The 115,343-nt window shown below is 40.1% G+C and carries 108 protein-coding genes, 1 tRNA gene and 1 rRNA gene (1 of these 110 only partly in view); 107 read left to right on the forward strand and 3 right to left on the reverse strand.

Annotated features, from left to right (window positions below):
- From BIV16_RS01010 to BIV16_RS01065, 12 genes are all read left to right on the forward strand, one after another.
- Positions 1-2,309, forward strand: a 23S ribosomal RNA gene (locus tag BIV16_RS01010); it begins 579 nt to the left of the window's first position.
- Positions 2,310-2,568: 259 nt separating this feature from the next.
- Positions 2,569-2,639, forward strand: a tRNA-Trp gene (locus BIV16_RS01015).
- A gap of 68 nt (positions 2,640-2,707) precedes the next feature.
- Positions 2,708-3,691, forward strand: a complete 984-nt coding sequence (locus BIV16_RS01020; protein WP_242940344.1) for a dipeptidase — start codon at positions 2,708-2,710, stop codon at positions 3,689-3,691.
- A gap of 225 nt (positions 3,692-3,916) precedes the next feature.
- Complete coding sequence (locus BIV16_RS01025; RefSeq protein WP_075679810.1) at positions 3,917-5,866, forward strand: OPT family oligopeptide transporter; 1,950 nt, start codon at positions 3,917-3,919, stop codon at positions 5,864-5,866.
- Complete coding sequence (locus BIV16_RS01030) at positions 5,856-6,224, forward strand: PqqD family protein (protein WP_075679809.1); 369 nt, start codon at positions 5,856-5,858, stop codon at positions 6,222-6,224. The genes BIV16_RS01025 and BIV16_RS01030 overlap by 11 nt, the downstream gene beginning before the upstream one ends.
- Before the next feature lie 134 nt (positions 6,225-6,358).
- The gene (locus BIV16_RS01035) at positions 6,359-7,219 is read left to right on the forward strand and encodes a Rossmann-like and DUF2520 domain-containing protein (protein WP_075679808.1); all 861 of its coding nucleotides are present in this window, start codon (positions 6,359-6,361) and stop codon (positions 7,217-7,219) included.
- Positions 7,212-8,042 carry a 3-methyl-2-oxobutanoate hydroxymethyltransferase gene (gene panB / locus BIV16_RS01040; protein ID WP_075679807.1) on the forward strand — a complete coding sequence of 277 codons (831 nt, stop codon included), beginning with the start codon at positions 7,212-7,214 and terminating at the stop codon, positions 8,040-8,042. Before BIV16_RS01035 ends, panB begins: the two co-directional genes overlap by 8 nt.
- 21 nt (positions 8,043-8,063) lie before the next feature.
- Positions 8,064-8,906 (forward strand): pantoate--beta-alanine ligase, encoded by an 843-nt coding sequence (gene panC / locus BIV16_RS01045; protein ID WP_075679806.1) that lies wholly within the window; start codon positions 8,064-8,066, stop codon positions 8,904-8,906.
- Positions 8,907-8,977: 71 nt separating this feature from the next.
- The gene (panD, locus tag BIV16_RS01050; protein ID WP_075679805.1) at positions 8,978-9,370 is read left to right on the forward strand and encodes an aspartate 1-decarboxylase; all 393 of its coding nucleotides are present in this window, start codon (positions 8,978-8,980) and stop codon (positions 9,368-9,370) included.
- Between the two features lie 106 nt (positions 9,371-9,476).
- Positions 9,477-10,619, forward strand: a complete 1,143-nt coding sequence (gene mutY / locus BIV16_RS01055) for an A/G-specific adenine glycosylase (RefSeq protein WP_075679804.1) — start codon at positions 9,477-9,479, stop codon at positions 10,617-10,619.
- 666 nt (positions 10,620-11,285) lie between these two features.
- Positions 11,286-12,428 (forward strand): UDP-galactopyranose mutase, encoded by a 1,143-nt coding sequence (glf, locus tag BIV16_RS01060; protein ID WP_075679803.1) that lies wholly within the window; start codon positions 11,286-11,288, stop codon positions 12,426-12,428.
- Positions 12,429-12,454: 26 nt separating this feature from the next.
- On the forward strand, positions 12,455-13,468 hold the full coding sequence (locus tag BIV16_RS01065; RefSeq protein WP_075679802.1) for a glycosyltransferase family 2 protein: 1,014 nt from the start codon (positions 12,455-12,457) through the stop codon (positions 13,466-13,468).
- A 142-nt stretch (positions 13,469-13,610) separates the two neighbouring features.
- Here BIV16_RS01065 and BIV16_RS01070 read toward each other — a convergent pair whose 3' ends face one another.
- Entirely contained in the window at positions 13,611-15,062 is a 1,452-nt protein-coding gene (locus tag BIV16_RS01070) for a nicotinate phosphoribosyltransferase (RefSeq protein WP_075679801.1), read from the reverse strand.
- A gap of 268 nt (positions 15,063-15,330) precedes the next feature.
- Here BIV16_RS01070 and BIV16_RS01075 point away from each other — a divergent pair, with 268 nt between their 5' ends.
- From BIV16_RS01075 to BIV16_RS01490, 84 genes are all read left to right on the forward strand, one after another.
- Positions 15,331-15,861, forward strand: coding sequence for a DUF4190 domain-containing protein (locus BIV16_RS01075; protein WP_075679800.1), 531 nt, complete (start codon positions 15,331-15,333; stop codon positions 15,859-15,861).
- Positions 15,862-15,887: 26 nt separating this feature from the next.
- Positions 15,888-16,679, forward strand: coding sequence for an ABC transporter ATP-binding protein (locus tag BIV16_RS01080; protein ID WP_242940343.1), 792 nt, complete (start codon positions 15,888-15,890; stop codon positions 16,677-16,679).
- Complete coding sequence (locus tag BIV16_RS01085) at positions 16,676-17,860, forward strand: ABC transporter permease (protein WP_075679799.1); 1,185 nt, start codon at positions 16,676-16,678, stop codon at positions 17,858-17,860. Before BIV16_RS01080 ends, BIV16_RS01085 begins: the two co-directional genes overlap by 4 nt.
- Positions 17,861-17,930: 70 nt before the next feature.
- Positions 17,931-18,389, forward strand: a complete 459-nt coding sequence (locus tag BIV16_RS01090; protein ID WP_075679798.1) for a ferritin-like domain-containing protein — start codon at positions 17,931-17,933, stop codon at positions 18,387-18,389.
- A gap of 121 nt (positions 18,390-18,510) precedes the next feature.
- The gene (locus tag BIV16_RS01095) at positions 18,511-19,191 is read left to right on the forward strand and encodes a YoaK family protein (protein ID WP_075679797.1); all 681 of its coding nucleotides are present in this window, start codon (positions 18,511-18,513) and stop codon (positions 19,189-19,191) included.
- A gap of 48 nt (positions 19,192-19,239) precedes the next feature.
- The gene (locus tag BIV16_RS01100) at positions 19,240-19,566 is read left to right on the forward strand and encodes a DUF4176 domain-containing protein (RefSeq protein ID WP_075679796.1); all 327 of its coding nucleotides are present in this window, start codon (positions 19,240-19,242) and stop codon (positions 19,564-19,566) included.
- 1 nt (position 19,567) lies between these two features.
- Positions 19,568-20,011, forward strand: coding sequence for a DUF5082 domain-containing protein (locus BIV16_RS01105; protein WP_075679795.1), 444 nt, complete (start codon positions 19,568-19,570; stop codon positions 20,009-20,011).
- A 34-nt stretch (positions 20,012-20,045) separates the two neighbouring features.
- Positions 20,046-20,345, forward strand: a complete 300-nt coding sequence (locus tag BIV16_RS01110; RefSeq protein ID WP_075679794.1) for a hypothetical protein — start codon at positions 20,046-20,048, stop codon at positions 20,343-20,345.
- A gap of 18 nt (positions 20,346-20,363) precedes the next feature.
- On the forward strand, positions 20,364-22,154 hold the full coding sequence (locus tag BIV16_RS01115) for a T7SS effector LXG polymorphic toxin (protein WP_075679793.1): 1,791 nt from the start codon (positions 20,364-20,366) through the stop codon (positions 22,152-22,154).
- Positions 22,155-22,496 carry a hypothetical protein gene (locus BIV16_RS01120; protein ID WP_075679792.1) on the forward strand — a complete coding sequence of 114 codons (342 nt, stop codon included), beginning with the start codon at positions 22,155-22,157 and terminating at the stop codon, positions 22,494-22,496. It abuts the gene before it with no gap.
- Positions 22,497-23,181: 685 nt separating this feature from the next.
- Positions 23,182-23,433, forward strand: coding sequence for a hypothetical protein (locus BIV16_RS01125; protein ID WP_075679713.1), 252 nt, complete (start codon positions 23,182-23,184; stop codon positions 23,431-23,433).
- An 18-nt stretch (positions 23,434-23,451) separates the two neighbouring features.
- Positions 23,452-25,128 (forward strand): GH-E family nuclease, encoded by a 1,677-nt coding sequence (locus BIV16_RS01130; protein ID WP_330546355.1) that lies wholly within the window; start codon positions 23,452-23,454, stop codon positions 25,126-25,128.
- A gap of 11 nt (positions 25,129-25,139) precedes the next feature.
- Positions 25,140-25,649, forward strand: coding sequence for an ankyrin repeat domain-containing protein (locus tag BIV16_RS01135; protein WP_075679791.1), 510 nt, complete (start codon positions 25,140-25,142; stop codon positions 25,647-25,649).
- Positions 25,642-25,974: a DUF2185 domain-containing protein gene (locus tag BIV16_RS01140; RefSeq protein ID WP_075679790.1), complete on the forward strand. Its 333-nt coding sequence runs from the start codon at positions 25,642-25,644 to the stop codon at positions 25,972-25,974. The genes BIV16_RS01135 and BIV16_RS01140 overlap by 8 nt, the downstream gene beginning before the upstream one ends.
- 948 nt (positions 25,975-26,922) lie before the next feature.
- A complete protein-coding gene (locus tag BIV16_RS01145; protein WP_173664552.1) occupies positions 26,923-28,365 on the forward strand; it encodes an IS110 family transposase in 1,443 nt (480 codons plus the stop codon).
- An 873-nt stretch (positions 28,366-29,238) separates the two neighbouring features.
- Positions 29,239-29,886, forward strand: coding sequence for a hypothetical protein (locus tag BIV16_RS01150; protein WP_075679788.1), 648 nt, complete (start codon positions 29,239-29,241; stop codon positions 29,884-29,886).
- Between the two features lie 39 nt (positions 29,887-29,925).
- Positions 29,926-31,605, forward strand: coding sequence for a glycohydrolase toxin TNT-related protein (locus BIV16_RS01155; protein WP_330546356.1), 1,680 nt, complete (start codon positions 29,926-29,928; stop codon positions 31,603-31,605).
- Positions 31,606-31,827 carry a hypothetical protein gene (locus BIV16_RS01160; protein WP_075681986.1) on the forward strand — a complete coding sequence of 74 codons (222 nt, stop codon included), beginning with the start codon at positions 31,606-31,608 and terminating at the stop codon, positions 31,825-31,827.
- Between the two features lie 387 nt (positions 31,828-32,214).
- A complete protein-coding gene (locus tag BIV16_RS01165) occupies positions 32,215-32,604 on the forward strand; it encodes a hypothetical protein (protein ID WP_075680043.1) in 390 nt (129 codons plus the stop codon).
- The gene (gene tnpB, locus BIV16_RS01170; protein ID WP_075680044.1) at positions 32,594-32,956 is read left to right on the forward strand and encodes an IS66 family insertion sequence element accessory protein TnpB; all 363 of its coding nucleotides are present in this window, start codon (positions 32,594-32,596) and stop codon (positions 32,954-32,956) included. The genes BIV16_RS01165 and tnpB overlap by 11 nt, the downstream gene beginning before the upstream one ends.
- 279 nt (positions 32,957-33,235) lie before the next feature.
- Positions 33,236-34,837 carry an IS66 family transposase gene (tnpC, locus tag BIV16_RS01175; RefSeq protein ID WP_075680494.1) on the forward strand — a complete coding sequence of 534 codons (1,602 nt, stop codon included), beginning with the start codon at positions 33,236-33,238 and terminating at the stop codon, positions 34,835-34,837.
- Between the two features lie 1,033 nt (positions 34,838-35,870).
- Positions 35,871-36,332 carry a hypothetical protein gene (locus tag BIV16_RS01180; RefSeq protein ID WP_075679786.1) on the forward strand — a complete coding sequence of 154 codons (462 nt, stop codon included), beginning with the start codon at positions 35,871-35,873 and terminating at the stop codon, positions 36,330-36,332.
- A 296-nt stretch (positions 36,333-36,628) separates the two neighbouring features.
- Positions 36,629-37,204 (forward strand): tyrosine-type recombinase/integrase, encoded by a 576-nt coding sequence (locus BIV16_RS01185; RefSeq protein WP_075679785.1) that lies wholly within the window; start codon positions 36,629-36,631, stop codon positions 37,202-37,204.
- A gap of 602 nt (positions 37,205-37,806) precedes the next feature.
- Positions 37,807-39,042, forward strand: a complete 1,236-nt coding sequence (locus BIV16_RS01190; protein ID WP_143524722.1) for an IS110 family transposase — start codon at positions 37,807-37,809, stop codon at positions 39,040-39,042.
- Positions 39,043-39,280: 238 nt separating this feature from the next.
- On the forward strand, positions 39,281-39,580 hold the full coding sequence (locus BIV16_RS01195) for a hypothetical protein (protein WP_075679784.1): 300 nt from the start codon (positions 39,281-39,283) through the stop codon (positions 39,578-39,580).
- 14 nt (positions 39,581-39,594) lie between these two features.
- A complete protein-coding gene (locus BIV16_RS01200) occupies positions 39,595-39,885 on the forward strand; it encodes a hypothetical protein (RefSeq protein ID WP_075679783.1) in 291 nt (96 codons plus the stop codon).
- 63 nt (positions 39,886-39,948) lie between these two features.
- Positions 39,949-40,182, forward strand: a complete 234-nt coding sequence (locus BIV16_RS01205; protein WP_075679782.1) for an Imm74 family immunity protein — start codon at positions 39,949-39,951, stop codon at positions 40,180-40,182.
- A gap of 688 nt (positions 40,183-40,870) precedes the next feature.
- The gene (locus BIV16_RS01210; RefSeq protein ID WP_075679713.1) at positions 40,871-41,122 is read left to right on the forward strand and encodes a hypothetical protein; all 252 of its coding nucleotides are present in this window, start codon (positions 40,871-40,873) and stop codon (positions 41,120-41,122) included.
- Positions 41,123-41,140: 18 nt separating this feature from the next.
- Positions 41,141-43,180: a T7SS effector LXG polymorphic toxin gene (locus tag BIV16_RS01215; RefSeq protein ID WP_075679780.1), complete on the forward strand. Its 2,040-nt coding sequence runs from the start codon at positions 41,141-41,143 to the stop codon at positions 43,178-43,180.
- A 10-nt stretch (positions 43,181-43,190) separates the two neighbouring features.
- Positions 43,191-43,451, forward strand: coding sequence for a hypothetical protein (locus BIV16_RS01220; RefSeq protein ID WP_075679779.1), 261 nt, complete (start codon positions 43,191-43,193; stop codon positions 43,449-43,451).
- A gap of 701 nt (positions 43,452-44,152) precedes the next feature.
- Positions 44,153-44,404 carry a hypothetical protein gene (locus BIV16_RS01225; protein WP_075679713.1) on the forward strand — a complete coding sequence of 84 codons (252 nt, stop codon included), beginning with the start codon at positions 44,153-44,155 and terminating at the stop codon, positions 44,402-44,404.
- Between the two features lie 18 nt (positions 44,405-44,422).
- Complete coding sequence (locus tag BIV16_RS01230) at positions 44,423-46,234, forward strand: T7SS effector LXG polymorphic toxin (protein WP_330546360.1); 1,812 nt, start codon at positions 44,423-44,425, stop codon at positions 46,232-46,234.
- Between the two features lie 4 nt (positions 46,235-46,238).
- Positions 46,239-46,595 carry a hypothetical protein gene (locus BIV16_RS01235; protein WP_083625068.1) on the forward strand — a complete coding sequence of 119 codons (357 nt, stop codon included), beginning with the start codon at positions 46,239-46,241 and terminating at the stop codon, positions 46,593-46,595.
- Positions 46,596-46,714: 119 nt separating this feature from the next.
- The gene (locus BIV16_RS01240) at positions 46,715-47,554 is read left to right on the forward strand and encodes a hypothetical protein (protein ID WP_143524712.1); all 840 of its coding nucleotides are present in this window, start codon (positions 46,715-46,717) and stop codon (positions 47,552-47,554) included.
- 2 nt (positions 47,555-47,556) lie between these two features.
- Positions 47,557-47,808 (forward strand): hypothetical protein, encoded by a 252-nt coding sequence (locus tag BIV16_RS01245; RefSeq protein ID WP_075679710.1) that lies wholly within the window; start codon positions 47,557-47,559, stop codon positions 47,806-47,808.
- A 39-nt stretch (positions 47,809-47,847) separates the two neighbouring features.
- The gene (locus BIV16_RS01250) at positions 47,848-49,677 is read left to right on the forward strand and encodes a T7SS effector LXG polymorphic toxin (RefSeq protein ID WP_075679709.1); all 1,830 of its coding nucleotides are present in this window, start codon (positions 47,848-47,850) and stop codon (positions 49,675-49,677) included.
- Complete coding sequence (locus tag BIV16_RS01255; RefSeq protein WP_075679708.1) at positions 49,667-50,284, forward strand: hypothetical protein; 618 nt, start codon at positions 49,667-49,669, stop codon at positions 50,282-50,284. Before BIV16_RS01250 ends, BIV16_RS01255 begins: the two co-directional genes overlap by 11 nt.
- 707 nt (positions 50,285-50,991) lie before the next feature.
- A complete protein-coding gene (locus BIV16_RS01260; protein ID WP_075679707.1) occupies positions 50,992-51,822 on the forward strand; it encodes a hypothetical protein in 831 nt (276 codons plus the stop codon).
- 12 nt (positions 51,823-51,834) lie between these two features.
- Positions 51,835-52,290, forward strand: a complete 456-nt coding sequence (locus BIV16_RS01265; protein WP_075679706.1) for a hypothetical protein — start codon at positions 51,835-51,837, stop codon at positions 52,288-52,290.
- Positions 52,290-53,462 carry a hypothetical protein gene (locus tag BIV16_RS01270; RefSeq protein WP_075679705.1) on the forward strand — a complete coding sequence of 391 codons (1,173 nt, stop codon included), beginning with the start codon at positions 52,290-52,292 and terminating at the stop codon, positions 53,460-53,462. Before BIV16_RS01265 ends, BIV16_RS01270 begins: the two co-directional genes overlap by 1 nt.
- Positions 53,459-53,839, forward strand: coding sequence for a hypothetical protein (locus BIV16_RS01275; RefSeq protein WP_075679704.1), 381 nt, complete (start codon positions 53,459-53,461; stop codon positions 53,837-53,839). Before BIV16_RS01270 ends, BIV16_RS01275 begins: the two co-directional genes overlap by 4 nt.
- A 32-nt stretch (positions 53,840-53,871) precedes the next feature.
- The gene (locus tag BIV16_RS01280; RefSeq protein WP_159435923.1) at positions 53,872-54,360 is read left to right on the forward strand and encodes a hypothetical protein; all 489 of its coding nucleotides are present in this window, start codon (positions 53,872-53,874) and stop codon (positions 54,358-54,360) included.
- Entirely contained in the window at positions 54,242-55,207 is a 966-nt protein-coding gene (locus BIV16_RS01285) for a TNT domain-containing protein (RefSeq protein WP_075679703.1), read from the forward strand. Before BIV16_RS01280 ends, BIV16_RS01285 begins: the two co-directional genes overlap by 119 nt.
- Positions 55,207-55,437 (forward strand): hypothetical protein, encoded by a 231-nt coding sequence (locus BIV16_RS01290; RefSeq protein WP_075679702.1) that lies wholly within the window; start codon positions 55,207-55,209, stop codon positions 55,435-55,437. Before BIV16_RS01285 ends, BIV16_RS01290 begins: the two co-directional genes overlap by 1 nt.
- Positions 55,438-55,536: 99 nt before the next feature.
- Positions 55,537-55,920, forward strand: coding sequence for a hypothetical protein (locus BIV16_RS01295; RefSeq protein WP_075679701.1), 384 nt, complete (start codon positions 55,537-55,539; stop codon positions 55,918-55,920).
- A gap of 657 nt (positions 55,921-56,577) precedes the next feature.
- Positions 56,578-56,784 (forward strand): hypothetical protein, encoded by a 207-nt coding sequence (locus tag BIV16_RS01300; protein ID WP_075679699.1) that lies wholly within the window; start codon positions 56,578-56,580, stop codon positions 56,782-56,784.
- Positions 56,785-57,033: 249 nt separating this feature from the next.
- Positions 57,034-57,804: a PP2C family protein-serine/threonine phosphatase gene (locus tag BIV16_RS01305; RefSeq protein ID WP_075679698.1), complete on the forward strand. Its 771-nt coding sequence runs from the start codon at positions 57,034-57,036 to the stop codon at positions 57,802-57,804.
- A 15-nt stretch (positions 57,805-57,819) separates the two neighbouring features.
- The gene (locus BIV16_RS01310) at positions 57,820-59,502 is read left to right on the forward strand and encodes a serine/threonine-protein kinase (RefSeq protein ID WP_083625067.1); all 1,683 of its coding nucleotides are present in this window, start codon (positions 57,820-57,822) and stop codon (positions 59,500-59,502) included.
- 9 nt (positions 59,503-59,511) lie between these two features.
- Positions 59,512-60,072 (forward strand): hypothetical protein, encoded by a 561-nt coding sequence (locus BIV16_RS01315; protein WP_075679697.1) that lies wholly within the window; start codon positions 59,512-59,514, stop codon positions 60,070-60,072.
- Positions 60,073-60,106: 34 nt separating this feature from the next.
- On the forward strand, positions 60,107-65,017 hold the full coding sequence (locus tag BIV16_RS01320) for a hypothetical protein (protein WP_143524711.1): 4,911 nt from the start codon (positions 60,107-60,109) through the stop codon (positions 65,015-65,017).
- Between the two features lie 23 nt (positions 65,018-65,040).
- Entirely contained in the window at positions 65,041-66,144 is a 1,104-nt protein-coding gene (locus BIV16_RS01325) for an FHA domain-containing protein (RefSeq protein ID WP_075679695.1), read from the forward strand.
- Between the two features lie 21 nt (positions 66,145-66,165).
- A complete protein-coding gene (locus BIV16_RS01330; protein ID WP_075679694.1) occupies positions 66,166-67,044 on the forward strand; it encodes an FHA domain-containing protein in 879 nt (292 codons plus the stop codon).
- Between the two features lie 4 nt (positions 67,045-67,048).
- The gene (locus BIV16_RS01335) at positions 67,049-68,101 is read left to right on the forward strand and encodes an AAA family ATPase (RefSeq protein WP_075679693.1); all 1,053 of its coding nucleotides are present in this window, start codon (positions 67,049-67,051) and stop codon (positions 68,099-68,101) included.
- Between the two features lie 11 nt (positions 68,102-68,112).
- Positions 68,113-68,367, forward strand: coding sequence for an EsaB/YukD family protein (locus tag BIV16_RS01340; protein ID WP_075679692.1), 255 nt, complete (start codon positions 68,113-68,115; stop codon positions 68,365-68,367).
- 2 nt (positions 68,368-68,369) lie between these two features.
- A complete protein-coding gene (gene essC / locus BIV16_RS01345; protein ID WP_075679691.1) occupies positions 68,370-72,881 on the forward strand; it encodes a type VII secretion protein EssC in 4,512 nt (1,503 codons plus the stop codon).
- Positions 72,882-72,937: 56 nt separating this feature from the next.
- Positions 72,938-73,231, forward strand: a complete 294-nt coding sequence (locus tag BIV16_RS01350) for a WXG100 family type VII secretion target (protein ID WP_075679690.1) — start codon at positions 72,938-72,940, stop codon at positions 73,229-73,231.
- Positions 73,232-73,300: 69 nt separating this feature from the next.
- Complete coding sequence (locus BIV16_RS01355) at positions 73,301-74,530, forward strand: hypothetical protein (RefSeq protein WP_075679689.1); 1,230 nt, start codon at positions 73,301-73,303, stop codon at positions 74,528-74,530.
- 22 nt (positions 74,531-74,552) lie between these two features.
- On the forward strand, positions 74,553-75,224 hold the full coding sequence (locus tag BIV16_RS01360; protein WP_075679688.1) for a hypothetical protein: 672 nt from the start codon (positions 74,553-74,555) through the stop codon (positions 75,222-75,224).
- Positions 75,225-75,304: 80 nt separating this feature from the next.
- Complete coding sequence (locus tag BIV16_RS01365) at positions 75,305-75,514, forward strand: hypothetical protein (RefSeq protein WP_075679687.1); 210 nt, start codon at positions 75,305-75,307, stop codon at positions 75,512-75,514.
- A complete protein-coding gene (locus tag BIV16_RS01370) occupies positions 75,511-76,194 on the forward strand; it encodes a hypothetical protein (RefSeq protein ID WP_075679686.1) in 684 nt (227 codons plus the stop codon). The genes BIV16_RS01365 and BIV16_RS01370 overlap by 4 nt, the downstream gene beginning before the upstream one ends.
- Positions 76,195-76,204: 10 nt before the next feature.
- A complete protein-coding gene (locus BIV16_RS01375; RefSeq protein WP_075679685.1) occupies positions 76,205-76,888 on the forward strand; it encodes a hypothetical protein in 684 nt (227 codons plus the stop codon).
- Between the two features lie 10 nt (positions 76,889-76,898).
- A complete protein-coding gene (locus BIV16_RS01380; protein ID WP_075679684.1) occupies positions 76,899-77,567 on the forward strand; it encodes a hypothetical protein in 669 nt (222 codons plus the stop codon).
- Positions 77,568-77,642: 75 nt separating this feature from the next.
- Positions 77,643-78,266, forward strand: a complete 624-nt coding sequence (locus BIV16_RS01385; RefSeq protein ID WP_075679683.1) for a hypothetical protein — start codon at positions 77,643-77,645, stop codon at positions 78,264-78,266.
- 7 nt (positions 78,267-78,273) lie between these two features.
- A complete protein-coding gene (locus tag BIV16_RS01390) occupies positions 78,274-78,951 on the forward strand; it encodes a hypothetical protein (RefSeq protein WP_075679682.1) in 678 nt (225 codons plus the stop codon).
- Positions 78,952-78,961: 10 nt separating this feature from the next.
- On the forward strand, positions 78,962-79,636 hold the full coding sequence (locus tag BIV16_RS01395; protein WP_075679681.1) for a hypothetical protein: 675 nt from the start codon (positions 78,962-78,964) through the stop codon (positions 79,634-79,636).
- 16 nt (positions 79,637-79,652) lie between these two features.
- Positions 79,653-80,135 (forward strand): hypothetical protein, encoded by a 483-nt coding sequence (locus tag BIV16_RS01400; RefSeq protein ID WP_075679680.1) that lies wholly within the window; start codon positions 79,653-79,655, stop codon positions 80,133-80,135.
- On the forward strand, positions 80,132-80,680 hold the full coding sequence (locus BIV16_RS01405; RefSeq protein ID WP_075679679.1) for a YwqH-like family protein: 549 nt from the start codon (positions 80,132-80,134) through the stop codon (positions 80,678-80,680). Before BIV16_RS01400 ends, BIV16_RS01405 begins: the two co-directional genes overlap by 4 nt.
- A gap of 18 nt (positions 80,681-80,698) precedes the next feature.
- Positions 80,699-80,998, forward strand: a complete 300-nt coding sequence (locus BIV16_RS01410) for a hypothetical protein (RefSeq protein ID WP_075679678.1) — start codon at positions 80,699-80,701, stop codon at positions 80,996-80,998.
- Between the two features lie 2 nt (positions 80,999-81,000).
- Entirely contained in the window at positions 81,001-81,318 is a 318-nt protein-coding gene (locus tag BIV16_RS01415) for a hypothetical protein (protein WP_075679677.1), read from the forward strand.
- Positions 81,319-81,347: 29 nt separating this feature from the next.
- The gene (locus BIV16_RS01420; protein ID WP_075679676.1) at positions 81,348-86,333 is read left to right on the forward strand and encodes a DUF6531 domain-containing protein; all 4,986 of its coding nucleotides are present in this window, start codon (positions 81,348-81,350) and stop codon (positions 86,331-86,333) included.
- Between the two features lie 18 nt (positions 86,334-86,351).
- A complete protein-coding gene (locus BIV16_RS01425; RefSeq protein WP_075679675.1) occupies positions 86,352-86,825 on the forward strand; it encodes a hypothetical protein in 474 nt (157 codons plus the stop codon).
- A gap of 108 nt (positions 86,826-86,933) precedes the next feature.
- Complete coding sequence (locus BIV16_RS01430) at positions 86,934-92,033, forward strand: DUF6531 domain-containing protein (protein WP_330546363.1); 5,100 nt, start codon at positions 86,934-86,936, stop codon at positions 92,031-92,033.
- Positions 92,030-93,349 (forward strand): hypothetical protein, encoded by a 1,320-nt coding sequence (locus BIV16_RS01435; RefSeq protein ID WP_075679673.1) that lies wholly within the window; start codon positions 92,030-92,032, stop codon positions 93,347-93,349. The genes BIV16_RS01430 and BIV16_RS01435 overlap by 4 nt, the downstream gene beginning before the upstream one ends.
- 39 nt (positions 93,350-93,388) lie before the next feature.
- Positions 93,389-94,486 carry an RHS repeat domain-containing protein gene (locus BIV16_RS01440; RefSeq protein ID WP_075679672.1) on the forward strand — a complete coding sequence of 366 codons (1,098 nt, stop codon included), beginning with the start codon at positions 93,389-93,391 and terminating at the stop codon, positions 94,484-94,486.
- 313 nt (positions 94,487-94,799) lie between these two features.
- Positions 94,800-94,997, forward strand: a complete 198-nt coding sequence (locus tag BIV16_RS01445; RefSeq protein WP_075679671.1) for a hypothetical protein — start codon at positions 94,800-94,802, stop codon at positions 94,995-94,997.
- A 236-nt stretch (positions 94,998-95,233) separates the two neighbouring features.
- The gene (locus tag BIV16_RS01450) at positions 95,234-95,848 is read left to right on the forward strand and encodes an RHS repeat protein (protein ID WP_075679670.1); all 615 of its coding nucleotides are present in this window, start codon (positions 95,234-95,236) and stop codon (positions 95,846-95,848) included.
- A 107-nt stretch (positions 95,849-95,955) separates the two neighbouring features.
- On the forward strand, positions 95,956-96,201 hold the full coding sequence (locus BIV16_RS01455; protein WP_143524710.1) for a hypothetical protein: 246 nt from the start codon (positions 95,956-95,958) through the stop codon (positions 96,199-96,201).
- On the forward strand, positions 96,202-96,915 hold the full coding sequence (locus BIV16_RS01460; RefSeq protein ID WP_075679668.1) for a hypothetical protein: 714 nt from the start codon (positions 96,202-96,204) through the stop codon (positions 96,913-96,915).
- A gap of 59 nt (positions 96,916-96,974) precedes the next feature.
- Positions 96,975-97,406: a hypothetical protein gene (locus tag BIV16_RS01465; RefSeq protein ID WP_075679667.1), complete on the forward strand. Its 432-nt coding sequence runs from the start codon at positions 96,975-96,977 to the stop codon at positions 97,404-97,406.
- Between the two features lie 112 nt (positions 97,407-97,518).
- Positions 97,519-98,493 carry a choloylglycine hydrolase gene (gene bsh, locus BIV16_RS01470; RefSeq protein ID WP_143524708.1) on the forward strand — a complete coding sequence of 325 codons (975 nt, stop codon included), beginning with the start codon at positions 97,519-97,521 and terminating at the stop codon, positions 98,491-98,493.
- A 127-nt stretch (positions 98,494-98,620) separates the two neighbouring features.
- Positions 98,621-99,307, forward strand: a complete 687-nt coding sequence (locus BIV16_RS01475; protein WP_075679665.1) for a hypothetical protein — start codon at positions 98,621-98,623, stop codon at positions 99,305-99,307.
- A gap of 500 nt (positions 99,308-99,807) precedes the next feature.
- Positions 99,808-100,455: a polysaccharide deacetylase family protein gene (locus tag BIV16_RS01480; RefSeq protein WP_075679664.1), complete on the forward strand. Its 648-nt coding sequence runs from the start codon at positions 99,808-99,810 to the stop codon at positions 100,453-100,455.
- Between the two features lie 258 nt (positions 100,456-100,713).
- On the forward strand, positions 100,714-102,027 hold the full coding sequence (locus tag BIV16_RS01485; protein WP_075679663.1) for a replication-associated recombination protein A: 1,314 nt from the start codon (positions 100,714-100,716) through the stop codon (positions 102,025-102,027).
- Positions 102,028-102,093: 66 nt separating this feature from the next.
- Entirely contained in the window at positions 102,094-103,377 is a 1,284-nt protein-coding gene (locus tag BIV16_RS01490) for an aminotransferase (protein ID WP_075679662.1), read from the forward strand.
- A 75-nt stretch (positions 103,378-103,452) separates the two neighbouring features.
- On the opposite strand, the gene BIV16_RS01495 is transcribed toward BIV16_RS01490, so the two are convergent.
- Positions 103,453-104,061: a hypothetical protein gene (locus BIV16_RS01495; protein ID WP_242940333.1), complete on the reverse strand. Its 609-nt coding sequence runs from the start codon at positions 104,059-104,061 to the stop codon at positions 103,453-103,455.
- Positions 104,062-104,240: 179 nt separating this feature from the next.
- Here BIV16_RS01495 and ispE point away from each other — a divergent pair, with 179 nt between their 5' ends.
- The 7 genes from ispE (at position 104,241) to BIV16_RS01530 (ending at position 111,024) form a co-directional block, all read left to right on the forward strand.
- Complete coding sequence (ispE, locus tag BIV16_RS01500) at positions 104,241-105,116, forward strand: 4-(cytidine 5'-diphospho)-2-C-methyl-D-erythritol kinase (protein ID WP_075679661.1); 876 nt, start codon at positions 104,241-104,243, stop codon at positions 105,114-105,116.
- Between the two features lie 45 nt (positions 105,117-105,161).
- The gene (locus BIV16_RS01505; RefSeq protein ID WP_075679660.1) at positions 105,162-105,836 is read left to right on the forward strand and encodes a GntR family transcriptional regulator; all 675 of its coding nucleotides are present in this window, start codon (positions 105,162-105,164) and stop codon (positions 105,834-105,836) included.
- Between the two features lie 212 nt (positions 105,837-106,048).
- Positions 106,049-107,500: a spore germination protein gene (locus BIV16_RS01510; RefSeq protein WP_083625088.1), complete on the forward strand. Its 1,452-nt coding sequence runs from the start codon at positions 106,049-106,051 to the stop codon at positions 107,498-107,500.
- Positions 107,501-107,626: 126 nt separating this feature from the next.
- Positions 107,627-108,778 (forward strand): GerAB/ArcD/ProY family transporter, encoded by a 1,152-nt coding sequence (locus BIV16_RS01515; RefSeq protein WP_075679658.1) that lies wholly within the window; start codon positions 107,627-107,629, stop codon positions 108,776-108,778.
- Complete coding sequence (locus BIV16_RS01520) at positions 108,775-109,719, forward strand: Ger(x)C family spore germination protein (RefSeq protein ID WP_075679657.1); 945 nt, start codon at positions 108,775-108,777, stop codon at positions 109,717-109,719. The genes BIV16_RS01515 and BIV16_RS01520 overlap by 4 nt, the downstream gene beginning before the upstream one ends.
- A 70-nt stretch (positions 109,720-109,789) precedes the next feature.
- Positions 109,790-110,479: a stage II sporulation protein R gene (gene spoIIR / locus BIV16_RS01525; RefSeq protein ID WP_075679774.1), complete on the forward strand. Its 690-nt coding sequence runs from the start codon at positions 109,790-109,792 to the stop codon at positions 110,477-110,479.
- A gap of 98 nt (positions 110,480-110,577) precedes the next feature.
- Positions 110,578-111,024: a DUF1934 domain-containing protein gene (locus BIV16_RS01530; protein WP_075679656.1), complete on the forward strand. Its 447-nt coding sequence runs from the start codon at positions 110,578-110,580 to the stop codon at positions 111,022-111,024.
- A gap of 77 nt (positions 111,025-111,101) precedes the next feature.
- Here the strand turns inward: BIV16_RS01530 and BIV16_RS01535 are convergent, their stop codons facing one another.
- Positions 111,102-111,629: a hypothetical protein gene (locus BIV16_RS01535; RefSeq protein ID WP_075679655.1), complete on the reverse strand. Its 528-nt coding sequence runs from the start codon at positions 111,627-111,629 to the stop codon at positions 111,102-111,104.
- A 177-nt stretch (positions 111,630-111,806) separates the two neighbouring features.
- Between BIV16_RS01535 and tig the strand changes: the two genes are divergently transcribed.
- The 4 genes from tig to scfA all read left to right on the forward strand — a co-directional run bounded on the left by tig (position 111,807) and on the right by scfA (position 115,336).
- The gene (gene tig, locus BIV16_RS01540) at positions 111,807-113,078 is read left to right on the forward strand and encodes a trigger factor (RefSeq protein ID WP_075679654.1); all 1,272 of its coding nucleotides are present in this window, start codon (positions 111,807-111,809) and stop codon (positions 113,076-113,078) included.
- 91 nt (positions 113,079-113,169) lie between these two features.
- Entirely contained in the window at positions 113,170-114,561 is a 1,392-nt protein-coding gene (gene asnS / locus BIV16_RS01545; RefSeq protein WP_075679653.1) for an asparagine--tRNA ligase, read from the forward strand.
- A gap of 87 nt (positions 114,562-114,648) precedes the next feature.
- Positions 114,649-115,086, forward strand: a complete 438-nt coding sequence (locus BIV16_RS01550) for a TIGR04086 family membrane protein (protein WP_242940332.1) — start codon at positions 114,649-114,651, stop codon at positions 115,084-115,086.
- A gap of 106 nt (positions 115,087-115,192) precedes the next feature.
- Positions 115,193-115,336, forward strand: coding sequence for a six-cysteine ranthipeptide SCIFF (gene scfA, locus BIV16_RS01555; RefSeq protein ID WP_075679652.1), 144 nt, complete (start codon positions 115,193-115,195; stop codon positions 115,334-115,336).
- Positions 115,337-115,343: the final 7 nt, after the last annotated feature.

Here is a 115,343-nt window from a genome sequence, read left to right on the forward strand (position 1 = left end):
GTGGTCAACCGCGTACTTTTTGTAGAACGGTCCGGCGAGTTACGGACACTGGCAAGGTTAAGTGCTTAAGGCACGGAGCCGAAGGGAAACCAAGTCTTAACAGGGCATAAAGTCAGTGTACGTAGACCCGAAACCGGGTGATCTATCCATGTCCAGGTTGAAGTTGCCGTAAAAGGCAATGGAGGACCGAACGCACATCCGTTGAAAAGGGTGGCGATGAGGTGTGGATAGGGGAGAAATTCCAATCGAACCCGGAGATAGCTGGTTCTCCTCGAAATAGCTTTAGGGCTAGCCTCGTTTTAGTCTTATGGAGGTAGAGCACTGAATTTCCGCGGGGGCGTCAAAGCTTACCAAAGAATATCAAACTCCGAATGCCATGTAGATGATGAACGGGAGTCAGACTGCACGAGATAAGTTGGGTAGTCAAAAGGGAAAGAGCCCAGACCACCAGCTAAGGTCCCAAAGTGTGTGTTAAGTGGAAAAGGATGTGGGATTTCGAAGACAACTAGGATGTTGGCTCAGAAGCAGCCATTCATTCAAAGAGTGCGTAACAGCTCACTAGTCGAGAGGTCCTGCGCCGAAAATGTCCGGGGCTGAAACACAACACCGAAGCTGTGGAATGTAGTAATACATTGGTAGAGGAGCATTCTTAATACCGACGAAGCTGTACCGGAAGGAGCAGTGGAGGGATAAGAAGAGAGAATGCCGGAATGAGTAGCGAGAGGAAGGTGAGAATCCTTCCGGCCGAATATCTAAGGTTTCCAGAGTAAAGCTGATCTGCTCTGGGTAAGTCGGGGCCTAAGGCGAGGTCGAAAGACGTAGTCGATGGATAACAGGTTTAGATTCCTGTACTGCGTATCATCAGAAATGTGGGGACGCATGTGGAAAGCACGAGCCGGGAATGGAAAGACCGGTACAAGCGAGGGAGGTGTACGGCTGGCAAATCCGCCGTATAAGCCAAAAGCGTGAAGTGGAGCGAAATAAAAGTAGCGAAGCGTGTGAGCCATGTGCCGAGAAAAGCCGCTATTGTGTGATATGTACCCGTACCGCAAACCGACACAGGTAGATGAGGAGAGAATCCTAAGGCCGACGGAAGAAGTATTGTTAAGGAATTCGGCAAAATGTCCCCGTAACTTCGGGAGAAGGGGAGCCCACGAGAGTGGGCCGCAGAGAATAGGCTCAAGCAACTGTTTAGCAAAAACACAGGTCTATGCGAAACCGAAAGGTGATGTATATGGGCTGACGCCTGCCCGGTGCTGGAAGGTTAAGAGGAGAGGTTAGAGCAATCGAAGCTTTGAATTTAAGCCCCAGTAAACGGCGGCCGTAACTATAACGGTCCTAAGGTAGCGAAATTCCTTGTCGGGTAAGTTCCGACCCGCACGAAAGGCGTAATGATTTGAGCACTGTCTCGACAATACATCCGGTGAAATTGAAGTACCAGTGAAGATGCTGGTTACCCGCGCCAGGACGGAAAGACCCCATGGAGCTTTACTCCAGTTTGGTACTGGGATTCGGTACTGCATGTACAGGATAGGTGGGAGACTAAGAAACTTGAACGCCAGTTTGAGTGGAGTCGCTGTTGGGATACCACCCTTGCAGTATTGGGTTTCTAACCTGTCACCGTGATCCGGTGAAGGGACAATGCCAGGCGGGGAGTTTGACTGGGGCGGTCGCCTCCGAAAGGGTATCGGAGGCGCTCAAAGGTTCCCTCAGAATGGTCGGAAACCATTTTAAGAGTGCAAAGGCAGAAGGGAGCTTGACTGCGACACCGACGGGTGGAGCAGGTAGGAAACTAGGACTTAGTGATCCGGTGGCATAAAGTGGGATTGCCATCGCTCAACGGATAAAAGCTACCCTGGGGATAACAGGCTTATCACTCCCAAGAGTTCACATCGACGGAGTGGTTTGGCACCTCGATGTCGGCTCATCGCATCCTGGGGCTGTAGCAGGTCCCAAGGGTTGGGCTGTTCGCCCATTAAAGCGGTACGCGAGCTGGGTTCAGAACGTCGTGAGACAGTTCGGTCCCTATCCGGCGCGGGCGGAGGATATTTGAGAGGAGCTGTCCTTAGTACGAGAGGACCGGGATGGACGAACCACTGGTGTATCTGCTGTCGACCAACGGCATGGCAGAGTAGCCAAGTTCGGAAGGGATAAACGCTGAAGGCATCTAAGCGTGAAGCCCCCCTCAAGATGAGATATCCCTCCTTCGGGAGTAAGACCCCTTGAAGACTACAAGGTAGATAGGGCAGAGATGGAAGCATGGCAACATGTGCAGTTGACTGTCACTAATAGGTCGAGGGCTTGACCAAAAGCAGAGCGAATAGATTCGCTCAGAAAAACGGCTGGATGTAGAAAGTGGCATGGAGTAAGCTTACTTACGGATATGACACTTAATACAGACAATGTTTTGCATAGCAAAATCATCGAGATGAAGCGAAGCGGAATCGAGATGACCGGTTTTCGAAATAAAAAGCGTTTCTCAAATCTGTATGAAGTTTTGAATATACACCAAACACAAACCAAAGTAATGACGTAGCAATACGTCATTTTTGTGTAAAAACAGAATATAGGGGATTGGTCAAATGGTATGATAGGAGTCTCCAAAACTTTTGGTGGGAGTTCGATTCTCTCATCCCCTGTTCGAAAGAGAAGCATCGAGAACACAAATGTGTTTTTGGTGCTTTTTGCGTTAAAGGAGGAAGGAAAAATGATGAAGTATATAGATATGCATTGTGATACCTTAGCGGAGGCATTAAGCAGAAAGAAGAATACGGTAAAAGAATTAGAAGGAACCATGGTAGATCTTATCCGGTTGCGGGAAGCCGGAGCGAGTGCACAGTTTTTTGCAATGTTTGTGCCTCAGGGCAATCATCCAGATTGGTTTGGATTAGAAACAATGCCTGACCTAGATAACTTACTGTTAAAAATGTATCAGATTTATCAGAATACGATGGAAAGCTGTAAAGATATAGTAGCACCGGCACGTTCCTATGAGGCATACTTGAAAAATCAACAGGAAGGAAAAATCTCAGCCTTTCTTACCATAGAAAATGGAGCACCAGTTGCTGGAAAAATGGAAAATATCAAGAAATTTCATGATATGGGCGTTGGTTTGATGACACTAACCTGGAATGACCCAAACTGCTTTGGACAGAACCATTCCAAAGATCCGGAGAAAATGAAAATGGGGCTTACTGAATTTGGAAAAGAAGCAATCACTTATATGAACGAGTTAGGAATGATTGTTGATGTGTCCCATTTATCGGACGGCGGTTTTTATGATGTGGCACAGATTACGAAAAAGCCATTTGTGGCATCACATTCGAATTGTCGGGAGTTAAGCCCAGCTACGAGAAATCTTACGGATGATATGATTCGAATTCTGGCAGAAAAAGGTGGTGTGGCAGGAATTAATTTTGAACCAACCTTTGTGAATGCGAGCGAGGATAATCATCACTGTACCGTTGCAAGATTGTGTGACCATATAGAACATCTAAGACAGGTCGGCGGAGAGGACTGTGTTGGTATTGGGACTGATTTTGACGGAATTTCAGGAACTTATGAGATAGAGGAATGCAGCAAGATGCATCTTCTTTTTGAAGAATTGGAACGAAGAAACTACAGTTATAGTTTCATTGAAAAAGTTGCGCATAAAAATGTGGAGCGCGTGATAAAGGAAAGTATGAAATAGAAATTTAAATAATTATGAAAAAGTGAAAAGAATAAGACTGAAACATGAAAGAAAATAGCATGAAACAGATGCCGGATATGGAAGGAAAAGGTGCAAGAATACAGGCGAAAAACCGCATAAAATCAGGGATTTCCTGGTAAGTTCTGGTAAGTAACCAGAATGCATTGACGCTCGAAACAATCCCCGATATAATGCCCCTAAGTGAAACATTAAGGGAGGATTAGTATGAATCAGGAACAAGAGTTTAAACCATATATTCCGGCAGACCGCATCTTGCCAGAACTTACGGTTACATCCGTGATTTTAGGAATCTTATTGGCAGTTATTTTTGGTGGAGCCAATGCATATTTAGGACTTCGTGTCGGGATGACGGTGTCTGCATCAATTCCTGCAGCGGTCATTTCGATGGGATTGATTCGCGTCATTTTGCGTCGGGATTCTATTTTAGAGAATAACATGGTGCAGACCATTGGATCGGCAGGAGAGTCGGTAGCAGCGGGTGCAATTTTTACATTGCCGGCATTGTTTATGTGGGCGGCTGAGGAAGGAACGTCATCGCCGTCGCTGTTTGAGATTACCATGATTGCACTGGTAGGGGGTGTTATCGGTGTCCTTTTCATGATACCGCTTCGCTCTGCATTGATTGTAAAAGAGCACGGAACGCTGCCTTATCCGGAAGGAAAAGCTTGTGCAGAGGTTCTGATGGCAGGAGAGGAAGGCGGTGCGAAAGCAGGGGCTGTTTTTGCAGGATTAGGTATAGCCGCTGTTTATAAATTCGTTGCAGATGGATTGAAGGTTTTTCCTAGTGAGGTAGATTTTCAGATGAAAAAATACCAGGGTTCTGGAATCGGAGTCGATGTTCTGCCGGCATTGCTTGGAGTTGGCTATATCTGCGGTGCGAAGGTATCTTCCTATCTGCTTGCAGGAGGCGTTGTGGCATGGTTCGTGTTAATGCCACTGATTGTGCTTTTTGGAAGTGATGCCATTCTTTATCCGGCAGAGGTTTCAGTGATGGAATTATTTACAGCGGCTGGAACCTGGGGCATCTGGAAAAATTACATCCGTTACATTGGCGCAGGAGCTGTGGCGGCCGGTGGTGTGATGAGTCTGATCAAGTCGCTGCCACTGATTGTCAAGACCTTTAGACAGGCGGTCGGTTCTTACGGGAAAAAGGATAAAACTACAAATGTAAATAGATTAAACAATGATTTGCCGATGAATCTGGTTTTGATTGGAATCGGGATTATGGCAATCTTAATGTGGCTTTTGCCGGCGATTCCGGTAAATCTGCTGGGGGCAATTTTGATTATTGTGTTTGGTTTCTTTTTTGCAACGGTATCCTCCCGCATGGTGGGACTGGTTGGAAGTTCCAATAATCCGGTATCTGGAATGGCGATTGCGACACTTTTGATTACGACGATGGTGTTAAAGGCAAGCGGCATGATGGGGATGAAAGGCATGGTGGCTGCTATCACGGTGGGTTCTGTCATTTGTATCATCGCCGCGATAGCCGGAGATACCTCACAGGATTTGAAAACAGGTTATATCGTAGGAGCGACGCCAAGAAAACAGCAGATTGGGGAACTAGTCGGTGTTACCACTGCGGCGGTAGCAATCGGTGGTGTGTTATATCTTTTACATGCCGCATGGGGATATGGTTCCACGGAACTTCCGGCACCACAGGCAACCCTGATGAAAATGGTGGTGGAAGGCGTTATGGGTGGAAACCTGCCGTGGACACTGGTGTTTATCGGAGTCTGCATTGCCATTGTCATTGAGATATTAAGGATTCCGGTGCTGCCTTTTGCGGTAGGACTTTATCTTCCAATTCACTTAAGTATTCCAATGATGGTTGGTGGTCTGGTGCGATTTTTCGTAGAGCGCCCAGAAAATAAAGAAAAAGTGGAACGCGGAATTCTCTATTCTTCCGGTCTGATTGCAGGAGAAGGTGTGATTGGAATTCTGCTAGCGGTTCTTGCCATGATTGAGGTAAAAGGAAAGACATTGGGAGAACATCTTGACATTTCAGAAACCCTAAATCTTGGAAATTGGGGAGGTATGGCTGCGTTTGCAATACTTATAACTACACTTGTAATTGCAATAAACGGAAGACGTAATTCCAAGAAGGAAAAAGGAAAGACACATAGTGGAAAAGGCGGGACACATGAGACGTAAGGAAAATTATTTAGATTATGTTCCAAAGCACAACTGTCTTTTCCAAAGCCAGGTGAATGAAAAAGGGCTTGTTGAAATCACCGTTGAAAACAAAGGAATCTATAACCGCCTGGCACAGCTTTTTTTTCATCGTCCCAGGGTGAGTCAGATTGAGCTGGAACGCTTTGGTTCTTTTGTCTGGAATTGTATCGATGGAAAGAGAAGTATTTTTGAGATTGGAAAACTGGTAGAAAAGAAGTTTGGAGCGGAAGCAAAGCCGCTTTATCCAAGACTCGCAAGGTACTGTAAAATACTTCACGACAATCATTTTATCGTGTATGAGAATAAAAAGCTGGTTGCGCGTAAAATACAGAAGTGATATATTGGACTACGGATAGTATTCGGAAAGAAACTATACCGTAGTCTTTTTTTGATGAAAACACCATATGCAGCAAGCTTATATCCAGTAGGAATAAGACTTTATAATCCCGCCAGAAAAAAGGAGGGATGCATATGAACATTGGATTTGTTGGCGCAGGAAAAGTAGGTTTTTCCCTGGGCAAATACTTTGCCATGCATAAAATAAGCGTGGCCGGCTATTACAGCAAGAATCCAGAGTCTGCCAAAGAGGCAGCAGATTTTACCGGTACGAGGAACTATGTGAGATTAGAAGACCTGGTACAGGATTGTGAAGTATTATTTTTAACGGTTCCAGACGATGTGATAAAGGAAGTCTGGAGTCAGATTTGCGCGCAAAAGGTGACAGGAAAAATCATCTGTCATTGTAGTGGCGTTTTATCATCAGAAGTCTTTTCGGATATAACCAAGACAGGAAATTTTGGTTATTCTATCCACCCACTCCTGGCAGTGAACGATAAGCTGCATTCTTATAAGGAGTTATCCCATGCATTATTTACCATAGAAGGGGACAAACAGAAAAAAGAAGAAATGACCGGCTTACTGAAAAAGTGTGGTAATCAGGTTCTTACGCTGCAAAAAGAGGAAAAAGTGCGTTATCACGCTGCGGCCGTTTTTGCGAGTAATCTCGTATTAGGTCTGGCAGAGACTGTGATGGAAGAACTCGCTTTATGCGGATTTTCAAAAGAGGCAGCACGTGCAGCGATTGCGCCTTTTATGCAGGCAAATGTCTCACACCTTTTAGAGATGAGTGAGGAAGAGGCATTGACGGGTCCGGTGGAGCGTGGCGACAGCCAGACAGTACGCCTTCATATGGAAAAACTAAGCGGGGAGAATCGGGAAATCTATCGTTTGCTTTCCAAGAAAGCACTAGAGATTGCAAAAAGGAAGAACAAAGACCGTGATTACACGAAAGTATCACAGGTACTTTGTGAAGAAAGGAAAAAAGATGAGTAAAAACACAGTAGCAACATTATTAAAACAAAAGGAGCAGGGAGACAAGATTACGATGTTAACCTGTTATGATTATAGTACAGCAAAGTTAATTGATGAGGCAGGAATCAACACTATTTTAATTGGAGATTCACTTGGAATGGTCGTTCTTGGATACGAAGATACGCTCTCGGTCACAGTGGAGGATATGATTCATCACTCTGCGGCAGTGGCAAGAGGTGCCAAGAATGCGTTAATCGTGTGTGATATGCCATTTATGTCTTATCAGGTATCGGTTGAGGATGCGGTAAGAAATGCAGGTCGTCTGATGAAAGAGGGACGTGCAAATATGGTGAAGTTAGAAGGTGGCGCAAGTGTTTGCCCACAGATTGAAGCAATTGTAAAAGCATCCATTCCGGTGTGTGCACATATCGGCTTAACCCCACAGTCAGTCAATGCCTTTGGTGGATTTAAGGTTCAGGGAAAAAGTGAAGAAGCAGCCAGACAGTTACTGGAGGATGCCAAGAAAGTAGAGGCTGCGGGTGCATCACTTTTGGTTATGGAATGTGTTCCGGCAAAATTAGCGGAGCTGATTACAAAAGAGTTACATATTCCAACCATCGGAATCGGCGCAGGTGCAGGCTGTGACGGTCAGGTGCTTGTTTACCAGGATATGCTGGGCATGTTTTCTGATTTTACACCAAAGTTTGTGAAAAAATTCGCAGAGACTGGAAATGTGATGAAACAGGCATTTGAAACTTATGCCAAAGAAGTAAAAGAGGGAACATTCCCGGCACCGGAGCACACATTTAAAATCAACGAAGAAGTATTAGAAAAATTATACTAGATTTTGAAAAGGAGAAAAAGTATGAAAGTAGTATCTACAATAGAGGATGTCAGAGCACAGGTAAAAGCATGGAAAAAGGAGGGATGCACGATTGGATATGTTCCAACAATGGGATACCTTCATGAAGGACACGCAAGCTTGATGGAGCGTGCAAGAAAAGAAAATGATAAAGTGGTTGTCAGTATTTTTGTCAACCCAATGCAGTTTGGACCAACCGAAGACCTTGCAAGTTATCCAAGAGATTTAGAAAAAGACAGCGTTCTTTGTGAAAAAATGGGTGTTGACCTTATTTTCCATCCAGAACCAGAGGAAATGTATCACGAGGGATTCAGTTCTTTTGTGGATATGACAGTGTTAACCGAGGAACTTTGTGGATTAAGCAGACCGGTTCATTTCAGAGGTGTATGTACCGTTGTATGTAAGTTCTTCCACATTGTAACACCAGACCGTGCTTACTTTGGACAGAAAGATGCGCAGCAGCTTGCCGTCATCCGTCACATGGTGGATGATTTAAGCATGGACATTGAGATTGTGGGATGCCCGATTGTAAGGGAAGAAGATGGTCTTGCAAAGAGTTCCAGAAACACTTACTTATCCGCAGAGGAAAGAAAGGCAGCACTTATTTTAAGTAAAAGTATCGCACTTGGCAAGAAGATGGCAGAGGATGGCGAAAAAGATACAACTACAATTGTAAATGCAATGACAAAACTAATTGAGACAGAACCACTTGCAAAAATTGACTATGTCAAAGCGGTAGATGGACTCACGATGCAGCAGATTAAGGAAGTGAAAAAGCCAATGCTCGTTGCAATTGCTGTCTACATTGGAAAAACAAGACTGATTGATAATTTTATTCTGGAGTAGGATATCGGTTTGTAGAAGAAAGAAAAAAGAGGATAGTTTGAAAAATTTTTAAAACTGGAATGGAGATTTTTATGCAGGTTACAATGTTAAAAGGAAAAATTCATAGAGCAACTGTTACACAGGCAGAGTTAGATTACGTTGGAAGCATCACAGTCGATGAGGAACTGTTAGAAAAAGCAGGTATGCTGGAGTACGAAAAAGTGCAGATTGTGGATGTCAACAATGGAAATCGTTTTGAAACCTATACAATCGCAGGAGAAAGAGGTTCCGGCATGATTTGTTTAAACGGGGCAGCAGCAAGATGCGTGTCGGTCGGCGATAAAGTGATTTTGATGACGTATGCGCAGTATGACGAGGAGGAGGCAAAGACCCACAAACCAAAAGTCGTATTTGTGGACGAAGAAAATAAAGTGTCACGTCTGACAAACTACGAGAAACACGGACGCCTTGAGGACATGGAATAGTAAATTTTTCGGAAAGAAAAAGCTATGGCAGATATTTCAAGCATCAAAAACAGGAAAAAATGTGCTATACTGTAGAAAATGATGTACGAAAGGCATAGCAATTTATATGATAAAAGATTTTGATTTGAAACAACTGGTCGCGCCACTTTTGGAATGGTATTTAAAGCCTGGGGTGGCGCGGGTGCTTCCGTGGAGAGAAGAGCCGACACCGTACCGGGTGTGGGTGTCTGAAATCATGCTGCAACAGACAAGGGTAGAAGCTGTAAAACCGTATTTTGAACGTTTTATGAAGGCACTGCCGGATGTGAAAGCATTAGCAGAATGCCCGGAAGATGAGTTGCTAAAGCTTTGGGAAGGGCTGGGATATTACAATCGTGTCCGTAATATGCAAAAGGCGGCAATCACGGTGATGGAGGAATACGGTGGACAACTTCCGGGTGAGTACGAGAAACTTTTAACATTAAAGGGAATCGGTAATTATACCGCAGGTGCGATTGCAACGATTGCATTTGGAAAAAAAGCACCGGCAGTAGATGGGAATGTCTTTCGTATCTTAACACGTGTGACGGCAGATGATTCGGATATCATGAAGCCGGCATTTCGAAAAGTTGTGGAGGCGGCTGTGCAGGAGGTCGTTCCCGACGAAGCGACAAAGGAGACGGCACATCTTCGAAAAAAAGCTAGATTTGAAAATCTTCCGGGAGCATTCAGTCAGGCGATGATGGAGCTTGGTGCGACGGTGTGCCTGCCAAACGGTACGCCGCATTGCGAGGAGTGTCCGTGGAATGCTTTTTGCGAGGCAAGAAAGCAGGATAAGATAGCGGAACTTCCGGTCAAGACAAAGGCAAAGCCAAGAAAGATTGAGGAACGCACGGTTTTGGTAATCCGGGATGGAGATAAGGTGGCAATTCGGAAACGTCCGGCAAAAGGACTTTTGGCGGGACTTTATGAACTTCCAAATGAACTGGGTGAGATGACGAGTGAGGAAGCCTTAGACTATGTGAAAAAATTATCACTCTCTCCCATCCGCATCCAGAAGTTGGCGGACGCCAAGCATATTTTTTCCCATATCGAATGGAGAATGTGTGGCTATATGATTCGCGTGGAGGAGTTAGAAGGGGAACGGGACGACTTACTTTTCGTAGAAGCGGAGGATTCGCAGGAAAAATATGCAATTCCATCTGCATTTGAAGCTTATGCCAATTATATGAATATCCGTCTGGGAAACGATCGCTTTTTGGACGAGTAAATTTTAGTGTGGGAAGGACTTAGTTGAAGTTCTGTCTTCTCATATTACATAAAATCCATATTATTTTTGTTCCAATGTCCGCAAATAAGAACTTCTAAATGTACCTTTCCTTAATAATAAACTTTTGACGCAACCGTCCTAAATGAGCCATCCGGGCTCATTAGGACTTATACTGACATCCATGTCAGTATATTGCTGTACCATAAACAGGTACATTAAGAATTTCTAATTTGCTTCCAAAGTCACAAATATGATATGGATTTTGTGTAATCTGCTAAGATAGAACTTCAACCAAGTCCTTCCCACAAAAATAAAAACAGGATAAAAAAGAGGGAGCCGGTGCATTTGCACCGGCTTTAAATATGAAAAAGATTGTGTATGAAAAGTGAGAAATCACTTATTATCGGGAGGAACCTTGTCATCTGACAAGGTGTGAAAATATATGAAAAAGATTGTTTTTCATTTATGAGTTTAGTATAAATAGGAAATATGTCCTCCATGTGTTGAAGTTATTAGCTTTTTGTAAATAAATTATGAACAAATAACATATTTTTTTCGAGAATGGAAAGAAGTCGGGAGAATTCAAAAAATCTTCATAAAAAATAAATTGGATTCTATTTGGAAACCGTGTATAATAAAAACGACTTGAAAGAAAGGAGTACGACTATGTACGACTGTATCGTTGTAGGTGCCGGAATTGCCGGTGCTGTTGCGGCTAGAAAGCTTGCGGAAGAGAAGAATAAAAAAGTACTGATCCTGGAGAGAAGAAGTCATATTGGTGGAAACTGCTATGACATGAAGGACGATTATGGAATCCTGATTCATGAGTATGGTCCACATATTTTTCACACAGGAATGCAGGATGTTCAGGAATATTTGTCACGTTTTACAGAATGGCATGCATTCGGACATGAAGTGGTTGCGAAGGTAGGCGACAAACTGATTCCGGTTCCATTCAATTTAAATACATTACATATGGTATATGAGAAGGAAAAGGCAGACCGCCTGGAACAAAAATTAAAGGAGACCTATGGAGAGGGCAGCAGGGTTCCAATCATGAAATTAAGAGAGAACGAAGACCCTGATATCCAGGAGATTGCGCAGTATGTGTATGAGAATGTCTTTTTACGCTATACGATGAAGCAGTGGGGACAGACACCGGAGGAAATCAGTCCGGAGGTGACAGGACGTGTGCCGGTCTTAGTTTCCTATGACAATCGTTACTTCCAGGACACCTATCAGGGTGTACCGCTTCATGGTTTTACACCAATGTTTGAGAAGATGTTAGATCATGAGAATATCGAGGTTCGTTTGGAGACAGACTGTAAAGAGGTATTATCTTTTAAAGGAGATCAGATTTTCTTTGAAGGAACAGAATTCGATGGTGATGTGATTTACACAGGTGCGATTGATGAATTGTTTGAGTGCAGATTTGGCAGACTGCCCTATCGTTCCTTAGATTTTCATTTTGAACATTATGACCAGGATTCTTATCAGGGACACAGTGTAGTTAATTATACCGTAAGTGAGGAATATACGAGAATTACCGAGTTTAAGTACCTGACGGGGCAGAAAGACACCGAAGGAACTACAATTGTAAAGGAATATCCATTTGCGTATTCCGGTGCAAAAGGTGAGATTCCTTACTACGCAATTTTAAATGAAGAAAACCAGAATTTATACGAAAGATACAAGGATTTGACAAAGGGAATGAAGAAATTCCATCTGTTAGGAAGACTTGCAGAGTATAAATACTATAATATAGATGCAATGACGAAAAAGGCTTTTGAACTTGCAGATGCAATTTAAGCAGCATTACAGATTGGAGTAAACGTATGAAATTATTAACTTTTGCAATTCCGTCTTATAATTCACAGGATTACATGGAACATTGTATTGAATCTTTGCTCCCGGGTGGTGAAGATGTTGAGATTATCATCGTAGATGATGGATCAAAGGACCGCACAGCAGAGATTGCAGACGAGTATGAGAGAAAATATCCGGGTATTGTGCGCGCTATCCATCAGGAGAACGGTGGGCATGGAGAGGCGGTAAATACCGGAATCAGGAACGCAACAGGGCTCTATTTTAAAGTGGTGGACAGCGATGACTGGGTAGATTTGGATGCGTATATGGCAATTCTTGAGAAATTAAGAGAACTGGCAGGCGGGCAAAAAACACTGGATATGTTTATCGCAAACTATGTTTATGAAAAAGAGGGCGTAAAACACAAAAAGGTGATGCGTTGTTCGGCACTTCCAAAAGACCGTCTGTTTACCTGGAATGAAGTGTCTCATTTCCGAAAAGGTCAGTATATCTTAATGCATTCTGTCATTTATCGTACACAATTATTAAGAGAATGTGGATTGGAACTGCCAAAACATACTTTTTACGTGGATAACATTTATGTGTATACGCCACTTCCAAGTGTGAAAAATATGTATTACATGGATGTGGATTTCTACCGTTACTTTATCGGAAGAGACGACCAGTCTGTCAATGAAAAAGTAATGATTGGCCGAATTGACCAGCAGATTAAAGTCAATAAGATAATGGTTGACGAGTTTGATTTGTGGAAGATTCCAAATCGAAAACTCCGTCATTATATGTTTAATTACCTTGAAATCATTACGGTAATTTCTACAATTATGCTGATTCGCTCCGGTACTGAAGAGAATCTGGAGAAAAAAAGAGAACTCTGGGGATATATCAAGAAGAAAGATCTCCGTTTGTTCCATCATTTAAGAGCGGGAATTATGGGAAATACAATGAACCTTCCAGGAAAAGGTGGAAGAAAGATTTCCGTCGCTGCTTACAAACTTTCCCAGAAAGTAGTTGGATTCAACTAAGAATGTAGTTGACATATTTCATAAGAATGTAGTTAGCATGTTTCAATTAAAAAGAATCCTGCTTGCAGGATTCTTTGCCTGCGGCGGGTCGCATTTGCGACATTGCTCAACTCCGCCGCAGTGCGATCCTTGCGGAGCATTTTTAGTGACTGCTCATTTTATTCAAAAGTTCTGTTTTCATATCATATAATTTCTGGGAGAGGTCCACATAGATTTCCTGTGGATTGACAAAACGTTTTGTCTCATCCCAGATGGTTTCTTTTTCCTTGTTACAGATTGCCTGAATCTCCATGACACTTGGAGAAGTGTAGACGGTTTTTCCTTTTTTGATTACCGGAACAAGCATCTCACGCATGGTGTAACTTCCGCCAGGCAGGCAGGTCTTTTTCCAAGGAGCGTTAGGGTCGAATAACTTCATATCCTCGGAGGTGTCAAAAGTCTCGTCCTCCAGACAGATAAGATCTGCTTTGATTTTGCCAGTTTCCTTGTCGTAAATACGATAGAAGGTCTTGTTTCCAGGGTTTGTCACTTTCTCAATATTCTCGGAAAGCTTGATTTTTGGAATGAAAGTTCCATCTGCTGCTTTCACAGCGGCAAGTTTGTAGACACCGCCAAAAGCAGGGTTGTCCTTGGAGGTGATTAAGTTTGTTCCAACGCCCCAGGAAGTGATGGTTGCACCCTGTAATTTCAGACTTTCAATCAGGTATTCGTCCAGGTCGTTTGAGGCAGAGATGACAGCGTCAGGAAAACCAGCTGCGTCTAGCATTTTACGGACTTTTTTGGAAAGGTAAGCAAGGTCACCGCTGTCCATACGAATTCCATAATAGGTAAGTGGAATTCCAGATTCCCGCATCTCGGTAAAGACTTTGATGGCGTTTGGAATACCGGATTTTAAGGTGTCATAGGTGTCGACAAGAAGGATACAGGCATTCGGATAAAGCTCTGCGTATTTCTTGAACGCTGTGTATTCATCCGGAAAACTCATAATCCAGCTGTGGGCATGTGTGCCAAGAACCGGAACATGGAAAATCTGACCGGCAAGCACGTTGGAAGTTCCCTTACAACCGCCGATGATAGCTGCTCTTGCGCCATACGTTCCAGAGTCAGGTCCTTGCGCACGGCGAAGACCAAATTCCATGACCCCATCTCCCTGGGCGGCGTAACAGACACGGGCTGCCTTGGTGGCAATCAGGGACTGATGGTTTACAATATTTAAGATTGCAGTTTCCACAAGCTGTGCTTCCATGATAGGTGCGACTACTTTTACAAGAGGTTCTCTTGGAAAAATCAGGCTTCCCTCCGGCACAGCATAGATATCACCGGAGAATTTAAAGTTGCTTAAATATGTTAAAAAGTCTTCATCGAAGATTTTTAAGCTTCTTAAATAAGAAATGTCATCCTCATCAAAATGGAGGTTCTCAATGTAATCAATGACCTGCTCAAGACCGGCACAGATTGCATAACCGCCATCACATGGATTATTGCGGTAAAAAGCATCAAATACAACTACATCTGTATTTTGATTCTTGAAATAACCCTGCATCATGGTCATTTCGTAAAGATCAGTCAGTAATGTTAAATTTAATGTACTCATATGTTTGTAGGAACAATATTTTTGTTCCGCTCCTTTCTTCGTGAGTTCCATAATTACTGTGGTGTTACGTGATATTATAGCATTTTGGTCGGAATATGCAAGCATATCAGGGGGGAAAAGTGGTTTGTGAAAATGCATAAAAAGAGGTATGATAGAACTGTATTTGCTGTCTGCCAAAGTATTTTGCTTGTCAAAGTATTTTAGGTCTGATACAATAAAATAACTGGTATAAAAAAACATACCAGAATAGAACGAGGAGAAAAAAGGAATGGATCAACAGTTTTACAATCAGCAGCCCAATATGCAGATGAATCAGATGCAGCAGGGCGGACAAAAGAAAAAAGGGGATGGAGTCGGATTTGGGGTTGCTTCCATGGTACTTGGAATCCTTTCACTTCTTTTTTTCTGTACAGGATGCAATCTTTTATTTATCATTCTGGCGGTAATTTTTGGTATTATCCAGCTGGTAAAGAATGAGCAAAAGGGGTTTGCAATCACCGGGCTTGTTACATCCGGAATTTCACTGGTTTTATTTATGATTTTGATTATTTCTGTATTTGCAAGTACCGGAAGTCTGGATTATTACGATTATTACCGTGATTATTATGATGGAAGCGGAGACTATGATGATTACGATAATAATTATGACTATGATTATAATGATGGTGATGATGGCTATGATTATGACTATAATGATGGTATCGATTATGATAATGGTGAAGATGGCTGTTATTCAGACACACCGGAGCATAATGGCATCACAGAAATGGGATATCAGATAGAGGATGCAGCAGAATAAAAGCAGACAGGAGGGAATTACATAGTATGCAAGATACGACAATGGAAGAGTTAGTCAAGGTAGAAGACCTTTGCAAGACATTCCAGTTATCCAAAAAGCAGCAGAAGATTGAAAAGACAAACGCAAAAAAGAAGGTGGCAGTTGATTACCTAAGTTTTGGCACTTATCGGGGAGAAGTGTTTGGGCTGCTCGGACCAAACGGTGCCGGAAAGACAACAACACTTCGCATGATGTCGACATTAATCAAGCCGGATTCCGGTGATGTAATCATTGATGGAATCAGTGTGGTAAAGGATGCGGACAGTGTCAGAAGAAAAATAGGATTTCTGACAAGTGAATTGAAATTAGAAGAATTTTTTACACCAAATTATCTGTTCGATTTCTTTTCAGAATTACATGGGGTACCATCAGAGGTACGAGAGCAGCGGAAAAAGAAAATGTTCGGGCGTTTTGGAATCGACCGTTTTGCAGAGGTAAAAGTCTCACAGCTTTCCACCGGAATGAAACAGAAGGTTTCGCTTGTGATTTCTTTGGTTCACGACCCGGAGATTATTATTTTCGATGAACCGACCAATGGACTCGATGTTATCACGGCGAAGGTTGTGACCGATTTTCTGTTGGAACTGAAGGAGGAAGGAAAAACCATCATTGTTTCCACCCACATTTTCAGCCTCATTGAGAAAATTTGTGACCGCGTCGGTATCATCATCAATGGAAAAATGATTGTGTGTGATACGGTAAAGAATCTTACAGCAGAGAAATCATTAGAGGATAAATTTTTCGATATTTATCTGGAAACAGTGGGGGATGAGGCATGAGTAAAAATATTATCACAATCATAAAAAAAGAATTTGCGCGTTTCTTTGGAGATAAGCGAATGGTATTTACCACCGTGCTTATGCCGGGGTTATTAATCTATGTGTTATATTCCTTTATGGGAAATGGACTTGCAAGCCAGTTTGAAACGGATGAGGATTACGTACACCAGATTCACACCGTGAATTTACCGGATTCCCTTGAAAGCTTTTCCATGATGGACAATGTCAATCTGATTGCAGAAAAAGAAAGTGCCATAGACGAGGTAAAACAGGAGATTGCAGACAAGGATACAGATACACTCGTTGTTTTCCCGGAAGATTTTGATGAGCAGGTTGCAGCTTACGATTCTTTGACGGCAACAAGTCCTGCACCTAACGTAGAAGTCTATTATAATTCGACCTCAACAGAGTCAAGTGCAGCATATCAGCTGGTATCGTATGCATTAGACAGCTACGAATCTGCATTGGCAAACAAGTTTGATGTCAACGCAGCCACGGATGATTCGTATGACCTTGCAAGTAAAGAGGATTCGACTGCACAATTTTTTGCAATGATGCTTCCGATGTTAATGACTATGTTTCTGTTCAGCGGATGTATGGCAATTGCACCGGAATCCATTGCGGGTGAAAAAGAGCGTGGAACCATTGCAACACTTCTTGTCACACCAATCAAAAGAAGCGAGCTTGCCATTGGTAAAATTATAAGTTTAAGTGCGATAGGTCTTTTGAGTGGGCTGTCAAGCTTTGTTGGAACGATGTTGTCGCTTCCAAAGCTGATGGGGGATACCTCCGACCTGATGGATGCAGGTGTGTATGGCGTGACAGAGTATGTGCAGCTTTTAATTGTAATTCTAACTACGGTTTTAGTTATAATTGGACTGATATCCATCATCTCAGGTTTTGCGAACAGCGTAAAAGAGGCGGGAACGGCAGCAACACCACTTATGATTGTGGTAATGTTAATCGGTGTCACATCTATGCTCAGCGGCGGAGCACCAAAAGAATTTTATTGGTATCTGATTCCAATCTATAACAGTGTGCAGAGTATGAATGCAATCTTTTCATTCACAGCATCCGGTGTGAACCTTGCGGTGACAGCTGTTTCAAACCTGGTATATACCCTGCTTATGGTTGTTGTCCTTACGAAAATTTTTGACAGCGAAAAGATTATGTATCACTAATGAGTATGCATAAGGGAAAAACGTTTGAACCATAATATCATTGTAAATATTTTGGAAAGGAAGTAATACAATGGTATTAAGTGAAAAAGAACGCACTGCAATCGAGGATTTGCAGACACAGGAAAAATGTTGTGTGGAAAAATACGGAAAGTACGCCAGCCAGGCGAAAGATCCGGAGCTAAAGGCTTTGTTTGAGACATTGCAGGGCAAAGAGAGAGAACATTTCCAGTCCTTAGAAAAAGTATTGACTGGAACAGTGCCTGAATGTGACTGCAACGATACGTCTGGCCGTGACTACCAGCCAAAGGCAGCCTATGCAGCAATCGGAGAATCCGAAGAAAAAAAGCACGATGCTTTTCTGGTGACAGACTGTATCGCAACAGAAAAATTAGTGTCCGGTGAATACAATACGGATGTCTTTATCTTTGGTCAGAGCGCCCTTCGCAAGTTGTTGGCGGATATTCAGATTGAAGAACAAAATCATGCGGAAATGTTATACAAATACAAGACCGCAAATGGCATGTCATAAGAAAAACGTGTAAAAATTGTCAGTCGAAAGGCTGGCAATTTTTTACTTTTTGCCGATTTACACGAAAGATACGAAAACGTATAATCAAGACAGTATGAACAAAGGAAGAGGGAATGGAACAATGAAACACACAAAACAGATGTCAGAATCAATAAGACTTGGAATCATCCTTGCAATGTCAGGCGGTTTTATGGATGCGTATTCCTACATAGAAAGAGATCATGTATTTGCCAACGCACAGACCGGTAATATTTTATTGTTTGGCGTACATTTATCACAGGGAGAGTTTAAACTGGCACTTAGCTATTTCTTCCCGGTATTTGCCTTTATGCTTGGAATTGCACTCGCCGAATATGTGCGTTCAAAGAATATCGAAATCCTGCATTGGAGACAGTTGTCGGTTTTGATTGAGGCTGTCATTTTATTAGGAGTCAGCTTTTTCCCGCTTACGCTGAATCTTCCGGCAAATGCATTAACTTCTTTTGCCTGTGGAATCCAGGTGGAAAGCTTCCGGAAAATCAGGGGAAACGGTATTGCAACTACAATGTGCATTGGAAATATGAGAACAGCAACACAGAATATGTTCCATTTTTTTCATAAAAAAGACAGAGAGTACTTGAAAAAAGCATTGCTGTATTATGGCATCATCTGCTGTTTCGTAATCGGCGCCATCCTCGGCAACATCTTCTGTCAGCATTTTCAGGAAAAGGCAATTTTATGCTGTTCCGTGTTACTTTTTGTGGCATTTATTTTTATGTTTGTGGATTATGAAAGAGCCGCTGCCTCTGTTGACACGAAATAGGAAAAACGATACAATAAAATTTGATAAAAAAGTATGAGGTGAAGAGGGATGACAGAGAAAGTTGATTTTTTACCATTGGGAAGTATCGTAGTTGTAAGTGGAGGTATTAAAAAGTATGTAATTGTTGCGAGAGCTCTGAAAGTAAAGATAAATGGAAAAGAGCAATTTTTTGACTATGCAGCATGTGCATACCCAGAGGGAATGGTGGGGGATAGACTAATGTATTTCCAGCATTCCGATGTTAGTAAGGTGGTTTTTGAGGGATTTTCAGATGATGATGAGAAAATGATGTGTGCCAATATCCAGAAGGCAATGGAGATGTTGGAGATTGAGCGTGCGGATGTCAGACAGTTGAAGCAGAATATGGGGAACTAAGATGGCTAAAAAGTATGACAGAAACAAATATCAAAATTTAAAGAATCAGAAGGCAAGTAATGAACAGCAGCAGGAAGTATGTCAATCGGAAATCAATGAGATTGATGCGAAAATTGACAGATTGCGGGATGCATATAATACGTTAGATGATGCAAAAGAAGCCATTGATGATATCAACAAAAATCAGAAGAATATGATAAGTTCAGATATTTATCAAAGTTTATGGACTGGCAGCAGGGCACAGTATTTCTATGATTTATGTGAGAGTGGGAATCTTTACACAAGTTATGATGGATATGTTTCGAATATCGATGATGCAGAGGATGCAATCAACTGGGAAATAAACGCATTAAACGAGAGAAAGAATGAAAAATATGGTATCTTATCTGGCCTGGTCAATGCATGGGATGATTTATGTACAAGAATCCGTAATTTCTTTAATTAGTTGATTGGAATGAAAAAAGGAAGGAGATAGACAAGTGGGAACGATTTTAGATGACGTAAGTGTATGTTCGAATACCAATGCGATAAGAACAGCTTCGTGGTCTGTAAGCTTACCGGCTTCCGCAACGGAAATCAAAGGGCAGTCGGATGCAATGAAAAAGCTTCAGGAAGATTATGAAACGCTAAAGAGTGCGGTAAGCCAATATAGTACTACTTTGCAGATGGACTTAATGGCAATTGATTTATTAGTTGATTCACAAGTGCAAAAAGATAGGAATCAAAGTGAGCTTTTTAAGCAGGGCACCGGAATATTTGACACATGTTTGACACCATAAGAATGACAGGAGAGGAAAATGGAAGGGTTTCAAATTAATTATACAGATATCTATGATTTGTTCTGGGAGTACAAGACAAATTTAGAGAATCTGATGAATAAAATTGATACTTGTGAGAACTGCATCAATTTTTTTATAAAAAATGCAGTGTTTACCGGAGAAACAGGAGATGCAGTAAAAAGTTATCTGACAGATGTACATATTACAATGCTTTCAAGTATAAGAGTCACAGCGCAGAACCTGCTTGACAACATGACATTATACAAAGCCGGGTATTATGATATTGATAATTCTACAAATTTTAAACTTAGCGAGGAGGCAATCCGTGCATTTCGGACAAAACTAAGCACTAATTATTCGGATACGGAGTCTTATACCGGGAAAATACAGGGAGCAGTTTCTGGCATTTCGGATATATCGGGTGTTGGTACACCAAGTACGAATGGTGTCTTAGAACTACATGAGCAGTTGGATCAGGAATTATTAAATCTTATCACAGAAGTTCAGAACCATGAGAGCAGTACCGTGACAGCACTGGAGAATTCCGTGGAATTGTTACTATCGAGTCTGAATACCTGTATTGCAAAAATCGGATTGAACACAGCTGCAATTGCAAGTTATGAAAGCAACAGTTTTTATACAGATAAGGACGTGTATGCACTTGCCAATATCAGTGAACTGTTTTATCAGCAGCATGAAGACAATAAAGATGTATATGATGCAATCTGTGAAGCGGAACAGAACCTAAAGGATGCAGCAGAAGAACGTGAGACGCAGGGAGTGTGGAAGACCGTTGGCGGAGTCGTATTGGTTGGTGTTGGGGTGGCATGTATTATTGCAACTGCAGGTGCAGCGTCGCCCATTGTTGCAGCGGTTGGAGTGGCTGTGGGAACCGGAACGACTATTTTTGGAGCAGCAGATTCTGCGGAAGGTGCCCAGGATATTTATTATGGAAGCATCGGAGATATTGACAGTACCGCAGTAAATGACTTAAAAGATGTGGTATTCCAGGGAAATGAGGAAGCATATTATCTGACAGAAAGTGTCTTTGCATTTGCAGCATCCGCAATGATTCCAATCGGTCAGGCGGCCTCAGCAGGAAACCTGACATTCCGGAGTGGAGCAACAATCGTTGCAAAAGAAGGAATCGCGACAGCAGCAGGTGCAGGAGCCCAGAAGTATACGACAGATTTAACCGGAAACCAGACCGCAGGAATGATAGCAGGTATGGCAGCAAGTATGGCAACTGCGAAAGGATTGAATGGAATTGAAGCAGGGGCGAAGAAACTGGCGAAACCGAAGCTTGGAGATGTGGGAGCTGACGGTGGCGCAGTGTTAAATGATGCGGATGTGGGTTCGGCTGTAAAGAGTGGTACAGAAACAATAAAATTTAACGAAGTTAAGACATTTACAGCAGAAGAAACTAATCAATGGTTTATTGATAATGTCAAGCCTGATTATAAGCCACCATATAAACCAGGAACTTTAGTGAAGGAAATTGAACTTACTGAAAATACTACTTTTGTTAGAGTATATGATAATATGCCAGATGGATCGGGTATGTATGGAAGTTGGGTAATGAAAGCAGATGATATTAAAGGACTAACACCCTTAGAGATACAAAATAAGTTTGCTTTACCTAATACCCCTAAATATGTATGCGATGTGGAATTGGAGGCTGGAACTCACATAAGAGTAGGCGAGGTCAATCCTTTAGATGGATGGGGGAATGGTGGTGGAACACAATATGATTTAATTGGGCAAAGAATTGGTGATTTTAAGAATGAGAGGCTTTTGGAGGGTAATTAAATGTATCAATACGAGAAGAAACATATTGAAATCAACGGGAATAGTTATGATTTTGAATTTGATATTCGAGCTGTAGTCCAGTATAAAGAAAAGTTTATAGTATTACTTGGGATTCCATTTAATAGAACTGAGATTAATAACATTTATTGTTTGGATGCTCAAGCAAATTTAATTTGGCAATCAGAGGATTTATCTACTCGCTATCCAGAGTTAAAAAATCTTCTTCCTTACGAGCAGATAGGCATAAAAGATGATACTATTTTTGCGTCGGATTTCTATGGACGTAATTATAAAATTAATGTAGATAGTGGGAAGATAGAGGGATTTAATATTGTTAAGTAGTATCTTTAAAGAAAATTAATTATAATTTATTATAGTTATACTTTCGGACTCTCAACAACCTACAACTCTTGCACGTCTATTAATTAACCATCATGGCTGTTGCGAAGCAATTAAGAATCCATGATGTTAATTAATAGACGCTAGCGAAATTTTGCCGAGTTGGGTATACGGACGAACATTGAAAAATGACATGCTGATGTAACGCACTCTTAGTAATAAAATGTTGTGAAAGGGTGCGTTTTTCTGTGAAGGTATTTTTATAAACGGTAAGAGTATTTTATAAAAGTCAGTATTACAAGCGGTATTTCAGACACAAAAATTGGTCTAAAAAGCGGTAATTCTATTGAAGATTTTTTTATTATTGCGGTAGTTGTAAGAGATGCATTTCTGTGTAATGAAATCGTTGTGCTCAGACCAAAGTGTCGGACAAAGTTTTCAGACTATGCTGAAAAGCCATACAGTATCGGCATTTCCGCTAATGGAGAAATATAGTTGTTCCACAGAACTGACATCTGAAATCACAGCTGAATATTTTTTCTATGATAATTTCCAAATTCTTCTCAAGACTGCTGATATCGGTCTGCTTCTTTCGAGTATTGTGCCAAAAGTCTGTTTCTTGGTTATCTCACAAAGAAAAAGTGCTCAGCAGTTTTAAGAAAACATCAAGTCAGAAATCCTGATTCAGATGCAGTTTTTCTATTTAAGATGCTCCATCCGTAAAGGAGCAACGGAAATCAAAGGGCAGTCGGATGCAATGAAAAAGCTTCAGGAAGATTATGAAACGCTAAAGAGTGCGGTAAGCCAATATAGTACTACTTTGCAGATGGACTTAATGGCAATTGATTTATTAGTTGATTCACAAGTGCAAAAAGATAGGAATCAAAGTGAGCTTTTTAAGCAGGGCACCGGAATATTTGACACATGTTTGACACCATAAGAATGACAGGAGAGGAAAATGGAAGGGTTTCAAATTAATTATACAGATATCTATGATTTGTTCTGGGAATACAAGACAAATTTAGAGAATCTGATGAATAAAATTGATACTTGTGAGAACTGCATTAATTTTTTTATAAAAAATGCAGTGTTTACCGGAGAAACAGGAGATGCAGTAAGAAGTTATCTGACCGATGTACATATCACAATGCTTTCAAGTATAAGAGTCACAGCGCAGAACCTGCTTGACAACATGACATTATACAAAGCCGGGTATTATGATATCGACAATTCTACAAATTTTAAACTTAGCGAGGAGGCAATCCGTGCATTTCGGACAAAACTAAGCACTAATTATTCGGATACGGAGTCTTATACCGGGAAAATACAGGGAGCAGTTTCTGGCATTTCGGATATATCGGGTGTTGGTACACCAAGTACGAATGGTGTCTTAGAACTACATGAGCAGTTGGATCAGGAATTATTAAATCTTATCACAGAAGTTCAGAACCATGAGAGCAGTACCGTGACAGCACTGGAGAATTCCGTGGAATTGTTACTATCGAGTCTGAATACCTGTATTGCAAAAATCGGATTGAACACAGCTGCAATTGCAAGTTATGAAAGCAACAGTTTTTATACAGATAAGGACGTGTATGCACTTGCCAATATCAGTGAACTGTTTTATCAGCAGCATGAAGACAATAAAGATGTATATGATGCAATCTGTGAAGCGGAACAGAACCTAAAGGATGCAGCAGAAGAACGTGAGACGCAGGGAGTGTGGAAGACCGTTGGCGGAGTCGTATTGGTTGGTGTTGGGGTGGCATGTATTATTGCAACTGCAGGTGCAGCGTCGCCCATTGTTGCAGCGGTTGGAGTGGCTGTGGGAACCGGAACGACTATTTTTGGAGCAGCAGATTCTGCGGAAGGTGCCCAGGATATTTATTATGGAAGCATCGGAGATATTGACAGTACCGCAGTAAATGATTTAAAAGATGTGGTATTCCAGGGAAATGAGGAAGCATATTATCTGACAGAAAGTGTCTTTGCATTTGCAGCATCCGCAATGATTCCAATCGGTCAGGCGGCTTCGGCAGGAAATCTGACATTCAGGAGTGGAGCAACAATCGTTGCAAAAGAAGGAATTGCGACAGCAGCAGGTGCAGGAGCCCAGAAGTATACGACAGACCTAACCGGAAACCAGACCGCAGGAATGATAGCAGGTATGGCAGCAAGTATGGCAACTGCGCAAGGACTGAATGGAATTGAAGCAGGAGCGAAGAGACTGGCGAAACCGAAGCTTGGGGATGTGGGAGCTGACGGTGGCGCAGTGTTAAATGATGCGGATGTGGGTTCGGCTGTAAAGAGTGGTAGTAAAGCTAATACAAAACCATATACTAACAGTAGACCTTCATTTAGAAAAGGTGTTGTGGAGGAAGTATGGGAGAATGCTAAAGGCCCTGATGGATTGGTTAGAGATCCAAATACTGGTGAGGTTATTAATTGGACATCAGGAGAATCTAGAAAAGGGGTATGGGATATGGGACACATTCCAGAAGCAAAATATTCAGAAATGCATGAAGCATATATGAATGGGGAATTGACAACAAAAGAATTTGTGGATTGGTATAATGATCCTGCCAACTATAGACCAGAATTGCCAAGTAATAATCGTAGTCATAAGTATGAATAAAGGAGAAAGCAATGGATATAAGTTTAGTAGCAAAAATGAAAAAGTATGATGAGTTTATTTCCTGCTATAATGAAGGTGATGAGAAGAAAGTATATAAAGGTAAATCATTATTATTTTATTCATTATCCAATAATGATACAGAAAGCCGTTATTTAATAACAGAATTTTTACTTAATAAAGGTGCTGAAGCTAATGTGACAAATGAGTATGGTGAAAATCTATTGCATATTCTACTGTCAAGAACAAATCACAATATAAAACAGACAGCAGAGTTGTGCAAAAAATTAATTGATAAGGGAGTAAACATTAATCAATTAGATGAAAAGGAAAGAGTGCCCCTACAGTATTTGATTAACCTAAAATATACAGATGAGGAACTTGAACCATTATATCAAATCTGGTTTGCACAGAACAGTATTTTGATTAATCACAAGAATGCATGGGGAAAAACACCATTGGAAATTGCTGAGCAAATGCCGTATAGGGCAAGTTTGTTGGAAAGGATGAAAAAGTATGAATAAAGTAGTCACTTTTATACCCGATGCTGGTGGAAGTATCATTTCAAAAAATATATTGAGCCATAAGGGAAAGTTGAGATGGTGTGTTAGAGAAGAATCTGTAAATGATGTCGATAATGGTTGGAGATTTTTTTCTGATATTGACACAGAGGAGTATTTGAGTAAAGCAGATAATATGTGTATATGTGATTTTAATACTGTTGCCAATATTGAACCAGCAATCATTGCAATATATAATTGCAAAGTTGGAACGGATATAGAATTAGTAGAAGAGAATGGAAAGAAATTCTTTTTAGATAGTAATACTGGGAAAATATTCAAATTATAGTATTTAATTATGGTTATACTTTCGGACATCTAACAACCTATAATTCCTGCGCGTCTATTAATTAACTATCATGATTGCCCAGAAGCAATTAAGAATCCATGATGTTAATTAATAGACACTTGTTAATTTTACTGAGTTGGGTATACGAAAGGACACTGCGAATTCAATATACTGATGTAACGCACCCTTAGCAAAGAATGTTGCGAAAGGGTCCGTTTTTCTTCATTATACTGGTAATTTTAAGAGATGCTTTTCTGTATATTAAAAACGTTGTACTCAGACCAGAGTGTCGGACAAAGTTTTTAGACTATGCTGGAAAGCCATATAATATCGGCATTTCCTCTAATGGAGAGATATACATTGGAGAATTTAAAGAAATAGGAAGTTTAGTAGATTGGAGTATGGGAAAGTGAAAAATATATGTTTTATTAGATATTAAACCGAAAGAAAAATTAACCTATGATGATTGCAAAATGAAATTGATGAATAAGTATGAAATCCATGTTCCACATTTTTATGTATGGAATATTTAGAAGTTGAACATACAATGTTATTTGCAGGACCATGTATTAGACACCTGGCGGATATACAAAACGAGGCGGTGTTAAGGTAAATATGAGAGACGTATCTATTGAAGATAATATTTTAAATATAGCCAATTCATACAAATAAACAAGAATGATTGAAGCGGAATAAAAAATGACATGACAGAAGAGCGCATTGTACCGGCTCCAAAAAGCTAGACATAAAAATCTAACGATTGGAGGCCGGTATTTTTATGAATCAATATAGCAATAAAAAAGTGGTAGATGACTGTATTAACGGAGAAGGAGCTTCCTGTATACTTTAAAGAGTAAAAGGAATTGACCAAAAAGAATACCTCAAGTAAATTTAGATTATTACTGACCTGCCAGTTGGTAAAATCTAAAAACACAAGAGGTATTCAAGATGAATGTTAAAGCAAGAAGAACAAAAAAGCAAGTAAATGTAGAAAATCAGGCAATAAAGCTTCTGTCAAAAGAAGAATTGAGCAGGAAAATAGAGGTGGTAGAAAAAGAACTGAGATCCTATACCTGGCGTGAACTTGAAACAAACGGTAAATTTGCCAAGAACGATAAACTCTCTTTCATTACGGATGACATGCTTATAGTAGGATGCGATATAGGTAGTGAGAATCATTATATTAGGGCAATCGATGTCAGAGGAAGAGAGTTAAGCAGCGGAGCATTCGAGTTTAGCAATACTTCAGAAGGCTTTGCGAATGCCAAGGCATGGGTGCTGGCACTTGCGGCAAAACACGATAAGAAACAGATAGTACTGGGTCTTGAACCGACAGGTCACTACTGGTTTGCGTTGGCTGCATGGATGATTTCAAACGGAATCAGCGTTGTCCAGGTAAATCCATATGCCGTAAAGCAGAGTAAAGAAATAGAAGACAATAGCCAGGTCAAGGATGACAGAAAAGATCCGAAACTGATTGCAAATCTTGTGAAAGATGGAAACTACGGAATGCCTTATCTTCCAGAAAAAGTTTACGCAGACATGAGAAGACTCTCCATGTTCAGGGATCAGCTTACCGAAGACAGGATAAGAAATATCAATCGTCTTCACCGAGAATTGAAAATCTATTTTCCAGAATACATGGACGCATTTGGAAAAATAGATGGAGCGTTTACTTTGGAAGTACTGAAAGTATCAGCTATCCCATCGGATATCACAGCACTGGGAGCAGAAGGCATAAAAAATATCTGGCACAATGTAAAACTAAGAGGACGCGGTTACAGCAGAGCCAATGAAATCGTGAGCTATGCAGAGAAAAGTGTGGGATTAACGGATGGAACGGATGCAGGGCGTGAAGCAGTGAAATGGTATGCAGAACAGATCCTGAAGCTGGATGAGCAGCTTGCTGTGATTGAAAGTACTTTACATGAAAAATGCAGGGAAATACCTTACGCAGAAAACATACTTGAAATCAAAGGTGTAGGTGAAAACATACTGGCTGGAATACTGGCAGAAATGGGAGATATCAGCAGATTTGATGATGTGAAGGAAATCCAGAAACTAAGCGGTATGGGGCTGGTGGCATGCAGTTCAGGCAAGCATAAAGGACAGACAAAAATCAGCCACAGAGGACGCAAGAGACTTAGGTACTGGCTGTTCCAGGCAGCAAAGTCAGCGGTGTCGCATGCAGATGAATTTAAGCAGCTACATGAGTACTATACAACACGAACCAACAATCCGCTGAAAAAGATGCAGTCACTGGTTGTGATAGCCTGCAAGATACTGAGGGTGATTTACACGATTCTAAAGACAGGAACAACTTATGATCCGCAGAAACTGTTGAAAGATATCAAACATCTGGCAGCTTCACAGGTACCAATGGCAGCATAGTAAATAAAAGAATCAAATCCAGAACTCTGTCGAGTGGCTGATGGAATGCATCGGAGACTGGACAGGGTTCTGGAACAGAAACCCGTAAATGATGGAGTCCGGAACAGACTGCATCTGCAAAAGACCAACAAGAGCCTGAGATGGTATAGCGTCCACTGAGTAAATCAGTACCACGACAGGTGAATGCTGGTCAGTAACAATCAAACATAAAACAAGAGCTGTAGCCGGCATCGGTTATTTCCGTGGGGCAAGACCCCGTTTAGGAGCTTGGCTGGCACTCAGTGTATGGTAGATGGGACGAAGGAAGTTGGGACACGATCCCCTTAGACACGGAAGGTTCATCATCATAGTTGATCAGAGGGAAAATAGCCTTTATAAAGCGAAGAAAGAGGATGCTTTAAGAAGTGTACCCATTAATCAGCTATTCGGTACAAGATACTACGATATCTATCACTCTCGGCTCTTGTTTTGAGGTAAATAAATATCGTCAAAGCCAGTAAAATCAATAGATTTAGGCTTGACAGAATAGGAAGGTCACTTGTATCTTACAAATAAATTTAAAATTCAGGACACACAGATTATTTGAATATGGGTTAATAATTACAATTCTTTCGGCGATAAAGGTTTTCAGCGCTTCTGGAAAAAGAAACTTATTCTTTTGAATAACTTTTTGTTGTAAAATTATATTTATCATGTGAAATTTTGTATCAAGATTTAGAGCTAAAAAAGAATTACAAATCCAAGTATGATTGCTAACTGGGTAGAAAAAGAAGCAAATTGAAGAAGCTATTGTTGATACAAATGTGTAGCATGTAAGAGAACTAGAGGATGAGGTTCTTAAGATACGCGCCCATTTGTAGACGGAGATGATATATGATGCTAAAACAGCAGTACTGCACATATAGTGCAAGGGCAATTCCTTATGTGGAAAATGAAGCGGCTTATCACACAGGGACATTTAATAGTGCGTCTTATTTTGACAAAATTGATGCAATAAAAAATGGAGATATAGATATATTTAATGAGTTGCTTCGAAATGAATGGATATCTAAATGGGACTTGGATGATTTTGAAGAATTGTGTGATAGTTATAATTCGTTTATATCACAAGTTAATAAAGAGTTGGGAGATGGAATAGATGCAACTTATGGGATAAAAGGTTTAGCGGCAGAATGGGGGAGATATGTCTGGCGGAGCGGGACAAATTATTACCACTTTTGGCGGAGAAATACTAAAAAAAATAGGAATATTATACGAGGAGAATTAAGAATGGATAGAGATGAATTAATTTCTAGTATATTATCATATAAAGATGACATAGGTATGTGGAAAATAGTATTAAAACAATTTACAGATGCAGATTTTGTTATGGGCTACGGATTTGATAATAATACAGAGTTATGGAAAGTTTATCAAACCAACGAAAGAGGAATGACAGCAGAATGGACATTTGAAAATGAGAAAGCAGCATTAGAAAAACTGTATAAAAAAGTAAAGTTTCAGCATAAAATGTTAAATTGAAAAATTTTCATAATATGCACAGCCTTTTTAGAGAATCTGATGAATAAAATTGATACTTGTGAGAACGGCATCAATTTTTTTATAAAAAATGCAGTGTTTACCGGAGAAACAGGAGATGCAGTAAGAAGTTATCTGACCGATGTACATATCACAATGCTTTCAAGTATAAGAGTCACAGCGCAGAACCTGCTTGACAACATGACATTATACAAAGCCGGGTATTATGATATCGACAATTCTACAAATTTTAAACTTAGCGAGGAGGCAATCCGTGCATTTCGGACAAAACTAAGCACTAATTATTCGGATACGGAGTCTTATACCGGGAAAATACAGGGAGCAGTTTCTGGCATTTCGGATATATCGGGTGTTGGTACACCAAGTACGAATGGTGTCTTAGAACTACATGAGCAGTTGGATCAGGAATTATTAAATCTTATCACAGAAGTTCAGAACCATGAGAGCAGTACCGTGACAGCACTGGAGAATTCCGTGGAATTGTTACTATCGAGTCTGAATACCTGTATTGCAAAAATCGGATTGAACACAGCTGCAATTGCAAGTTATGAAAGCAACAGTTTTTATACAGATAAGGACGTGTATGCACTTGCCAATATCAGTGAACTGTTTTATCAGCAGCATGAAGACAATAAAGATGTATATGATGCAATCTGTGAAGCGGAACAGAACCTAAAGGATGCAGCAGAAGAACGTGAGACGCAGGGAGTGTGGAAGACCGTTGGCGGAGTCGTATTGGTTGGTGTTGGGGTGGCATGTATTATTGCAACTGCAGGTGCAGCGTCGCCCATTGTTGCAGCGGTTGGAGTGGCTGTGGGAACCGGAACGACTATTTTTGGAGCAGCAGATTCTGCGGAAGGTGCCCAGGATATTTATTATGGAAGCATCGGAGATATTGACAGTACCGCAGTAAATGATTTAAAAGATGTGGTATTCCAGGGAAATGAGGAAGCATATTATCTGACAGAAAGTGTCTTTGCGTTTGCAGCATCCGCAATGATTCCAATCGGTCAGGCGGCCTCAGCAGGAAATCTGACATTCCGGAGTGGGGCGACAATTGTTGCAAAAGAAGGAATTGCGACAGCAGCAGGTGCAGGAGCCCAGAAGTATACGACAGATTTAACCGGAAACCAGACCGCAGGAATGATAGCAGGTATGGCAGCAAGTATGGCAACTGCGCAAGGACTGAATGGAATTGAAGCAGGAGCGAAGAGACTGGCGAAACCGAAGCTTGGGGATGTGGGAGCTGACGGTGGCGCAGTGTTAAATGATGCGGATGTGGGTTCGGCTGTAAAGAGTGGTAGTAAAGCTATAGGTACTGATGAATTAGTTGTAAGAGATACTAAATTTTTAGATGCAGATGGAAATATTGATTGGGAAAAGTGGGCACCAAATGGTGGGCGAGTACCAGGAACAATCAAGGAAAACCAAACTATTCCTGCAGGGACAATTATTGACAGATATGGAAGTCAATGGGGAAAATATACATCACCAGCAGGAGTACCATATGAACAAAGGGCACTTCCATATATTGAGAATCCAAATGCATACCATAAATATGAAGTATTAAAACCAATTGATAACGTTACAATATCTGAGATTGCTCCTGCATTTGAACAAGTTGGGGGTGGAATACAGTATGAATTACCCAATAATATTAAAAAATTAAAAAAATTAGGCTATATAAAGGAGATTAAATAAATGACTAGAGAGGTATTAGAAAAAAAACTAAAAATAGCTGGAGTTCCAGATTATATTTATAATCTGACAGGACAGGGAAAAAAGGATGAATGTTTATGCTTGGAAAAAATTCAGGATAAGTGGTTTGTTTATTATTTAGAAAGAGGTATTAAGACAACAAATGAAATTTTTGACTCTGAAAATGATGCGTGTCAATTTTTGTATGACCAATTGATGAATTAAAAAACATATTAAATTTATTATGGTTATACTTTCGGACTCCCAACAACCTATAACTCTTGCACGTCTATTAATTAACCATCATGGCTGTTGCGAAGCAATTAAGAATCCATGATGTTAATTATTAGACACTAGCGAAATTTTGCCGAGTTGGGTATACGAACGAACATTGAAAAATGACATGCTGATGTAACGCACTCTTAGTAACAAAATGTTGCGAAAGGGTGCGTTTTTCTGTGAAGGTATTTTTATAAAGTAAACGCACCATAGTGCGTATATAGATTGTGCTATGAAAATTTGAGAAAATAGACCCAACAATTAATATTCATCAAAAAAGTTTAGTCTAAAAAGTTTAGTCTAAACTTTTTTGACACAAGGAGGGCTTCTATTATGAAATCTCAAACATCTATAGCATCACGCAATTGTCGTATACAAGAATGGGCTCAAATGATTCAAGATTGTAACAATCGGCCTGTTGGAATGTCTGTCAGCGAATGGTGTCAGGAACATTCTATTACCACCGCAAACTATTATTACCGAATGACTCAGGTTCGCAAAGCCTGTTTGGATTCGCTTCCAAGCGAGGTTGTTGAACAAGCGATTGTTCCTGTTCCTACCAATCTAATGACAAATGGTAATTATTCTTTTGCAGAAACAAATCAAGAGTGCGATGAATCATTTATTGAACTTTCAGCGCATGGTGTGACTCTTCGTGTTACAGAAAACACATCATCTTCACTTTTATCAAAAGTTCTTGGGGTGCTTGCCCATGTTGAATGATGCCACTTGTTTTAAACAGATTTATATCGTTTGCGGCTACACGGATCTCCGTTTTGGCTTGGATTCATTAGCTTCTATCATCGAATCCAAAACAGGAAGTAGCCCGTACGTTCCTGATACGCTTTACCTTTTCTGTGGTCGCAAGACTGACAGAATCAAAGGATTGGTGTGGGAAAAGGACGGATTCTTGCTCTTGTATAAGCGCCTAGAGAAAGGGAACTTCGTGTGGCCAAGAAATGAATCCGAAGTACGAGCACTTACCAGTCAGCAATTTCGTTGGCTCATGGAAGGTCTAACAATTTTTCCAAAGAAAACGGTTCAAGAGATCCGACCGCCAGAACATATGGCATAATGATTGTGCAAAAGGTAGAAATTTCAGGGGCATCATTCCTGGGTTCTAATATGGTAATTACAATCATCTGTAAGTCCAGTATTCTGCATTATTAGCGTGTTATTGCGCTTTTAGGTAATTGTAATTTATATCCATTGTTTTGAAAACTCTGCATTTACAAGGTCTACAAATCCCTTGTGGGAGCTTACAGGCATAGGCAATTTGCCGAATTTTGAAACGAACAACATTCGCAATTTAAGTCCATATCCGCTATAATAGACCTTAGAAAAGAGGTACATTATGGCGATGGAATATACAGAAGAACAATTGAATAATTTTGACAAGGCTACCCTTATTCAACTGTTTTTGGCACAACAATCACAACTCAAAGATATTGATCGGAAACTGCAACTGTTGTTGGAACAGGTCGCTGTATTGAACAATAACCGTTTTGGGAAGTCATCTGAGAAACTTGATGTAGATAACCAGATCAGCTTCTTAGAGGTTGATGGCAATATCGTTTATTTTAATGAAGCAGAAGCTGTTGCAGCCCTTGAATGCTCAGAGGAAGAAGAAACATCGAAACCTCATAGTAAAAAGAAAAAGGGGAAACGCGCTGCTGACATCAAAGGTCTTCCAATCGTTCCGGTTGAACACAAGATGACGGAAGACGAGTTAATCGACGAATTCGGAGAAGATGGCTGGTATCAGCTTGAAGATGAAGTATACCATCGCTATCGTTTTACCCCAATGAAGATTGAAATCGAAGAACATCACGTTGGCGTGTATAAATCTAAAAAGGACAATCATTTCAAAAAGGCAGATCATCCTGCTTATTTACTAAGAAACAGTCTTGTTTCACCATCTTTGCTAGCAGGCATTTGGAATGCCAAATATGTTAATGCAGCACCTCTTTATCGTCAGGAACAGGAATTCCAAAGAATGGGTCTTAACATCGATCGCGCGGATATGGCTCATTGGACCATTCTATGTGCAGAGAGATATCTCTCAATCTTTTATGATTATCTGCACGAGAAAATGTATGACTATCATGTCTTACAAGCAGATGAGACTCCGGTTCTTGTTTCAAAAGAAAACAGAACTACCGGAAATAAGCATTACATGTGGGTATACCGTACAGGAAAGATGTATCTGAATAAGCAGATCATCTTGTACGAGTACCAACCATCTCGTAATGCCAGTCATCCACGAGCTTTTCTTAAAGATTTTCAAGGAATTTGTCTGACGGATGGCTATCAGGTCTACCATACGATTGAAAAAGAACGCGAAGACCTGAAAATCGCTGGGTGCTGGGCACATGCAAGACGTCGCTTCGATGAGGCTGTTAAGGCTCTACCAAAGGCAAACCAGAAAATGTCTCTTGCATATCTGGCATTGAAGCAAATCCAAGCAATCTATCGCGAGGAGAACAAGCTTGGGGACATGAATCCGGATGAACGCCTGAAACATCGTCAGTTGACTGTAAAGCCACTGGTGGATGCTTATTTTGCATGGGCAAAACAGAATCTCATGTCTGTTCCGCCGAAGAGTAAGACAGCAAATGGATTTACTTACTCCTTGAATCAGGAAAAGTATTTGAGAACATTCCTTGAAGATGGAGAAGTGCCAATCGATAACAATTCGGCAGAACAGGCAATTCGGCCATTCTGTGTAGGCAAGAAAAACTGGGTTATGATTGATACCATCGCAGGGGCAGAAGCAAGTGCAATCATTTACAGCATTGCAGAAACTGCAAAGGCTAACGATCTAAAACCTTATAATTACTTTGAATATCTTCTGACAGAGATTCCAAAGCACATGGATGACCATGATGCAAGTTTTTGTGAAGATCTGCTTCCTTGGTCAGACAAGCTACCAAAGGAATGCAGAAAGCAACTTTAAAACCAACGCCGCTCTTTGGAGCGGCTAATCAAGTATTAGTACCGACTATGGTGCGTTTACTTTATAAATGGTAAGGGTATTTTATAAAAGTCAGTATTACAAGTGGTATTTCAGACATAAAAAATGGTCTAAAAAGCGGTAATCCTATTGAAGATTTTTTCATTATAGCGGTAGTTGTAAGAGATGCATTTCTGTATAATGAAATCGTTGTACTCAGACCAAAGTGTCGGACAAAGTTTTCAGACTATGCTGGAAAGCCATACAGTATCAGCATTTTCTCTAATGGAGAAATATAGTTGTTCCACAGAACTGACGTTTTGATAAGTGCTAGGAAACCTTATATTGTCTGATTTTACGTAACAAGTATCGAACCCTGCATTATTATTTCGATACGAGATTTTATATTAGTTTTCTTCATATTGTGGTGGCATGAGAAGGATATCTTTTTGCTCATTTTTATAGCACAGAACTACCAGAATGTATCTTGAAAACATAGGAAGACAAGTGTTTTTTTCAAGATTTGTTTGCAATTAAGTTTCACTCCAAGATGAATTATGACATTCACAGACAGGTTGCTAACAATTCGCTGGGGTCTCTTAAATACATACAACTAAGATAATCACGGATAATCCCCAGCAATCTGAAACTATTTGTATCTGATATCACCGAAATTTTCCAATCTTAATCCACACCTCCTAACATCACACCTCTGTTTCGATTCATTCTGATTTTTCGAATATCAAATCAACTAATATCTCCAGAAACCTGCTCATCCACCGATACTGTATAGTTCCATAAATCTGCAGAATATTTCTTTTATCATGGTATTTGAATTTTTGTATATGCTCGATTTTTTGCGTATTTTCTGAAGTATGAAGTGTGGTATCAAGAAACAAGATGTTAAAAGTGTATAAATCTAAACAAATCTTTTAAACATTTCCTGCCGCTTTAAGGAACTTTGGAAACTACAGACTGTTTTCAGAATGACGCATATAGGCATAAGTTTTCTATCAATAATCGGAGGTAGAAAATTATGGTATATGGTTTTATTTCATCACTCGATGATGGGACAACAAAGGTGTTTTTCAGAAGTAAGAAGATTCGGGGCAATAACATTTACAGTGCTGGAAGTCTTGGTGCACTTACATCGGTTCTGCAGAGTGGAGATGTAGTATATGTAATTAGCTGTACAAGATTTTCATCAGTGAATCAGGTGTACGGATTTGCAAAGCTTTGTCATGAGCGTGGTGTAACAGTTCATTTTGTGGCAGAACCATATCTGGATATTGGTAATGGTAAGCAGTGGAGACCAGCTGTAGCTAATGCTATTCGAGGCATGGTGGAGAGTGAATATAAGGCAAAGGCAAGAATGGCACAAGGTTTTAGGATGAGTAATGAGCAGTGGGATTATGCATATCAGTGTTTTGAGATGATGAATTTAGATATTCTGAGCCATATGTTTTCTGCTGATGGTGTGTTAAAACGTGGTTCTTGACCAGCTTGGGGTATCGTCTGTGGGGCACGTGGCTTTGTACGATGCCCTACGTTGCGTTTTACGGTCTTTGGTGCGTACTACTTGCCACCGTGGGGCAAAAATCGAAAACTGGGCGAATTACGGCTTCGTAGCAAAGTGCTTATTCGTACTGGTTTAGGAACTGTGGCGGTACTGGTGGGTTCTGTGGTATCGTTAGTGAATTTTAGGAACTATCTGGGTGTACTTATTGGAACTTGGCATATTTTGGCTGACCTTTACTGGTTGGTCTGTGATGATATTTGATTGGAGTTGGTGTAATGAATAAGAGAACAAGAGCAATCGATGAAGATACCTACAAGCTGATTATTGCCACCATGAAGAATGGTTTTGTGCATGAGGGTGTGCAGTATAAGGCTAATGAGCGGATTGCCACAGTGTTGGTACTGGAATATAATCTGGGCTTGCGTGTTGGGGATATCCTGCAACTTAGGGTAGACAGTTTTGTGAAGGATGGCAGTCGGTATCGTCTGGATATGTATGAGCAGAAGACTAATAAGTATCGCAATTTCACAGTGCCGAATGAAGTGTATCAGTTTGTTTTGGATTATGCATACAAGAATCATATTTCTTCCAAGACGAAGCTGTTCCCTATAACCGAGCGAGCAGTATTGAAGCATCTGAAGGCAGTATGCTCTTATCTGGCTCTTAACGGGGTAGGCTCTCATAGTTTCCGCAAAGGCTTCGCCACAAACGTGTATGTGAACAATCATTACAATATCGAACTGGTGAGAACCCTGCTCCAGCATTCCAGTGTGAATGTGACCCAGAGATATATCGGTATCGGTAGTAAGGAACTGGAAGATGCCATCCAGAAGAATGTCTGTCTTGGCTAAGATAAATTAAAAAATGAAAGACAACTTCTTATCACTGCATCCTATATGGCACTTTGTCAGTAGGGTGCAGTTTTCTTTTGCTCTGGTAGCAAGAAATGTGTGTGTTGATAAGATGGATTATCTGTTTCGTGAATGATTGGTAACTGGAGTAACAGCAGTAACTATATGAGTTGGTGGCACAAATCTATTAGCTGGAAATATGGTGTGTATAAAATGCCTTGAAACATCTCAGCTGGTAAATCTACATCGCTGAAAGTATAAGGGATTTGGGGTATGGTTACAATGTCTTTTTCTTTTAAGAGAAAGCAGAATTAACTTGAATACGACGGTATTCAGAGTTAACATCCAGACACTCGTCAGAGTGTTTTGCATACTTTCAAAGCAATTCGTAAGTCTTTGGAAGTACCTGCGTTCTGCAGGAAGTATCCATCTCCATGAAAGTCAGCGATATTCCGTTTGGAATATTTTGCGTCTGACCAGAAGTGGATAGGCTGTACCACTCTTGCACACTTGGTCGCTGAAAAGATGCGTAATTCCGAGAAAGATGCTTAATAGTTGAGATTGCCACTGTTTTGCCAAACATTGAGATTGGAGTTGATGTAATGATTAAAGAAGATTTTATTTACGTGGGTATTGATTTACATAAAGAGACCCACACAGCAGTTATGATTGACTGCTATAACAACAAACTGGGCGAGATTACTTTCGCCAACAGACCAGCCGATTTTCCTAAGCTGGTTACTAAAGTAAAAAAATGTAATACTGATGGAAAAGCTGTAGTTTATGGTCTTGAGAATGCTTATGGTTATGGTCGTTCTCTTGCAGTGTGGCTGATTGATAAGGGGTATCTGGTTAAGGATGTAAATACCGCCATATCTCATCGTCAGGCGAAACACAGAGGTGCCATGTACCGAAAAAGTGACAGTGATGATGCGGAAGCTATTGCTCTGGCAACTTTAAATATGCTTGATAAACTTCCAGATGCCTGCCCCAATGACACTTACTGGTCACTTGGTCAGCTGGTGCATCGTAGGGATAATATCATGAAGCAGAGAACCAGACTGGTGAATCAGTTGCATGAACAGTTATGCATTGCATATCCGTCGTATAAGTCGTTTTTTAACGATATTAGCAGACCTACTGCACTGTATTTCTGGGAACATTACCCATCCAGAAAATATCTGAAGGGTAAGAGTGTGGAGGATTTGCGTGAGGAACTTGTTCCTGTCAGTCATAACAAGTGTTCCACCAAGACCTGCGAAAATATCTTAAATGCGGTAGCTGGTGATAAAGTAAAAAATATCGATTATCAAGACGCCAGAGATATGGTGACTCTTAGCATTGTCAGTGATTTACAGCACTATGATAGCCAACTGGCAGAAGTAGACAAGATGCTGGAACAGATGTATAAGATGCTGGGCTGTACACTTACAACCATCCCAGGGGTAAATGTTATCACAGCAGTGAAGATACTGTCAGAAATCGGTGATATCAAACGTTTTGCGAATGCCAATAAACTGGCACAGTTTGCTGGTATAGCACCGCTTCATTTATCATCCAGCGGTAAAGGTAAGGATTTTGCTACAAAGCAAGGTAACAGAAGATTGCAGGCTACGATTTACTTTCTTGCGATTCAGATGGTGCAGGTATCCTCAAAAGGAACACCAAGAAATCCAGTAGTGCGTGCGTATTACGAGAAGCGTAAGGCAGAGGGCAAGAGCAGTCAGCAGGCACTGATTTGTATATCCAGACGATTAATCAGTATTATTTATGGAATGTTGAAGAATGGTACGGAGTACCGTATGCCAGTAGTGGAAAATGCTGGTGAAAATATGTAGAGCAAATGGCAAATATATGGTAAACTTTTAAGCAGATGTAAGAGTCGGCTTTGGGAAGTGTATTCATTTTTCGGGGCAGGAGCATCGGCTTGGATAATTATAAGGGTAAAGAGTTAATGTCAAGAGTGGTAGTAAGACAGCAACGACAATAGATTATTCTTATAAATTTGATAGGGAATTAGCCAATTTTAATGATGGCTATGAAATAAGAACAACTGTAGATAAAGATTTAATATTAGTGCAGTATAGTTCTGACGCACCAGATGCATCCTTATGTTATTGGACAACGGTTGATGAAGCAAATGGAATTACAACATTGAATGATTATATGGATAAGTTGGCTTTATCAAAAGATTGGGGAAACAGAAATACTGTAAAAGTTGCGAGAATTCCTGCCGGAACGGAGGTTAAGTATGCTGTAGGAACTGCAAGAGAACAATTATTGATTGCAGACCCTAGACCAGGTGGTGGAGTTCAATATTTGTTTAATCAATTTGATACAGATTGGATAACAGAGATTAGAAGATTTTCAAATTAAAGGAGATTGTTAGTATGGATAAAAGACAAGAATTATTAAAAAAATTGCACCTATTAGTACAAGAAATTGATAAAGCCAAGGAAATGGTAGATGACGAAAAAAATCAATACTTAAATAATTACGAAAATAGAATTGAAGTCGTAATAAAAAAATTACAGGATGGCACATTACCTGCTTCTAAAGGTGGGCTTATTGGTACAATGAGAGGAATTTCAGAATATGACAGTTTGGCTTCTATAAAAGCGTTGTACGATGCTGCATCTGATGTGGATTTGTTTTATAGCAAGGAATGTCAGGAGTGGTAGTAACAAAGATAACAACAATTGACCCCAAAACAGGTGTAGAGAATGTCAGTTTTAAGGTGAGAAATGAAAATTACAGGTAGCATGAATTATGTTAAGTTTGATTTGGAAAATGGGTATGTTATAAAAGCTGAAGGAGAAATGCTTGTAGGGAGAAAGTTTGTGGCGTATATGGACACTATGAAAAGATGGGAGCCACCACATGAGAATGAGATAATCAGTAAAGAACAAATAGAAAGAATCATTCAAGAAGTAAAGAAAAGTATGAATGAAAATACTGTGCAGATTATTTTTGAATAAAATCTGTTATGTTTCTACATAATAGTATTTATTAGGGTTATACTTTCGGACTCCCAATAACCTACAACTCTTGCACGTCTATTAATTAACCATCATGGCTGTTGCGAAGCAATTAAGAATCCATGATGTTAATTAATAGACTCTAGCGAAATTTTGCCGAGTTGGGTATACGGACGAACATAGCGAATTTAATATGCTGAAGTAACGCACTCTTAGTAATAAAATGTTGTGAAAGGGTGCGTTTTTCTGTGAAGGTATTTTTATAAACGGTAAGAGTATTTTATAAAAGTCAGTATTACAAGCGGTATTTCAGACACAAAAATTGGTCTAAAAAGCGGTAATTCTATTGAAGATTTTTTTATTATTGCGGTAGTTGTAAGAGATGCATTTCTGTGTAATGAAATCGTTGTGCTCAGACCAAAGTGTCGGACAAAGTTTTCAGACTATGCTGAAAAGCCATACAGTATCGGCATTTCCGCTAATGGAGAAATATAGTTGTTCCACAGAACTGACATCTGAAATCACAGCTGAATATTTTTTCTATGATAATTTCCAAATTCTTCTCAAGACTGCTGATATCGGTCTGCTTCTTTCGAGTATTGTGCCAAAAGTCTGTTTCTTGGTTATCTCACAAAGAAAAAGTGCTCAGCAGTTTTAAGAAAACATCAAGTCAGAAATCCTGATTCAGATGCAGTTTTTCTATTTAAGATGCTCCATCCGTAAAGGAGCAACGGAAATCAAAGGGCAGTCGGATGCAATGAAAAAGCTTCAGGAAGATTATGAAACGCTAAAGAGTGCGGTAAGCCAATATAGTACTACTTTGCAGATGGACTTAATGGCAATTGATTTATTAGTTGATTCACAAGTGCAAAAAGATAGGAATCAAAGTGAGCTTTTTAAGCAGGGCACCGGAATATTTGACACATGTTTGACACCATAAGAATGACAGGAGAGGAAAATGGAAGGGTTTCAAATTAATTATACAGATATCTATGATTTGTTCTGGGAATACAAGACAAATTTAGAGAATCTGATGAATAAAATTGATACTTGTGAGAACTGCATTAATTTTTTTATAAAAAATGCAGTGTTTACCGGAGAAACAGGAGATGCAGTAAGAAGTTATCTGACCGATGTACATATCACAATGCTTTCAAGTATAAGAGTCACAGCGCAGAACCTGCTTGACAACATGACATTATACAAAGCCGGGTATTATGATATCGACAATTCTACAAATTTTAAACTTAGCGAGGAGGCAATCCGTGCATTTCGGACAAAACTAAGCACTAATTATTCGGATACGGAGTCTTATACCGGGAAAATACAGGGAGCAGTTTCTGGCATTTCGGATATATCGGGTGTTGGTACACCAAGTACGAATGGTGTCTTAGAACTACATGAGCAGTTGGATCAGGAATTATTAAATCTTATCACAGAAGTTCAGAACCATGAGAGCAGTACCGTGACAGCACTGGAGAATTCCGTGGAATTGTTACTATCGAGTCTGAATACCTGTATTGCAAAAATCGGATTGAACACAGCTGCAATTGCAAGTTATGAAAGCAACAGTTTTTATACAGATAAGGACGTGTATGCACTTGCCAATATCAGTGAACTGTTTTATCAGCAGCATGAAGACAATAAAGATGTATATGATGCAATCTGTGAAGCGGAACAGAACCTAAAGGATGCAGCAGAAGAACGTGAGACGCAGGGAGTGTGGAAGACCGTTGGCGGAGTCGTATTGGTTGGTGTTGGGGTGGCATGTATTATTGCAACTGCAGGTGCAGCGTCGCCCATTGTTGCAGCGGTTGGAGTGGCTGTGGGAACCGGAACGACTATTTTTGGAGCAGCAGATTCTGCGGAAGGTGCCCAGGATATTTATTATGGAAGCATCGGAGATATTGACAGTACCGCAGTAAATGACTTAAAAGATGTGGTATTCCAGGGAAATGAGGAAGCATATTATCTGACAGAAAGTGTCTTTGCATTTGCAGCATCCGCAATGATTCCAATCGGTCAGGCGGCCTCAGCAGGAAACCTGACATTCCGGAGTGGAGCAACAATCGTTGCAAAAGAAGGAATCGCGACAGCAGCAGGTGCAGGAGCCCAGAAGTATACGACAGATTTAACCGGAAACCAGACCGCAGGAATGATAGCAGGTATGGCAGCAAGTATGGCAACTGCGAAAGGATTGAATGGAATTGAAGCAGGGGCGAAGAAACTGGCGAAACCGAAGCTTGGAGATGTGGGAGCTGACGGTGGCGCAGTGTTAAATGATGCGGATGTGGGTTCGGCTGTAAAGAGTGGTATAAACTCTTATGCTGATTTTAGTAAAGCAATAAGCGATATTGGTATGAGAAGTGATTTGACTGATGCCCAGAAGATAAGTGAATTACAAAAATTGTTTGAAAGTTCAAATTATAAAGCTGATATAAATGTGCCAAGTGATATTCAATATGTAAAAGGTTTTGATGCGAAGGGAAATGTAATATATGATTGGCCACCTAAATTAGGCTTTGATGAAAGTACAATCAAATCTATTTCCAGAACAGATAGTTTACCTGATACGTGGGATAGATATGGATATATGGGAGGCTCTAATTTTGCAGATGTTCCTCCAACGGGTAAATACACATATAGTGAAAGAGCAATTCCTTATGTAGAGAATGAAGCAGCTTATCATACGGGAACTTTTAATAATGCAACGTATTTTGATAAAATTGATGCAATAAAAAATGGAGATATAGATGGATTGAATACAATTTTATCTAAGGAAGGAATAGCGAATGTTGATTCATCATATTTTAAAAATTTGCAAAATACATATAATGATTTTATTGAGGATACGGCAGATGCTGTAGGAAGGAATATTGATGCCACTTACGGGTTAAAAGGAACAGCAGCTTCGTGGGGAGATATGTCTGGAGGAGCAGGACAATATGTTACTCCACTTAACGGAAGTACCATGAAACGATTAGGAATTATAAATTGAGGTAGTACAGATGAATAGAAAAGAATTTTTGAAAATTAAAGAAGAATTGCAAGGTAAATTAGGAAAGTGGAAGTTGGAGATTGGCGATGAAATTTTTGCTGATTTTACAATAGGATGTTTTTATGATACATGTGAAAAGAAATGGAAAGTGTATGTTAATAATGAGCGAGGGAGACATAGAATTAGATTGATAACTGAAAACGAAGAGGAGGCTTTTGATGACTTGCTATCAATTGTAAACTTTGAGGTTGAAAATAATAGATATATTTAATTTTGCCTTCATAATAAGGAAATTCAAAACCTCATATTGAGTTTATTATGGTTATACTTTCGGACTCCCAACAACCTATAACTCCTGCACGTCTATTAATTAACCATCATGGCTGCCCAGAAGCAATTAAGAATCCATGATGTTAATTAATAGACGCTAGCGAAATTTTGCCGAGTTGGGTATACGGACGAACATTGAAAAATGACATGCTGATGTAACGCACTCTTAGTAATAAAATGTTGTGAAAGGGTGCGTTTTTCTGTGAAGGTATTTTTATAAACGGTAAGAGTATTTTATAAAAGTCAGTATTACAAGCGGTATTTCAGACACAAAAATTGGTCTAAAAAGCGGTAATTCTATTGAAGATTTTTTTATTATTGCGGTAGTTGTAAGAGATGCATTTCTGTGTAATGAAATCGTTGTGCTCAGACCAAAGTGTCGGACAAAGTTTTCAGACTATGCTGAAAAGCCATACAGTATCGGCATTTCCGCTAATGGAGAAATATAGTTGTTCCACAGAACTGACATCTGAAATCACAGCTGAATATTTTTTCTATGATAATTTCCAAATTCTTCTCAAGACTGCTGATATCGGTCTGCTTCTTTCGAGTATTGTGCCAAAAGTCTGTTTCTTGGTTATCTCACAAAGAAAAAGTGCTCAGCAGTTTTAAGAAAACATCAAGTCAGAAATCCTGATTCAGATGCAGTTTTTCTATTTAAGATGCTCCATCCGTAAAGGAGCAACGGAAATCAAAGGGCAGTCGGATGCAATGAAAAAGCTTCAGGAAGATTATGAAACGCTAAAGAGTGCGGTAAGCCAATATAGTACTACTTTGCAGATGGACTTAATGGCAATTGATTTATTAGTTGATTCACAAGTGCAAAAAGATAGGAATCAAAGTGAGCTTTTTAAGCAGGGCACCGGAATATTTGACACATGTTTGACACCATAAGAATGACAGGAGAGGAAAATGGAAGGGTTTCAAATTAATTATACAGATATCTATGATTTGTTCTGGGAATACAAGACAAATTTAGAGAATCTGATGAATAAAATTGATACTTGTGAGAACTGCATTAATTTTTTTATAAAAAATGCAGTGTTTACCGGAGAAACAGGAGATGCAGTAAAAAGTTATCTGACCGATGTACATATCACAATGCTTTCAAGTATAAGAGTCACAGCGCAGAACCTGCTTGACAACATGACATTATACAAAGCCGGGTATTATGATATTGACAATTCTACAAATTTTAAACTTAGCGAAGAGGCAATCCGTGCATTCCGGACAAAACTGAGCACCAATTATTCGGATACGGAGTCATATACCGGGAAAATACAGGGAGCAGTTTCTGGCATTTCGGATATATCGGGTGTTGGTACACCAAGTACGAATGGTGTATTAGAACTACATGAGCAGTTGGATCAGGAATTATTAAATCTTATCACAGAAGTTCAGAACCATGAGAGCAGTACCGTGACAGCACTGGAGAATTCCGTGGAATTGTTACTATCGAGTCTGAATACCTGTATTGCAAAAATCGGATTGAACACAGCTGCAATTGCAAGTTATGAAAGCAACAGTTTTTATACAGATAAGGACGTGTATGCACTTGCCAATATCAGTGAACTGTTTTATCAGCAGCATGAAGACAATAAAGATGTATATGATGCAATCTGTGAAGCGGAACAGAACCTAAAGGATGCAGCAGAAGAACGTGAGACGCAGGGAGTGTGGAAGACCGTTGGCGGAGTCGTATTGGTTGGTGTTGGGGTGGCATGTATTATTGCAACTGCAGGTGCAGCGTCGCCCATTGTTGCAGCGGTTGGAGTGGCTGTGGGAACCGGAACGACTATTTTTGGAGCAGCAGATTCTGCGGAAGGTGCCCAGGATATTTATTATGGAAGCATCGGAGATATTGACAGTACCGCAGTAAATGATTTAAAAGATGTGGTATTCCAGGGAAATGAGGAAGCATATTATCTGACAGAAAGTGTCTTTGCGTTTGCAGCATCCGCAATGATTCCAATCGGTCAGGCGGCCTCAGCAGGAAATCTGACATTCCGGAGTGGGGCGACAATTGTTGCAAAAGAAGGAATCGCAACAGCAGCAGGTGCAGGAGCCCAGAAGTATACGACGGATTTAACCGGAAACCAGACCGCAGGAATGATAGCGGGTATGGCAGCAAGTATGGCAACTGCGAAAGGATTGAATGGAATTGAAGCAGGAGCGAAGAAACTGGCGAAACCGAAGCTTGGAGATGTGGGAACTGATGGTGGCGCAGTGTTAAATGATGTAGGTGATGGTGCTTCTGTAAAAAGTGGTATAATCGGATATAACTACTTAGATGACCAATTAGGTAGTTTAAAAGATAAAGTAAAGATAAATCAATATCAATCGGCAGAAAGTGTCAATGATTGGTGGGGAGTAAGAGGTTATAAATCACCTTATAAAGAAAAAACTGTTGTACAAAATATAACGTTGACGGAAGATACAAAATTTGTTCGTGTGTATGATGGGGTGAATTCGCATTTAGAGGGTGGATGGGTTATGAGAGCCGAGGACATCAAGGGACTTACCTCAAAGGAAATTCAAGCAAAATTTGCATTAGAGCATGAACCTATATTTATTGGTGAAGTAGAATTAAAAGCAGGAGATACAATACGTCTAGGTGAAGTTGGACCTAATTTTGGATTTGATGGTGGTGGAGTACAAATAGATTTGCAACAGCAATGGATTGGTGATTTTGCTGAGATTGGAAAAATTGAAGACTGGAGGTAAAAGAATGAATGGAATAATTGTGGAAGGTAATACTTTAACTATTGGTTGTAAAAAAATTACTGTTAAATATCCAATTAAGGAAATTGAAAAAATAAATGGCAAGTATATTATTTTGCTAAAGATTCCGCGTGTGAAATTGGGAGTTGATGAGTTAAATAATATTTTGTGTTACAATGAACAGGGTATAATTTGTTGGCAAATAAGTAATAAATTACCATCTAGTATTGTTAGTAAAGAGCAAATTCCATATATTGCAATTCAGGTTATAGATGGAAAATTGTATGCAACTGACTTTTGGGGAAGGAAATTTAATGTTGATACAGAAAATGGAAAATTAATTGATGTTAAAATTGTACATTAGGATAACTATGCATTCGTAGCATCCGCAATGATACCAATTGGTCAAGCGTTTTCTATAGGAAATCTGACATTTCGAAGTGGTGCAACACTGGAAACCAAACCGCAGGAATGTTAGCAGGTATGGCAGCAAGTGCAGCAACCGCGAAGGGATTGAATGGAATTGAAGCGGGAGCGAAGAAACTGGCGAAACCGAAGCTTGGAGATGTGAGAGCTGACGGTGGCGCAGTGTTATATGATGCGGATGTAAAGGGTGGTAGTAAGGAGAACTTAAATTCTTATGCTGATTTTAATAAAGTAGTAAGTGATATTGGCAAAAGAACGGATTTAACTGATTTGCAAAAAGTTAAAGAATTACAAAACTTGTTTGAAAATTCAAATTACAAAACGGATATAAATGTACCAAGTAATATTCAATATGTAAAGGGGTTTGATGCGAAAGGAAATATAATATATGACTGGCCATCTAAATTAGGCTTTGATGAGAAGACAATTAAGCCTGTTACTAGAAGTGATGGTTTACCAGATACATGGGATAGATATGGATATATGGGGGACTCCAATTTTGCGGATGTTCAATCAACAGGAAAATATTCATATAGTGCAAGGGCAATTCCCTATGTGGAAAATGAAGCGGCTTATCACATAGGGACATTTAATAATGCGTCTTATTTTGACAAAATTGATGCAATAAACAATGGAGATATAGATACATTTAATGAGTTGCTTCGAAATGAAGGGATATCTAAATGGGACTTGGATGATTTTGAAGAATTGTGTGATAGTTATAATTCGTTTATATCACAAGTTAATAAAGAGTTGGAAGATGGAATAGATGCAACCTATGGGATAAAAGGTCTAGCAGCAGAATGGGGAGATATGTCTGGCGGAGCGGGACAAATTGTTACCCCTTTTGGCGGAGAAATACTAAAAAAAATAGGAATATTATACGAGGAGAATTAAGAATGGATAGAGATGAATTAATTTCTAGTATATTATCATATAAAGATGACATAGGTATGTGGAAAATAGTATTAAAACAATTTACAGATGCAGATTTTGTTATGGGCTACGGATTTGATAATAATACAGAGTTATGGAAAGTTTATCAAACCAACGAAAGAGGAATGACAGCAGAATGGACATTTGAAAATGAGAAAGCAGCATTAGAAAAACTGTATAAAAAAGTAAAGTTTCAGCATAAAATGTTAAATTGAAAAATTTTCATAATATGCACAGCCTTTTTAGAGAATCTGATGAATAAAATTGATACTTGTGAGAACTGCATTAATTTTTTTATAAGAAATGCAGTGTTTACCGGAGAAACAGGAGATGCAGTAAAAAGTTATCTGACCGATGTACATATCACAATGCTTTCAAGTATAAGAGTTACAGCGCAGAACCTGCTTGACAACATGACATTATACAAAGCCGGGTATTATGATATTGACAATTCTACAAATTTTAAACTTAGCGAAGAGGCAATCCGTGCATTCCGGACAAAACTGAGCACCAATTATTCGGATACGGAGTCATATACCGGGAAAATACAGGGAGCAGTTTCTGGCATTTCGGATATATCGGGTGTTGGTACACCAAGTACGAATGGTGTATTAGAACTACATGAGCAGTTGGATCAGGAATTATTAAATCTTATCACAGAAGTTCAGAACCATGAGAGCAGTACCGTGACAGCACTGGAGAATTCCGTGGAATTGTTACTATCGAGTCTGAATACCTGTATTGCAAAAATCGGATTGAACACAGCTGCAATTGCAAGTTATGAAAGCAACAGTTTTTATACAGATAAGGACGTGTATGCACTTGCCAATATCAGTGAACTGTTTTATCAGCAGCATGAAGACAATAAAGATGTATATGATGCAATCTGTGAAGCGGAACAGAACCTAAAGGATGCAGCAGAAGAACGTGAGACGCAGGGAGTGTGGAAGACCGTTGGCGGAGTCGTATTGGTTGGTGTTGGGGTGGCATGTATTATTGCAACTGCAGGTGCAGCGTCGCCCATTGTTGCAGCGGTTGGAGTGGCTGTGGGAACCGGAACGACTATTTTTGGAGCAGCAGATTCTGCGGAAGGTGCCCAGGATATTTATTATGGAAGCATCGGAGATATTGACAGTACCGCAGTAAATGACTTAAAAGATGTGGTATTCCAGGGAAATGAGGAAGCATATTATCTGACAGAAAGTGTCTTTGCATTTGCAGCATCCGCAATGATTCCAATCGGTCAGGCGGCTTCGGCAGGAAATCTGACATTCAGGAGTGGAGCAACAATCGTTGCAAAAGAAGGAATTGCGACAGCAGCAGGTGCAGGAGCCCAGAAGTATACGACAGACCTAACCGGAAACCAGACCGCAGGAATGATAGCAGGTATGGCAGCAAGTATGGCAACTGCGAAGGGGTTGAATGGAATTGAAGCAGGAGCAAAGAAACTGGCGAAACCGAAGCTTGGGGATGTGGGAGCTGACGGTGGCGCAGTGTTAAATGATGCGGATGTGGGTTCGGGTGTAAAGAGTGGCTCGCCAACACAGGGATATTCGAATTTTGCTGATGGAATGTCACCAGAAGATGCTACAGGATATGTTTTAAATAATGAAAAGGCGTTCTTTAATGAGTTTTCTGAAAGAGCAAGTGCGGCAGGGTTGAGCGACACGCAAATTGCAGAAGCCTTTGATGCAATGAGAAACGGTGATTATGCAAAGATGGCAACATATTTTGATACTTCATCACCAGTTGATGGTGCAGTATTTTGGAGTGGCAATAAAGAAGGCGCTGCTGCATACGCAAACAGCATTGGCGGAACCATAATGGAGCAAACTCCGGGTGGGCAAGTATTTGACAATTGGAGAGGAGTGGGCGGCATGTATCCTGAATGGGATACGCCCACGAATCTAGCCCAGAAACCAATATGGGATGCCCTGTCAAGTCAATATGCAAATGGCGCAGAAGGAATTGCGACATATGCACATCCTGATGGCTATGTGGGAAAAGTTTGGTCAAATATAGAAAAACCAATCCTAGAAGAAAATGATATTATTATTCAGGAGGTAATTATAGATGCAAAATAGTAAAGCTTATGATTGTTTAATAAAACAATTGAATGCAAACGGATCAGAAAAAATGGATGGATATTATCCTAAAGTGATGGAAGAAATATATGATTGGGAGCGAGAAGAAGTAGAAGATATTATTTGGGATGCTTTTTTTAATAAAAATGAAATAGAGTTAGCACAATTTTTTCCTAAGTTAAAAAAATATGATGGTATCAAGGCTTTAAAAGAAAGCCCTTATTTATTACAAATACCAAGTGAAGCAAGTGTTGAAATTGGTAAAATATTGTATGAGGCTACGGGAGATGAGGGATATTTAGACATAATAAAAAAAAATATTGATGCATCTCCGGAAACGATATCATTCGTTTCAATTTTGTCATATTGTAAGCCTTGTCAGCGATTATATAACATTCTTGTAGACATTTATATTAATAATAGTAATAAGGTTAACAGGAGTACTGCTGTTATGGGAATTTTATATAATAAAGGGATAATTAAAGACAGAAGTAGCATTAAAGAATCAAATGATGTAATAAGTTTGCGTAAGAAATTCAAATCCGAAGATAGTATAGAGCGAAAAAAAATTCTTGAAAAATTTGAAAACGGAGAATTAACTTTGTAAATTTGGTTAGTGTTAGTGTACCAGCGGTATTTAAAACTTTAAAAAAGTTATGAAATACCGCTGGTTTTGGTATAACTACAAGGCCGCCAATACATTAGCAGGGAAAAACAGAATTGTATGCCCATGCGGAAGTTAATTGCTGTGTAAGCAAATTCCTGTGTTTGGATGGAAGCCAATTATTGGATTATGACTTTTTTTGTCCATCCGATAAATCAGGATATTTGTATTGTTCATAGAGTTTATTGCATTGTGGCATCGTCGAAAAAAGAAAGTATAGCCTATTCATACAAATAAACAAGAATGATTGGAGCGGAATAAACAATTGCAGTTAACAGCCACGTTTTACTTTATGGGAAATTTCTCAGACAGTCAGAAATAGTGTATAATGGACTAGAAATAAAAAATGACATGACAAAAGAGTGCATTGTACCGGCTCCAAAAAGCTAAAAAATCTAACGATTGTAGGCCGGTATTTTTATGGGCAAATATAGTTATGAAAAAGTGGTAGATGCCTATGTTAATGGAGGAGATGGTTACGTGTATCTTACAAACAAATTTAAAATTCAGGACATACAGATTATTTGAAGATGGATTAATAATTATAATTTGATAGTACCGCAGTAAATGACTTAAAAGATGTGGTATTCTAGGGAAATGAGGAAGCATATTATCTGATAGAAAGTGTCATTGCATTTGCAGCATCCGCAATGATTCCAATCGGTCAGGCGGCCTCAGCAGGAAACCTGACATTCCGGAGTGGAGCAACAATCGTTGCAAAAGAAGGAATTGCGACAGCAGCAGGTGCAGGAGCCCAGAAGTATACGACAGATTTAACCGGAAACCAGACCGCAGGAATGATAGCAGGTATGGCAGCAAGTATGGCAACTGCGAAAGGATTGAATGGAATTGAAGCAGGGGCGAAGAAACTGGCGAAACCGAAGCTTGGGGATGGTTTGCCCAATAAGGATTTCCTAAAAAATATATCTAAGGATTGTTTATATGATGGTGAGATTAAAGAGATATCTACAACTGCAAAGCAAAAGGCATATGAGGCAGGACTGTCCGATGAAGAAATTTTTGTTTTGCGAAAAATTAAACAAGGACAAAAGCCGAATCCGGAGAGATATCTTTCGGAGGATTTCATGAGAGAAAAGTTAGGAAAGTTTGAAAAAGATGGTTGTTATAAAATTATAAGTGATGCTTGGGGGGAGCCTAGTGATACAATTGGACGTGATGGATTATATGTTATTAATGGAGAGGATTTTGAAACATTAATGTTAAAGGCAGATGGAAATCCTAGAATAATAGAACAAGAACTAGCGATGGATTCGGGATATTTGGGTGATAACCCTTATATTATAAAGATTGAAGAACCTCAGAACTTACGAATTCCGACAGGAAATGAACCTAATGCGTGGCAAGATGAATGGTGTCCGGCTGCTACGACAAGGAATGGAGTTTGTGAGGCGGTAATAGATCCTCCAACAAGAGAACAGTATCAATTTCGTCAGCTTATTGGCGATATGACTTGGAAATAAAAGGAGAGCTAAATGGAAAAATTATTAAGTACACAAAAATACGATGTAATAAAAAAATTTTCACATTATTATATACGTTTTATAGGTGGTCAAATGATGCCAATTCCATGTGATATAAAGATAACAGATAATGAAAAAAATCGCATTTTGGAAGGGAAGACTTCTATAGAAAATGTAATAAGTGATTATATGCAGATAATTCCGTGGACTCAAACGGAATTTATGAGGCGAGGATTTGAGGATTTTTTTCATTATAGGTTTAGTATGAAATCCGACGAGATTGAAGAGATAATGGCTAAATTGGATTTGAATAAGGCATTAAAAAATGAAATGTATATTTCTATAATGAATGAGAAGTTTCCAATAAAGTGTTGGGCTAAAGTGGAAGGTATGAATGCGGTGGAGTATTCGAAAAAGCTGGGATTGAACTTGGATGACACATATATGTATATGATAAGACTGTTATAGTGTGGAAGACCGTTGCCGGAGTAGGCTTGCTTGTAGTAGGCGGAGTATGTATAGTCACATCATGGGGAACAGCAACACCAATTGTTGCAGCCGCAGAGGGTATTGTTGGAACCGGAACGACTATTTTTGGAGTCGCAGATTCTGCAGAAGGTGCCCAGGATATTTATTATGGAAGCATCGGAGATATTGACAGTACCGCAGTAAATGATTTAAAAGATGTGGTATTCCAGGGAAATGAGGAAGCATATTATCTGACAGAAAGTGTCTTTGCATTTGCAGCATCCGCAATGATTCCAATCGGTCAGGCGGCCTCAGCAGGAAACCTGACATTCCGGAGTGGAGCAACAATTGTTGCAAAAGAAGGAATTGCGACAGCAGCAGGTGCAGGAGCCCAGAAGTATACGACAGATTTAACCGGAAACCAGACCGCAGGAATGATAGCAGGTATGGCAGCAAGTATGGCAACTGCGCAAGGACTGAATGGAATTGAAGCAGGAGCGAAGAAATTAGAGAAGCCGAAGCTTGGGGATGTGGGAGACGGCGGAGGTTCAGCGTTTGCAAGAAATAATTTAAAATCTGTGTTAGCTAATGAAAGTTTGACATTAGATGAGTTTAATACACTTCGTTTAGCAGATGTAAATGAATTGTCAGCAGAACAAATTGGAAAATTAAAAAATATAAGAGAAGCAGTGCCTAAGATTGATAGTAATACAGTGATTCAAAAAACTATTCCCCTTGAGGATATAGAAAAATACATAGGAGATGACGGATATAGTACTATCAGAGGCTATATAGCAAGATATGATGATGTTTCACATATTCATGATTATGATAATGTTGTAGAATCATCAAGATTAGACTATACAACAAATAGTGGTATTAGACCATATCCAGAAGGTGGAAATGCATATGGTTATATTAAATTTATGACGGATGATGTGGATAGGATTGGAATACCGTATGGAACAGAATTTGGTGGGGGAAATACAGACCCTGCCCCATGTACACGTAATGGATTTACAGGTGCAAGGAATGGAGAAGTTATTCCAGAATGGACAGTTGATGGTAACTTGGAACCAATAGAAGGTGCTGAATTGCATAGGGTAATTGACTCAGAAGATTCTATCGTAGCTATTTTTGATGGCGAACATTTCAGAGAGGTGAAAAAATGATAAAAAATGGAAAATATGCTTATTATAAAGGAAATGAATATAAATTTTCGAGAGATGCTGATGGTAATTATATTATTATAACATCAGATCTAAAGAAAACTGATTGTACATTTAAAGATAAATATAATACAGGAGTATACAGTAAATTAGTGAATATATCAGATGTAGATGAAATTTACAAAATTACAACTTATGGAAAGGTGAATGAAGAGAGGGTTTCAATTATAAAGGAAAAAAACGGAGAATATTTGGTTAGTACAAATGACTGTAAGATAGGGGAAAAGCTGAAGTTGGATCGAGTTGACAAATATGCATATGAGGGATGGTTAAATTCAAATATAGTAAAGCTTGATGAGAAAAAACAAGTTATAAAATAATTGATTTACATGAGTAGCTGGATCAGGAGCTATTGAATTTTATTGCAACAATCCAAAATCAGGAAAGTAGTACCGTAACAGCGCTGGAGAATTCTGTAGACTTATTAATTTCGAGCCTGAACAGCTGTATTGCAAAAGTAGGGTTGAACCAGGGAGCAATTGCAAATTATGAAAGCAACAGCTTTTACACAGATAAAGATGTCTATACATTAGCTAATATCAGCCAGGTATTCTATCAGCAGCATGAGGATAACAAAGATGTATATGAGGCTATGCTGGAGGCAGAGCAGGACTTAGAGGATGCAGCACAAGAGCGTGAGACACAGGGTATCTGGAAGACGGTCGGAGGAGTCGTGTTAGTTGTAGTCGGAGAGGGCATGCATAATCGGAACTGGAGGAGTAGTGTCACTGGTTGTTGCAACGGCAGAAGGAATCGTTGGAACTGGAACCACCATTTTTGGAATTGCAGATTCTGCGGAAGGTGCCCAGGATATTTATTATGGAAGCATCGGAGATATTGACAGTACCGCAGTAAATGATTTAAAAGATGTGGTATTCCAGGGAAATGAGGAAGCATATTATCTGACAGAAAGTGTCTTTGCATTTGCAGCATCCGCAATGATTCCAATCGGTCAGGCGGCATCAGCTGGAAATCTGACATTCCGGAGTGGAGCGACAATTGTTGCAAAAGAAGGAATCGCAACAGCAGCAGGTGCAGGAGCCCAGAAGTATACGACAGATTTAACTGGAAACCAGACCGCAGGAATGATAGCGGGTATGGCAGCAAGTATGGCAACTGCGAAAGGATTGAATGGAATTGAAGCAGGAGCGAAGAAACTGGCGAAACCAAAGCTTGGGGATGTGGGAGCTGACGGTGGCGCAGTGTTAAATGATGCGGATGTGGATTCGGCTGTAAAGAGTGGTACAACAACAATAAGCTCAGCAGATAGAATTAAAATTGACGCATGGGATTATACACCTAGTGATGAATTATATTTAAAATATAAGAAGGTATTTGATAATCCTAAATATTATAATCAAAAAACTGGTGCTATAAATTGGCCCCAAAACGATGGCTTTGCAAGTAAACCTATAGATGAAGTTTTACAACCTGGAACGAGAATAGACAGATATGGAAGTGATTTTGGTTCATTTACTTCACCAGAAGGGATTCCATATGAGATGAGAGCGGTAGCACCAGAAACTGATTTGAAACCATATAGTGTATTTGAAGTTGTTGAACCAATCAATGTGAAGGCTGGTGAAATAGCACCATGGTTTGATGAGCCAGGTGGAGGGATACAATATTTATTACCTGATACGGTAGATGAATTACTGGATGCAGGCATATTAAGGAGGATTAAGTAATGACAATAATAGAATTAGAACGTGAACTATTACAACTGGGGATATCGGATGATTTGTATTCTATAATGACGGGTGGATTACCTAATGAAAAACTATGTATCGTAAAAGAGGATAAATGGCAGGTTTATTATAGTGAACGAGGAAATAAGAGTGGTTTGAAAATATTTGAAACAGAAACAGAAGCTTGTGAATATTTCTTACGTAAGTTAAAAAGATATGCAACTAAATAGTTTTAATTAGAGTTATACATTCGGACTCCCAACAACCTACAAGGGATATTAATCCCTGTTGATAAAATTAAATTAAATAAGTAAGGGAGGAAATTAATAATGCTAGATATTCGCAATGGATTTTTAAAAATATCAGATGAGCTAACAATTTTTCCAGGATTTTCATTTGAGCAGTTTAAACACACAAGATTTTATAAGAATCAAGATGGGGTGAGAATTATTTATTTAGATGAACAACAGATTATTGATAATAAGAAATATATTGTAAGTTTATTCTTTAGGAATGGGAAGATATATATGGTGTCTTTGATATGTTGTGATAAAGAGTTTTCGGAAAAAGATGAGGATAAAAGAAAAATATTACACGATAATATATTAAATGAATTAGGCATTAATCAGCAGATGGAATATGGCTGGGGAAAAATATCATCAGCTTATGATGCTAGAAGTAATGTAAGTAGTATTGATATTATGTATTTTTAATTACGATTATATTTTCGGACAATCAACAACATGCAGATATTTATACAGCCAGTTTTTACCACACTTAGTTTAAGTAAGGAAAAGGTGTGGTTTAAAAATATAGAATCAAAGAGGTGAGCAATTAGAATGGATAGCAATGCAAAAAAATAAAAAGTGTGTTATGTGAAAATGCAGAGCAGAATTTGGAAGAGTATAGAGATTTTCATTTCGGTGAGTTTATTGAAATGCCAAATCAGTGTGGATATTTTGAACGAAATGGAAATTGGTATACATACGTAATAGACGAAAGAAATTTTTGTACATTTACGGGACCGTTTAATGTGAGAGGAGTAATATATGCATGTTCCAAAGTATTGCATATTTCAAAACAGTTCAAAGAATATAAATTTACAGAACATGAACTTGAAATTTATATAAATAACAACTTTCATTCTTTTGCGGAAATCGATAAAAATGTAAGTGAATGATATTTTATAAGAGCGTTGTGTAAATCCAAAGCGGGGCGTAGAGGGAGGATGATTCCTGGCTACGCCCATATCTATGAAAAGACAAATTGCTTGCAAAATGTTTGACGATAATAGCGAAAACAATTATAGTAGTCGTTAGGGCGTGTATTCTTAATTTTATATGGGGAATAAAAGAAAGGTGAGGGAAAAGATGTACCAGGTATTAAAATTCATTTTTGTAGGTGCGATTGTGGCATTGGGTATTTTCTTAACGGCATGCCCAAAGTATGCGCTGAAAGCAGGAGAAGAGGCAAACGAACAGACATTGTCTAGCGCAAGAAAAAGAGGAATTGTAGTAATGGTTCTAGGTATTGTTGTTGCAATAGTCCTTATTATTCCAATGTTTCTTTTTTCATAAGATTAAGTCTATCCTAAAGAGTACAGAAAAAGCTGGTGGTGTGGAGAAAATCCTTGCTACCAGCTTTTTTAGCATCTTATTTACGTCAAATCGAATGGAAATAAATAGGAACCTGATAGTATATTAAGATAAAAGGGAAAAATTTCCTATATTATTATGGTAAAACATTGCCAAGAGAAAGCAAATGGTGTATTCTATGATATGGGACAAATTCACCATATTTATGACTAATTTCGAAAGGTTAAGAAGATGGACACATATATTACTAGTTTTTGTACTGACGTAGGAATTAAGAAGAAGGTAAACCAGGACAGCCTTTGCATCAAAAAGGCTTTATTAAAGGACAAAACAGTTCTAATGGCATTGGTATGCGACGGCATGGGCGGACTCAGCAAGGGAGAACTGGCCAGTGCAACAGTGATACGTGGATTTTCAGACTGGTTTGTAAAGGACTTAGTGTCTACGCAGGGTGATTTTGATAAGATACGAAAGCAGTGGGAAAACTTAATTATAAGTTTGAATACAAAATTATGGAATTATGGTAAGAAAAATGCGGCGGAGTTAGGAACAACTTTAACCGCAATTCTTTTTGTTGAGGGGAAAGAATACCTTATTGCGCAGGTAGGGGATTCACGCGCATATGAAATTGGACAGACAATAAATCAAATAACGGAAGATCAGTCATTTGTTGCCAGAGAGGTAAAAAGGGGCAACATGACAAAAGAACAGGCCTTGGTAGACCCCAGGAGAAATGTTCTTCTACAATGCATTGGTGCATCGAAAAGTGTAGAACCAGTGTTTTATGAAGGACAGATTGGGGTTCGCAAAGGCTTTCTTTTATGCTCAGATGGTTTTCGTCATAAGGTCTTTGAGCAGGAGATGTTTCAGGCATTGTCAGGGCTTGAGGAGGCATCAAAGGAGCAGATAGAAGAAAAATTACGACAATTGGTGGAAGAAAATAAAAAGCGCGGAGAGACGGATAATATTACAGCCGTTTACATAGGAAAAAGTACAAGATAAAAGAGGGAGAGCATTGTGGCAATCGTAGGAACGCTAATTGAGGGAAAATACGAAATCTTAAAAATGATTGGCAAGGGTGGAATGTCAGAGGTTTACCTTGCCATGGACAAAAACCTGAACAAACAGTGGGCGGTAAAGGAAATTAAAAAAAGAGCCCGTGATAAAAATAATGAGGTCGTTGTGCAATCTGCAATTGCGGAAGCAAATATGATGAAAAAGCTGGATCACCCATGTCTGCCTCGAATTGTTGACATCATTGACAAGGAAGATGTGATATATGTCGTGATGGATTATATCGAAGGGGAGCCTTTGAGTAAGGTTTTGGAGCGGAATGGTGCACAGCCACAGGAGACTGTCATTGAATGGGCGCAGGATTTATGTGGGGTTTTAGATTACTTACATACACAGAACCCACCAATTATTTACCGGGATATGAAACCGGCTAATATCATGTTACAGCCCAATGGAAATATCAAACTGATTGATTTTGGTATTGCAAGGGAATACAAGGAGCATAACTTAGAGGATACTGTTAGTTTGGGAACCAAAGGCTATGCTGCACCGGAGCAGTTCGGAGGAAAAGGGCAGACGGATCCAAGGACAGACATTTATTGCCTGGGTGTCACGTTATATCACCTCGTGACAGGTAAAAACCCATGTGAGCCACCATACGAGATTTACCCGATTCGTTATTGGAATCCGGAATTATCCTCCGGTTTGGAAAGTATTATTTTAAAATGTACCAGAATTAACCCGGAAGAACGTTATCAGTCATGTGCAGAACTTTTGTATGCAATCATGCATTATGAAGAGGCAGACGAATCTTATCAGAGAAAACAAAAGAAAAAGCTGCATGTGTTTTATGGCATGTTAGCAGCTTCCTTTGTAAGTCTGGGAGTTGGGATTTTAGGGCAGGTATTAAAGGCACATGTGAACAACAATGACTACGATAATTTGTTACTGCAGGCTGAAAAATCTGCAACGGATGAAGAAAAAATTGCAACCTATCTGGATGCGGTTGACATAAAACCAACAGACACGCAGGCATATCTCGGATTGATAGATGCATTTAAGGATGATGCAGTTTTTTCCGTGGAAGAGGAAAATGAATTTAAAAAGAAAATTAATAACAATTTAAGTGAACTTCGAAAACAGAAGGACTATGCGGACCTTGCGTATGAGATTGGCAGGTTGTATTGGTATTACTACGATTACGGAAAGACAGATACCAATGATAACCAGATTACCCGGATCAAGAGCTCTATTCAATGGTTTTCCGACGCATACGATTACAGTACAGAGGATTCTGATTATCATGTCATTACCCAGGTATATAAGGAAATCGGACAGTTTACAAGAGACGTCACACTGAATGTAGAAGAGGCATCGGACAAGGGCACTTACGCACCATATTTCGAAAACCTGGAAAACCTGCTTGGTGTTGTTGAGCATGAGGAAAGTGAGATTGTAAATCTTGAGGTCTATCAGCTTTGTATGAATTCCATTGAAAATTATGCAAGAAAATTTAAAGCAGATGGAATTGAAAAAAAACAGTTACAGACTTTTTTTGAGGAAGTATCAGATAAGACAGGCGGAATTGATACGACAACAGATAAGACAGATGAGCTGAAAAATGAAATTATAGAGCGGGAAAGTGCTGCACAGGACGCAATTCAAAATGCGTACAGCGAGGAATAGGAGGAAGATATGGACGCTACAATATATCAGATTATTTCGATTGTTGGTTTTGGCTTGGCAGCATTGTTTCTAATCATTGCGATTATCCTGTTTTTTGCATTTGACGTTGTTGCATTGTACGGAGAAGTAAGTGGAAAGACTGCAGATAAGCAAGTGAAAGAACTTCGTGAAAACAATAAGAGAGCAAGCAGTCGAAGAAGAGAACCGGAAAAAAGCGGTCGATTGGAAAAATCCAGTAAACAGATTGCAAAAGGAATTTTTGAAGGAAGCAATGTGGTGGTTACAGGACCAATTACACAGAAAGTACAGCCGTCAACAGACGAGCAGACAGATGTATTAAAACAAACACCAGCCGTGGAGGAAGAGACCAGTGTTCTAGACGAGGGAACGACGGTATTGAAAGAAGGAACAGCACCTTTAGACGAAGGAACGACGGTACTGAATGAAGAAACCACAGTTTTAGAGGAAGGAACGACAGTTCTAGAGGAAGAGGCGACGGATAAGTCTGACAGCGGAGAATTCATCATGCTTGAGGATGATGTCGAGATTCATACGGATGAAACCATATAAAAAAGCAAGAACCATAAAAAGAGAGGAAAAGGGAATGAAAGAAAGAGAGAGTTTTAGCAGGAAATGGAAAAGAATACTTGCAATGACACTTGTAGTTGTAATTGTATTAGGTGTCTTTCCGGTAAAAGGTGTTTTTGCAGAAACAGATCCGCAAGGCACTGAGTCGGAGGAAACGAAAACGACAGAGGTAAAGGTTCACTTTACACTTGATGGAGAAGAGGCAGTGGATGCCGGAAACGTTCAGATGACCTACTTGCAGGGGGAAGAGGAAAAAACTTTAGAGGGTGAATATGACGAAGAAACCAACACGACAGCTTTTGCACCTGAAATCACAGATCCGGCAACAACTTATACGGTGTCTGTGAAAGCGGCAGAGGGTTATCAGATTTCAAATATCATAGATGAAGACGATGACAGCAGAGATATGATGGCAGAGTTTGAATATGTTGAAACAGAAGGTACATATCAGTACAAATTTACTGCAACAGAAGAAACGAAGCCACTGAACCTAAAGGTAGAATTACAAAAAATCACAGGTGAACTGGTTGTAAATGTGACTACTGAGGGAAATGCAGAAGGAACCGGTGGTAGTGTTAAGGTATATGAACTAGGTGAGGATGGTAAAAAAACAGAATGTTCTGACGAGAAAACGGAAAATGCGACTTCAACATATCGTCTGGAAGTAACAAAAAAGTATCGTATCGAAGTAACACCGGATACAGCCAATGGTTATGAATTTCAGTCAGAAGAGTATCACCATGATGAAGAGCAAACAGATAAAACAGTTTATTATAAAGAATTTACCTGTAATACAGATGTGTTATCGGTTACAGAAAATATCGCTTTTTCACTTAAAAATGTCTCATTGAATCTGGAGATGACAAAGGGTGGAGTTGTTCAGATTGGTGATGTTGTGTATGATTCCAAAAAAGAAATCGGTTATAAATATGGAAGTACAATTGGCGATGTAAAGGTAATTCCAGAGGCGGGCTACCGCTTAAAATCAGTTACGTTAGATGGTATCGAACAGGAATTGCAGCAGGATGACGATGCTGTTGCCGGTAAGATTTCGGTTCCAGCGATTACCAAGGGTGAGACTTTATCCGTTGCATTTGAAAAAGTAGAGACAAAGACAGACGCTGATTTTCCAGAGGAGATTGAGGTTGTTTTTTCAAATGAAAAAGATGCTGTATCCAAGTGTGAGACAGAGAACGAGGTAATTTATACCATTACCAAGGGCGCCAGTGTCACATTAAAGAGCAAAAGCGGAGATAAGATTTCGTTAAATGATGAGACAACGAGCATATTTGGAATATATGAAGTACCGGCATGTGCGTCTGAAAAACAAATCAGGTCAGAATTGACGGTAAAAAGTATCTGTGCAGTGAAAAATCCATGGAGTCAGACGAGGTACGAACTGGCAAAACCAGTCACGTTTGTCTTTGATACGGTATCACCAACCGTTACAGTTACAGAGAATGGTACACCGGTTACAAATGGATATTCTACCTGGATTTCAGGAACAGAAACCGGTCTTTCTTTAAACGGAACCGTTACCGATGCAGGAACAGATGGCTCGAATTATAAAGCTGGTGTTGACCGTGTCGTATGGTCGACCAAGGCATTGAGTGAGGAGCAGATTTTAGCAGAAACAGAACATGTTTTAACTGTAACCAATGGAACATTTACACTTCCGCTTGACCAGACACCACAGGAGACGACAACGTATTATTTCTACGGTGTGGATAAGGCATCCAATGTTTCCGGTGAAGTGACCAGAACTTACATGGTTGATAAAAGCGAACCTCAGGTTACAGATATTCAAACTACGGATTTAGTTGAAAACCGGAGTGTATTTTATACAAAGGAAGCAACCGTAAGCTTTATGGTAAAGGCAGCAGATGAAGGTTCAGGAGTAAAGTCCATTACCATTTATCAGGATGGTGTGGCAAAAGAGACCAAAACAGTAGACGAAAATAACAGTGCTTCCTTTACCATTACACTTTCTGATGGTGCAGAAAATAAAATCACAGCATCCGCAACCGATAACGTTGGAAATGTAACAGAAGCAAAGAATTTTGCGAAATTTGGAAATGGAGCACAGATTGTACAGGATGCCCAGACACCGGAAATTGGAGTAGATCTGGATGGATTCTATTTTGATACCGTAGGTGATGTGACAACCTATTATGAAAAACAGGATGAAAATATCAGACTTTCACTTAGTCAGAAAAAGTCGGGATTAAATTCCGTATCTGTATGGATTAACGGTGTAGAGCTGACAGAGGATGTAAATGGAAAAAGTTTTGTGCAGGCAAATTATGATTACAAAGATTCAACTCAAAAGAAACATACAACCGATTCTTTTGTCATTTCAACTTCGCAGGCAGCGACGTTAGCAGATGGGGACTACGATATCACAGTGTCTGTGACCTCCAACGTAGATACGGCAGCTGTTTATACCAAAAACATTCACATTCACAAAGAAGACCAGGCACCTGTAATTGCAAATTATACGGTTCTTGGTGCTGCAAAAGAGGATGTTAATACCGTAGATTCCTATGGATATTATGCAAATGGTGATGTGACAGCAGAGCTGACTTTAAGCGATGGCGCTGCCGGAGCCGGAATTCGGAGTGTTTCCTACTTTTTCGTTGATTTTACAGGAAAAGTAAGTTCAGTAGATACCGTAGAGCTTTGTAAAAGACCTGGGGAAGAGGCTGTCATCCAGATTCCTGTTTTAGCAGATTTCAAGGGTTATCTTTATGTAAAAACAACAGACAACGTTGGAAATACCGTAAGTAATGCCTATCAGACAACCGGAATTTTGACAGAGAGTGCGCAGGCACATAATGGAAATGCCGAGGTAGCGTTATCTGCAGAAAAAACAGACCGAAAAGACCGAAATGGAAACAACTTATATGCAGCAGATACTTCTGTTGCGGTCAGAGTTGCAGATGCTTATGCCGGAATCCGGAAAATCGAATGGTCCGTAAGCGCACCGTTTGATACTGCAAACAATCGAAGCGGTGTTGTGACCTTTGACAACAGCGGTGTGGCATCAGATGCGTCCTGGAACATTGCAGCAAGGGATAAGAATCTTGTTACAGAAGTAACGAACAGTATTCCGGTATCAAACAATAGTAATGACATTGTGGTTCGGGTAAAAATGACAGACTGTGCAGGAAATACAACGGAACAGACTATGATGATGAGTATTGATAAAACAGCTCCATCTATTAGCCTTTCTTATAATGATGTAGCACCGGATCAGACCTATACTTCGATTTATAAGGATACAAGAATTGCAACTGTCACAGTAAAAGAAAGATGTTTTGATGCAAATGCAGTGGCATGGAATATTACAAGTACACATGGTGCATCTGCCCAGGTTTCAGGATGGAGTGAGTATGTGAATACAGAAAATCCAGATGAGAACACCTACACGGCGACAGTAACATTTGCGGCAGATGATGATTACACGTTTGCAATGAACTACACAGACTTAGCAGGAAATGCTGCTACACCGTTTGCCACACAGAACTTTACCATTGACCAGACGGTGCCGGTAATCGAGGTGTCAATGGATGGTCAGCCAAGCAATGGAAATTATTATGCACAGGGAAGAACTGCAACGGTAAAAGTAACAGAACATAACTTTGATCCAAGCCGAATTGAAGTCCGTGGAACAGCAACTGATAACGGACAGACCATTACGTTCCCGGTTGTATCAGGATGGACAACAGATGGCGACGTTCATACAACGACCATCGCATTTAATACCGATGGTGTCTATGCATTTACCGTTGACGGCGCAGATGAAGGTGGAAATACAGCAGTACAGAATGTGACAGAGGAATTTGTCATTGACCAGACAGAACCAACGATTGAGATTTCCGGTGTTGAGAATAACTCCGCAAATAAGGATGTTGTAGCGCCGGTCGTTCAGTTTTTAGATACCAATTATAACGAAGGAGCTGTCAAGGTTGAGTTAGTTGGAGCAAACCATGGTGTCGTTGAGGCAAAAGGAGCATTTACTGCTTCTGAAAATGGTCAGACCTTTACATTTTCCGATTTTGACCATGAACAGGACGTGGATGATATTTACACCTTAACTGCAACAGAGATCGATTTTGCAGGAAATGAGACCACACAGAGCATTACCTTTTCTGTGAACCGGTTTGGTTCTGTCTATGTATTCGATCATTCCCTAAAGGAAATCGAAGGTACCTATATCAAGAAACCGATTGATGTTGTGCTGACAGAAACAAACGTGGACCAGTTGTCTATGGAAACCGTTAAAGTAACAGTTTCTGCAAACGGTGTTCCAAAGGATTTACAGGAAGGAACGGATTATACCGTCGCACAGGCAGGTGGAAATGGAAGCTGGAGCCAGTATACTTACACGATTGATAAGTCCGTATTCCAGGGGGATGGTTCTTATCTGGTAACACTTTATTCCGAAGATTATGCAGGAAATATCAATGAAAATATTGAAGAATCCAAGAAAGCAGAGATTGACTTTGGGGTAGATGGTACGGCACCGGTTATCGTTCCAATCAATATTGAAGATGGTCAAAGCTACAATGCACAGAATTATGATGCAACGATATCTGTAGTTGATAATCTGGTATTGCAGGGCGTAGAAGTTATGCTTGATGGAAAGCAGGTTTCTTATACACAGGAAGGAGATAACTTCAACTTCTCCATTCCAGAGGCAGGAAATCGTCAGAATCTTGAGGTGATTGCAAAAGATGCAGCAGGAAATGAAGTAAATTGCAAGGTAGCAAACTTCCTGGTATCTACCAACTCCTTTGCTCGATTCTACCATAACACGCCAGCAGTTGTTGCATCGGTATGCGGTGTCGCAGCAGTCGGCGGTGGTGCAGGAGCATTTGCAATGTTCCGCAGAAAGAAAGTCGTCCGTATCAAACGAAAAAAATAAGAAAAGAAATAGAGGGATGAAAGGTGTCAAAGTATAGCATTTCAGACAAAAAGAATTTGATAAAAATCACACAAAAAAGTATCAGAAAGGTTCCAATCAATGAGCGGGAACTGGCTGTTTTTCAAGAAAATCTTTTGCCCGGATTGTTTCGTCCGGTAGTGGAGGGAAAACATCGGATTGCGTACACGGCACCCCAGTCCATTCCATTAAAAAGCTATATCAAAAAGGGATTAAACATTCACAAATTTTACAGTATCGTTGCCCAGGTGGTAGAGATGACAAAGAAAATAGAAATGTATAAATTCAATCTGCCAAACCTTGTACTTGATACCGGAATCATTTTTGTAAAGGAGACAACCGGAGAACTGTTCTTCTTGTATGAGCCACTGATGAGCAGGGAGAACAGTATCAATGTGTATGGATTCTTAGAAGAAGTGATAAAAGAGATTCAGACGGAAGATTTAGAACTACGAAATGAATGTAAAATGTTTCAGGAGTTTCTTTTGAACACAGCAAATTACCGGATTGAAGATATTGAGCAATATATCTTAAACCGTTATCCGCAAATCTATCAGGAAATCAAACGGACAGAGAGTGGAAAAAGTGGGTTCATCGCTAGCTCCCAGCTTGCAAACAGAAAACATTACGCACCGTCCGCAAGGATGGAACAGCCCTACACTCCAGAGAGACAGTCTTATGTTCCACAACAACAGGCGGCAGAGAGAATGCCAGTACCGGAGGAAGAACCGGGAACCTCTCTTTTGATGGAAGAGGATGGAACCACCTTGTTAGATGAGGAAGATGGAACCACCTTATTGAATGAGCAGCGCATGGAGGCAGGTCTGATTCGAATTAAAACCGGGGAATATGTTCAAATTTATGGGTCAGCATTTTTCATTGGAAAGTCCGCAGACAATTCCCTGTGTCTAAGTGATAACAAAGCAATCAGTCGGAAACATGCTGTTATTTATCAGAACAATGGAACTTTTTCCATTATGGACCAGGGTTCCACCAATCACACGTTTCTTCGAGGGGAGATGCTTACACCAAACTGTGAGGCAGAGTTATGCGATGGGGATGTAATCCGGCTTGCAGACGAGGAATTTGAATTCAAGATAGAAGAATAGGAAAAGTAAGAGGAAAAGACGTTGGAAGAATTCATAGAAAATCAGGTAAGAGAAGTAAAAAATGGAATTGGAACAGCCTATGTCCTGGAGAATAATGAACTGTTTTATGACATCGGGTATAAGGTCATGCAGAATCTGGATGAAAGCTGCCTGCTAAAATGCTATCGCTTAAAATACAATGGAAAAATAAAATTAGTCTATTTTACCAGTGAGTATGAAAGCATTGCGCAGATGATTCAACGGTTGACACCAGATGCAGCACAAAACGTGGTGGCACGCATGTATGAGGCTTTCACTCAGATAGAAAATCTTGGATTTTTGGATGTCTCTTACGTAGATAACCGCCTGGACCATATTTTTGTAGACCCAATTACAAACGTAGTCAAAATTATTTATCTTCCGGTTAACATTCCGGGGAGAAAGAAAAATAAAGCTGTTTTTGAGAATGAGATAAAAGCGCAGCTAAATCAGCTGGCAGTAAGCACACCAGCCATGCAGACATCGGTGCAGCCAACGATGCAGGCATCTCCACAGCCAGCACAAAAGATTACGACACCAGTACAGCCGGAAGCACAGAATGTTCAGGTGCCTCCCCAGAGAAATATGGAATGCATCCAGATTCAGTCGCTGGATGGTCAGATTCAATTTCAGGTAGGGCATGGAGATTTTGTGATTGGAAAAAGCAAAGATAGAGTGAACGGTGTCATTATCGGCAATCCGGCGGTCAGTCGTGTGCATTGCAAGATTCTGTATCAAAATGGGACATATTTCATTGTGGATATGGGCAGCTCGAACGGAACCTTTTTAAATGGAAAAAGAGTGTCGGCTACAGAGCCGCTTCCGATTCAGAATGGAAGCAGAATCCGGATTGCAAATATAGAACTTATGGTGCGAGGATAGAAAAATGAGTAAACCATTGATTGTGCTTGTAGATACGGATGAATCCTATCTTGCAACGTTAGAAAATAAATTTTTAGTAGAGTTAGGGGATAAAGCGGAACTCGAAATCATATCAGATTTGCAATATTATGAACAGTTTTTCTCCACACCGGTGACAGCAGAGATTGTAGTTGTGGATGAAAAAATAGATACACATGAGTTGCAAAAACACAATATCCAGAACCTGTTTGTACTTTCTGAAAGCAAGGAAACAGGTGGAACAGAGAATTTAGCTGTATCAAAAGTATTTAAGTATCTTGGTATCCGTGAACTGTACAACGAATTAACCTACAAGAGTGCGGCAAGGCTTGAGGAAGGTGAAAATTCAGAGCGGTCAACACAGGTTATCGCACTGTATTCGGCAGCAGGTGGAACCGGAAAGACAAGTCTCTCCGTCGGATTAGCGGAATGTCTTGCAAGAAAACACAAGCGAATCCTGTATGTAAATACGGAATCCGTTCAGGAATTTTCCTTCTATTTAAAAGATAAAAGTGGAATGCCAAACGATGGTTACCGCGCTATTAAGGAGGATGCGACTCACATTTATCAGAATATCCGTTTTTTCCTGCGAAAAGAGAACTTCACGTATCTGCCTCCGTTTTTATCAACGCTGGATGCAAGAAATCTTTCATTTGATATTTACGCAAAGATTATTTCCGGCGCAAAAGAAAGTGGCGAATATGATTTTATTATTGTGGATATTGAAGCCGGATACGAGCAGAGCAGAATTCAGTTGCTGCAAGAGGCCGACAAGGTAATGTTAATCACGATGCAGGATATTATGTCAACCTGCAAGATGGAATACATGATGCACTGTCTGGATTTTCGGGATCGTGAAAAGTACATGGTCATCATGAACCGGTATGATGCAGAAACTGAAAATGCATACTTACAGTCTGAATTGCAGACGCAGTTCCCGGTAAAGGAATATGTAGATAAAGCGGCAGCAGCCTTAGAAACTGCGGAACAGTTAGCGGGATTAGACGGAATCATCAAAATCTCATACATGTTTATATAGAGGAGTCAGAGATGGAAGAAAAAGCAGTCGTAGTATTTATAAATCAGGAAAGTAAAAAGCAGGTAGATCTTGAAATACCGCTTGAAATTACCGCAAATGATCTGGTACTTGCATTAAATGAGGCATACGGACTTGGAATCGATACCAACGATATTTTTAACTGTTACCTCGTAGCGGAAAATCCAATTGCATTTTTAAGAGGAAATAAGACACTCAAAGAATTCGGAATCCGCAATGGTTCCTACATTATTTATCGGAGAGGCTAAAGATGGAATATCAGTATAAAGTAATTATCAGTAATAGAACAATCTATAAAGAATTTGAAATTCAGTCGGATATGGACAAGGTAAAACTTGGAACAGGGTCTTCCTGCGAATTTCGTCTGAATCCGGAAAACTTTTTCTCGGAGTTCGAGATTGAATTTCGCAAAGAAGGAAAAAAATGGGTGCTAGAGTGTTCGGATGAGATTTATATCAGCAAGGGGGACATGCGGAAGCTCTTATCAACGGATATTGCACATGGAGATGTGCTCTCAATTCGTTATGCCTCCACCGGAAACGAAGTATTTGAACTGCGTTTCTTAATTGATTTTGAGGCAAAGATACCTTTTTATAACTGGTATGTAGAGCTTGGAAACACCATGGATATCGCCACGGATGCAACAGCAGATCTTATTTTAAAAAGCAGATTCAGCAATAACAGTAAGATAAGACTAACTGCAAGCGGCAACACCTATTTATTAGAGGAGATTGTATCCGAGTATGGTGTCTACCTGAACGGAAGAAAGATGCAGCAAAAGACAGCGCTAAAGGATTGTGATTTCTTCTCGGTTGCAGAATTTCACTTTTATTATCGTGACCGAAAAATCTTTTTTGACAGAGAGAATCTTGAGGTTGCAAATGGCGCAATCAAGGAATTAAGTGTGCAAAGCAATCATTTTCGATATCCGCTGTTCAATCGGAATACACGTATTCGAAAGCAGCTTTCGGATGAAAAAATAGAGATTTTAGATGCACCGGCGATTCCAAAGAAACCAGAGAATAACATTGTGTTAACATTGATGCCATCAGTTGCTATGTTAGCGCTGATGGTGGTTGTACGTGGAGTCATGAATCCGTCAGGTGGTTCCTATGTCATCTTCAGTGTCTGCTCCATGGGGTTAGGAATCGTTACGTCAGTATTAGGATTTTTCTCAGGAAAGAAGCAGTATAAAAAAGACTGTGCAGATCGAATCAATAAGTATACCAATTATATTGAAAAGAAAAAGCTGGAGGTATCGACAGACAGGCAAGAGGAATTAGAAAGCTTAAACGAAACTTACTGCAATGTGCAGCAGGATATTGATATCGCAATTCATTTTGACAGACGTCTTTTTGAAAGAACAAGAGAAGATGAGGATTTCCTAAGTATTTATTTGGGACAAGGAACGATTACTTCTAAGCGGCAGATTGATTATAAAAAGCAAGAGCGCCTAGAAGTAGGGGATGAGCTGACAGAGATGCCAGAAAAAATTTATCATCTCTTTGAAAAAATTGACCGTGCACCAATCTGTTCGGATATGAAAAATTCGAATGCAATTGGAATTGTAGGGGAAAAAGAATCCTTATATGGCATGTTTAAAAATATTGTTATCGATATTGCAGTTCGTCATTACTATGGAGATGTAAGAATTTTTATGCTGGTTGATGATGAAAGCAAGTATCGCTGGATTCGTCTTTTACCACACCTTGTAAATGATAGTGGAATTCGAAATATTGTATTCAATAACGAAAGCAAAAACAATATTTTCGAGAGTTTATATCGGGAACTGACTTATCGGGAGCAGTCAGAGGAAATTCCATATTACGGAGTTGTACTTGTAGAAAATGAGTTTGGAATCAAGAATCACCCAATTTCAAGATACATAGAAAGAGCGTCTGAGCTTGGAATGACATTTGTGTTCTTTGAGAGAAGTGTAGAGGAACTCCCACTGCACTGTGATGAGATTATTCAGTTACATTCTGATACCGAAGGAGAAATCTGCAAGTCGGAAGATGGAAACCAGGTGCAAGAATTTGAATACCAGGCAGTGTCAGATCAGCAGGCAGCACAGGTTGTACAAAAGCTGGCACCGGTATATTGTGAAGAAATCAGCCTTGAGAATTCTCTGCGAAAAAATATTACGCTTTACGAGCTGCTTCATATTTTTACAGCGGAGGATTTGGATTTAAAACAGCGTTGGAGTGAATCACAGATTTATAAATCCATGGCAGCACCGTTAGGTGTCAATGCCAAAGATGAAGTTGTGACACTCAATTTGCATGAAAAAGCACATGGTCCTCACGGACTTGTAGCCGGTACGACAGGTTCAGGTAAGAGTGAAATATTACAGAGCTATATTTTGTCTGCCGCAACAATTTTCCATCCTTATGAAATTGGATTTGTGATTATCGATTTTAAGGGTGGTGGAATGGTAAATCAGTTCCGAGACCTGCCACATCTGATAGGTGCAATTACCAATATTGATGGAAATGAGGTACAGCGTTCCTTAAAATCCATCAAGGCGGAATTAATGAAACGACAAAATCTGTTTGCGGAAGCTGGTGTAAACCATATTGATAAGTACATTCAATTATATAAAGAAAAGAAAGTATCAGTTGCGTTGCCACACCTTGTGATTATCGTAGATGAGTTCGCAGAGTTAAAGGCGGAACAGCCAGAGTTTATGAAAGAGTTGATTAGTGCGGCACGTATTGGACGAAGTTTAGGGGTTCACCTGATACTTGCAACACAGAAACCAAGTGGTGTGGTAGATGCCCAAATCTGGTCAAACTCCAAGTTTAAATTGTGTTTGAAAGTACAGTCAAAAGAAGACAGTAACGAGGTGTTAAAGACACCGCTAGCGGCAGAAATCAAAGAGCCAGGACGTGCGTACTTGCAGGTTGGAAATAATGAGATTTTTGAGTTGTTCCAGTCTGCGTATAGTGGGGCGCCGGCAACCATGGAGGAAACCGAAGGTAATAAAGAATTTGGAATCAATCAGCTCAATTTTGCCGGTATGAAAAAGATGGTTTATCAGAAGAAAAAGGCAAAAAGAAAAGATTCCCAGAACAAAAACCAGCTGGATGCAATTGTGGAGTATATCGCGTCCTACTGTGAAAAGGAGCACATAAAAAAATTGCCAAATATCTGTATGCCGCCACTGCCACAGGTGCTTGATTACAAGAACGGCGAGAGAACTGATGCAGAAGAGATTTATGCAACCATTGGTCTTTTAGATGATCCGGATAGACAGCTGCAGGAAGAACTAAGCATCAATGTTACCTCACAAAATTACATGATAATTGGCTCCGCACAATGTGGAAAGACCAATGTATTGCAGACCATTATCCGAAGCATTGCAGAAAATTATACACCACAAGAAGTAAACTTATACATGATTGATTTTGGCTCCATGATTTTAAGAAACTTTGCAGAATTAAATCATTGTGGAGGCGTTGTCTGCGTATCCGATGATGAGAAGCTAAAAAATCTGTTCAAACTTTTGAACACAGAGGTGAAAAAGAGAAAAGAAAAGCTCGCAGAGGCAGGTGTCAGCTCTTTTGTAGCATACAAGGAAGCCGGAAAATCAGATTTGCCACAGATTGTAGTGCTCATTGATAATATGACAGCGTTAAAAGAAATGTATCTTCAGGATCAGGATTATCTGCTGCCACTTTGCAGAGACGGTATTGCAGTAGGTGTTTCCTTTGTTGTTGCAAATGTGCAGACATCCGGAATCGGCTATCGCTATCTAAATAACTTTGAAGGAAGAATGACACTGTTTTGCAATGAGACTTCTGAGTACGGAGTTATGTTTGAAGGTTGTAGAATGAAACTTCCAAATATCCCGGGACGAAGTCTGGTTCAGCGAAACAAGAATACATATGAGTGCCAGATGTACTTGTCGTTTGAAGGAGAAAAAGAGTTTGAGCGAGTACGCGAGATTAAGAAATTTGTGGAAGAGCAGAATGCGAAGTATGCAGGTCAAAAAGCAAAAGTGATTCCAGAAATACCAAAGGAATTAAATGTGGATTATATGCAAAAGGTATATCCAAATTACCAGAAAGAGGGAAATGTGGTACTTGGTCTGGACTACAACACGGTATTACCAAGTGTGCTTGATCTCACCGCAGGTGGAATGCTGACACTTTCCGGTAAAAAGGAAAAAGGAAAAGATGCTTTTGCAAAATATTTTGTGGAATCAATGCTTAAGGAAACATTTGGAGAGACAGAATTATATATTCTAGACGATATGACGCGCAAGTGGGGGGACTATGAATTCCATCCAAACACTGCAGTATATTCCAATACATCAGAGACCATCCAGGCTGTGATTGACGAGATGGATCAAAGAGTGCAGATGCGTTATGAGCAGTTCTCGGAAGGACAATTCGATGCGTTGAAAGAGGAGCCATGGCTGGTACTTGTGGTTGAAAGCTCCGATGCAATCGCAGAGTTAAGTGGAAACAAGCAGGCGATGTCAGCCATCAAGAGCTGGATTGGAAAATACAGAAATATGAAAGTATTTCTCTTGATGTCAAATGTGGAAAATAACAATATTGCATTCAGCGCACCAGATCTGTTAAAGGTTGTGAAAGATAACCGCAGATATCTGATATTCGAAGATGCAAATAATATTAAATTGTGTGACATTTCCATCAGTGTCACAAAGAAGTATGCAAAGCCTCTTGAACCAGGGGAAGCATTCTATGTTCATGAAAATGAATTGACAAAATTAAAGACAGTTACATTAAGTTGATGGAATCTGCTAAAGGGCAGTTTACCATAAAAATTATTTAAGGAGGGCCAGAAGAAATGGCAGTGAACAAAGTTGATTATGAGGTACTTACAAATGGTGTAAGCGTGTACGCTAACCAGGCAGAAGCATTGGACGAGGTAATCCAGGCTTTGGTGAAAATGAATGGAGAATTACAGAATGGTTGGACAAACCAGACTGCAGATGCATTCATTGAAAGATTTGAAGATGAGTACAAACCAGCACTTGAAAACGCAAGAGATGCCGTTCAGAGTATTTCAGACTTCATCCAGAACTACATGCAGAATAGACAGGATGATGATGCACAGGGTGCAGCAGCAGTAAGAGCCTAATTTTATTTGTGTCACCTGCCAGTTTCGGCAGGTGGCCAAGTAACACGAAAAGATTCAAGGGGAAAAAGAATGAGAGACTTTTCAGCAGCAGCGAAAGAAACATTATTGGGTTATGTCGAAGAAGTAACAGCAAGTGGAATATGGGAAAAAATTGGTGATGCAATCGGAGATTGCGGATTAACAGTACAAGGCTGGTTAGAGCAGCTTGGAATATTAACGTGTACACAGGATGTAGAACAGTATTATAAGAAAATACTGGATAAAAATAATACAACAAAAGAAGAAATTGAAGAAATATTTACGAATGTTCAGAAGGTTGATGCAGACTATGTAGAGAAAATATTAGAACTCATGTATGTAGGGAACCTTCTTATAAAATATATAACAGATATGACAGATTCCATTGATCCCGATGGTGGAAAAATAGATGTAGGAAAGCTGACGGAACTGTTAGAGAGTGATAAAGAGGAACTGGAGAAGGCACAGTTAGTGGTCGTAAAAACTTTAGTAGAAGACGATGAACTGGAAGATGCCACGGAGTATGTGGAGGCGGTAGTGTCATATAAATTGACGTATGATGAATTTGAGGCATTATCAGAGGAAGAACAGTTAAACTATTTAGGCAGAGTAGCAGACTGGTTGTTAGCACTCTATCCAAATATTGAATTAGAGGCAGGCAAATACGAAATTAGTGTGCCAATTGGTGCAGATATGGCTGCAACTTACAATGTGACAGTAACTGCATCAGGGGAAACGGGTAATAACAATACCGTTAAAATTACCATGGAAGAACAGCAGATGGTCATAAAATCTGCGTATAAGTTGGATTATAAAAATTTGTCGGCTTCGGTGGATTCGGATGGGGTGAGTGCTGGTACAGATATAAAGAATGGTGAGTTTGTGTTAAAGGGAACATCGGATGGAAATCTATTAGTGAATGGACAAATTTCGAATGGGAAATCAAAAGCGAAAGTTGAAACTGGAACGAATGGTGTGACAAGCAGCATGAAATTTGAGGTGTCAACAGTGTTAGATGATAAGACAAGTGTAAGTTCTTTTATAAAAGTTGATAAGTCAAATAACACAGATATGCCAGGATGGGAACTTATACCCATAGATGTGGAAGAGGAATATTCGGAGCCAATCGAATATAAGATTGATGGTGAAAAAATTGAAGAAGGTGCAATAGTTGCAGTGGTGGCAATAGGTTTGTATGAAATTGTAAAATGGGGAGTTGCGATTGCCACCGCTCCAGAGACGATGGGAGCATCAATAGGCGTAGCAGTAGCAACACCATAAAGATTAAAAAGAGGACAATAATATGAAAAGAAAAAACATTTTTGGAACAATAGTAGGAGTTGTCATCGTAATATGCGTCTTGATGGCAATGGTACAGTTTAAGAAAGAGCAGATTACACAGAAGGACAATGTTACAGTATTACCAGGCGGAGTTACAATCAAAAAGATAGAAGATGATGAAGAGTACGACATCAGTAAAAACTATTATAAAGATTATGATGACACGGGATTAGAAACGTATGTAATAACAACAGTGTTTAATTATGATTCAGAAGAATCATATATAAAGGAAATACGTGAAGCAGACATTTGTGAGTATATATATAAGAATGAAGAAGGATATGTGGATGTAAAAGTCACAGAAAAACAACGAAAAGAATGGCTAAGCACAGCTGAAGAGAATATAAATATAATTCTAAAAAATATGGAGGACGAAGAAAAGTGTAGTTTTGAATTTAAAGAGAAGTACACAATTTTAGAGTCAAAGGTGGAAAAAAATTATTCATTACAAGCATATGCGAAAGATATAATAAATTTACTTTATAATGCTGAGATAATGCAAATATTTTCAGAAACTGAAAAAGAATGGTCAGTAAATGTAATAATAGAAAATATGAGTACAGGAAAGGAACTTGTAAATATTCAATATCCGCAAGAGGATTTAAGGATTGAACCTAATATGTGGAAAGAGTAGAGGATTGAGTTTGTGAAAAAAGATGCAAAAAGTAATATATTAGTGATAGTTGAAAGCATAATAGGAATTATTATTGCGGTATGCATCTTGATGGCGCTAGTGCAGTTAAAAAAGAACAGATTGTCATCGTAATATGTGTCTTGATGGCAATGGTTCAATTTAAGAAGGAACAGATTACGCAGAATGAGAGTGATATTACACAGAAGGACAATGTTACAGTATTACCAGGTGGAGTTACAATCAAAAAGATAGACGATGATGAAGAGTACGACATAAGGAAGGAAAAATGAAAAGAAGAAATATTTTTGGAATAGCAATGGGAATTATCGTCGTGATTTGCATCCTGATGGCAATGGTGCAGTTTAAGAAGGAGCAGATTGCACAAAGTGAGGTTGATGCTGCACAAAAGGAAGATGTTACGGTTTTACCAGGTGGAATCACAATAAAAAAGGTAGACGATGACGAAGATTACGATACTAGCAAGAATTATTACAAGGATTATGATGATACAGGACTGGAAACGTATGTGATATCTGGTGTTTTTTCTGATGAGGAAACATATATAAAAGGGATAAGAGAGGCAGATATATGTGAATACATATACAAGAACGAAGACGGAAATGCAGATGTAAAAGTGACCGAGGAACAAAGGGAAACATGGATAGGCAGTGCAAAAGAAAACATAGAATATGTTTTGGACAAGGTGAAAGACGATGAAGAGAGTAATTTTGAAATAAGTGAAGATTACACGGAATTAAACGTGAAAATAACAAAACAAAGTTCACCATCAGAATTTTTATCAAATGTAGAAGTATTATTATACAATGCGGAAATCATACAGGTTTTTACAGGAGAAAAGGATTGGTCAGTACATTTTATAGTGCAAAATATGAACACAGGATATGAATTGGTAAATGTACAGTATCCACAAGAAGGATGGAATATTGACGAAGATACCTGGGATGAGTAAGGAAAGTAGAATGAAAAGAAAGAATATTTTTGGAATTGTAATGGGAATTATCGTCGTGATTTGCATCCTGATGGCAATGGTGCAGTTTAAGAAGGAGCAGACTGCACAAAGTGAGGTTGATGCTTCACAAAAGGAAGATGCTACGGTTTTACCAGATGGAATCACAATAAACAAGGTAGAAGATGACGAAGATTATGATATAAGTAAAAATTATTACAAAGATTATGATGATACAGGACTGGAAACATATGTGGTATCTGGTGTTTTTTCTGATGAAGAATCATATATAAAAGAAATAAGGGAAGCAGGTATATGTGAATACATATACAAGAACGAAGATGGATATGCGGATGTAAAAGTAACAGAGGAACAAAGAAAAAGGTGGATAGAATCAGCGGAACAAAGCATAGAAAAAATCCAAAAAAATTTAGAAGGAGAGGAAATGTGTAGTTTCGAGTTTAATGACGATTATACAGTCTTAGAGTCGGATATTTCAAAAAAATATTCAGTAAAAAGTTATACATCTGACATATTTACATTAATATATGACGCAGAAATTATGCAAGTATTTTCAGGGAGAGATGATTGGTCTGTGAATATAGTGATTAGAAATGTAAACACAGGTTATGAGCTTGTAAATATTCAGTTTCCGCAAGAAGAATTAAATATAACACCAGATACCTGGGATGAGTAAGGAAGGTAGAATGAAAAGAAAGAATATTTTTGGAATTGTAATGGGAATTATCGTCGTGATTTGCATCTTGATGGCAATGGTACAGTTTAAGAAAGAACGGATTACACAGAAGGACAATGTTACAGTATTACCAGGTGGAGTTACAATCAAAAAGATAGAAGATGATGAAGAGTACGACATCAGTAAAAATTATTATAAGGATTATGATGATACGGGATTAGAGACGTACGTGATAACAGCGGTATTTGATTATGATTCGGAGACAGAATATATAAAAGAGATACGTGATGCGGATATTTGTGAGTATATATATAAAAATGGAGATGGAAATGCAGAAATAAAGGTTACAGGTAAACAAAGAAAAAAATGGTTAGAAGGGGCAAAAAAAAATATAGATAACGTTTTAGAACGTATGGAAAAAGAGGATATGTGCAATTTTATGGTGGATGAGGATTACGAAAGATTAACAGTTAAAATGACAAAACAATATTCCCCCCAAACTTTTTATGAGGATGTTAAGAGTGTGCTTTATAATGAGGAAATTGTGCAAGTGTTTTCAGGAGTAGAAGATTGGTCGGTACATTTTATAGTGGAGAATATGAATACAGGATATGAATTAGTAAATGTACAATATCCACAAGAAGGGTGGAATATTGACGAGGATACCTGGGATGAATAAAGGACAATAAAATAATATGAAAAGAAAAACATTTTTGGAACAATAGTAGGAGTTGTCATCGTAATATGCATCCTGATGGCAATGGTGCAGTTTAAGAAGGAGCAGATTGCACAAAGTGAGGTTGATGCTGCACAAAAGGAAGATGTTACGGTTTTACCAGACGGAGTTGCCATAAAAAAGGTAGACGATGATGAAGATTATGATACAAGCAAAAATTATTATAAAGATTATGATGATACAGGACTGGAAACATATGTGATATCTGGTGTTTTTTCTGATGAAAAGACATACATAGAGGAAGTAAGAGAAGCGAATATATGTGAGTATATATATATAAATGCAGATGGAAATGCAGATATAAAAGTGACAGAGGAACAAAGAGAAGAATGGTTAAAGAATGCAAAGAAAAATATTGAGGTTATATTAGACCGAACTGAAGAAGAGAGTATGTGCGAATTTAAGTTCAATCAAGACTATACGGTTCTAGAATCCAGTGCTGATAAAGAATATTCAGGGCGAACATATGTAGAGGATTTGATGAATTTAATTTACAATGCAGAAATTGAGCAGATATTTTCAGGAGCAGAGGATTGGTCAATAAATATAATTATAAGAAATATGCGTACAGGATTTGAAATCATAAATGTTAATTATCCACAGGAAGAGATAAGTGTAAAAGGGAGTCTGTGGGACGAATAGGGAAAAAATGAAAAGAAAGAATATTTTTGGAATAGCAATAGGAATCATCGTCGTGATTTGCATCCTGATGGCAATGGTGCAGTTTAAGAAGGAGCAGACTGCACAAAGTGAGGTTGATGCTTCACAAAAGGAAGATGCTACGGTTTTACCAGGTGGAATCACAATAAACAAGGTAGAAGATTATGATACAAGCAAGAATTATTACAAAGACTATGATGATACAGGACTGGAAACATATGTGATATCTGGTGTTTTTTCTGATGAAAAGACATATATAGAGGAAGTAAGAGAAGCGAATATATGTGAATATATATATATAAATAAAGATGGATATGCGGATGTAAAAGTTACAGAAAAACAAAGAAAAGAGTGGGTAAGAACTGCAGAAGAGAAGATAAACAAGATTCTTGAAAAAACAGCTGATGAAGAAAAATGTAATTTTAAGTTTAATGAAGATTATACAGTTTTGATGTCCGAGGTACAAAGTCAATACACATTACAAACATATGCGGAGGATATGGTAAGTTTAATTTATAATGCAGAAATAATTCAAATATTTTCAGAAAACAAGGAAACGTGGTCTGTAAATGTAGTGATAGAAAACATGGACACGGGAAAGGAACTGGTAAATATTCAATATCCACAAGAAGATTTAAACCTTGAAGCAGACATGTGGGACGAATAAGGAAGGAAAAATGAAAAGAAGAAATATTTTTGGAATAACAATGGGAATTATCGTCGTGGTATGCATCCTGATGGCAATGGTGCAATTTAAGAAAGATCAGGCAAACATTGCACAGAAGGAAAATGTTACCGAGTTGCCAGGTGGCATTACAATAAGAAAGCTAGATGATGACGAAGATTATGATATCAGTAAAAATTATTATAAGGATTATGATGACACTGGATTAGAGAAATATGAGATAACGAAAATTTTTGACTATGATTCGGAAGCAGAATATATAAAAGAAGTGCGTGAGGCAAATATTTGCGAATACATATATAAGAATGAAGATGGAAATATAGAGGTAAAGGTTACAGAGAAACAAAGAAAAAAGTGGTTGAAGATAGCAAAGAATAATATCAATCAAGTTATAGAACGGGTAAAAAAGGATGAAGAAAGCGATTTTGAAATAGGTGATGATTATAAAGAATTAAATGTGAAAGTAACAAAGCAATGTTCAGCACAAGAATTTTTAGCAAATGTTAATGCTGTAACATATAATGAGGAAATCATGCAGGTTTTTTCAGGTGAGAAAGATTGGTCAGTGCATTTTGTAGTACAAAATATGAATACAGGATATGAATTGGTAAATATTCAATTTCCGCAAGAAACATGGAGTATAACACCAGACATGTGGGACGAATAAGGAAAGGTGAAAAAAGATGGAACATAAAATATGGGATGGCAGGGCGCAGATTAACCTGTCGGACAGCTTTAAAATAGCGACGGTTGGTGAAAAAAGAAAGATGTATGGAATGAGAAAAGAATTACCCAAATTCATGATGGTTGACAGGGAAAATCATGTGGTAATCAATGCAGTAACAGTCGAGCAAAAGGAACAAAAAGAGTTAAGTATAGAAAAAGAAGCGCAGGCGCTAAACTACATGTATACAAGAACTGTTCCGGGGTACAAGTGCCGTGGAATTTACAAAAAAGTAATTGACCAGCATGAGGTATGTGTGATTCAGTACACATCCTACACGATAGAAGATACATTGTTCACGATGGTACTTTTGCAAAAGGAGGGAGAAAATGTGAATTTGCTGCAATGTATCTGTAAAAATGGACAAGTGCCGGAATGGCATCCGGTTTTCCGTGATATTGTAGAAAAGATTCAATTCAAGAAAGAGGAGGCATCAGCATGACAAAAGAGGAATGCAGAAATGAAATTACAAGAAATCAGCAGTTAATAGCGCAGTACAATGGACAGATTGCAACACTCCAGCGCGAGATACAGGAGCTCCAGACCACACAATCCAAAGTCGAGGGATTACAATCAAATCTGTCAGGGTGTAAGTCGTCTAGTGTAACGAAATTGGCTTCCACAAGTGGACTTGGAAAAATCAATGATAAGATTGTGAATGGGTTTTATGAGGGAATGGATAACCTGTTCAATGGAAACCGGTATACATCAGTAAGCAATGGACTTGATACAGCCATAGCACGTGTTGCAAGTGAAATCGCAAAGAAAAACGGTGAGATTGCAACGTGTCAGCAGAATATCGCATCCTGCAACAGTAGAATCGATCAGATGAATGGTGAAATTTCAAGAATTGAGGCAGAGGAAGCGGCAGAACGGGAAAGACAAGAGAGAGAAAGACAAGAGCGGGAGAAAGCAGAACGAGAAAGAAAAGAACGCGAAAGAAAAGAAAAAGCAAAAACAACGTCAAAGACTAAGAAGAAAAAATAACATCAGGAGGAAAAGAAGATGGCGGGAAGCGAATTAAAGATTGAGGATGAATATATCACATCTATGGCAACATTTTTAAAGCAAAGGGCAACAAATTTGCAAGATGCAATTGACAGTTACCTTGATATTTTAGCAAATATCAGACAGGATGCAATAAAAAAAGGTGATACGGCAGAGGCATTAGATACGTTTATTTCTTATGCAAAGAATTTATCGAATGTGGTTTCATCACTGGGCGAGACAGCAGAATCTACATGTACAAAATTTTTAGATGAAATAGATGAAAAAGACGAATACTTATTTGAAAAAGGAGAATAAAAATGGCATTAAAAAATATAATATACGATGGCGGCGGAGATTCAGGCATGTATGAAATAGACCCAGATGTGTTACAGACGCATATTGAGGAACTTGAGAAATTACAGACACAGTGGGAAAATACAGTAGAGACAGCACCAGATGTAGGAGAGTGTGGTGGAAGTACTATTATTCAGATAGAAGAAATGGGAAATATGTTTCAGAGGATGCAGGACGCATACGTGTTATTATTGAAAAATACCATTTCTTATATGAAGAACAGAAAAGATTCTGTTGAGACGAAAGAAACAAGTGCAACAAATAAAGTGCAGGAAAAATAATAAAAGTAAGGAAAGGACAAAAGATACCAATGCTAAGAGATTTTTCAGACGCAGCAAAACAAAAGCTTTTAAAGTACGTAGACGAAGTAACACCAACCGGTACATGGGATAAGATAAAAGACATTTTTGGTGACTTTGGACTGACCGTGCAAAGCTGGCTGGGACAGCTCGATATTCAAAAGTATGTCGATGACGTAGACACTTACCATAAGAAAATATTTGACAGGAAAGATACCACAGCCAAACAGATTGAACAGATTTTTTCGAGTGTGCAGGAAGTGGATACCAGATACATAAACGTAGTAAGCAGCCAGATTACCTGCGGCAATAACATCGTAAAATTAATCAACGACCTGGCCAATACCATAGATCCAAATGGCGGAAACATGGATATGGGAAGGATGAAAGGTGTTTTAGATGCAGATGTAGAAAACCTCAAAGATGCCGAGGCAACTGTGGAAAAGCCCGTCGAAGAAAAGATGCTTGGAACCGAGGCAGAAGGCTGTATGAACAGTGAAGATCCGGTAAACTTAAGTACCGGAAACTTCATTTATGAACATGAAGACCTAAAAATCGCAGGAGAGATTCCGTTATCGTTCCACCGGTATTATAACTCAAAAGACAGCAGAACAGGTGTTCTGGGAAACTGCTTTTTACATAATTACCAGATTGCCCTTGAAAAAGAAGAAAACGGAACCATCGGGGTACGGCTCGCGGATGGACAGATTAACTACCATGACAGAAATGAGAAAGAAGAGTACACTGCAAGAAACACGCCGCTTGAATTCCTGAAAGAAACCGAAAAAGGGTATTTCCTCGTGCATCCGGGGCAGGAGAAGATATCCTTTGACCGGGAAGGAAAGATGCTGCGGAAAGAAGATGTAAATGGAAGAGGCATCTCTTTTTCCTATTATGAAGACGGAAAGTTAGAAAAAGCCACAGCGGATAACGGAAGCAGTCTGACTTACTGTTATAATGAAAAAGGACAGCTTGAAAAAGTAACCGACCACACCGGAAGAAGTGTGCGCTTACAGTACCAGGAGGAGACACTAAAGAAAGTGACAACAGCATCCGGGGCAGAGTACACTTATACCTATGGGGAAAACGGAAGAATCACGGAAGTTGAAAATGCCCGTCATGTCACACCCGTAAAAAATACCTATGACAAAAGATTCCGTATCATCCACCAGGAGTTCCCGGACGGTGGAACAATGGAGTTTTCCTACGATGACAAAAACCGCCGCGTTACACTCACAGAGCGCAACGGCAGCAAAATCATCCACGTGCATGATGACCGTTACCGCAATACAGAAACCATCTACGAGGATGGAACCAAAGAGCGTTACCTTTATAATGACAAAAACCAGTGCATCAGCAGAACAGACCGTCTTGGCAGAACGACAAGAATGGCGTACGATAACCGCGGAAACCTCACCCAGACCGTGGATGCCCTAAAGCGCAGGGTCAATTACACCTATGATGCAGACTGCCATCTGGTCAGTGTCAGCATCAACGGAAAAGAACGCTTAAAAAATCACTATGATGCAAAAGGAAATCTGACCGGAACAGAAAACCTGTATGGAAATAAAGTCATCATCAAAAACGATGAGGCAGGAAGACCACGGGCAGTCACCTATGCGGACGGAAGCTTTTTCGAAATCGGCTATGATGACAAAGGAAACATTGTCCGGTTAACAGATGCTGCCGGAGGCGTGACAACCTACGGTTATGATGCCTTAAACCGTGTGACAGAAACCGTGGATGCCAATCAGAACGCAACACGTTATACCTATGATGCAGCCGACCGGATCACAACGGTAACCGATGCCATGGGAAACCAGAGAGCCTACACCTACAATGCGGGCGGAAAAATCACGGCAATCCGGGATTTCGATGGAAATAAGGAAGGATTTGCCTACAACCCGCTTGGAAAAGTAGAGACCTACACCGACAAAGAAGGACATACGGTACAGTTTACCTACGACAGGATGTGGAACATTCGTTCCGTCACAGCACCGGACCAGGGAAAACAGGAATACTTCTATGACAAAGACAACCGTCTTGTGAAACAGGTACTTCCGATGGGCGGTGTGGTAACCTATGCCTATGATGCAGCCGGAAACCGGACCGGAATGACAGACCCGGAAGGAAATACCACCCATTACCGTTATGATGCCGCAAACCGTCTGACGGAAGTGACGGAGCCGGACGGTGCAAAGACAGCGTATGAATACGACAGGGAAGGAAACCTGGTCAAAGAGACCAATGCCTGCGGTCAGGTGACATGCTATACCTATGATGATTTAGGAAGAAGAACCAGTGTCACAGATGCGGCAGGAGCAACGACCAGTGTCTTCTACAACGAGCTCGGAAAAGCGGAGCGTATCTGTTATCCAAACGGAAGCAGCACCGTTTATACGTATGAAAAAGGTGGAAGACTAAAGAGTGTGCGTTACCCGGATGGAGCAGGAGAACACTACGGCTATGATGCCAAAGGAAACCTCACGGAGCGCATCACCACGGCAGGGGAACGTTACCACTATGGTTATGACAGCCTTGACCGTATCATCTCCATCCAGAATCCATCCGGAGGGGCAGCACACTTTACCTATGATGCATTAGGACGTGTCACGAAGGCAGAAGATGAGAATGGGAATACCACGTGTTACGAATACACCCCGAACGGAAACCTTGCAAAAGTAACGGATGCTTTAGGAAATGAGACCTTCTACCAGTACGATGCGATGGGACACCTGACACAGAGCAGCTGTACCGGAGCAAATGGGGAAGAACCACAGAATACCACCTATACCTGGGATAAGGAAGGCCATGTGCTGGCAGTGACAGATCCGCTTGGAGATGTGGAGCGCTACACCTATGACCCGGCTGGAAGAATGAAAGCGAAGGTGGATAAAGATGGCTATGAAACTACCTTCCGTTATGGAAAAGACGGCCAGGTCGAAGAAATCCGTTATGCAGACGGAAGAACCGTATCCTTAACGTATAATGCCATCCGCCAGTTAGAGGAAGTAAAAGACTGGCTCGGCACAACCAGGATTGCCATGGATGAGGCAGGACGGGTATCTTCTGTCACAGACCCATACGGAAAAACGGTCGGGTATGAATGGGGAAGCATGGGAGAAAGAACATCCGTTCTCTACCCGGATGGAAGAAAAGCGGCATATGAATATAACGAAGCGATGCAGCTCACCGCCATGAAACTCATATCAAACGGGGCACAGGAGAAAACAATCCGGTACTGCTACGATGAAGCAGGAAGACTGACCGGAAAGCAGTTCCCTGGGGGAAACCGCACGGACTACCGCTACAACGGAGCCGGAAAAGTCGAAGAGATCCTACATACGGGAGCAGACTTTACAGAACGTTACCACTACGGTTATGATGTCATGGGAAATAAAATCACGGCAGAAAAGGAAAGACCAGACCTGCCGGAAGACAGTGGAAGCTTTTCCTATGGTTATGATGAATTAAACCGCCTGATCCATGTATCGCAGAATGGAAAAACACTCCGCTCCTACAGATATGATGCCTTTGGAAACCGAAGCAGCAAGACCGAGTACCAGACGGCAGGCGAACTGGTGACAACCTACCGTTACAACACGAAAAACCAGCTGATGCAGGAGACAACTGCAAACGAAACCAAAGACTATGCATACGACAACAGAGGAAACCTGTTAACCGTAACAAGCGGGGAAGAAGTCTTAAAGGCATACGGATTTGATGCAGCAAACCAGATGGAAAGTTCCATGGGAATGACAGACGGAACCATCCAAAAGGCAGTCTATCAGTACAACGGATTAGGCCACAGAATGGGACAAAGCATTGCAACAGGGGATGCAGCCCCGGCCCGGACCATCCGTTATACCTTAGATCTGACCCGTCAGTACCATAACCTCCTGCAGAAGACAGGAAGCGGCCCGGACCAGACTTACTTCTGGGATGGCAATGTCGCAGGAATGGAAGAAGAAGGAAGAGACCACTTCTACTTCCAGGATGACTTAGGAAGTCCGATGCGCTTAACCGATGAGACAGGAAGAAGTGAGGAAGCCTACGGATTTGACGAATTCGGTAATAACATCCGGACGGCAAAAGATATCTTTCAAGACTCCATGCAAAGCTTCGGCTTTACCGGTTATCAGATGGACAGCGCAGGAGGCCTCTACTTTGCCCAGGCAAGACGCTATGATGCCGGAGCAGGAAGATTTGTCAGTGAGGACTTCCTGAAAGGACATATCGCAGTACCATACACGATGAACCATTACAACTACTGCTGGAACAGACCGATGGATTTGGTGGATTTGAATGGTATGTGGCCGACAGCAGGAGTGACGAGTGATTTGGTAGGAAGGCTGAATCCAGTTGAAAGTACAGAGGAGAAAATGGAAAGCGACAGGGAGAAATCATTTGAATTCGAAGAAAATAAATATTTTAATGAAACAAATTCGGTAGGGTATATTATAGATGGTTCCAAGATAGCAAATGAGGGGATGGAGAAATTACTTATAAAGGGATGCAATGATGCGGTACGTCCTAATAATATAGGAGCAGGAACTTGGAGTAGGATTGTTACTGAAGATGTTGAAAGTATTTCAAGGACAACGTCTAAATTACGAGGTGGATTAGAGGGGATTGGAAAAGCTTTTACTATAGTTACAACTGCAGTTGACGTATGTAGTGATGTTACAGAAAATTATAAAAATAATGCAGGATGGGAGGAATATATTGCAGATATAGGTGTTGATGTAGGATTTGTTGCGATTGGTGCACTAATTGGAAGTATAGTCCCAGGACCAGGAACATTGGTAGGAGCAGCAGTGGCTTTAATAATAGGTTTAATATATTATGGGGTAACAGAGGTGTTAGCATATAAGGGAAAAAGTTTAAAGGATTGGGCAAAACAAGGTTTAAAAAATGGATTAGAGATTTTTTCAAATTGGATAACCAATACGCTGGATAATTCAGAAGAAAAGAAAATGTGTTTGGCAGCGGAATAATAAATTAAGGAGGTTAAAATGTTAATTTCGATAAAAGAGAAACCATATATTGTAGAAAAAAAATTAGAAAAAATGAATTCAATTCGCTATAAAGGAAAATTATATCAAATTGAAAAAAAGAAGGATAAGTGGATTATTAAGATGACAAGAGGAGGTGGACGGTATAATAATACATTTAAATGGGAGATAAATGTGGAAAATGAAAAGTTAGATATAAAAATGAAAAAGACATTTGATTCTGTTTTAAGTAGAGCAATCATTATTTTTCTGGAAATAGTGTTTGTACTGTTTTTCTTTTTTTTATTGATTAGTTTTTGTGGTAATGTGATACAAAAAGGAGTTATAGATAATAGCATAATAATTGGTATGTTCATGAGCATTGTAATTATAATTATCTGTACATGGTATACGTTTCATACATCAAATCAGTATTTAGAAAAGGAAGTAAAGATATTTTTAGATGAAATGTTAAAAAATAAAGAGATAAGATAACAATGGCAGAAAATTATGTTGGAAAAACAGTGGTTGCAAATTTATTCAGAGGATTTGAAGAAGTTATAAAAAAACAGAAATGGAAGATCAGATAAGGACTAGATACCAATGCTAAGAGATTTTTCAGAAACAGCAAAAAAAAAATTTTTAAAGTATGTAGATGAAGTAACAGCAACCGGTACATGGGATCAGATAAAAGATTTCTTTGGTGACATTGGACTGACCGTGCAAAGCTGGCTGGGGCAACTCGACATTCAGAAGTATGTAGATGACGTAGACACTTATCATAAGAAAGTGCTGGACAAAAATAACACCACAGCCAGGCAGATCGAAGAGATTTTTTCCAATGTACAGGCAGTTGATACCAGATACTTAAGCATCGTAAGCAGCCAGGTTACCTGCGGAAATAACATCATAAAATTCATCAATGACCTTGCCAGCACCATTGATCCAACTGGTGGAAACATGGATATGGGAAGGATGAAGGGGGTTTTAGATGCAGATGTAGAGAACATCAAAGATGCCGAGGCAACTGTGGAAAAGACCATCGAGGAAAAGATGCTTGGAACCGAGGCAGAAGGCTGCATGAACAGTGAAGATCCGGTAAACCTAAGTACCGGAAACTTCATTTATGAACATGAAGACTTAAAAATCGCAGGAGAGATTCCGTTATCGTTCCACCGGTATTACAACTCCAAGGACAGCAGGACGGGTGTTCTAGGTAACTGCTTTTTACATAATTACCAGATTGCCTTAGAAAAAGAAGAAAACGGAACCATCGGGGTGCGTCTTGCAGACGGACAGATTAACTACCATGACAGAAATGAGAAAGAAGAGTACACTGCAAGAAACACGCCGCTTGAATTCCTAAAGGAAACTGAAAAAGGGTATTTCCTCGTGCATCCGGGGCAGGAGAAGATATCCTTTGACCGGGAAGGAAAGATGCTGCGGAAAGAAGATGTAAATGGAAGAGGCATCTCTTTTTCCTATTATGAAGACGGAAAGTTAGAAAAAGCCACAGCGGATAACGGAAGCAGTCTGACTTACTGTTATAATGAAAAAGGACAGCTTGAAAAAGTAACCGACCACACCGGAAGAAGTGTGCGCTTACAGTACCAGAATGAAACACTAAAGAAAGTGACAACAGCATCCGGGGCAGAGTACACTTATACCTATGGGGAAAACGGAAGAATCACGGAAGTTGAAAATGCCCGCCATGTCACACCCGTAAAAAATACCTATGACAAAAGATTCCGTATCATCCACCAGGAGTTTCCGGACGGTGGAACAATGGAGTTTTCCTACGATGACAAAAACCGCCGCGTTACACTCACAGAGCGCAACGGCAGTAAAATCATCCACGTGCATGATGACCGTTACCGCAATACAGAGACCATCTACGAGGATGGAACCAAAGAGCGTTACCTTTATAATGACAAAAACCAGTGCATCAGCAGAACAGACCGCCTGGGCAGAACGACAAGAATGGCGTATGATAACCGCGGAAACCTCACCCAGACCGTGGATGCCCTAAAGCGCAGGGTCAATTACACCTACGATGCAGACTGCCATCTGGTCAGTGTCAGCATCAATGGAAAAGAACGCTTAAAAAATCACTATGATGCAAAAGGAAATCTGACCGGAACAGAAAACCTGTATGGAAACAAAGTCGGTATCAAAAACGATGCGGCAGGAAGACCACGGGCAGTCACCTATGCGGACGGAAGCTTTTTCGAAATCGGCTATGATGACAAAGGAAATATTGTCCGTTTAACAGATGCTGCAGGAGGCGTGACAACCTACGGTTATGATGCCTTAAACCGTGTGACAGAAACCGTGGATGCCAATCAGAACGCAACACGTTATACCTATGATGCAGCCGACCGGATCACAACGGTAACCGATGCCATGGGAAACCAGAGAGCCTACACCTACAATGCGGGCGGAAAAATCACGGCAATCCGGGATTTCGATGGAAATAAGGAAGGATTTGCCTACAACCCGCTTGGAAAAGTAGAGACCTACACCGACAAAGAAGGACATACGGTACAGTTTACCTACGACAGGATGTGGAACATTCGTTCCGTCACAGCACCGGACCAGGGAAAACAGGAATACTTCTATGACAAAGACAACCGTCTTGTGAAACAGGTACTTCCGATGGGCGGTGTGGTAACCTATGCCTATGATGCAGCCGGAAACCGGACCGGAATGACAGACCCGGAAGGAAATACCACCCATTACCGTTATGATGCCGCAAACCGTCTGACGGAAGTGACGGAGCCGGACGGTGCAAAGACAGCGTATGAATACGACAGGGAAGGAAACCTGGTCAAAGAGACCAATGCCTGCGGTCAGGTGACATGCTATACCTATGATGATTTAGGAAGAAGAACCAGTGTCACAGATGCGGCAGGAGCAACGACCAGTGTCTTCTACAACGAGCTCGGAAAAGCGGAGCGTATCTGTTATCCAAACGGAAGCAGCACCGTTTATACGTATGAAAAAGGTGGAAGACTAAAGAGTGTGCGTTACCCGGATGGAGCAGGAGAACACTACGGCTATGATGCCAAAGGAAACCTCACGGAGCGCATCACCACGGCAGGGGAACGTTACCACTATGGTTATGACAGCCTTGACCGTATCATCTCCATCCAGAATCCATCCGGAGGGGCAGCACACTTTACCTATGATGCATTAGGACGTGTCACGAAGGCAGAAGATGAGAATGGGAATACCACGTGTTACGAATACACCCCGAACGGAAACCTTGCAAAAGTAACGGATGCTTTAGGGAATGAGACCTTCTATCAGTATGATGCCATGGGACACCTGACACAGAGCAGCTGTACCGGAGTAAATGGGGAAGAACCACAGAATACCACCTATACCTGGGATAAGGAAGGCCATGTGCTGGCAGTGACAGACCCGCTTGGAGATGTGGAGCGCTACACCTATGACCCGGCTGGAAGAATGAAAGCGAAGGTGGATAAAGATGGCTATGAAACATCCTTCCACTATGGAAAAGACGGACAGGCAGAAGAAATCTGCTATGCAGACGGAAGAACCGTATCCTTAACGTATAATGCCATCCGCCAGTTAGAGGAAGTAAAAGACTGGCTCGGTACAACAAAGATCGCCATGGATGAGGCAGGACGGGTATCTTCTGTCACAGACCCATACGGAAAAACGGTCGGGTATGAATGGGGAAGCATGGGAGAAAGAACGGCAGTTCTCTACCCGGATGGAAGAAAAGCAGCATATGAATATAACGAAGCGATGCAGCTGACCGCCATGAAACTCATATCCAATAAGGAACAGGAGAAAACAATCCGGTACCGCTACGATGACGCCGGAAGACTGACCGGAAAGCAGTTCCCGGGAGGAAACCGCACAGACTACTGCTACAACGGAGCCGGAAAAGTCGAAGAAATCTTACATACGGGAGCAGACTTTACAGAACGCTACCGCTACGGTTATGATGTCATGGGAAATAAAATCACGGCAGAAAAGGAAAGACCAGGTCTTCCGGAAGACAGTGGAAGTTTTTCCTATGGTTATGATGAATTAAACCGCCTGATCCATGTATCGCAGAATGGAAAAACACTCCGCTCCTACGGATATGATGCCTTTGGAAACCGAAGCAGCAAGACCGAGTACCAGACGGCAGGCGAACTGGTGACAACCTACCGTTACAACACGAAAAACCAGCTGATGCAGGAGAACGATGCACATGGAACCAAAGACTATACCTATGACCACAGGGGAAACCTGTTATCCGTAACAAGCGGGGAAGAGGTTTTAAAAGCATACGGGTTTGATGCAGCAAACCAGATGAGCAGTTCCATGGGAAGGACAGACGGAACCATCCAAAAGGCAGTCTATCAGTATAACGGATTAGGTCACAGAATGGGACAACGCATTGCAACAGGGGATGCAGCCCCGGCCCGGACCATCCGTTATACCTTAGATCTGACCCGTCAGTACCATAACCTCCTGCAGAAGACAGGAAGCGGCCCGGACCAGACTTACTTCTGGGATGGCAATGTCGCAGGAATGGAAGAAGAAGGAAGAGACCACTTCTACTTCCAGGATGACTTAGGAAGTCCGATGCGCTTAACCGATGAGACAGGAAGAAGTGAGGAAGCCTACGGATTTGACGAATTCGGTAATAACATCCGGACGGCAAAAGATATCTTTCAAGACTCCATGCAAAGCTTCGGCTTTACCGGTTATCAGATGGACAGCGCAGGAGGCCTCTACTTTGCCCAGGCAAGACGCTATGATGCCGGAGCAGGAAGATTTGTCAGTGAGGACTTCCTGAAAGGACATATCGCAGTACCATACACGATGAACCATTACAACTACTGCTGGAACAGACCGATGGATTTGGTGGATTTGAATGGTATGTGGCCTAGTTTGAAGGACATCGGGAAGGGGATTAAAAATGCGGCAAGCAGTGTGGGAGAGTTTGTTTCTGACCATAAACAGCAAATAACAGGTGGGTTAATAATTGCTGGATCTGTAGTAGCAGCGGGAGCAGTATCATGCATCCCTGTTGTTGGAACTGTGGCGGCGGGAGCAATTTTGGGAGCAGGAATTGACGCAGGAATGCAATGTGCAATTAATGGAGAAATAAATGCAAAAGAGGTTGTTGTTTCAGGAGTTGTAGGGGGAATCCTGAGTTTTGTTCCTGGTGCAGCTTCAGGATTAACAAATTTAATGACAAATATTGGAACAAGTACAATTAGAAAAACTCTTATTACAGGAGCAATTGAAGCAGGTTCGAATGCTGTTATAGGAAGTGCAACATCTGTTATAACAGATGTATGGGCAAATGGAAAAAAGATAAATGATGAATCTGTTTGGGAAAGAGCGGCTATTAATGGAATGGTAGCAGCTGGTGGAAGTGTTATATCCTCTATTTTTAACAACACTATTGGAAAGAGTATTTCTGACAGAATTCTGAAAAATAAGATTAGTGAAGATGTATACAGGCATTCTGCAAGGTCACAAGATTATGATATGGGAGCGTTAGCTGCATGGAAAAATTCGAGTGCAAATGTTTACAAAAACATTAAGGATGTTTGGACTAATGTGAAAAATTGGTATGATATCAATTTGAATTGGATAACGAATGTTGGAACACAGATAGTTTCTAATAATTTGACTCAGAAGTGTAGTTTGAATGATGAGGAGGAAAAATGACAAATTTTATATACATTTTTATGATTGTGACACTTATAGGTATAGGTGTTGGTATAAAAGCATTCAATAGCGAAGACAGTGATACGGGAACAACAATTAAAAATATTCCAAATGGATGGAAAAGAGTTTTGCTGATTGGAAAGAATGTTCAAAAAACGGACATTCTAATGCTAATTGGAACAATTATTTATTTGTTGTTTACAATTGGAGTGATCAGTATTTATCTATTTGCAAGTCATGAAATAAAAGTTGATTTGCAATATATATTGTGTGCGGCATTTCTTGTGATGTTGTTTTTGGAAATATTTATTGTGGTATCAGTTGCTTATAGAGAGAAAAAGAATGATATAAAGCAAATGCATGTGCACGAAAACGTTTATGTGTCACACAAAGAAAAAGATATTGAATGTGAAGTGTTTTCGAAATATGTTATTTCATCAAACAAACGATTAAAGGCGGTAAAGGGAAACGTATATATTTTTCCGGCGACATTATTTCATGAAATTGATGTGGAGGGAAATATATTTAGAGAGACATCCAAAGGAATAGAATATTTATCTAATGTAGGTGCGTATAAAAACATGGCAGAGCAATTAGCAGATGAAGGTTATCAGGTGATTCGTTTTGAGACAAAGAGTATAGCAGACATAAGCCTATCACTTGAAGAATTATTAAGTAAACTTGTAAATGTTATAAATAATATTCAATGTGAAACAGGAGAATACCCGATATACTTGATTGGTCATAGCATCACATGCAATATTTTATTATTGCTACAAAAAAAGATAGATACGCAAGGGATTGTACTATTATTTGGTGGTGGAGAGACCGGAAAACAGAGGATTATATCTAGGTGTAGACTCGATAGTTTCGGTAGAATCAAAAAAGTTCGGGAAAAGGAGGTAGAACGGGAGTATGAAAAGATAGAGTCATTGATCCAAAAAGGCAATGTAGTCACGGCATATGGGGAACTGTTTAATAGAGAATCAGAATTTTGGATTTCAATTTTATCGGAAATAGAAAAGCCAATTCTGTGTATATCTGCTGAAGTTGATTGGAATTATAATGGCGAAGAAATAACTAAAAAGGTACATAATCAGAACGTAATATTTAAAATATTACCAGATGTAGATGCTACAATGAGACGAGGTTTTAGAAATCATTTGGCAATTAATAATTTGACGTATATGGGATATCTGAATCAAAAAGGGATAAAGAAACCTGAGGAGGGAAAGGATATACCATGGTATATGGAAGATATTGGAAAAGAAATCATTGTATATATGGATGCTTGTAAAAAGGAAGAATTATTATAATTACCGATAAAACATTTCTGGGATGGCAATGTTGCCGGAATGGAAGAAGAAGGAAGAGACCACTTCTACTTCCAGGATGACTTAGGAAGCCCGATGCGCTTAGCAGATGAGGCAGGAAGAAGTGAGGAAGCCTACGGATTTGATGAATTCGGTAATGACATCCGGACTGCAAAAGATATCTTTCAAGACTCCATGCAAAGCTTTGGCTTCACGGGTTATCAGATGGACAGCGCAGGAGGATTGTATTTTGCACAGGCAAGACGCTATGATGCCGGAGCAGGAAGATTTGTCAGTGAGGACTTCCTGAAAGGACATATCGCAGTACCATACACGATGAACCATTACAACTACTGCTGGAACAGACTAATGGATATGGTGGATTTGAATGGTATGTGGCCTAGTTTGAAGGACATCGGGAAGGGGATTAAGGATGGTTTATCGGATGCATGGGATGCAACAAAAAATTGGGCAAAATCCGATATCGGAAAGGTTGTATTAACTACGGCGGCAATTGCAGGAGTAGGTGCACTGTCAGTGGTTACAGGTGGAGTAGCAGGAGTTGTTCTTGGAGGAATAGCTGCTGGAGCTACTGCAGGAGCTGTAAGTGGAGGTGTATCCAATATGCTGACAGGTGGATCGTTTGCAAATGGTTATGTTGGAGGAGCTGTTAACGGAGGAATTGTTGGAGGCCTTACTGCGATTCCGGGCATTGGACCTGCTGTTATTCCAACCGCAAATTTTGTTGGAGGTGCTATTGGAGAAGTTGTGACGACAAAGCTAGATGAACCAGGTAAGGGATTGGATGTAATAGCTTTTGATGCATTAGCTAATGGTACAATACAGGCGATTATTGGAACTGCTGCGGGAAAATTGTTCGGAAAGATAACACATGGAAATATAAATATCGTTAATAAAGTTGTTACAGGTGATTTAGATACTTTTATTGGTAATAATGTCTTGGGTGATGATATTTATGCAAAGATTGCTACAGGATTTGTAAAGTATGTAGAAGGGTCTTTAGATACCTCAAGTTCTACAGTAAAAGATTTATTATATGATAATTTGATTGGTGACTATATAGTAGAAAAATATGAAGATTATATTCAAGTACCGAAAGGAGAAGAAAAATGTTTCTAACTATATTATGTACAATTATTGATTTTGTTATTAGTAAATTAAGCCCATTTATAATATTGTTTATTTTATTTAAGTGGTATAAAAAAATGATGGTTTAATAATAAGTGCACAAGATCGTGTTAATTTTATTAATCAGTACAAGGACAGTTCAGATGAGGGAATGAGGGCATGGGCTGAACTTTACGAAAGTGACGAAAGAACAAGAAAGCTGAGTAGAATTGTTTTTTCAATTCTATTTATACCAGTGATTTTTTTCGCAATATTAGTTGTTTATTTTAGTATTAAAAAATATATGGGATAAGGGAGTTAGATAATGCGTGATACAAAAATTAATATAATTGTCAGTTTTATAATGGGTGGAGTGATTTTAGTGGGAATATATGGCTTAAATCGTATCTATGTATTTATGGATGGTGTTGGAATAGGATTACTTATTGCGGGAATAATTTTTTTGAGTTTTGGATTGGGTATAGCGATTATAGAGTATATAAAGAAAAATAGAAAATCATAGAATATAATAGGGTTAACAAAGAACGAAAAGGTTAGAAAACAATTTATTCAAATCATAATGAGAGGGATTAGTTCCCTCTCAATTTAAGAAAAAAGATTCAAAGAACCAGCGTCACAGATGCGTCAGGAGCAACGACCAGTGTCTTCTACAACGGGCTCGGAAAAGCAGAGCGTATCTGTTATCCAAACGGAAGCAGCACCGTTTATACGTATGAAAAAGGTGGAAGACTAAAGATTGTGCGTTACCCGGATGGAGCAGGAGAACACTACGGTTATGATGCCAAAGGAAACCTCACGGAGCGCATCACCACGGCGGGGGAACGTTATCACTATGGTTATGACAGTCTTGACCGTATCATCTCCATCCAGAATCCATCCGGAGGGGTGGCTTACTTTACCTATGATGCATTAGGACGTGTCACGAAGGCAGAAGATGAGAATGGGAACACCACGTGTTACGAATACACCCCGAACGGAAACATTGCAAAAGTAACGGATGCCTTAGGGAATGAGACCTTCTATCAGTATGATGCCATGGGACACCTGATACAGAGCAGCTGTACCGGAGTAAATGGGGAAGAACCACAGAATACCACCTATACCTGGGATAAGGAAGGCCATGTGCTGGCAGTGACAGACCCGCTTGGAGATGTAGAGCGCTACACCTATGACCCGGCTGGAAGAATGAAAGCGAAGGTGGATAAAGATGGCTATGAAACATCCTTCCGTTATGGAAAAGACGGACAGGTAGAAGAAATCTGTTATGCAGACGGAAGAATCGTAATGAAAACGGAATGGAGATTCTGTATGAGTTTCTATATACGGGGACAGATTCACTTGCAGATTTGTTAAGATTGATAAGAACAGATAATAAGACAATAAATAATATTAAAAATTTATAAAGAATCTTACTGGATATTGCGTAGGTGGTAACCTCAGCTGTTACAGTCGGAGATTCTTTGAAGAAGGTAGGAAAGATTCAAAAATTGTTGAAAACTTATCAAGGAATTGCTGGAAACCTGGATAAGATTTCAAATGGTAAATTTAATGTGAAAGAATATGCTGGGAAAAAGGCATTTTCCTATCTCAATTCTTATCAAGGAGCTTCTTTAGATGGAGATTTATTAAAAAATAGTGGTAAAGCCAAAAAGTCAATTACAACTTTTTTGGATAATTTAAAAACAGGAATAGGATGGGCATTTTAAATGAAGAAAATATATTATCCAGATTTTAAACAGAAGAAGGAATGCATGAAAAAGCTGGTGAAAAAGGCACCAGAGTATAAAGGAATAAAGATAGCAATATGGATATTGGCAGTTTTGTGTCCAATTGCTGGTGCAACAATTCTAGTATGTCTTATGTTGTCACCTAATTACTGGACTTTGGTAAATGAAGGGCCTGGAAATTTTTATATTTTTATAGCTACAATGTTGCTAGTAATGTGTCCTGTGGTTGCACTGGCAACGTGGAATAAACGATTTTATACTTGTTGTGGAGAAGTTTATATGAACAAGTATTTGCAGTTTGAACAGACAGAAGAAGAAATTAGGATTGTATACCATATCCCGGACAGTTATGAAACGGCATGCGGTGATAAACAGGATAAAGACCCCAATACGATGCATACAACAACGTATCCGTATGAGATTATAAGAGGTATCAGATATGAAGCGGATACGCATATACTGGAGGTGACGGGTGCTGTTGTACTGGAAAAATATTGGGATTATGAAAAGGGCATCAAGGATGAATCACCGCGATGGCTAAGATATGATGATACAAAAATGATTTTTCTGTTATGTTTCGATGAACGAAATGAGTTTTTGGATTATCTATATGAGAAAATTAAAGATACAGTCTGGGAACCCATAGAAGTGACCTGGGATAGTAAAGTTGAATTGTCAGAGTGGGAAGAATAGATTAGTAACAGGAATAGGAAGAAGTTAACAAAAAATAGAAGAGTATAAAGGAGCAAAGCATGTTAAAACAAAAAGTATTTGAATTTGATTGTTATGATTATTTTGTAGAAGGACGTTTTTTTAAGCGAAAAGAGACACGGTACGATTATCATATGAAGTTTGAATTCAGTGATGAAAATTATAGTATTGTAATAGACAGAAGCTGTGATCAGACCGTAGAGAGAAAAGATACCCTTGTGAGCAGTCATGCAGAAGTGTATTTACAGGATATGCCTGTTTTTGTAATGGAACCAATTGCATTTCAAAAATTGAGTGGAACAGCATTTCGTTTAAAAGGGCATTATGTTGACTATGAAGAACATCTTCTTGATACCGGAGAAAAGATATATGAGCAGAAAAAAATGTATCGAACCCTATATTTTGCCGTTCCGAGAGACATCGTGGAAGATTTCATCCGTTTTATGCAGCAAAAGATTATATTTACCAGATAAGCGTAATGTCAAAATTCCCCAATTTATGTTATGATATCCCTAGTAACAACACAGAAAAATGACATAATAAAAATAAAGCATAAAAAATAACATAAAAACAGGAGGAATGCGTATGTGTACAGCAGCAACTTATAAGACGAAAGATTTTTATTTTGGAAGAACGCTGGATTATGAATTCTCTTATGGGGAGGAGATTGCGGTTACACCGCGTAATTATCCATTTGTGTTCAGACATATGGGAACAATGGACAAGCATTATGCCATGATTGGGATGGCGCATATGGGAGGCGGTTACCCACTTTACTATGAGGCTGCAAATGAAAAAGGACTCGCCATGGCAGGGCTCAACTTCGTTGGAAATGCAGTTTTTGGAAAAGTACAGGAAGGAAAAGAAAATATTGCAACTTTCGAGTTTATCCCATGGATTTTGGGAAAATGTGCAACGGTACAGGAAGCAAAAAAGTTATTAGAGAACATCAATCTTGTTGATACACCATTTGCAGAACAGTTCCCAACGGCATCCCTGCATTGGCTGATTGCGGATGAAACAGAGGCAATTACGGTGGAAAGCGTTGCAGAAGGATTAAATGTTTACGAGAATCCGGTTGGTGTTTTGACCAATAATCCACCTTTTGACAAACAGATGTTTTTACTGAACCAGTATCAGGGACTTTCTCCAAAACAGCCTCAAAATCGTTTCTCGGATAAATTGCATTTTGATTTATACAGCCGTGGAATGGGGGCAATCGGATTGCCGGGAGATTTATCCTCCACATCCAGGTTTGCAAAAGTTGCGTTCACCAAAATGAATGCAGTGTCCGGCGATTCTGAGGAAGAGAGTGTCAGCCAGTTTTTCCATATTCTAGGTTCGGTGGAGCAGCAAAGAGGCTGTTGTGAACTCCCAAACGGTTCCTATGAGATTACAATTTATACATCCTGTTGCAACACGACAAAGGGAATTTACTATTACACAACTTACACCAATCGTCAGATTTCTGCAGTCGATATGCATCATGAGGATTTAGAGGCAGATACGGTGGTGCATTATCCAATGTTACAAAAAGAAGTCATCTGTTATCAGAATTAATTGGAAAAAATGTCGAAATTCATTTACACGTGTAGTTAATTGTGCTATCCTAAAAGTACTAGATTTTTCCAAAAATTAACAGAAATATCTGGGAAGAAAGTATTGTAAAAGACAGGAGCATATGAAAATGGGAAAAGGAAAGACAGAGTATCGTTTTACCATAAATGCTGATATGGCAGTGGTAAACAATGTAATTCAGAACTTTTTGGCGGTAAATGAATTTCATCCAGAACCAAGACAGAACGCAAACTATTATTTTTTCAATGATCCAATTGTAAAAGGAAAACGCGGATTTGAATATTACATCAATGGAAATGAAGTTGTGATTTTAGCGTACATTGGAACGTTCGAAAAGCCAATGGCACTTGAAGGGGCAGTTGGAGCAATTCCAAAACAGTCTTATAAAAATGACTTAAATCCACTGTTCACAGAACTTAAAAAACTTGAGGCACAGGGACAGGACACAGGAGCAGTTCCACCACAGAATGCAGGAGCGGTTCCAACACAGAATCAGAATGTGTACCAGAGTGCACCGGCAGATAATGCAGCAGCGAACTCGATAAACACATTTGTAGAACAGTCCAATAAGAAAAAGGATACCTGGACAATTGTCGGATTTGTAATCTCTTTACTTGGATTATTATTCTCCTGCTTTGGTATGTCTTACGGTATTATTCTTCTGATTTTAGAATTCTACTGTGGAATTCAGGGTATTCACAGCAAGAAAAAAGGACTTGCAATTGCAACTATCGTAATTGCATGTGTCAGCATCCTGATATTATTAATTGAAGTAGTTTTCTCAGTCTTAGCATAAAAAGATTCCGATAAAAAGGCAGCCCGGCACGGTTTGATATCAAACCGAAGCCCGGCTGCCTTTTTGGCAATTACGCCATTCATGTAGGTAATTAGATTCCAGAATCAATTTCAAGTAAATTGATTTTTATCCTAAAGTAAAATTAGCATCCGAAACAATTACGGATAAATGTCATGATGTCACAGTTTCCTAAAAATTTAAAACACATAATAGTATCCTCCTTTTTTCGTATTTGTGTCGGTCCAACAGTGCCGATCGAAACACCGCTTTCCTGAACACAACTGAATTGTAACAATTCTGTAACATTTAAACAATAGGAGAATACTGGGAATTCCAAGGTGCCGCCAGACAATCGCGACAGCCCATGCTCCATTACATGAAACAAAAGTACAGGGTCATGTTCCATCTAAAACATGAATATATTAAAAGAAAAGAGTATAATAGGGTAGACCGATTTGATTCGAATATATTTTTTTCAAAAACAAAAGTGCCGGAAAAAGATGACAGTTCTTTTACTGGTCATCATGGGGATGTGTGGATTCGTCTGGTATTTTTCAAAGACGGTGACACAGGCGATGGAGGTAACGATGGAGACAAAGAAGATAGCGATAACATTTGATGATGGACCCAATCCGGAATACACGGAGGTCTTGTTAGAGGGCTTGCAGGAGCGGAACGTACATGCAACCTTTTTCCTGCTGGGGGCGGAGATTGAAAAATATCCCAAGATTGTGCAAAAAATAGAAGCAGGCGGACATCTGATTGGGGTGCATGCTTACGAGCATGTGAATCTGTCGAACCTGACGGATGCGGCTGCGATGGAGCAGGTCGATAAGACAAACGAGGCGATTTATCAGGTAACAGGGAAGCGTTCGGAGTATATCAGACCGCCGTACGGATGCTGGAAATGCAATCTGGATTATGAGACGAAGATGATTGAAGTCCTGTGGGATGTCGACCCGCTGGACTGGAAAACAGATAATGCGGACGCAGTTGTGGAACGGGTAGTGACGAAATGTCAGGAAAATGATATTATTTTACTACATGATGCATACGACTCTTCCGTCAAGGCTGCACTTCGGATTATCGACATTTTGCAGGAACAGGGATATGAATTTGTCACAGTAGATGAACTGATTTTAGAATAAAATCATGCAGAATGTAGAAAATGTCCGAAAACACTTGTAAAAAGGAAGCGTTTCATGTATGTTTATTAAGTGGAAATGAATTTTTGAAAGTTAAAAATGTCATAATCATTTAAAAACATCATAAAAAGCATCGAAAATTACAAAAAAATGCAAGAAATACATAACAAAAATTCATAATGTGCATAAACGAGTCGAATATTCACATACATTTACAAATGTAATTGGATGGCAGATGATTCTTGCAGATGTGAGGAAAACATGGATTTATTTGATTATATGAGAGAACAGAATCAGGAAAAGGAATCGCCGCTTGCCTCAAGGCTTCGGCCAACCACGCTAGATGAGGTGGTAGGGCAGCAGCATATCATAGGAAAAGATAAGCTTTTATATCGTGCCATCAAGGCAGACAAATTAAGTTCTATCATTTTATATGGACCGCCCGGAACCGGGAAAACGACGCTTGCGAAGGTAATTGCGAATACGACAAGCGCCGATTTTTTGCAGATTAATGCAACCTCTGCCGGAAAAAAGGACATGGAGGATGTGATATCACAGGCAAAAAATAACCGTGGGATGTACGGAAAGAAAACGATTCTTTTTATCGACGAGATTCATCGTTTTAACAAAGGACAGCAGGACTACCTGTTACCGTTTGTGGAAGACGGAACCGTGATTTTGATTGGAGCGACGGCGGAGAATCCTTATTTTGAGGTGAATGGAGCGTTACTTTCAAGATCTATCATTTTTGAACTCAAAAGTTTATCCAAAGAAGATATCAAGACATTATTGCTTCGTGCCGTAAATGATGTGGAAAAAGGAATGGGTTCCTACCATGCGAAAATGGACGAGGATGCGTTAGAATTTTTAGCAGACGTTTCCAACGGAGATGCCAGGGCAGCTTTAACAGCCATTGAACTTGGAATCATGACGACAGAGCGAAGCGGGGACGGCGTGATTCACATTACGCTTGAAGTGGCGAGCGAGTGCATCCAGAAACGTGTGGTGCGATACGACAAATCAGGGGACAACCATTATGATACCGTATCTGCTTTTATCAAAAGTATGCGTGGCTCTGACCCGGACGCAGCCGTCTACTATTTAGCGAGAATGCTTTACGCGGGTGAGGACATCAAGTTCATTGCAAGAAGAATGATGGTTCATGCGGCGGAGGATGTCGGAAATGCAGATCCAATGGCACTTGTAGTTGCAACATCAGCAGCGCAGGCAGCGGAGCGGGTTGGAATGCCGGAGGCAAGAATTATTTTGGCGGAGGCGGCGACGTATATCGCATGTGCGCCAAAGAGCGATTCTGTGATAGCGGCGATTGACCGCGCAATGGATGTTGTAAAGGAAACAAAGACAGCCCCAATCCCGACACATTTGCAGGATTCCCACTATAAATCAGCCGGAAAGCTTGGCCATGGAGTCGGATATCAATATCCACATGCATACCCGAATCATTATGTAAACCAACAATATTTGCCGGATGGTTTAACCGGAGAAAAATTTTATGAGCCGTCGGACAATGGCTATGAGAAGACGATTCAGGAATACTTTAAGAAAATAAAATAATTTGTGAAAAACTTTGCAACATGCAAAGCTTTAAATATAGTGATACAACAACTAGGAGGAAAGAAAATGCAGCCTTACAAGGAGATGTCCAAAGAAGAATTATTAAAAGAGAAAAAGAGCTTAGAGGCAGAGTACAAAAAGTATCAGCAGCGTGGCTTAAAACTTGATATGTCAAGAGGAAAGCCTTCTCAGGAACAGTTAGACCTTTCCATGGGAATGATGGATGTTTTATCATCAAACGTAGATTTAACCTGCGAAGATGGAACCGATTGCCGTAACTACGGTGTGTTAGACGGTATCCAGGAAGCAAAGGTGCTGATTGGTGATATGATCGAATGCAACCCGGATAACATCATTATTTACGGAAATTCCAGCTTAAATATCATGTATGATACCATTTCACGTTCTATGACTCACGGTGTAATGGGCAATACTCCTTGGTGTAAACTTGATAAAGTAAAATTCCTATGTCCGGTACCTGGTTATGACAGACATTTTGCAATCACAGAGCATTTTGGAATCGAGATGATTAATGTTCCAATGCTTCCAACCGGTCCTGATATGGATATGGTAGAAAAATTAGTCAGCGAAGACGAAGCAATCAAAGGTATCTGGTGTGTACCAAAATACTCCAATCCACAGGGTATTACATACTCAGATGAGACCGTCCGTCGTTTTGCAAGATTAAAACCAGCCGCAAAAGATTTCCGTATCTACTGGGATAACGCATACTGCGTACATCATCTTTATGACATCAACCAGGATCACTTAATCGAAATCTTAAAAGAATGTAAGAGAGCCGGAAACCCGGATATGGTTTACAAATTCTGCTCCACAAGTAAAATCAGCTTCCCAGGTTCTGGTGTTGCAGCAATCGCAACTTCCGCAAACAACTTAGAAGATATCAAGAAGCAGTTAAAAGTTCAGACCATCGGATACGACAAGGTAAACCAGCTTCGTCATGTACGTTTCTTCAAAGATATTCACGGAATCACAGAGCATATGAGAAAACATGCAGCATCTCTTCGTCCAAAATTTGAGATGATTTTAGACACTTTCAACGAAGAGTTAGCGGGACTTGAAATCGGTTCCTGGATTAGTCCAAAGGGTGGATACTTCATCTGTTTTGAGGCAATGGAAGGCTGTGCAAAAGAAATTGTGGCAAAAGCAAAGAAAGCCGGCGTTGTGATGACACCAGCAGGAGCACCTTTCCCTTATGGAAAAGATCCAAAAGATTCCGTCATCCGAATCGCACCATCTTATCCATCTATGGAAGATTTAGAGACTGCAACCAAGATTTTCGTCCTTTGTGTCAAAATTGCAAGTATCGAGAAATTGTTACAGGCATAGAATCATAAAAAAATGACATAAGAAAATAAAAATGGAATCCCACGCACCGGGGAAGGTGTCATGGGATTCCATTTTTTAATTTTCATCTGAAGTTTTGGATTCATTCACCCATTTATCAAATTTTTCAAGGACAGCATCGTAAGTTCTCTGGGAGATATCCGGGAGTTTCTGTCCCCAGGCTTTGGTTGCCTGGTCAAATCCCTTTTTAAATGCCGCAATTAACTTGTCTGCATATTCCGGATTGTCGTTTGACAATGCTTTTGCAAAAGAAACGATACGGTCTGAGGTCTGTTCTACACCCCAGTAGCCATCCTCTGCAATATCAGCCTGAGCCTGTGCTTTTACCTCAGGGGTAACGGTGAAATCGCCTTTTGCTAGGAACTTCCACATGTCATCCGCTTTTCCTAAGGTGACTCCCTGTTTGCTTAACATCTGGGAAACAAGGTCTGTTAACTGTTTGCTTCTTGCCTCCTGATCTGCCTTTAACTGGGCAACGATAGCAGCGTTAGACTTTGTCTTGTTTTTGACAACGCCGGTGCTGTTTTTGGCATCGCTGCTTTTCTCATAGATAACGCCGGTTTCCGGTGCTTTGGTTGTCTGGTCTTTTTCTTTTCTGGTGACAGCTGTCTTCTCACTTGTTGTGACGGAAGCAGCGGTTACATTTTGAATAGAACTGATATCCATAATAATTCCCTCCATGGTCAGATGCAAAATACATCTGGAAATGATACAGTCGTCTCCGACGACATAGTTACTTCTTACTATTTATATCGGAGACAACAGCTGTCATATTTAGCAAAAGTTGACTTTTTAGGAAAATAGGGTAAAATGTATTTTGTATACAAAATACAGGAGAAAAACATATGAACGAAATATCTTTAAAAGCACTGGCAAAAATCAACCTTGGTCTTGATGTGGTAAGGCGCAGGGAAGACGGATACCACGAAGTGCGCATGATTATGCAGACCATTCATTTGTATGACAGGCTGGAAATCAAAAAGACGGGAAGCGCAGACATCACAATGGAGACAAACTTGTCGTTTCTTCCTACAAATGAAAACAATCTGGTCTATAAGGCTGCAAAGCTGCTAAAGGATGAGTTTGAAATCAAAGAGGGTGTTCATGTTAATCTGAAAAAGCATATTCCGGTTGCGGCTGGAATGGCAGGCGGAAGCACGGATGCAGCAGCCGTTTTATACGGAATGAACCGGATGTTTGGGCTTGGGCTTAGCAAGAAGGAGTTAATGGAACGTGGTGTGAAGATTGGAGCGGACGTGCCATACTGCCTGATGCGCGGAACGGCGCTTGCAGAAGGAATCGGGGAAGATTTAAGTGCGCTGCCTCCGATGGTAAAATGCCCGGTTTTAATTGCAAAACCTTCCGTGAATGTTTCGACAAAATTTGTATATGAGAATTTAAAACTGGATGATACGACCGTACATCCGGATATTGATGCGCTTGTGGCGGATATTAAGGCACAGGATTTGAAAAAAATTGCGGCGGATATGGGAAATGTTTTGGAAACGGTTACAATTCCAAATTATCCGGTTATTGCAGACATCAAGCAGCATATGCTAGAACATGGGGCAATCAATGCCATGATGAGTGGCTCCGGTCCGACCGTGTTTGGTCTTTTTGAGAAGGAGGAGACAGCACAGGAGGCATTTACAGCCATGAAGCAATCAGGCCTTGCAAAACAAGTGTATCTGACAAGCATTTATAACAATGCAAGAATTTAGAAATGGAAACATATTGGGGACTTTTCTAGAAATGGAGAGTAAGATATGACAGATGACTTAACATTGAATATGAATGCCTATCTGCCACTTCGTGACGTGGTGTTCAACACATTGCGGGAAGCAATTTTAAAAGGGGAACTCAAACCGGGAGAACGTCTGATGGAGTTGCAATTAGCAGCAAAATTAGGGGTCAGCCGTACACCAATTCGTGAGGCAATCCGTATGCTAGAGCAGGAAGGACTTGCAGTCACAGTGCCAAGAAAAGGGGCAGAGGTGGCGCGCATGACAGAAAAGGACATGGAAGATGTCTTACAGGTGCGTGAGGCTTTGGATGAACTTGCCGTAAATATTGCGTGCGAGAAAATCACAGAGGAACAGCTTGATAACCTTCGTCAGGCGATGAAGGAATTCGAAGCATCCACAAAGTCCGGGGATGTCAAACGAATTGCACAGGCAGACGTCTTGTTCCATGACATTATTTATCAGTCAACCGGGAATTCAAAATTAGTTTCTATGTTAAATAATTTAAGAGAGCAGATATATCGTTACCGCGTGGAATATCTAAAAGACGCGGACAGCTATCCAAATCTGATGAAAGAGCATGAAGAGATTGAGCATGCCTTAGCAAAACGGGATAAGAAAAAGGCAACAAAGGCCATGCAGATTCATGTGGATAATCAGGCGGAAGCTGTAAAAAAGATGATACGAGAACAGGAATAGAATTTGAAAAAGTGAATAGACTACTTAAAAGGATAAGCAAACGCTTATCCTTTTTTCTTTGTTTTATGAGGTTCGGGTGTCAAAAGGCAGCAACCAATTTGAAAGCTGCCTTTTGACACCCGAATCATGAAAGAAAAATTGCGTAGAAAGCAGGTGAAGCCGTGCCGGAACAGACGAAAGTATCTTCGGATTTAAAGAAAAATATCGAGCAGATGGAGAAGTATTTCCATGACTGCGCGGATATGAAGAAAAAGAAAATGAAGCTTGGCATCGACAGGGATGTGGATTGTTATCTGACTTATATTGAGGTGTCCGTCGGGATGGGATATTCCGAACTGGGGCGGGTGTTAGAGGAATTCTCAAAGTCGACGAGAAAAGAGATTTTACAGAGACTGGAAGAGAATGCGCTTTGTATTTCAGATGCCGTGTTTTTTGAGACGATAGAGGAGGCAGTGGATGGGCTTTTGACCGGGGAGACCATTCTTTTTGTGGATGGATTTACAAAAGTAGTTAAAATCCCGGACGAGGGTTATCCTGGAATTGGAATCGGAGAGGCGGATTCCGAAAAAGTGATTCGTGGCTCCAATGAGGGACTTTGCGATTCGGTGAAGCAGAATGCGGCATTGATTCGAAAACGAATTCGTTCTTCCAAGGTGAAAGTGCGTGAAATCAAGGCGGGCTGCCGTTCAAAGACGAATGTTTATGTGATGTATATCGAAGATATTGTGCATCCTGGTCTTGTGGAGGAAATCGAACAGCGTTTAGATTCGTTTGAAATCGATGGCGTGCTGGACAGCGGTGTGTTAGAACAGCTTTCCGAGGAAAAATGGTATTCGCCTTTTCCGCAGTTTCAGACGACAGAGCGGCCGGACCGTGCGGCGATGTCTCTGCTGGAGGGACGGGCTGTGGTGATGTCGGATAATTCGCCGGTTGCGCTGATTCTGCCGACCGATTACAACTCGTTTATCAAGACGAGTGACGATTACTATAACCGTTTTGAGATTGCGACGTTGGGAAGAATGCTGCGCTATGTGGCATCTTTTTTTGCAATGACACTGCCTGGTTTTTATCTTGCTGTCATCAATTTTCATACGCAGATTCTGCCGACTACGCTGTTATTGTCTTTTGCAGAAGCGAGACAAGGGGTGCCGTTTCCTGCGGTGGTGGAGGTTTTGCTTATGGAACTTTCGTTTGAACTTTTAAGGGAAGCGGGCGTAAGGCTTCCGGGAGCAATGGGGAATACGATTGGAATCGTGGGTGGACTGATTATCGGCCAGGCTGCGGTGGAGGCAAATCTAGTGAGCCCGATTGTTGTAATTGTGGTTTCGTTTACCGCGCTTTGCTCGTTTGCGATTCCAAATGAGGAATTTGCCACGGCGTTTCGCCTGCTCAAGTTCTTTTTTATCCTGCTATGTGCCACATTAGGATATTTTGGGTTATTGCTTGGACTTCTTGCAGTGTTAATCCATCTGTCGCATCTGAAAAGTTTTGGAATTCCATATCTGATGCCATTTGTAGGGGCGGACTTAAACGATTACGAGGATGAGCGCGATTTCCTCTGGCGGTGGCCAATCTGGCAGCTTCGAAAGCGCCCGATTTATGCAAGGCGCATGCAGAGGACGAAGCTGCGCGCAAAGAAGAACCAAAGCAGAAAAATAAAGTAGAAGGAAGAGAACCAAGGAAAAGCAGGAAGATAAAGTAGAAGGAAGAGGACCAAAGAAAAGCAGGAAGATAAAGTAGAAGGAAGAGGACAAAAGAACAGCAGAAATAGAATTTGGAAGGAGTAGCGCATGTTTTCAGAAAATAAAAAAATATCAGGAAGACAGATTTTTCGGCTTTTGACGTATGATTTGCTTGGAATTGGCACGTTGCTGCTGCCGACAATCTTAGCAAAAACGACAGGTGCCGATGGCGTTTTCTCTATCTTTGTGGGACTTGGAATCGGTGGCTGCTATCTGGTGGTGCTAGGTTTTCTCCTGAAAAAAATGGAGGGGGATTTCTATGAATTTTTAAGGAAAAAATGTGGCTGTTTCGTACAAAAAATCGTACTTTCCTTTTTCGTTGTCTATTTTTGCCTCCTGGCAGGGTACACCGCTTACCTGACGAGTTGTCTGGTTTTAACCCATCTGCTGCAACAGGGTTCTTTTCTTTTGGTACTGCTTTTGCTGCTCCTTTTGGCGGGCTATGGAAATGTTGCGGGAATTGAGGGGAGAGCGAGAGTGTATGAGATGTTGTTCTGGTTTCTGATGCTTCCCTTTTTTCTGATGTTATTTTTCGGGGCAAAAGATGTGCAGACAGCGTATTGGACGCCTGTTTTTATGGGGGATGCAGGTTCCTTTTGGAAAGGAACTTATGCGGTGGTTATCTGGGCAAGCCTTCTGGTATTGCTTTTGTTTTTGCCACCTTTTGCGAAGAAACAAACTATACTTGTAGTTAATACAAAGAGAGCCTTCCTTTTTTCCGGGGGGATTCTTTTGGTGCTGTATCTGATTCTACTGGGAACATTTGGGGCAAATGCGCTTGCACACATGGAAAATCCGGCGGTGGTGCTGATGAGTACCGTTCAGATGACAGGTGGATTTTTAAAAAGAGTGGACGCATTCATGCTGGGCATGTGGTTTTTCATGTTGTATGCACTGCTAAACAGCCTGTTGTTTTATGGAAAAGAGACGCTTGGCAAAATTTTTGAAAAAAACAGGGCGGGTGCTGATGTTTCTCAGGAAGGAATGCATGAAAACGGTAAGGGAGGATACGGTCTTTGTAACCTGATTTCGACCTGGAGCATATTGATAATTACATTTGTAGTTGCAATTTGCTTTTACCGAAGTAAAAATTTTAGTGAATGGTATCATTGGTTTCTTTGGTGGGTTGGAACACCTGTGTTGTTGGTTATGCCGGTTTTGTTACTGCCTGGCGCAGGGAAAGGAGAGCAGAAGAGATGAAAAAAGAGATAACTTTTTTTGTGGCAGGGATTCTGTTCCTTCTTATGATAGGAACGTTAAGCGGGTGCGATACGGTCGAGGTGGAGGAACGCTCATTTCCACTGGCACTTGCAATTGATGAAACGTCAGACCTTGAGACCGCGTGGCTGAACCAGGAAGAGGAAGGAACGAAGATGGTGGACTACAATCATCTAAAAGTTCTGGTGCTCGGCGAATCCCTTTTTTCGAAGGAATCCGAAATGGAAAAATTGTTACAGCTGATGGAGGAAGACAACCGCCTGCCAAGAAATGCCTATGTGGTTGTGGCAAAAGACGCCTCAAAGATTTTAGAATTGGACGATGCGCTAGAGGATGGAATCGGAACCTACTTAGAGGAACTGCTAGAAGGAAATGCCTCGATGGATTCCGCGGCGTATCCGACGCTTGGGATGTTGTATCAGGAGCGCTTCAACAAAATAGAGACGTTGTTTTTGCCATATCTGGACATTCAGGATGACACGCCTTTTGTAAAGGAATATTTTGTGCAAAAAAGGGGAATGCCACTCGGAACGGTTCCGACACAGATGGCAATGCTGTCGGCACTTTTGCAAGACAATCTAAGCAAGGAAACCATCTGTTTTGAGTCCGGCAGCAGCATCCGGCTTGACAATTTTCAAAACTACATGGAGATGGAGGACGGTGTGGTAAAACTTCTCGTAAAATGCGACGGGGATATCCTTTACCAGGAATCGCAAGAAGACTTTGCGCAGCTTGTCACTTCCTATTATCAGGAGTTGTTAACACAGGCACTTGAGAAAAATGTGGATTTGTCTAACAGTTTTAAAAATCTCGGTGGATATCAAAGAGACTGGTTTGAAAAGTACCAGGAGAATGATATGCGCTACGAAAATGACATCGCCCTGCAAATTGATGTGGAGATTACATTTGTGAATAATTTTTGAAAAAATGGGAAGAGTTTTAGTATCAACCAAAGAAACTGCAGCTTCGATGGGAAAAAAGGAGAATCCCATTATGAAAAAAAATAAAAAGTCAAATTTCCCAAAATGGAAAAAAGTCATGTTATCCATGCTTGCAATCGGTGCGTGTGGTGTCTTTTTGTTACAATTTTATCAATCTGAAAGTGTAGTATACGCAGAGAATCATATGCAAAAGGAAATTGCCAAAAAGATTCTGCGTTTCCATGTGCTTGCAAACAGCGATGTAGAAGAGGACCAGGAACTAAAGCTTAAAGTGCGGGATGCGATTGGTGCATACTTAAGTGAGCCGTTAAAAGAGGTCGAAAGCTTAGAGGAATGTAAGGAGCTGGTTTCCAAAGAGCTGCCACAGATTGTTGCGGTTGCAGATGAGACAATCGCGGAGGCTGGTTATTCTTACACGACAACAGCACAGATAAAGGTGACGGATTTCCCGGAAAAAACATATGGGGATTACACCTTCCCGGCAGGAGAGTACGAGGCACTCGAAGTCACAATTGGCGCCGGGGAAGGCCATAACTGGTGGTGTGTGCTTTATCCGAATATGTGTTTTCGCGGAAGTGTCTACGAGGTTGTGGAGGAGGATGCAAAGGAATCTTTAAAGGAAGTGCTGACGCCGGAGGAATACCAGGAGGTGTTTTCCGGCGGAGATTATGAGGTTCGTTTGAAAGTGGTCGAGGAATGGAAAGCGTTTTTGGAAAATATAACTACAAATGTAGAAGATTAAGAGTAAACAGGTAGAAAACTAGGGCTTGAATAATAAGGGAAAAAACGTTAAGATAAGCTTTGCACAATGTTCGAAGATGAAAGGTAATGGGGATAGATATGACAAAAGATGTACTTTTGACCATCAGTGGTCTTCAGTTTGCAGCCGAACAGGAAGCAGACCAGGTTGAGATTATTACAGCAGGAGATTATTATAAAAGAAATGGCAAACATTATATTATTTACGATGAGGTGATGGAAGGCTTCGAAGGTTCGACGCACAATATCATCAAATTTTCCGAGAATTCCTTAGAGATTACCAAAAAAGGAGTCACAAACGTACATATGGTATTTGAAAAGGACAAGAAAAATATTTCCTATTATTACACACCATATGGAAGTCTTTTGATTGGAATCGATGCCACAAAGGTCTGTGTGGATGAGAGTGAGCACAACATCAATGTCGACATCAAATATGCATTGGACGTTAACTATGAACATCTTGCAGACTGCAAAATCAAAATGAACATTAAGTCGAAAGATGCACAGGATTTTAAGATCTCATAGGAAACGGGAAAACTGAATTTGTAGACAGAAAACGGGACATGCCAAACAGCATGTCCCGTTTTTGAAAATTCATTTCATTATTTCTTCTTTTTCGCAGATTTCTTTGCAGCCTTTTCTTTCTCTAAAGCAGCTTTTTCACGTTCTAAATCTGCATTTGCTTTTCTAGCTTTTTCCTGCATTCTCACACGGAAACTCTTCTTGCCTTCTGGTTTTTCTAATGCACCGTGAATACCGCGGACACCAGTGATGTAGATACCGCTGACGGTAGCTTTCACTTCTTTTTTGACAGGAATCATATCGAAGACTGCATCATCTGCAATCATTGACATAACCTTTGGTCCAACTTTTGCTTTAACAACGGGAACCTTAGAACCACGCATCATCTTTGGAGTCTGATCCACGATCATCTGAGGAAGTCCGGCATCTTTTAGCTTCATCCGCTTCTTGTCAATAATCAACATCGATACGGTCTGGGAAGCTGCCGCAATCTGAGCGTCCTGTTCTTCCTTCTTTTTCTGAGCTTTCTTTCCTAAGAAGTAAAGAACAATTAATCCGATGATTAATATGGCTAAAATGACTAATAAAACAATCGTAATTGTAGGCACGATAATACTCCTCCCTCTAAATCAAATTCGATTCTAATTGTAGCATTGATTTTTGGAAAAAGCAATTAGAAACGAAAGGAATTTCACGGAATCTCTTTTATTTTCGGACGATTTGTGATATGTTAGTAAAGTTAAGGCGCAAAATGGGCGCAGAGAGGATTAGAAAGGTAATATATTATGAAGAGAAAAGTAATTGCACTCATGTTATGCATGACAACGTTGCTTACAGTAGCAGGTTGTGGGGATAAGAAAGGTAGTACAGACGCAACAGAGGAAGTTTTAACTGACACAGAATCCACAGAGACCGGATATTATACCGGAAAAAGAAGTGGTGAATTTGATATTGATGTCAATGATTATGTAAAGCTTTGTGATTATAGCAATATCGATGTGACAATCACAGGAGACTATGATGTAGATGACAGTGATGTGTCCAATTATATGGACCAGATGTTTGCTTACTATGGACCATTCTATGAGGCAGACGACAGCAAGACAACCGTTTCAGACGGCGATATTGTCAATGTTGATTATGTTGGAAAATTAGACGGGGAAGCATTTGATGGCGGAACAGCATCTGACCAGAATATTGATGTGTCCAATAACTGTGCAGCAGGTGGAAAGACTTCCTACATCGATGGATTTACCGATGGTCTTATGGGAGCAAAGGTTGGCGATACGGTAGATTGTAACGTGACATTCCCGGAGGATTACCAGGAAGAATCCTTAGCTGGAAAAGAGGTCGTCTTTACTTTTACCGTAAATTCCATCCAGAAAGAAATCACACAGGATGAGATGACAGATGATTTCGTAAAAGAAAACTTCAAGGTTGACAGCCTGGATGCAATGAAAGAAGAAGTAATTTCTTATTTACAGAACGCAGCAGACTACAATCGTAGTCAGGATACCTATGATGCCATCCAGAACTGGTTAGTAGATCATTGTGAAGTGGAAGTTCCACAGGATTACTTAGAGGCAAGAGTAGGAGAGTATCAGGCAAACTTTGTAGCTCAGAATTGCTCAGATGGTACAAGCTTAGAGGATTATCTGAATACGAATTATGGTTATACAGTTGATCAGGCAGTAGAAAAATGGACAGACTATATGACAGAAAATATCAAGTTAGAGTTCATTTTAGAGGCAATTGCCCAGAAAGAAAAGATTGAAATTGATGAAGATGAATATGCATCTTATATTCAGAATCTGATTTCAAACAGCAGCTCAACATCCAGCAAGACATTTGAAGATGAGGATGCGCTTTATGAGTTCTACGGAAGTGGACACAAAGATGAGGGGGAAGCATATCTTCGTAAGATTTATCTTGCAAACCTTGCATTGGACCAGTTAAAAGAAAATGCAAATGTCACAGAAGCTCCCGCAACAGATGAGAGTACAGAAGCAACAGAGGCGGTAGAGGACACGGAAGCTGTGGAGAGTACAGAAGAATAAACTACAAATATAGTTAAAATGATTAGATGCCGAAATGCATCCAGCAAAAGTGGGTGCAGATAAGTGTATGGAAGTCTAGGAGGATAGTGAAATGGAATTAGTGAACATCAGAGAATTATTTCGTAATCAGGAAGAATTCGCCGATCAGACTGTAACAATTGGCGGATGGGTAAGAAGCATCAGAAGTTCTAAGAATTTTGGATTTATCGTGGTAAACGACGGAACTTTTTTTGAGCCGCTCCAGGTGGTATATTCCAATGTTTTAGAGAACTTTGAGGAAGTTGATAAATTAAACGTTGGTGCTGCAATCATTGTAACAGGTAAAATGGTGTTAACACCAAATACCAAGCAGCCATTTGAGATTCAGGCAGAAAAGGTAGAGATTGAGGGTCAGTCTGCACCGGATTATCCATTACAGAAAAAGAGACATACATTTGAATATTTAAGAACAATCTCTCATTTAAGACCAAGAACCAACACCTTTGAAGCTGTGTTCCGTGTGCGTTCCCTTTGTGCGTATGCGATTCACAAATTTTTCCAGGAAAGAGATTTCGTGTATGTTCATACACCATTGATTACCGGAAGTGACTGTGAAGGTGCCGGAGAAATGTTCCAGGTTACCACAATGGATTTGAACAATATTCCAAAGACAGAAGATGGAAAAGTAGATTATACCAAGGATTTCTTTGGAAAACCAACCAACCTTACCGTAAGTGGCCAGTTAAATGGTGAGACTTATGCAATGGCATTTAAGAATATTTACACCTTTGGACCAACATTCCGTGCAGAGAATTCCAACACAACAAGACATGCTGCTGAGTTCTGGATGATTGAGCCGGAAATCGCATTTGCAGATTTAGAGGATGATATGATGCTTGCAGAGAGCATGTTAAAATATGTCATCAATTATGTTTTGGAAAATGCACCGGAAGAAATGGCATTCTTTAACAACTTTGTAGATAAAGGATTGTTAGAGAGATTACAGAACGTTGTAGAGAACGATTTCGCACGTGTTACTTACACAGAGGCTGTCGATATTTTATCCAAACACAATGACAAGTTCGATTACAAAGTAACCTGGGGATGCGATCTTCAGACCGAGCATGAGCGTTTCTTAACCGAAGAAATCTACAAACGCCCGGTATTTGTAACCGATTATCCAAAGGAAATCAAGGCATTCTACATGAAATTAAATGAGGATGGAAAGACAGTTGCAGCAGTTGACTGTCTGGTTCCTGGAATCGGAGAAATCATTGGTGGAAGCCAAAGAGAGGACGATTACGACAAGTTATTAGAGAGAATCAATGAGTTAGGCCTTAAGGAAGAGGATTACAAATTCTACCTTGACCTTCGTAAATATGGTTCCGCAAGACATGCAGGATTCGGACTTGGATTCGAGCGCTGCGTGATGTACTTAACCGGTATGTCAAATATCCGTGACGTCATCCCATTCCCAAGAACCGTAAATAACTGTGAGTTATAAAATAGACCGATGAAACAAAAGGGCTGTTGCACGAGAGTGCGCAGTCCTTTTTTGTGATAGGAATATTTCAAAAGAAACACACATATAGTGGAAACAGAAAGAGGAAATGGAAAAAGAAAGGGTGAAGGGCAGATGAAAGCAGAGGCGAATACAAAAACGAGATATGAGGTGGCAGACCCGGTCAAATCAATGGGAATTGCATTGTTTTGTATGTTTGTCGTCAGCCTTTTCTTATTGATGCTGCTGGCGTTTTTGTTATATAAGTTTGACCTGGGAGCAGGCGCGGTTCGTGGTGGGATGATAGCGGTTTATGTGATTTCAGGAATGACAGGTGGACTGGTGCTTGGAAAGAGAATGAAGAAACAGAAATTTGTCTGGGGGTTGGCAGGAGGACTGCTTTATTTTGTGATTTTGTTACTTTTTTCATTACTCATGAAACGGCAATTGGACTTTGATTTTACAAATGTAGTTACAACCCTGATTTTATGCGGTGCGTCAGGAATGGCTGGAGGGATGATTAGCTGACAAAATCAACAAAAAAAGCTTTCCTTATGCAATATCCTATGGTATAATGACTAGCATAAGTGAGCTGACGAATGGGCTTAATATGAAGAGATAGAGGAGAATTACAATGAAACACGTAAAGACATTAAACACAAAAAGATTACAGAATACAGTAAAAAAAGGTGGATGTGGAGAATGTCAGACATCATGTCAGTCTGCATGTAAAACATCTTGTACAGTAGGAAACCAGTCCTGCGAGAACAACAAATAATTTGCAA

Source organism: Roseburia sp. 831b (genome assembly GCF_001940165.2).
Classification (GTDB): Bacteria; Bacillota; Clostridia; order Lachnospirales; family Lachnospiraceae; genus Roseburia.

Coding starts and splice junctions, on each gene's coding strand:
- glf (WP_075679803.1), top strand. CDS start 11,286: ATGTACGACTGTATCGTTGTAGGTGCCGGAATTGCCGGTGCTGTTGCG.
- BIV16_RS01390 (WP_075679682.1), top strand. CDS start 78,274: ATGAAAAGAAAGAATATTTTTGGAATAGCAATAGGAATCATCGTCGTG.
- tnpC (WP_075680494.1), top strand. CDS start 33,236: ATGGCGATGGAATATACAGAAGAACAATTGAATAATTTTGACAAGGCT.
- BIV16_RS01425 (WP_075679675.1), top strand. CDS start 86,352: ATGTTAATTTCGATAAAAGAGAAACCATATATTGTAGAAAAAAAATTA.
- BIV16_RS01465 (WP_075679667.1), top strand. CDS start 96,975: ATGTTAAAACAAAAAGTATTTGAATTTGATTGTTATGATTATTTTGTA.
- spoIIR (WP_075679774.1), top strand. CDS start 109,790: ATGAAAAAAAATAAAAAGTCAAATTTCCCAAAATGGAAAAAAGTCATG.
- BIV16_RS01120 (WP_075679792.1), top strand. CDS start 22,155: ATGTATCAATACGAGAAGAAACATATTGAAATCAACGGGAATAGTTAT.
- BIV16_RS01335 (WP_075679693.1), top strand. CDS start 67,049: ATGAGTAAACCATTGATTGTGCTTGTAGATACGGATGAATCCTATCTT.
- BIV16_RS01440 (WP_075679672.1), top strand. CDS start 93,389: ATGGAAGAAGAAGGAAGAGACCACTTCTACTTCCAGGATGACTTAGGA.
- BIV16_RS01140 (WP_075679790.1), top strand. CDS start 25,642: ATGAATAAAGTAGTCACTTTTATACCCGATGCTGGTGGAAGTATCATT.
- BIV16_RS01395 (WP_075679681.1), top strand. CDS start 78,962: ATGAAAAGAAGAAATATTTTTGGAATAACAATGGGAATTATCGTCGTG.
- BIV16_RS01200 (WP_075679783.1), top strand. CDS start 39,595: ATGGATAAAAGACAAGAATTATTAAAAAAATTGCACCTATTAGTACAA.
- asnS (WP_075679653.1), top strand. CDS start 113,170: ATGGAATTAGTGAACATCAGAGAATTATTTCGTAATCAGGAAGAATTC.
- BIV16_RS01125 (WP_075679713.1), top strand. CDS start 23,182: ATGCAGTTTTTCTATTTAAGATGCTCCATCCGTAAAGGAGCAACGGAA.
- BIV16_RS01080 (WP_242940343.1), top strand. CDS start 15,888: ATGCAAGATACGACAATGGAAGAGTTAGTCAAGGTAGAAGACCTTTGC.
- BIV16_RS01165 (WP_075680043.1), top strand. CDS start 32,215: ATGAAATCTCAAACATCTATAGCATCACGCAATTGTCGTATACAAGAA.
- BIV16_RS01090 (WP_075679798.1), top strand. CDS start 17,931: ATGGTATTAAGTGAAAAAGAACGCACTGCAATCGAGGATTTGCAGACA.
- BIV16_RS01375 (WP_075679685.1), top strand. CDS start 76,205: ATGAAAAGAAAGAATATTTTTGGAATTGTAATGGGAATTATCGTCGTG.
- BIV16_RS01355 (WP_075679689.1), top strand. CDS start 73,301: ATGAGAGACTTTTCAGCAGCAGCGAAAGAAACATTATTGGGTTATGTC.
- BIV16_RS01315 (WP_075679697.1), top strand. CDS start 59,512: ATGGACGCTACAATATATCAGATTATTTCGATTGTTGGTTTTGGCTTG.
- BIV16_RS01105 (WP_075679795.1), top strand. CDS start 19,568: ATGGCTAAAAAGTATGACAGAAACAAATATCAAAATTTAAAGAATCAG.
- BIV16_RS01445 (WP_075679671.1), top strand. CDS start 94,800: ATGCGTGATACAAAAATTAATATAATTGTCAGTTTTATAATGGGTGGA.
- panC (WP_075679806.1), top strand. CDS start 8,064: ATGAAAGTAGTATCTACAATAGAGGATGTCAGAGCACAGGTAAAAGCA.
- BIV16_RS01430 (WP_330546363.1), top strand. CDS start 86,934: ATGCTAAGAGATTTTTCAGAAACAGCAAAAAAAAAATTTTTAAAGTAT.
- BIV16_RS01510 (WP_083625088.1), top strand. CDS start 106,049: ATGGAGAAGTATTTCCATGACTGCGCGGATATGAAGAAAAAGAAAATG.
- BIV16_RS01255 (WP_075679708.1), top strand. CDS start 49,667: ATGCAAAATAGTAAAGCTTATGATTGTTTAATAAAACAATTGAATGCA.
- BIV16_RS01075 (WP_075679800.1), top strand. CDS start 15,331: ATGGATCAACAGTTTTACAATCAGCAGCCCAATATGCAGATGAATCAG.
- BIV16_RS01190 (WP_143524722.1), top strand. CDS start 37,807: ATGATTAAAGAAGATTTTATTTACGTGGGTATTGATTTACATAAAGAG.
- BIV16_RS01145 (WP_173664552.1), top strand. CDS start 26,923: ATGAATGTTAAAGCAAGAAGAACAAAAAAGCAAGTAAATGTAGAAAAT.
- BIV16_RS01135 (WP_075679791.1), top strand. CDS start 25,140: ATGGATATAAGTTTAGTAGCAAAAATGAAAAAGTATGATGAGTTTATT.
- BIV16_RS01160 (WP_075681986.1), top strand. CDS start 31,606: ATGACTAGAGAGGTATTAGAAAAAAAACTAAAAATAGCTGGAGTTCCA.
- BIV16_RS01415 (WP_075679677.1), top strand. CDS start 81,001: ATGGCATTAAAAAATATAATATACGATGGCGGCGGAGATTCAGGCATG.
- BIV16_RS01150 (WP_075679788.1), top strand. CDS start 29,239: ATGATGCTAAAACAGCAGTACTGCACATATAGTGCAAGGGCAATTCCT.
- essC (WP_075679691.1), top strand. CDS start 68,370: ATGGAATATCAGTATAAAGTAATTATCAGTAATAGAACAATCTATAAA.
- BIV16_RS01155 (WP_330546356.1), top strand. CDS start 29,926: ATGAATAAAATTGATACTTGTGAGAACGGCATCAATTTTTTTATAAAA.
- BIV16_RS01035 (WP_075679808.1), top strand. CDS start 6,359: ATGAACATTGGATTTGTTGGCGCAGGAAAAGTAGGTTTTTCCCTGGGC.
- BIV16_RS01130 (WP_330546355.1), top strand. CDS start 23,452: ATGGAAGGGTTTCAAATTAATTATACAGATATCTATGATTTGTTCTGG.
- BIV16_RS01230 (WP_330546360.1), top strand. CDS start 44,423: ATGGAAGGGTTTCAAATTAATTATACAGATATCTATGATTTGTTCTGG.
- BIV16_RS01305 (WP_075679698.1), top strand. CDS start 57,034: ATGGACACATATATTACTAGTTTTTGTACTGACGTAGGAATTAAGAAG.
- BIV16_RS01185 (WP_075679785.1), top strand. CDS start 36,629: ATGAATAAGAGAACAAGAGCAATCGATGAAGATACCTACAAGCTGATT.
- BIV16_RS01385 (WP_075679683.1), top strand. CDS start 77,643: ATGGCAATGGTGCAGTTTAAGAAGGAGCAGATTGCACAAAGTGAGGTT.
- BIV16_RS01085 (WP_075679799.1), top strand. CDS start 16,676: ATGAGTAAAAATATTATCACAATCATAAAAAAAGAATTTGCGCGTTTC.
- BIV16_RS01115 (WP_075679793.1), top strand. CDS start 20,364: ATGGAAGGGTTTCAAATTAATTATACAGATATCTATGATTTGTTCTGG.
- BIV16_RS01220 (WP_075679779.1), top strand. CDS start 43,191: ATGAATAGAAAAGAATTTTTGAAAATTAAAGAAGAATTGCAAGGTAAA.
- BIV16_RS01025 (WP_075679810.1), top strand. CDS start 3,917: ATGAATCAGGAACAAGAGTTTAAACCATATATTCCGGCAGACCGCATC.
- BIV16_RS01360 (WP_075679688.1), top strand. CDS start 74,553: ATGAAAAGAAAAAACATTTTTGGAACAATAGTAGGAGTTGTCATCGTA.
- tnpB (WP_075680044.1), top strand. CDS start 32,594: ATGTTGAATGATGCCACTTGTTTTAAACAGATTTATATCGTTTGCGGC.
- panD (WP_075679805.1), top strand. CDS start 8,978: ATGCAGGTTACAATGTTAAAAGGAAAAATTCATAGAGCAACTGTTACA.
- BIV16_RS01520 (WP_075679657.1), top strand. CDS start 108,775: ATGAAAAAAGAGATAACTTTTTTTGTGGCAGGGATTCTGTTCCTTCTT.
- BIV16_RS01260 (WP_075679707.1), top strand. CDS start 50,992: ATGATTCCAATCGGTCAGGCGGCCTCAGCAGGAAACCTGACATTCCGG.
- BIV16_RS01460 (WP_075679668.1), top strand. CDS start 96,202: ATGAAGAAAATATATTATCCAGATTTTAAACAGAAGAAGGAATGCATG.
- BIV16_RS01490 (WP_075679662.1), top strand. CDS start 102,094: ATGCAGCCTTACAAGGAGATGTCCAAAGAAGAATTATTAAAAGAGAAA.
- BIV16_RS01480 (WP_075679664.1), top strand. CDS start 99,808: ATGACAGTTCTTTTACTGGTCATCATGGGGATGTGTGGATTCGTCTGG.
- BIV16_RS01400 (WP_075679680.1), top strand. CDS start 79,653: ATGGAACATAAAATATGGGATGGCAGGGCGCAGATTAACCTGTCGGAC.
- BIV16_RS01245 (WP_075679710.1), top strand. CDS start 47,557: ATGGATAGAGATGAATTAATTTCTAGTATATTATCATATAAAGATGAC.
- BIV16_RS01235 (WP_083625068.1), top strand. CDS start 46,239: ATGAATGGAATAATTGTGGAAGGTAATACTTTAACTATTGGTTGTAAA.
- tig (WP_075679654.1), top strand. CDS start 111,807: ATGAAGAGAAAAGTAATTGCACTCATGTTATGCATGACAACGTTGCTT.
- BIV16_RS01070 (WP_075679801.1), bottom strand. CDS start 15,062: ATGAGTACATTAAATTTAACATTACTGACTGATCTTTACGAAATGACC.
- BIV16_RS01370 (WP_075679686.1), top strand. CDS start 75,511: ATGAAAAGAAGAAATATTTTTGGAATAGCAATGGGAATTATCGTCGTG.
- panB (WP_075679807.1), top strand. CDS start 7,212: ATGAGTAAAAACACAGTAGCAACATTATTAAAACAAAAGGAGCAGGGA.
- mutY (WP_075679804.1), top strand. CDS start 9,477: ATGATAAAAGATTTTGATTTGAAACAACTGGTCGCGCCACTTTTGGAA.
- BIV16_RS01225 (WP_075679713.1), top strand. CDS start 44,153: ATGCAGTTTTTCTATTTAAGATGCTCCATCCGTAAAGGAGCAACGGAA.
- BIV16_RS01405 (WP_075679679.1), top strand. CDS start 80,132: ATGACAAAAGAGGAATGCAGAAATGAAATTACAAGAAATCAGCAGTTA.
- BIV16_RS01290 (WP_075679702.1), top strand. CDS start 55,207: ATGACAATAATAGAATTAGAACGTGAACTATTACAACTGGGGATATCG.
- BIV16_RS01240 (WP_143524712.1), top strand. CDS start 46,715: ATGGCAGCAAGTGCAGCAACCGCGAAGGGATTGAATGGAATTGAAGCG.
- BIV16_RS01435 (WP_075679673.1), top strand. CDS start 92,030: ATGACAAATTTTATATACATTTTTATGATTGTGACACTTATAGGTATA.
- BIV16_RS01340 (WP_075679692.1), top strand. CDS start 68,113: ATGGAAGAAAAAGCAGTCGTAGTATTTATAAATCAGGAAAGTAAAAAG.
- BIV16_RS01530 (WP_075679656.1), top strand. CDS start 110,578: ATGACAAAAGATGTACTTTTGACCATCAGTGGTCTTCAGTTTGCAGCC.
- BIV16_RS01100 (WP_075679796.1), top strand. CDS start 19,240: ATGACAGAGAAAGTTGATTTTTTACCATTGGGAAGTATCGTAGTTGTA.
- BIV16_RS01320 (WP_143524711.1), top strand. CDS start 60,107: ATGAAAGAAAGAGAGAGTTTTAGCAGGAAATGGAAAAGAATACTTGCA.
- BIV16_RS01205 (WP_075679782.1), top strand. CDS start 39,949: ATGAAAATTACAGGTAGCATGAATTATGTTAAGTTTGATTTGGAAAAT.
- ispE (WP_075679661.1), top strand. CDS start 104,241: ATGAACGAAATATCTTTAAAAGCACTGGCAAAAATCAACCTTGGTCTT.
- BIV16_RS01350 (WP_075679690.1), top strand. CDS start 72,938: ATGGCAGTGAACAAAGTTGATTATGAGGTACTTACAAATGGTGTAAGC.
- BIV16_RS01065 (WP_075679802.1), top strand. CDS start 12,455: ATGAAATTATTAACTTTTGCAATTCCGTCTTATAATTCACAGGATTAC.
- scfA (WP_075679652.1), top strand. CDS start 115,193: ATGAAACACGTAAAGACATTAAACACAAAAAGATTACAGAATACAGTA.
- BIV16_RS01210 (WP_075679713.1), top strand. CDS start 40,871: ATGCAGTTTTTCTATTTAAGATGCTCCATCCGTAAAGGAGCAACGGAA.
- BIV16_RS01380 (WP_075679684.1), top strand. CDS start 76,899: ATGAAAAGAAAGAATATTTTTGGAATTGTAATGGGAATTATCGTCGTG.
- BIV16_RS01180 (WP_075679786.1), top strand. CDS start 35,871: ATGGTATATGGTTTTATTTCATCACTCGATGATGGGACAACAAAGGTG.
- BIV16_RS01505 (WP_075679660.1), top strand. CDS start 105,162: ATGACAGATGACTTAACATTGAATATGAATGCCTATCTGCCACTTCGT.
- BIV16_RS01485 (WP_075679663.1), top strand. CDS start 100,714: ATGGATTTATTTGATTATATGAGAGAACAGAATCAGGAAAAGGAATCG.
- BIV16_RS01495 (WP_242940333.1), bottom strand. CDS start 104,061: ATGGATATCAGTTCTATTCAAAATGTAACCGCTGCTTCCGTCACAACA.
- BIV16_RS01275 (WP_075679704.1), top strand. CDS start 53,459: ATGATAAAAAATGGAAAATATGCTTATTATAAAGGAAATGAATATAAA.
- BIV16_RS01250 (WP_075679709.1), top strand. CDS start 47,848: ATGAATAAAATTGATACTTGTGAGAACTGCATTAATTTTTTTATAAGA.
- BIV16_RS01265 (WP_075679706.1), top strand. CDS start 51,835: ATGGAAAAATTATTAAGTACACAAAAATACGATGTAATAAAAAAATTT.
- BIV16_RS01030 (WP_075679809.1), top strand. CDS start 5,856: ATGAGACGTAAGGAAAATTATTTAGATTATGTTCCAAAGCACAACTGT.
- BIV16_RS01095 (WP_075679797.1), top strand. CDS start 18,511: ATGAAACACACAAAACAGATGTCAGAATCAATAAGACTTGGAATCATC.
- BIV16_RS01475 (WP_075679665.1), top strand. CDS start 98,621: ATGGGAAAAGGAAAGACAGAGTATCGTTTTACCATAAATGCTGATATG.
- BIV16_RS01020 (WP_242940344.1), top strand. CDS start 2,708: ATGATGAAGTATATAGATATGCATTGTGATACCTTAGCGGAGGCATTA.
- BIV16_RS01515 (WP_075679658.1), top strand. CDS start 107,627: ATGTTTTCAGAAAATAAAAAAATATCAGGAAGACAGATTTTTCGGCTT.
- BIV16_RS01420 (WP_075679676.1), top strand. CDS start 81,348: ATGCTAAGAGATTTTTCAGACGCAGCAAAACAAAAGCTTTTAAAGTAC.
- BIV16_RS01365 (WP_075679687.1), top strand. CDS start 75,305: ATGCATCTTGATGGCGCTAGTGCAGTTAAAAAAGAACAGATTGTCATC.
- BIV16_RS01215 (WP_075679780.1), top strand. CDS start 41,141: ATGGAAGGGTTTCAAATTAATTATACAGATATCTATGATTTGTTCTGG.
- bsh (WP_143524708.1), top strand. CDS start 97,519: ATGTGTACAGCAGCAACTTATAAGACGAAAGATTTTTATTTTGGAAGA.
- BIV16_RS01410 (WP_075679678.1), top strand. CDS start 80,699: ATGGCGGGAAGCGAATTAAAGATTGAGGATGAATATATCACATCTATG.
- BIV16_RS01300 (WP_075679699.1), top strand. CDS start 56,578: ATGTACCAGGTATTAAAATTCATTTTTGTAGGTGCGATTGTGGCATTG.
- BIV16_RS01295 (WP_075679701.1), top strand. CDS start 55,537: ATGCTAGATATTCGCAATGGATTTTTAAAAATATCAGATGAGCTAACA.